The 95,804-nt window shown below is 67.2% G+C and carries 100 protein-coding genes, 2 pseudogenes and 1 CRISPR repeat array; of the genes and pseudogenes, 68 read left to right on the forward strand and 34 right to left on the reverse strand.

Annotated features, from left to right (window positions below; all coding sequences use genetic code 11):
- Positions 1-38 precede the first annotated feature (38 nt).
- A CRISPR array of direct repeats spans positions 39-888; the repeat unit is 36 nt; unit sequence GTCTTCCCGGTCGAAATGACCGGGCTCCATTGCGGC.
- Positions 889-924: 36 nt separating this feature from the next.
- The 3 genes and pseudogenes from GOAMR_RS25960 to GOAMR_RS11825 all read right to left on the reverse strand — a co-directional run.
- Positions 925-1,417 (reverse strand): annotated as a pseudogene (locus GOAMR_RS25960) (IS30 family transposase); the annotation flags it as partial.
- A 164-nt stretch (positions 1,418-1,581) separates the two neighbouring features.
- The gene (locus GOAMR_RS11820; protein WP_005187631.1) at positions 1,582-1,998 is read right to left on the reverse strand and encodes a type II toxin-antitoxin system VapC family toxin; all 417 of its coding nucleotides are present in this window, start codon (positions 1,996-1,998) and stop codon (positions 1,582-1,584) included.
- A complete protein-coding gene (locus GOAMR_RS11825) occupies positions 1,995-2,234 on the reverse strand; it encodes a type II toxin-antitoxin system Phd/YefM family antitoxin (protein ID WP_005187633.1) in 240 nt (79 codons plus the stop codon). The genes GOAMR_RS11820 and GOAMR_RS11825 overlap by 4 nt, the downstream gene beginning before the upstream one ends.
- Before the next feature lie 327 nt (positions 2,235-2,561).
- Here GOAMR_RS11825 and rpsH point away from each other — a divergent pair, with 327 nt between their 5' ends.
- The 9 genes from rpsH (at position 2,562) to map (ending at position 8,109) form a co-directional block, all read left to right on the forward strand.
- Entirely contained in the window at positions 2,562-2,960 is a 399-nt protein-coding gene (rpsH, locus tag GOAMR_RS11830; RefSeq protein WP_005187635.1) for a 30S ribosomal protein S8, read from the forward strand.
- Between the two features lie 16 nt (positions 2,961-2,976).
- A complete protein-coding gene (gene rplF, locus GOAMR_RS11835) occupies positions 2,977-3,513 on the forward strand; it encodes a 50S ribosomal protein L6 (protein ID WP_005187637.1) in 537 nt (178 codons plus the stop codon).
- A 3-nt stretch (positions 3,514-3,516) separates the two neighbouring features.
- On the forward strand, positions 3,517-3,915 hold the full coding sequence (gene rplR, locus GOAMR_RS11840; RefSeq protein ID WP_005187640.1) for a 50S ribosomal protein L18: 399 nt from the start codon (positions 3,517-3,519) through the stop codon (positions 3,913-3,915).
- 46 nt (positions 3,916-3,961) lie between these two features.
- Positions 3,962-4,594, forward strand: coding sequence for a 30S ribosomal protein S5 (gene rpsE / locus GOAMR_RS11845; RefSeq protein ID WP_005187642.1), 633 nt, complete (start codon positions 3,962-3,964; stop codon positions 4,592-4,594).
- Positions 4,595-4,597: 3 nt separating this feature from the next.
- Positions 4,598-4,777, forward strand: coding sequence for a 50S ribosomal protein L30 (rpmD, locus tag GOAMR_RS11850; RefSeq protein WP_005187653.1), 180 nt, complete (start codon positions 4,598-4,600; stop codon positions 4,775-4,777).
- Positions 4,778-4,781: 4 nt separating this feature from the next.
- Positions 4,782-5,222 (forward strand): 50S ribosomal protein L15, encoded by a 441-nt coding sequence (rplO, locus tag GOAMR_RS11855; protein ID WP_005187656.1) that lies wholly within the window; start codon positions 4,782-4,784, stop codon positions 5,220-5,222.
- Positions 5,223-5,444: 222 nt separating this feature from the next.
- Positions 5,445-6,764 carry a preprotein translocase subunit SecY gene (secY, locus tag GOAMR_RS11860; protein ID WP_005187659.1) on the forward strand — a complete coding sequence of 440 codons (1,320 nt, stop codon included), beginning with the start codon at positions 5,445-5,447 and terminating at the stop codon, positions 6,762-6,764.
- Complete coding sequence (locus GOAMR_RS11865) at positions 6,761-7,309, forward strand: adenylate kinase (RefSeq protein ID WP_005187663.1); 549 nt, start codon at positions 6,761-6,763, stop codon at positions 7,307-7,309. The genes secY and GOAMR_RS11865 overlap by 4 nt, the downstream gene beginning before the upstream one ends.
- Positions 7,310-7,320: 11 nt before the next feature.
- Entirely contained in the window at positions 7,321-8,109 is a 789-nt protein-coding gene (gene map / locus GOAMR_RS11870) for a type I methionyl aminopeptidase (RefSeq protein WP_005187665.1), read from the forward strand.
- A gap of 31 nt (positions 8,110-8,140) precedes the next feature.
- Here the strand turns inward: map and fdhD are convergent.
- The 7 genes and pseudogenes from fdhD to GOAMR_RS11910 all read right to left on the reverse strand — a co-directional run bounded on the left by fdhD (position 8,141) and on the right by GOAMR_RS11910 (position 15,046).
- Positions 8,141-9,006: pseudogene (gene fdhD / locus GOAMR_RS24175) on the reverse strand (formate dehydrogenase accessory sulfurtransferase FdhD).
- A gap of 26 nt (positions 9,007-9,032) precedes the next feature.
- Positions 9,033-9,488: a D-aminoacyl-tRNA deacylase gene (gene dtd, locus GOAMR_RS11885; RefSeq protein ID WP_005187672.1), complete on the reverse strand. Its 456-nt coding sequence runs from the start codon at positions 9,486-9,488 to the stop codon at positions 9,033-9,035.
- A gap of 43 nt (positions 9,489-9,531) precedes the next feature.
- Positions 9,532-10,821, reverse strand: coding sequence for an MFS transporter (locus tag GOAMR_RS11890; RefSeq protein WP_005187677.1), 1,290 nt, complete (start codon positions 10,819-10,821; stop codon positions 9,532-9,534).
- A complete protein-coding gene (locus tag GOAMR_RS11895; protein ID WP_005187680.1) occupies positions 10,818-12,173 on the reverse strand; it encodes an LLM class flavin-dependent oxidoreductase in 1,356 nt (451 codons plus the stop codon). The genes GOAMR_RS11890 and GOAMR_RS11895 overlap by 4 nt, the downstream gene beginning before the upstream one ends.
- A gap of 148 nt (positions 12,174-12,321) precedes the next feature.
- The gene (locus tag GOAMR_RS11900; RefSeq protein ID WP_005187682.1) at positions 12,322-13,095 is read right to left on the reverse strand and encodes an ABC transporter ATP-binding protein; all 774 of its coding nucleotides are present in this window, start codon (positions 13,093-13,095) and stop codon (positions 12,322-12,324) included.
- Positions 13,071-13,961 carry an ABC transporter permease gene (locus tag GOAMR_RS11905; protein ID WP_005187684.1) on the reverse strand — a complete coding sequence of 297 codons (891 nt, stop codon included), beginning with the start codon at positions 13,959-13,961 and terminating at the stop codon, positions 13,071-13,073. The genes GOAMR_RS11900 and GOAMR_RS11905 overlap by 25 nt, the downstream gene beginning before the upstream one ends.
- Entirely contained in the window at positions 13,958-15,046 is a 1,089-nt protein-coding gene (locus GOAMR_RS11910) for an ABC transporter substrate-binding protein (protein WP_005187687.1), read from the reverse strand. The genes GOAMR_RS11905 and GOAMR_RS11910 overlap by 4 nt, the downstream gene beginning before the upstream one ends.
- A gap of 279 nt (positions 15,047-15,325) precedes the next feature.
- On the opposite strand from GOAMR_RS11910, the gene GOAMR_RS11915 reads away from it, so the two are divergent.
- On the forward strand, positions 15,326-16,174 hold the full coding sequence (locus GOAMR_RS11915) for an LLM class F420-dependent oxidoreductase (RefSeq protein WP_005187689.1): 849 nt from the start codon (positions 15,326-15,328) through the stop codon (positions 16,172-16,174).
- 22 nt (positions 16,175-16,196) lie between these two features.
- On the opposite strand, the gene GOAMR_RS11920 is transcribed toward GOAMR_RS11915, so the two are convergent.
- A complete protein-coding gene (locus GOAMR_RS11920; protein ID WP_005187693.1) occupies positions 16,197-16,910 on the reverse strand; it encodes an SIMPL domain-containing protein in 714 nt (237 codons plus the stop codon).
- Positions 16,911-16,944: 34 nt separating this feature from the next.
- Positions 16,945-17,349 (reverse strand): phage holin family protein, encoded by a 405-nt coding sequence (locus tag GOAMR_RS11925; protein WP_005187696.1) that lies wholly within the window; start codon positions 17,347-17,349, stop codon positions 16,945-16,947.
- 314 nt (positions 17,350-17,663) lie between these two features.
- On the opposite strand from GOAMR_RS11925, the gene infA reads away from it, so the two are divergent.
- From infA to truA, 8 genes are all read left to right on the forward strand, one after another.
- The gene (gene infA, locus GOAMR_RS11930; protein WP_005187701.1) at positions 17,664-17,885 is read left to right on the forward strand and encodes a translation initiation factor IF-1; all 222 of its coding nucleotides are present in this window, start codon (positions 17,664-17,666) and stop codon (positions 17,883-17,885) included.
- A gap of 29 nt (positions 17,886-17,914) precedes the next feature.
- The gene (gene rpmJ / locus GOAMR_RS11935; protein ID WP_040515091.1) at positions 17,915-18,028 is read left to right on the forward strand and encodes a 50S ribosomal protein L36; all 114 of its coding nucleotides are present in this window, start codon (positions 17,915-17,917) and stop codon (positions 18,026-18,028) included.
- Positions 18,029-18,244: 216 nt separating this feature from the next.
- Positions 18,245-18,613 (forward strand): 30S ribosomal protein S13, encoded by a 369-nt coding sequence (gene rpsM / locus GOAMR_RS11940; RefSeq protein ID WP_005187704.1) that lies wholly within the window; start codon positions 18,245-18,247, stop codon positions 18,611-18,613.
- Positions 18,613-19,020 (forward strand): 30S ribosomal protein S11, encoded by a 408-nt coding sequence (gene rpsK, locus GOAMR_RS11945; RefSeq protein ID WP_005187705.1) that lies wholly within the window; start codon positions 18,613-18,615, stop codon positions 19,018-19,020. The genes rpsM and rpsK overlap by 1 nt, the downstream gene beginning before the upstream one ends.
- Before the next feature lie 22 nt (positions 19,021-19,042).
- Positions 19,043-19,648, forward strand: a complete 606-nt coding sequence (gene rpsD / locus GOAMR_RS11950; RefSeq protein ID WP_005187707.1) for a 30S ribosomal protein S4 — start codon at positions 19,043-19,045, stop codon at positions 19,646-19,648.
- 79 nt (positions 19,649-19,727) lie between these two features.
- Positions 19,728-20,780 carry a DNA-directed RNA polymerase subunit alpha gene (locus tag GOAMR_RS11955; RefSeq protein ID WP_005187710.1) on the forward strand — a complete coding sequence of 351 codons (1,053 nt, stop codon included), beginning with the start codon at positions 19,728-19,730 and terminating at the stop codon, positions 20,778-20,780.
- Positions 20,781-20,856: 76 nt separating this feature from the next.
- Positions 20,857-21,576 (forward strand): 50S ribosomal protein L17, sunset domain variant, encoded by a 720-nt coding sequence (gene rplQ / locus GOAMR_RS11960; RefSeq protein ID WP_005187712.1) that lies wholly within the window; start codon positions 20,857-20,859, stop codon positions 21,574-21,576.
- Positions 21,577-21,587: 11 nt separating this feature from the next.
- The gene (gene truA, locus GOAMR_RS11965; protein WP_005187714.1) at positions 21,588-22,460 is read left to right on the forward strand and encodes a tRNA pseudouridine(38-40) synthase TruA; all 873 of its coding nucleotides are present in this window, start codon (positions 21,588-21,590) and stop codon (positions 22,458-22,460) included.
- Between the two features lie 3 nt (positions 22,461-22,463).
- Here the strand turns inward: truA and GOAMR_RS11970 are convergent, their stop codons facing one another.
- Positions 22,464-23,468 carry an alpha/beta fold hydrolase gene (locus GOAMR_RS11970; RefSeq protein WP_005187717.1) on the reverse strand — a complete coding sequence of 335 codons (1,005 nt, stop codon included), beginning with the start codon at positions 23,466-23,468 and terminating at the stop codon, positions 22,464-22,466.
- 1,089 nt (positions 23,469-24,557) lie between these two features.
- Between GOAMR_RS11970 and GOAMR_RS11975 the strand changes: the two genes are divergently transcribed.
- A complete protein-coding gene (locus tag GOAMR_RS11975; protein WP_040515094.1) occupies positions 24,558-25,169 on the forward strand; it encodes a hypothetical protein in 612 nt (203 codons plus the stop codon).
- A gap of 476 nt (positions 25,170-25,645) precedes the next feature.
- On the opposite strand, the gene GOAMR_RS11980 is transcribed toward GOAMR_RS11975, so the two are convergent.
- The 4 genes from GOAMR_RS11980 to GOAMR_RS25750 all read right to left on the reverse strand — a co-directional run bounded on the left by GOAMR_RS11980 (position 25,646) and on the right by GOAMR_RS25750 (position 30,603).
- The gene (locus GOAMR_RS11980) at positions 25,646-26,653 is read right to left on the reverse strand and encodes an alpha/beta hydrolase (protein ID WP_005187723.1); all 1,008 of its coding nucleotides are present in this window, start codon (positions 26,651-26,653) and stop codon (positions 25,646-25,648) included.
- Positions 26,654-26,664: 11 nt separating this feature from the next.
- Positions 26,665-28,596, reverse strand: coding sequence for an ABC transporter ATP-binding protein (locus GOAMR_RS11985; RefSeq protein ID WP_005187726.1), 1,932 nt, complete (start codon positions 28,594-28,596; stop codon positions 26,665-26,667).
- Complete coding sequence (locus GOAMR_RS11990; protein ID WP_138943697.1) at positions 28,589-30,403, reverse strand: ABC transporter ATP-binding protein; 1,815 nt, start codon at positions 30,401-30,403, stop codon at positions 28,589-28,591. Before GOAMR_RS11990 ends, GOAMR_RS11985 begins: the two co-directional genes overlap by 8 nt.
- 74 nt (positions 30,404-30,477) lie before the next feature.
- Positions 30,478-30,603, reverse strand: coding sequence for a hypothetical protein (locus GOAMR_RS25750; RefSeq protein ID WP_259064143.1), 126 nt, complete (start codon positions 30,601-30,603; stop codon positions 30,478-30,480).
- Between the two features lie 471 nt (positions 30,604-31,074).
- Here GOAMR_RS25750 and GOAMR_RS11995 point away from each other — a divergent pair, with 471 nt between their 5' ends.
- Both GOAMR_RS11995 and GOAMR_RS12000 read left to right on the forward strand, forming a co-directional pair.
- A complete protein-coding gene (locus tag GOAMR_RS11995) occupies positions 31,075-31,716 on the forward strand; it encodes a hypothetical protein (RefSeq protein WP_005187730.1) in 642 nt (213 codons plus the stop codon).
- A gap of 50 nt (positions 31,717-31,766) precedes the next feature.
- Positions 31,767-32,396, forward strand: a complete 630-nt coding sequence (locus tag GOAMR_RS12000; RefSeq protein ID WP_005187733.1) for a hypothetical protein — start codon at positions 31,767-31,769, stop codon at positions 32,394-32,396.
- Between the two features lie 324 nt (positions 32,397-32,720).
- On the opposite strand, the gene GOAMR_RS12005 is transcribed toward GOAMR_RS12000, so the two are convergent.
- Entirely contained in the window at positions 32,721-34,199 is a 1,479-nt protein-coding gene (locus GOAMR_RS12005) for a MinD/ParA family ATP-binding protein (RefSeq protein WP_138943698.1), read from the reverse strand.
- A gap of 573 nt (positions 34,200-34,772) precedes the next feature.
- Here GOAMR_RS12005 and GOAMR_RS12010 point away from each other — a divergent pair.
- The 12 genes from GOAMR_RS12010 (at position 34,773) to ahcY (ending at position 44,796) form a co-directional block, all read left to right on the forward strand.
- Positions 34,773-35,033 carry a hypothetical protein gene (locus GOAMR_RS12010; protein WP_138943699.1) on the forward strand — a complete coding sequence of 87 codons (261 nt, stop codon included), beginning with the start codon at positions 34,773-34,775 and terminating at the stop codon, positions 35,031-35,033.
- The gene (locus GOAMR_RS12015) at positions 35,030-35,350 is read left to right on the forward strand and encodes a YbaB/EbfC family nucleoid-associated protein (protein ID WP_005187743.1); all 321 of its coding nucleotides are present in this window, start codon (positions 35,030-35,032) and stop codon (positions 35,348-35,350) included. Before GOAMR_RS12010 ends, GOAMR_RS12015 begins: the two co-directional genes overlap by 4 nt.
- 213 nt (positions 35,351-35,563) lie before the next feature.
- On the forward strand, positions 35,564-35,884 hold the full coding sequence (locus GOAMR_RS12020) for a type VII secretion target (RefSeq protein WP_005187746.1): 321 nt from the start codon (positions 35,564-35,566) through the stop codon (positions 35,882-35,884).
- Entirely contained in the window at positions 35,881-37,347 is a 1,467-nt protein-coding gene (locus GOAMR_RS12025; RefSeq protein WP_005187749.1) for a hypothetical protein, read from the forward strand. Before GOAMR_RS12020 ends, GOAMR_RS12025 begins: the two co-directional genes overlap by 4 nt.
- Positions 37,348-37,402: 55 nt before the next feature.
- The gene (locus tag GOAMR_RS23650) at positions 37,403-37,708 is read left to right on the forward strand and encodes a PE domain-containing protein (RefSeq protein ID WP_005187752.1); all 306 of its coding nucleotides are present in this window, start codon (positions 37,403-37,405) and stop codon (positions 37,706-37,708) included.
- 2 nt (positions 37,709-37,710) lie between these two features.
- Positions 37,711-38,835: a PPE domain-containing protein gene (locus GOAMR_RS23655; protein WP_005187756.1), complete on the forward strand. Its 1,125-nt coding sequence runs from the start codon at positions 37,711-37,713 to the stop codon at positions 38,833-38,835.
- On the forward strand, positions 38,832-39,734 hold the full coding sequence (locus tag GOAMR_RS12040) for an ESX secretion-associated protein EspG (protein ID WP_005187759.1): 903 nt from the start codon (positions 38,832-38,834) through the stop codon (positions 39,732-39,734). The genes GOAMR_RS23655 and GOAMR_RS12040 overlap by 4 nt, the downstream gene beginning before the upstream one ends.
- Before the next feature lie 72 nt (positions 39,735-39,806).
- On the forward strand, positions 39,807-40,142 hold the full coding sequence (locus GOAMR_RS12045; RefSeq protein WP_005187761.1) for a WXG100 family type VII secretion target: 336 nt from the start codon (positions 39,807-39,809) through the stop codon (positions 40,140-40,142).
- Positions 40,143-40,223: 81 nt separating this feature from the next.
- On the forward strand, positions 40,224-40,520 hold the full coding sequence (locus GOAMR_RS12050; protein ID WP_005187763.1) for a WXG100 family type VII secretion target: 297 nt from the start codon (positions 40,224-40,226) through the stop codon (positions 40,518-40,520).
- A gap of 217 nt (positions 40,521-40,737) precedes the next feature.
- Entirely contained in the window at positions 40,738-41,664 is a 927-nt protein-coding gene (locus tag GOAMR_RS12055; protein WP_005187766.1) for a cation diffusion facilitator family transporter, read from the forward strand.
- Between the two features lie 54 nt (positions 41,665-41,718).
- Positions 41,719-43,230, forward strand: a complete 1,512-nt coding sequence (locus tag GOAMR_RS12060; protein WP_005187768.1) for an amino acid permease — start codon at positions 41,719-41,721, stop codon at positions 43,228-43,230.
- A gap of 114 nt (positions 43,231-43,344) precedes the next feature.
- Complete coding sequence (gene ahcY / locus GOAMR_RS12065; protein WP_005187771.1) at positions 43,345-44,796, forward strand: adenosylhomocysteinase; 1,452 nt, start codon at positions 43,345-43,347, stop codon at positions 44,794-44,796.
- A 99-nt stretch (positions 44,797-44,895) separates the two neighbouring features.
- Here ahcY and GOAMR_RS12070 read toward each other — a convergent pair whose 3' ends face one another.
- Positions 44,896-45,528, reverse strand: a complete 633-nt coding sequence (locus tag GOAMR_RS12070) for a dTMP kinase (protein ID WP_005187774.1) — start codon at positions 45,526-45,528, stop codon at positions 44,896-44,898.
- 88 nt (positions 45,529-45,616) lie between these two features.
- Between GOAMR_RS12070 and mtrA the strand changes: the two genes are divergently transcribed.
- Genes mtrA through GOAMR_RS12085 form a run of 3 tightly spaced genes read left to right on the forward strand, consistent with a single transcriptional unit; the run spans position 45,617 to position 49,679 of the window.
- Positions 45,617-46,303, forward strand: coding sequence for an MtrAB system response regulator MtrA (mtrA, locus tag GOAMR_RS12075; protein WP_170319153.1), 687 nt, complete (start codon positions 45,617-45,619; stop codon positions 46,301-46,303).
- The gene (gene mtrB, locus GOAMR_RS12080; protein WP_005187779.1) at positions 46,300-47,940 is read left to right on the forward strand and encodes an MtrAB system histidine kinase MtrB; all 1,641 of its coding nucleotides are present in this window, start codon (positions 46,300-46,302) and stop codon (positions 47,938-47,940) included. The genes mtrA and mtrB overlap by 4 nt, the downstream gene beginning before the upstream one ends.
- Complete coding sequence (locus GOAMR_RS12085) at positions 47,937-49,679, forward strand: LpqB family beta-propeller domain-containing protein (protein WP_005187781.1); 1,743 nt, start codon at positions 47,937-47,939, stop codon at positions 49,677-49,679. Before mtrB ends, GOAMR_RS12085 begins: the two co-directional genes overlap by 4 nt.
- Before the next feature lie 424 nt (positions 49,680-50,103).
- Here the strand turns inward: GOAMR_RS12085 and GOAMR_RS12090 are convergent, their stop codons facing one another.
- A complete protein-coding gene (locus tag GOAMR_RS12090) occupies positions 50,104-50,643 on the reverse strand; it encodes a ComF family protein (protein WP_005187784.1) in 540 nt (179 codons plus the stop codon).
- Positions 50,644-51,266: 623 nt separating this feature from the next.
- Here GOAMR_RS12090 and hpf point away from each other — a divergent pair.
- The 6 genes from hpf to GOAMR_RS12120 all read left to right on the forward strand — a co-directional run bounded on the left by hpf (position 51,267) and on the right by GOAMR_RS12120 (position 59,126).
- Positions 51,267-52,037 carry a ribosome hibernation-promoting factor, HPF/YfiA family gene (gene hpf, locus GOAMR_RS12095; protein ID WP_005187786.1) on the forward strand — a complete coding sequence of 257 codons (771 nt, stop codon included), beginning with the start codon at positions 51,267-51,269 and terminating at the stop codon, positions 52,035-52,037.
- 223 nt (positions 52,038-52,260) lie between these two features.
- Positions 52,261-55,080, forward strand: a complete 2,820-nt coding sequence (gene secA / locus GOAMR_RS12100) for a preprotein translocase subunit SecA (protein WP_005187789.1) — start codon at positions 52,261-52,263, stop codon at positions 55,078-55,080.
- Between the two features lie 135 nt (positions 55,081-55,215).
- Entirely contained in the window at positions 55,216-55,758 is a 543-nt protein-coding gene (locus GOAMR_RS12105; protein WP_005187790.1) for an Rv3235 family protein, read from the forward strand.
- 92 nt (positions 55,759-55,850) lie between these two features.
- Complete coding sequence (locus tag GOAMR_RS12110; RefSeq protein ID WP_005187793.1) at positions 55,851-57,323, forward strand: wax ester/triacylglycerol synthase family O-acyltransferase; 1,473 nt, start codon at positions 55,851-55,853, stop codon at positions 57,321-57,323.
- Positions 57,324-57,344: 21 nt separating this feature from the next.
- Complete coding sequence (locus GOAMR_RS12115; protein WP_005187796.1) at positions 57,345-57,863, forward strand: DUF6912 family protein; 519 nt, start codon at positions 57,345-57,347, stop codon at positions 57,861-57,863.
- Between the two features lie 102 nt (positions 57,864-57,965).
- Positions 57,966-59,126 (forward strand): ferredoxin reductase, encoded by a 1,161-nt coding sequence (locus tag GOAMR_RS12120; protein WP_050942701.1) that lies wholly within the window; start codon positions 57,966-57,968, stop codon positions 59,124-59,126.
- A 99-nt stretch (positions 59,127-59,225) separates the two neighbouring features.
- On the opposite strand, the gene GOAMR_RS12125 is transcribed toward GOAMR_RS12120, so the two are convergent.
- Positions 59,226-59,552 carry an excalibur calcium-binding domain-containing protein gene (locus GOAMR_RS12125; protein WP_244427393.1) on the reverse strand — a complete coding sequence of 109 codons (327 nt, stop codon included), beginning with the start codon at positions 59,550-59,552 and terminating at the stop codon, positions 59,226-59,228.
- Between the two features lie 170 nt (positions 59,553-59,722).
- Between GOAMR_RS12125 and GOAMR_RS12130 the strand changes: the two genes are divergently transcribed.
- The 3 genes from GOAMR_RS12130 to GOAMR_RS12140 all read left to right on the forward strand — a co-directional run bounded on the left by GOAMR_RS12130 (position 59,723) and on the right by GOAMR_RS12140 (position 63,030).
- Positions 59,723-61,021, forward strand: a complete 1,299-nt coding sequence (locus GOAMR_RS12130; protein WP_005187802.1) for a fatty acid desaturase family protein — start codon at positions 59,723-59,725, stop codon at positions 61,019-61,021.
- A 175-nt stretch (positions 61,022-61,196) separates the two neighbouring features.
- Positions 61,197-62,423: a fatty acid desaturase family protein gene (locus GOAMR_RS12135; protein ID WP_040515102.1), complete on the forward strand. Its 1,227-nt coding sequence runs from the start codon at positions 61,197-61,199 to the stop codon at positions 62,421-62,423.
- 31 nt (positions 62,424-62,454) lie between these two features.
- A complete protein-coding gene (locus GOAMR_RS12140; RefSeq protein ID WP_005187804.1) occupies positions 62,455-63,030 on the forward strand; it encodes a nitroreductase family protein in 576 nt (191 codons plus the stop codon).
- A gap of 111 nt (positions 63,031-63,141) precedes the next feature.
- On the opposite strand, the gene rsgA is transcribed toward GOAMR_RS12140, so the two are convergent.
- The 5 genes from rsgA to GOAMR_RS12165 all read right to left on the reverse strand — a co-directional run bounded on the left by rsgA (position 63,142) and on the right by GOAMR_RS12165 (position 68,295).
- Positions 63,142-64,206: a ribosome small subunit-dependent GTPase A gene (rsgA, locus tag GOAMR_RS12145; RefSeq protein ID WP_040515103.1), complete on the reverse strand. Its 1,065-nt coding sequence runs from the start codon at positions 64,204-64,206 to the stop codon at positions 63,142-63,144.
- A 364-nt stretch (positions 64,207-64,570) separates the two neighbouring features.
- Positions 64,571-65,836 (reverse strand): 3-phosphoshikimate 1-carboxyvinyltransferase, encoded by a 1,266-nt coding sequence (aroA, locus tag GOAMR_RS12150; RefSeq protein ID WP_005187808.1) that lies wholly within the window; start codon positions 65,834-65,836, stop codon positions 64,571-64,573.
- Positions 65,837-65,866: 30 nt separating this feature from the next.
- On the reverse strand, positions 65,867-66,250 hold the full coding sequence (locus tag GOAMR_RS12155) for a VOC family protein (protein ID WP_005187811.1): 384 nt from the start codon (positions 66,248-66,250) through the stop codon (positions 65,867-65,869).
- Between the two features lie 4 nt (positions 66,251-66,254).
- Positions 66,255-66,476: a hypothetical protein gene (locus GOAMR_RS12160; RefSeq protein WP_005187814.1), complete on the reverse strand. Its 222-nt coding sequence runs from the start codon at positions 66,474-66,476 to the stop codon at positions 66,255-66,257.
- Between the two features lie 133 nt (positions 66,477-66,609).
- Positions 66,610-68,295, reverse strand: coding sequence for a nucleobase:cation symporter-2 family protein (locus tag GOAMR_RS12165; protein ID WP_005187817.1), 1,686 nt, complete (start codon positions 68,293-68,295; stop codon positions 66,610-66,612).
- A gap of 106 nt (positions 68,296-68,401) precedes the next feature.
- Here GOAMR_RS12165 and GOAMR_RS12170 point away from each other — a divergent pair, with 106 nt between their 5' ends.
- Positions 68,402-68,947 carry an NUDIX hydrolase gene (locus tag GOAMR_RS12170; protein ID WP_005187820.1) on the forward strand — a complete coding sequence of 182 codons (546 nt, stop codon included), beginning with the start codon at positions 68,402-68,404 and terminating at the stop codon, positions 68,945-68,947.
- 107 nt (positions 68,948-69,054) lie between these two features.
- A complete protein-coding gene (locus GOAMR_RS12175; protein WP_005187823.1) occupies positions 69,055-69,693 on the forward strand; it encodes a TetR/AcrR family transcriptional regulator in 639 nt (212 codons plus the stop codon).
- Here GOAMR_RS12175 and GOAMR_RS12180 read toward each other — a convergent pair.
- Both GOAMR_RS12180 and GOAMR_RS12185 read right to left on the reverse strand, forming a co-directional pair.
- On the reverse strand, positions 69,657-71,207 hold the full coding sequence (locus GOAMR_RS12180; protein ID WP_005187825.1) for a PH domain-containing protein: 1,551 nt from the start codon (positions 71,205-71,207) through the stop codon (positions 69,657-69,659). The two genes, GOAMR_RS12175 and GOAMR_RS12180, sit on opposite strands and share 37 nt — an antisense overlap.
- Complete coding sequence (locus GOAMR_RS12185) at positions 71,194-71,712, reverse strand: PH domain-containing protein (protein WP_005187827.1); 519 nt, start codon at positions 71,710-71,712, stop codon at positions 71,194-71,196. Before GOAMR_RS12185 ends, GOAMR_RS12180 begins: the two co-directional genes overlap by 14 nt.
- A 143-nt stretch (positions 71,713-71,855) precedes the next feature.
- Here GOAMR_RS12185 and GOAMR_RS12190 point away from each other — a divergent pair, with 143 nt between their 5' ends.
- Genes GOAMR_RS12190 through GOAMR_RS12200 form a run of 3 tightly spaced genes read left to right on the forward strand, consistent with a single transcriptional unit; the run spans position 71,856 to position 77,029 of the window.
- Positions 71,856-74,258 carry an outer membrane protein assembly factor BamB family protein gene (locus tag GOAMR_RS12190; RefSeq protein WP_040515130.1) on the forward strand — a complete coding sequence of 801 codons (2,403 nt, stop codon included), beginning with the start codon at positions 71,856-71,858 and terminating at the stop codon, positions 74,256-74,258.
- Positions 74,259-74,271: 13 nt separating this feature from the next.
- Positions 74,272-75,591: an outer membrane protein assembly factor BamB family protein gene (locus tag GOAMR_RS12195; RefSeq protein ID WP_083836944.1), complete on the forward strand. Its 1,320-nt coding sequence runs from the start codon at positions 74,272-74,274 to the stop codon at positions 75,589-75,591.
- A 4-nt stretch (positions 75,592-75,595) separates the two neighbouring features.
- Positions 75,596-77,029 carry a hypothetical protein gene (locus GOAMR_RS12200; RefSeq protein WP_005187831.1) on the forward strand — a complete coding sequence of 478 codons (1,434 nt, stop codon included), beginning with the start codon at positions 75,596-75,598 and terminating at the stop codon, positions 77,027-77,029.
- Between the two features lie 86 nt (positions 77,030-77,115).
- Here GOAMR_RS12200 and GOAMR_RS12205 read toward each other — a convergent pair whose 3' ends face one another.
- Positions 77,116-77,877 (reverse strand): SDR family NAD(P)-dependent oxidoreductase, encoded by a 762-nt coding sequence (locus tag GOAMR_RS12205; protein ID WP_005187832.1) that lies wholly within the window; start codon positions 77,875-77,877, stop codon positions 77,116-77,118.
- Between the two features lie 45 nt (positions 77,878-77,922).
- On the reverse strand, positions 77,923-79,704 hold the full coding sequence (locus GOAMR_RS12210; protein ID WP_005187833.1) for an acyl-CoA dehydrogenase: 1,782 nt from the start codon (positions 79,702-79,704) through the stop codon (positions 77,923-77,925).
- Between the two features lie 283 nt (positions 79,705-79,987).
- Between GOAMR_RS12210 and GOAMR_RS12215 the strand changes: the two genes are divergently transcribed.
- The 3 genes from GOAMR_RS12215 to GOAMR_RS12220 are packed head-to-tail and all read left to right on the forward strand — an operon-like array spanning position 79,988 to position 81,977.
- Positions 79,988-80,536, forward strand: coding sequence for a TetR/AcrR family transcriptional regulator (locus GOAMR_RS12215; RefSeq protein WP_244427397.1), 549 nt, complete (start codon positions 79,988-79,990; stop codon positions 80,534-80,536).
- On the forward strand, positions 80,533-80,664 hold the full coding sequence (locus GOAMR_RS25755) for a hypothetical protein (RefSeq protein WP_259064113.1): 132 nt from the start codon (positions 80,533-80,535) through the stop codon (positions 80,662-80,664). Before GOAMR_RS12215 ends, GOAMR_RS25755 begins: the two co-directional genes overlap by 4 nt.
- A 41-nt stretch (positions 80,665-80,705) precedes the next feature.
- On the forward strand, positions 80,706-81,977 hold the full coding sequence (locus GOAMR_RS12220) for a polysaccharide pyruvyl transferase family protein (RefSeq protein ID WP_005187837.1): 1,272 nt from the start codon (positions 80,706-80,708) through the stop codon (positions 81,975-81,977).
- A gap of 313 nt (positions 81,978-82,290) precedes the next feature.
- Here the strand turns inward: GOAMR_RS12220 and GOAMR_RS12225 are convergent, their stop codons facing one another.
- Complete coding sequence (locus tag GOAMR_RS12225; protein WP_005187840.1) at positions 82,291-83,463, reverse strand: aminotransferase class I/II-fold pyridoxal phosphate-dependent enzyme; 1,173 nt, start codon at positions 83,461-83,463, stop codon at positions 82,291-82,293.
- 99 nt (positions 83,464-83,562) lie between these two features.
- On the opposite strand from GOAMR_RS12225, the gene GOAMR_RS12230 reads away from it, so the two are divergent.
- The 7 genes from GOAMR_RS12230 (at position 83,563) to GOAMR_RS12260 (ending at position 87,742) form a co-directional block, all read left to right on the forward strand.
- Positions 83,563-83,754, forward strand: a complete 192-nt coding sequence (locus GOAMR_RS12230) for a hypothetical protein (RefSeq protein ID WP_005187842.1) — start codon at positions 83,563-83,565, stop codon at positions 83,752-83,754.
- A gap of 55 nt (positions 83,755-83,809) precedes the next feature.
- Entirely contained in the window at positions 83,810-84,073 is a 264-nt protein-coding gene (locus GOAMR_RS12235) for a GlsB/YeaQ/YmgE family stress response membrane protein (protein ID WP_005187845.1), read from the forward strand.
- 85 nt (positions 84,074-84,158) lie between these two features.
- A complete protein-coding gene (locus GOAMR_RS12240) occupies positions 84,159-84,809 on the forward strand; it encodes an SDR family oxidoreductase (RefSeq protein WP_005187849.1) in 651 nt (216 codons plus the stop codon).
- Positions 84,810-84,817: 8 nt separating this feature from the next.
- A complete protein-coding gene (locus GOAMR_RS12245) occupies positions 84,818-86,194 on the forward strand; it encodes an FAD-binding oxidoreductase (protein WP_005187851.1) in 1,377 nt (458 codons plus the stop codon).
- A gap of 51 nt (positions 86,195-86,245) precedes the next feature.
- Positions 86,246-86,599, forward strand: a complete 354-nt coding sequence (locus GOAMR_RS12250; RefSeq protein WP_040515107.1) for an ArsR/SmtB family transcription factor — start codon at positions 86,246-86,248, stop codon at positions 86,597-86,599.
- Complete coding sequence (locus GOAMR_RS12255) at positions 86,592-87,083, forward strand: SRPBCC family protein (RefSeq protein WP_005187856.1); 492 nt, start codon at positions 86,592-86,594, stop codon at positions 87,081-87,083. Before GOAMR_RS12250 ends, GOAMR_RS12255 begins: the two co-directional genes overlap by 8 nt.
- Positions 87,084-87,091: 8 nt before the next feature.
- Complete coding sequence (locus GOAMR_RS12260; RefSeq protein WP_005187858.1) at positions 87,092-87,742, forward strand: dihydrofolate reductase family protein; 651 nt, start codon at positions 87,092-87,094, stop codon at positions 87,740-87,742.
- 33 nt (positions 87,743-87,775) lie between these two features.
- Here the strand turns inward: GOAMR_RS12260 and GOAMR_RS12265 are convergent, their stop codons facing one another.
- Positions 87,776-88,294, reverse strand: coding sequence for a DUF4188 domain-containing protein (locus GOAMR_RS12265; protein ID WP_005187860.1), 519 nt, complete (start codon positions 88,292-88,294; stop codon positions 87,776-87,778).
- A 71-nt stretch (positions 88,295-88,365) separates the two neighbouring features.
- Here GOAMR_RS12265 and GOAMR_RS12270 point away from each other — a divergent pair, with 71 nt between their 5' ends.
- The 4 genes from GOAMR_RS12270 to GOAMR_RS12285 all read left to right on the forward strand — a co-directional run bounded on the left by GOAMR_RS12270 (position 88,366) and on the right by GOAMR_RS12285 (position 92,822).
- Positions 88,366-88,968, forward strand: a complete 603-nt coding sequence (locus GOAMR_RS12270) for a TetR/AcrR family transcriptional regulator (protein WP_306302440.1) — start codon at positions 88,366-88,368, stop codon at positions 88,966-88,968.
- Positions 88,969-89,057: 89 nt separating this feature from the next.
- Positions 89,058-91,217 (forward strand): 4-alpha-glucanotransferase, encoded by a 2,160-nt coding sequence (gene malQ / locus GOAMR_RS12275; protein WP_005187871.1) that lies wholly within the window; start codon positions 89,058-89,060, stop codon positions 91,215-91,217.
- Between the two features lie 41 nt (positions 91,218-91,258).
- Positions 91,259-92,278, forward strand: a complete 1,020-nt coding sequence (locus GOAMR_RS12280) for a zinc-binding alcohol dehydrogenase family protein (protein ID WP_005187874.1) — start codon at positions 91,259-91,261, stop codon at positions 92,276-92,278.
- A 166-nt stretch (positions 92,279-92,444) separates the two neighbouring features.
- Positions 92,445-92,822: a DUF5313 family protein gene (locus tag GOAMR_RS12285; RefSeq protein WP_040515109.1), complete on the forward strand. Its 378-nt coding sequence runs from the start codon at positions 92,445-92,447 to the stop codon at positions 92,820-92,822.
- Here the strand turns inward: GOAMR_RS12285 and GOAMR_RS12290 are convergent.
- Complete coding sequence (locus tag GOAMR_RS12290; protein WP_005187879.1) at positions 92,819-93,592, reverse strand: SOS response-associated peptidase; 774 nt, start codon at positions 93,590-93,592, stop codon at positions 92,819-92,821. The genes GOAMR_RS12285 and GOAMR_RS12290 overlap by 4 nt on opposite strands.
- An 80-nt stretch (positions 93,593-93,672) precedes the next feature.
- Here GOAMR_RS12290 and GOAMR_RS25760 point away from each other — a divergent pair, with 80 nt between their 5' ends.
- Together GOAMR_RS25760 and rsrA are read left to right on the forward strand one after the other, a co-directional pair.
- A complete protein-coding gene (locus GOAMR_RS25760; RefSeq protein ID WP_005187882.1) occupies positions 93,673-94,725 on the forward strand; it encodes a sigma-70 family RNA polymerase sigma factor in 1,053 nt (350 codons plus the stop codon).
- The gene (gene rsrA, locus GOAMR_RS12300) at positions 94,722-95,054 is read left to right on the forward strand and encodes a mycothiol system anti-sigma-R factor (protein WP_005187885.1); all 333 of its coding nucleotides are present in this window, start codon (positions 94,722-94,724) and stop codon (positions 95,052-95,054) included. Before GOAMR_RS25760 ends, rsrA begins: the two co-directional genes overlap by 4 nt.
- 166 nt (positions 95,055-95,220) lie before the next feature.
- On the opposite strand, the gene GOAMR_RS25890 is transcribed toward rsrA, so the two are convergent.
- Entirely contained in the window at positions 95,221-95,295 is a 75-nt protein-coding gene (locus tag GOAMR_RS25890) for a 50S ribosomal protein bL37 (RefSeq protein WP_370452957.1), read from the reverse strand.
- A gap of 145 nt (positions 95,296-95,440) precedes the next feature.
- Between GOAMR_RS25890 and GOAMR_RS12305 the strand changes: the two genes are divergently transcribed.
- Entirely contained in the window at positions 95,441-95,656 is a 216-nt protein-coding gene (locus GOAMR_RS12305; RefSeq protein WP_005187887.1) for a biotin/lipoyl-binding carrier protein, read from the forward strand.
- A gap of 30 nt (positions 95,657-95,686) precedes the next feature.
- Positions 95,687-95,804 (forward strand): histidine kinase N-terminal domain-containing protein (locus GOAMR_RS24180; protein ID WP_005187890.1); only part of this gene is annotated, 118 nt, incomplete at its 3' end.

Here is a 95,804-nt window from a genome sequence, read left to right on the forward strand (position 1 = left end):
CAGCAGATCGGGGCGCGGACCGAGCACCAGCACCGGCAGTCTTCCCGGTCGAAATGACCGGGCTCCATTGCGGCCAGTCGCGGGCCGTGTGACGCTGCCGCTGCCTTTCCCAGGTCTTCCCGGTCGAAATGACCGGGCTCCATTGCGGCTGCTCAGTGCGGATGAGTCGACGTGGCATCCGGAGTGGTGTCTTCCCGGTCGAAATGACCGGGCTCCATTGCGGCGCTGCTCACCCCGAACGGCGGAGCCGCGCGGGTGGCACGTCTTCCCGGTCGAAATGACCGGGCTCCATTGCGGCGCACGCTCCGGCGTCGACTCATCCGGATTGCTACCGAAGTCTTCCCGGTCGAAATGACCGGGCTCCATTGCGGCCCTGGAGTAACGACCCCCCCCGAGCCGCCGCCCCCGCCGGTCTTCCCGGTCGAAATGACCGGGCTCCATTGCGGCGACGCCGGGTCTCAGGAGTGTGTGACTTCGGCGCTGATCGTCTTCCCGGTCGAAATGACCGGGCTCCATTGCGGCAAAGACGACTACCTGGCGGGCACCGTCGTCTTCACCTCGTCTTCCCGGTCGAAATGACCGGGCTCCATTGCGGCGCTATCCGAATGAACCTGTTCGCTTTGCTGACGCTCGTCTTCCCGGTCGAAATGACCGGGCTCCATCGCGGCCGTGCTTCCTCCACCTTCGACTCCGCTACCCACTTCCAGTCTTCCCGGTCGAAATGACCGGGCTCCATTGCGGCGATCGTAATGCGTTGTGGCGCACCCTGATACGCACGCGGGTCTTCCCGGTCGAAATGACCGGGCTCCATTGCGGCGTGTCCGGCAGACCTGACAGATTGATCACCGACACGTCTTCCCGGTCGAAATGACCGGGCTCCATTGCGGCGAGAACTGACGGTCGCTGTCGCCTACGTCGACAAGGTCAGGGCGGTGTCAAGCCTGCGGAAGCAACGTTGGCGTTGGGTAACGCTTCAAACTTCTCGCGAGGGGTGTAGAAACCGAGCGCTGCGCGGGGTCGTTCATTGAGTTCTCGGGCGAGAGCGTCGAGGTAGGGCTGATGAGAGGTGATCTCGGCGCCTTTGGGCAGCTACTCGCGGATCAGTCCGTTGGTGTTCTCGTTCATCGGCCGCTCCCGCGGCGAGCGGGGGTGGGCGAAGTAGATCGGCAGATCCGCTGCCACGGTCACCGATGCATGCTCAGCCATCTCCGTGCCCTGATCCCCAGGTCAGGCCCTGACTCATGATGCCGGGCAGCCCATGCAGGTGGTCGATGAGCACGTCAGCGACGCCGGTGGCTTTCTTCCCTTCGAGCAGGCCCAGGATCAGGGTGTAAGGGGTGGTCCGCTCCACTGGCGTGATCGCCGCTGACGCGCCGTTCTTACCGACAGTTAGATCACCTCCCCACCAGCTCGGAACCACCCACAGTGCCACTCCGTCCTTACACTCGGCCAGGCCCGTTGACCTGCCCTGTTGCTACGACGGTATGACCCTGCAGACCGATCACTGGTCAGTGCCGACACCTCGCGCCAGGACAGAGCCGATGCTCCATTGAGGGCGGGCTGGACGTCGCGCCAATGATTTCACAGCCATGGGTTGGTGACACTGACTTGCATGGGTTCGAAGTCGGCCGCGTTGCGGGTGACGACGGTCATGTGGTGGGCCGTGGCTGTCGCGGCGATCAGGGCGTCGCGCTCGGGGCGCGGATCGGGAACATGCAGGCGTCCGGCGTGACGGGCAACCGGTACGTCGACGGGGAGGATGCGCCCATTGAACACGTCGAGGAGGTCGTTCTCCAGCCAGGAGCGCAGGCGGTCGGATTGTGTACCGTCCCGACGACTCAGTCGGGCGATCCCCAGCTCGATCTCCAGAAGGGTAATCGCGGACAGATACAGGTCCGCCGGTGCGCGAGCCGCGATCCAGGACCGAACCGCCTTGTCGGCGCGCCGCGCCGGCTTGCGCAGTTCGCTGACGACGTTGGTGTCGAGAAGATAGTTCACAGGTCCGGGACCGACAGGTCGATCGTGATCGGTTCGAATTCGATGTCCAGGTCGTCGTCCATGCTGAGGCGCGCGAGAAGGTCCTCGCCGCTGCCGGTGAGTCGTCGGTACTCCTCGATGCTGAGCAGCACGAACGCCGGTTCACCGCGGTCGGTGATCATCACCGGCCCTTCCGTGGCCTCCCGTTTCGCGGCGCTCACATCACGGTTGAAATCGCGAGCAGATATCGTCGTCATGCTGGCCCCCAAATAATGTAGGTATGAACCTACATTATTTGGCGCTGTGCGGCTCCGCAACCGTCGTTACGCCGGACGCGGGGTCGGGGCGGCGAGTAGTCGGGGCGATTTGGGTTCTGGCGTCCGGTTCCCTACACTTGAGCGGTTGCCTGGGTGAACTGTGCCCCCGGGAGCCACAACTTCATACCTGACCGGTGCCGGCGAAAAGCCAACGGCATCGATCGGGGAGAACCTGCACAACTGTCCACTTCGTGGAAGGCCCACCGGGGGAGTGTTCGCACTCCCGCGTTGTATGGGAACCACTACGAGAAAGGTTGACGGTCAACCATGACCATGACTGACCCGATCGCAGACTTTTTGACACGTCTGCGCAACGCCAACTCGGCGTACCACGACGAGGTGACCCTTCCGTCGTCGAAGATCAAGGTGGCTATCGCCGAGATCCTCAAGCGCGAGGGTTACATCACCGACTTCCGCACCGAAGATGCAGAGGTCGGCAAGAGCCTCGTCGTCTCCCTCAAGTACGGCCCGAGCCGTGAACGCAGCATCGCCGGTCTGCGCCGCGTCTCCAAGCCGGGTCTGCGGGTGTACGCGAAGTCCACCAACCTGCCCAAGGTCCTGGGCGGCCTCGGCGTGGCCATCATCTCCACGTCGTCCGGTCTGCTCACCGATCGTCAGGCAGCCAACCAGGGCGTGGGCGGCGAAGTCCTCGCCTACGTCTGGTAGAGGGAGGCTCACAGATATGTCGCGTATTGGTAAGAATCCCATCGCCATCCCCGCCGGTGTCACCGTCTCCATCGACGGCCAGAACGTCACCGTGAAGGGCCCCAAGGGCGAGCTCACCCACACCGTCACCGAGCCCATCGTGGTCGCTCAGGAAGACGGCAACATCGTGGTCACCCGCCCCAACGACGAGCGCCGCAGCCGTGCCCTGCACGGCCTCAACCGGTCTCTGGTGAACAACCTCGTCATCGGCGTCACACAGGGCTACACCAACAAGATGGAAATCTTCGGTGTCGGCTACCGCGTGCAGGCCAAGGGCAAGGACCTCGAGTTCGCGCTCGGTTACAGCCATCCCGTGCCGATCGAGGCTCCCGAAGGCATCACCTTCGCCGTCGAGACGCCCACCAAGTTCTCGGTGTCGGGTATCGACAAGCAGAAAGTCGGCGAGATCTCGGCGGTCATCCGCCGCCTGCGTCGCCCCGACCCGTACAAGGGCAAGGGCATTCGCTACGAGGGCGAGCAGATCCGTCGCAAGGTCGGAAAGACGGGTAAGTAAGCCATGAGTGAAACCAAGATCGATCGCAAGCCGCTCGGCAAGGACGCCTCGACTCGTCGTCGTACCGCGACCGCGAACCGTCATTTCCGGCTGCGTAAGAAGGTCGCCGGCACCGCCGAGCGTCCCCGTCTGGCCGTCAAGCGCAGCAGCCGCCACATCCACGTGCAGCTCATCGACGACCTCGCCGGCAAGACCCTTGCCGCCGCGTCCTCGATCGAGGCCGACGTGCGTGCGGTGGACGGCGACAAGTCGGCACACGCCCGCAAGGTGGGCGAGCTGATCGCTGCCCGCGCCAAGGCCGCCGGTGTCGAGGCCGTCGTGTTCGACCGTGGTGGCAAGGACTACCACGGCCGTATCGCCGCGCTCGCCGACGCCGCCCGCGAGGGAGGCCTGAGCTTCTGATGAACATCTCGACCAGCAACACCACAGTGACCGGAGGGAACCTCTGATGCCCGGACGTCAGCGTGACGGCGGAAACGGACCCGCCGGAAACGACAACAACAACAGCAACGAGCGTCGCGGACGCGGCGACCGCCGTGACCGCGGCGGCCGCGACCGCGACCAGGACCGCAACCAGCTTGAGCGCGTCGTCGCGATCAACCGCGTGTCCAAGGTGGTCAAGGGTGGCCGCCGGTTCTCCTTCACCGCTCTCGTGGTGGTCGGCGACGGCCAGGGCCTCGTCGGCGTCGGCTACGGCAAGGCCAAGGAAGTTCCGGCCGCGATCCAGAAGGGTGTCGAAGAGGCTCGAAAGAACTTCTTCCGCGTCCCGCTGATCGGCGGTACCGTGACCCACCCGGTTCAGGGTGAGGCCGCCGCCGGTGTCGTGATGCTTCGCCCGGCCAGCCCCGGTACCGGTGTCATCGCCGGTGGCGCGGTGCGTGCCGTGCTCGAATGCGCCGGTGTGCACGACGTTCTCGCCAAGAGCCTCGGCTCCGACAACGCGATCAACGTCGTCCACGCCACCGTTGCCGCTCTCAAGATGCTGCAGCGTCCCGAAGAGGTCGCGGCCCGTCGTGGCCTCCCGATCGAAGATGTGGCACCGGCCGGTATGCTCCGTGCCCGTGCCGGTCAGGGAGTGTAGATCATGGCCGAACTGAAGATCACCCAGGTCAAGGGCACCATCGGTACCAAGAAGAACCAGCGTGACAGCCTGCGGACCCTCGGCCTGAAGGGCATCCGTAAGACGGTCACCCGCGAGGACACCCCGCAGAACCGCGGTCTGATCAACGTGGTGCGCCACCTCGTGACAGTCGAAGAGGTTTAAGCAAATGACCATCAAGCTCCATCACCTTCGCCCCGCGGAGGGCGCGAAGACCGAGAAGACCCGCGTGGGTCGCGGTGAGGGATCCAAGGGTAAGACCGCCGGTCGCGGCACCAAGGGCACCAAGGCACGTAAGAACGTGCCCGCCGCGTTCGAGGGCGGCCAGATGCCGATCCACATGCGGCTGCCGAAGCTCAAGGGCTTCACCAACCGCAACCGGGTCGAGTACCAGGTCGTGAACGTCGGCGACATCGCCCGGCTGTTCCCGCAGGGCGGCACCATCGGCGTCGACGACCTCGTCGCCGCCGGCGCGGTGCGCAAGAACCAGCTGGTGAAGGTGCTCGGCGACGGCGACCTGTCGGTGGCCGTCAACGTCACCGCCAATAAGTTCACCGCCGCGGCCAAGGAGAAGATCACCGCCGCCGGTGGTAGCGTCTCCGAGCTCTGACAAGCCCACGAGCCGCCGGACAAGGGGAGCGTCACACGCCTCTCTTGTTCGGCGGCTCGCTGTGGTCTGGGCGCGGCCCGCGGCGCGGGCCGCTCATTCGCCAAACCGACAAATGCCCTGGTCACACGGTGGCCGCAGAGGTGCTTTCGGCCTCACTGTTAGAGTTTCACAAGACGTTCCCGGCCACCTCGGCCGACACCACCCCGGACTAGGAGGAACTTAGTGCTCTCCCCCCTCGTCGCGGCCTTCAGGACGCCGGACCTGAGGAAGAAGATCCTCTTCGTCATCGGCATCATCATCCTGTACCGGCTCGGCGCCACCATCCCGTCCCCGGGCGTGAACTACAAAGTAGTGAACGACTGCATGGACCAGATCAACTCCGGTGACAATCAGGTCTATGCGCTGATCAACATGTTCTCCGGCGGCGCGCTGCTGCAGCTGGCCGTGTTCGCGATCGGCATCATGCCGTACATCACCGCCAGCATCATCGTGCAGTTGCTGACCGTCGTGATCCCGCGCTTCGAGCAACTGCGCAAAGAAGGCCAGTCCGGTCAGGCCAAGATGACGCAGTATACCCGCTACCTGACGGTGGCGCTGGCGCTGCTGCAGTCGACGGGCATTGTCGCCCTCGCCTCGCGCGGCCAGCTCCTGCCCGACAGCTGCACCGGCGACGTGCTCAGCGACGAGTCGGTGTTCGCGCTGACGATCGTCGTGCTGGTCATGACCGCCGGCGCCTGCGTCGTCATGTGGATGGGTGAGCTGATCACCGAACGCGGCGTCGGCAACGGTATGTCGCTGCTGATCTTCGCCGGCATCGCCGCCCGTATCCCCGCCGAGGGCAAGGCCATCCTCGACCAGCGCGGCGGTCTCGCCTTCGCGCTGGTGTGTGTGGCCGCACTGGTCATCATCGCCGGCGTCGTCTTCGTCGAGCAGGGCCAGCGCCGCATCCCGGTCCAGTACGCCAAGCGCATGGTGGGCCGCAAGATGTACGGCGGATCGTCGACGTACCTGCCGCTCAAGGTCAACCAGGCCGGTGTTATCCCGGTGATCTTCGCGTCGTCGCTGCTGTACCTGCCCAACCTGGTGCTGCAGTTGACCTCGGGCTCCGACGACACCGCGGGCTGGAAGAAGTTCGTCAACGACTACCTGACGGATCCGACGAGCTGGTCGCACATCCTGATCTACTTCGCGATGATCATCTTCTTCACGTACTTCTACGTGGCCGTCACGTTCAACCCTGAAGAGCGTGCCGACGACATGAAGAAGTACGGCGGCTTCATCCCGGGTATCCGTCCCGGTCAGCCCACGGCCGATTACCTCGGTTATGTGCTGAGCCGAATCACGCTGCCCGGCTCGATCTACCTCGGTATCATCGCCGTGTTGCCCAACGTCTTCCTCGACATGAGCAGCGGCGGTTCGGCGAGCGGTCTGAACTTCTTCGGTGGAACCGCGGTGCTGATCATGGTGGGTGTCGGATTGGACACCATGAAGCAGGTCAACAGTCAATTGATGCAACGGAAGTACGAAGGGTTCCTCAAGTGAGACTCGTTATTCTCGGTCCGCCCGGAGCGGGCAAAGGCACACAGGCAGAGCTGCTGAGCGAGGCCCTCGGGATCCCGCACATCTCCACCGGTGACCTGTTCCGCGCCAACATCTCGCAGGGCACCCCGGTGGGTATCGAGGCCAAGAAGTACCTCGACGCGGGCAACCTGGTTCCGTCCGAGATCACCGTCGACATGGTGCGTGCCCGCCTCGCCGAGCCCGACGCCGTGAAGGGCTTCCTGCTCGACGGCTTCCCCCGGTCCACCGAGCAGGCCGACGCCCTCGTGGAGATCCTGACGAACCTGGACGAGTCCCTCGACGGCGTGCTGTCGCTGGAGGTGGACGCCGACGTGGTGGTGGAGCGGATGCTGGCCCGTGGCCGCGCCGACGACACCGAGGAAGTGATCCGCAACCGGCTGTCGGTGTACACGACCGAGACCGCGCCGCTGCTGGAGTACTACGCCGGTCAGATCAAGGCCATCGACGCCGTCGGTGACGTCCAAGAGGTGCATCAGCGGATTCTCGGCGCACTCGCCGGAAGCTGATACGCAACACTGTGTTGGGCAGAAAAAAGAAGGTCCCGTTCCGCACCGCCGCCGAAGTCGACGCGATGGCGGCGGCAGGTGCGATCGTCGGGGCCGCACTGGTCGCGGTTCGTGACGCGGCCAAGCCCGGGATGTCGACCCTCGACCTCGACGAGATCGCCGAAACGGTGATCCGCGAGGCGGGGGCGATCCCGTCTTTCAAGGGCTATCACGGTTTCCCGGGCTCCATCTGCAGCTCGGTCAACGATGTGGTGGTGCACGGCATCCCCACCAAGGACACCGTCCTCGCCGAGGGCGACCTGGTGTCCATCGACTGCGGCGCCATTCTCGACGGCTGGCACGGCGACTCCGCCTGGACGTTCGGCGTCGGTGAACTTCTCCAGGCCGATTCCGATCTGAGCGAGGCCACCAGGCTGACGCTCGACGCCGGTATCGCCGCGATGGTCGAGGGTGCCCGGCTCACCGACATCTCCCACGCACTGGAGCAGGCGACCCGCGCCATGGAGACCAAGTTCGGGCGGCAGTTCGGGATCGTGTCCGGGTACGGCGGCCACGGCATCGGCCGCGAGATGCATCTCGACCCGTTCCTGGCGAACGAGGGCAAACCGAACCGCGGCCCGCTGCTGGTGATCGGTTCCACCCTCGCCATCGAACCGATGCTCACGCTGGGCACCACCGAAACGTCTGTGCTCGATGACGATTGGACCGTCGTCACCGACGATGGGTCGCGGGCCGCGCACTGGGAACACACCGTTGTCGTCACCGGTGACGGACCGCGGATTCTCACCACCCGGCCTTAGGTTTCGTTCGCGAGCTTGCGAGCCGACAGCGTCACGACGGGTCAGGTGACGCGAGGCTCTCAATGCTGTTCGTGGACAGTCGGTCCGGGCGGGTGTAGGCGACCAGGGAGTCACCGCGGACGAATCCGACGAGGGTCAGGCCCGTGTCGTCGGCGAGATCGGCGGCCAGGGAGGAGGGCGCCGACACCGCCGACAACATCGGGATTCCCGCCATCACCGCCTTCTGGACGAGTTCGAAACTGGCGCGGCCCGAGACCTGGAGGATGTGACCGCGCAGCGGGAGCAGACCCTGGGTGAGGGCCCAGCCGATCACCTTGTCGACGGCGTTGTGCCGGCCGACGTCCTCCCGGACCACGACGGGTTCGCCGGTGCGGCCGTCGAACAGGGCGGCCGCGTGCAGACCGCCCGTCTTGTCGAAGACGTTCTGGTGATCGCGCAGCAGTCCCGGGAACGTCAGCAGCGTCGCGACGTCGACGGTCAGCGGGTCATCGGCGACCGTGAACGACGAGCGGATGCTGATCGCGTCGATGCTGTCCTTGCCGCACACCCCGCACGCGCTGGTGGTGGTGAAGCTGCGGGCCAGTTCGGGGGCCGGGGAGGCACGTGCGGGGCGAGCACGAGGTCGAGGACGTTGTAGGTGTTGGTGCCGTCGGCGTCGGCACCGGCGCAGTAGCGGGCCGTGACCAGGTCGTCGGCGCCGGCCAGCACACCCTCGGAGACGAGGAAACCTGCGGCCAGCTCGACGTCGTTGCCGGGGGTGCGCATCGTCACCACCAGCGACTGTCCGCCCACCCGGATCTCCAGCGGTTCCTCCACCGCCAGGGTGTCGGGCCGCTGCACGATGTGCCCGTCACCCCGGATGCGGGTGACGCGGCGGCGGGTGGTGATACGTCCCATGTGGCTACGCTAACGCCGCCGTCCGGTCAGCGCTGATCGGTGTCGAGGATGAGGGTGACCGGGCCGTCGTTGACCAGCGACACCTGCATGTGGGCGCCGAAACGTCCGGTGGCGACGGCCGCGCCGAAGGACCGCAGTTCGGCGACGACGGCGTCGACGAGCGGTTCGGCGACCTGTCCGGGGGCGGCGGCGTTCCATGACGGCCTGCGGCCCTTGTTGGTGTTGGCATACAGGGTGAACTGGCTGATCACCAGGAGCGGGGCGCCGAGATCGGCGGCCGCCAGTTCCCGCTCGTCGCCGGGCAGGATCCGCAGCCGCCAGATCTTGTCGGCCAGCCTCGCCGCGTCGTCGGCGGTGTCGTCGTGGGTGACGCCGATGAGTGCGACGAGGCCGTGTTCGCCGTCGGGGATGTCGAGGGCTCCGACCACTTCGCCGTCGACGGTGACGCTGGCCTGGCTGACTCGCTGGATGACCGCTCGCATCGGTCCAGAATGCCAGTTCCCGCGTGGCCGGTCAGCCCGGGGATCAGCGCGACGCCACCGCACTGACGCGGGGATCGGGTGCGGTGGCCTCCGGCGCGGTCCGGGGCCGTCGCGGCAGGAACACGGCGAAGACCAGGGTTCCGGCCAGCCCCACCAGGCCGGTGCACGCCGACGCCGCGGCCAGCCCGATGATCCCGGCCAGCGCACCGGCGGCGGCGGGCGCACCGGCCGAGCCCGCGTCGTGCAGCAGCCGCCACGCGGCCAGGAACTGCGGCCGGGCGTCGGCGGGGGAGGCGTCGGCGCCGATGGTCATGATGAGCCCGTTGGTGAGGCCATTCGCCGAGGCGACCGCGATCGCCACGATCCACACGCCGGTCTCGGTGGTGGCGAGCGGAATGCACAGCAGTCCCACGGAGTACAACAGGAGCGAGGGGACGGCCATCGCCCGTCTGCCGAGCCTGTCGAGGCCGACACCGGCCGGATAGGACAGGCCGACGTCGAGCGCCCCCGCCACACCGAACGCGAGCGCGATCTCGGCGCCCGACATCCCGATGTGTTCGGCCCACAACGGCAGCACCACCGTGCGGGAGGCCCGGACCGCCCCGAGCGCCAGCGCGCCGGGGCCGAGCCGCAGCAGGGTGCCGCGTTCGCGGACGGCGACCGTATGGATCGGCAGGGAACCGGCCGGCGTCCGCAGGTGCGGGGGGTCGGCCATGGTGACGAACAGGATGCCCGCCAGCAGCACCATCGCCAATTGGACCGCGAACACATACGTCAGGTGTCCGGAATCCGTTGCGCCGGAACCCACTGTGTCCGTGCTGCTTTCCGATCCCAGGATGGCTGCGGTGACGAACGGTCCGACGAAGAAGCCGAGTCTGCTCATCCCGGCCATCGTCGAGATCGCCCGTGCTCGCTGCCCGAACGGCACCACCGCCGTCAGATACGACTGCCGAGCCAGCCCCCACACCGCCTGCGCGAGGCCCAGGAGCACCACACCCACACTGAGCGTCAGCAGTGAGGAGTCGATGACGCACAACAGCGCGCCGACCACGCCGACAGCGCTGCCGAGGGCGATCGACCAGCGTTCCCCGATCCTGGCCACCAGGCTGCCCGCCGGCAGATCGGCGGCGACCATGCCCAGACCGCCGCCCGCCACCACCAGACCGGCCTGCGACACCGACGCCCCGTGTGCGAGCGCCGCCAACACGACGATCGGTGCGGTGGCGCCGTTGGCCACGCCGAGCAGGCCGGTCGGGAGGTGGACGTGGAGGGCGAGGGTCCGGGAGTTCGTGGTGCCCGCGTGGTCGCGACAGGCGGGGCCCTGTCCGCTCAACTGGCGCTCTGCGCGGATGCCTGCCGGATCGCGAACTGGTTCTCCGGGCGCGGCAGTCCGAGATGATCACGCAGCGTCGTGCCGGTGTATTCGGTGCGGAACAGGCCGCGGCGCTGCAGGATCGGCACCACATGTTCGGTGAAGTCGGTGAGTCCGCCCGGATAGTAGGGCGGCATCACGTTGAAACCGTCGGCGGCGCCCGAGGTGAACCATTCTTCGATGGTGTCGGCGACCTGCTCGGGGGTGCCGGCGAACACGCGGTGGCCGCGCGCTCCCGCGAGACGATGCAGGAGCCGGCGGACCGTCGGACGTTCCTTGGCGACGATCTCGGCGACCACCTGCTTGCGGCTGCGGGTGTTGTCGGTGACATTGCCTGCCTCCCCGAACGCGTCCAGCGGGACCGGGGCGTCGAGATCGAGGGCGGACAGGTCGACGTCGGCCAGGCCACGGATCTGCTTGAGGCCGTAGGCGGGTACGGTCAGCTCGTTGAACTCGCGTTCCAGTTCCTTTGCCGCCGTTTCGGTGTCGGCGATGAACGGGCTCAGTCCGGGCAGGATCTTGATGTGGTCAGGGTTGCGGCCCAGGCCCTTCGCCTGCGACTTGATGTCGGAGTAGAAGGCCTGTGCGTTGGCCAGCGACTGGTGGGCGGTGAAGATCGCCTCGGCGTAGCGGGCGGCGAAAGCGCGGCCGTCGTTGGACGCGCCCGCCTGCACCAGCACCGGATAACCCTGCGGGGAGCGGGGTGCGTTGAAAGCGCCACGGACGGACAGGTGTTCGCCGACGAACTCGGCGCGATGGATCTTGTCGGTGTCGGCGTACTGTCCGTTCTCGCGGTCGAGGACGACGGCGTCGTCTTCCCACGAATCCCACAGGCGGGTGGCGGCGTCGACGAACTCGGCGGCGCGCTTGTAGCGCTGCGCCGGGTCGGGATGCGCGGTGAGGCCGAAGTTCTCGGCGGCGGCGTCGGTGGAGGTGGTGACGATGTTCCAGCCGGCCCGGCCCTTGGACACGAAGTCGAGGGTGGAGAACAGGCGGGCCAGATTGTAGGGCTCGTAGTAGGTGGTGGAGGCGGTGGCGATCAGGCCGATCCGTTCGGTGGCGGCGGCGATCGCGCCGAGAACGGTGATCGGTTCCAGCCGTCCGGCGGTGCTGTAGGCGGCCTCGCTGCGCAGGGCCGGACCGTCGGCGAAGAACACGGCATCGAAAAGTGCTGCCTCGGCGGCCTTTCCGATCTCCTGGTAGTAGTCGGCGTCGAAGATCCGGTGTGGCTGGCTGCGCGGATGCCGCCAGGCCGCCTCATGGTGGCCTGCGGGGTAGATGAAGGCGTTCAGATGGAGCTGTCGTGTGCTCACGGGATGTTCCTTCCGTTGGTGGTGGGTGGGTACATGGTCTGCTCACGAGGTTTCGAGGCTCGTCGCTTGCGCTCCTCGCACCTCAACCAGCGGGAATGGATTCCGCTGGTGGAGCCTCGAAACCCGGTGAGCCGACGATGTCCGGGACTCAGTGGGTGGTGAGGTCGACGCCGAGGGCGGTGAGGAGAGCCTCGCGGTGGGCGACGAACTCGGGGTCGCGCAGGGAGCGGTGGGCGCCGAGGGAGTCGAGGCTTCGGTCGGCGACGAACCGGCCCTCGTCGAGGACAAGGACCCGGTCGGCGAGGGTGATGGCCTCGTCGACGTCGTGGGTCACCAGCAGCACGCCGGGCCGGTACTTGCTGCACAGTTCGCGGAGCAGGCCGTGCATCCGGATGCGGGTCAGGGCATCGAGGGCGCCGAACGGTTCGTCGGCCAGCAACAGCTCGGGCTGACGCACCAGCGATCTGGCGAGCGCCACCCGCTGCTGTTCACCGCCCGACAGCTCGTTGGGCCAGGCCCGTTCGCGGCCTTGCAGACCGACGTCGGCAAGTGCGGTGCGCCCGGCAGCGGCGGCGTCGCGGCCGGACAGGCCCAGGGTGACGTTCGGCAGCACCCGCGACCAGGGGAGCAGCCGTGAATCCTGGAACACCACAGACGAATTGCGGGCGACGAACAGGTCACCCGTGCCGTCGACGCCGACATCGAGCCCGGCGACCGCACGCAGCAGCGTCGACTTGCCACTGCCGCTGCGGCCCAGCAGGGCGACGAACTCGCCGCGCGCGATGGTCAGGTCGATCCCGTCGAGGACGGTGCGGTCACCGAACCGCCGGGTGAGGTTGTCGGCCACCAGGACCGGATCGTCGGTGGCCGAGGTGCGTTGCCGCTCGGGGGATTCGATCAGCTGCCCAGTGATCGGCGCCATGTGAGTGCCCTCCGTTCGATGAGGCGTACAAAGGTGTCGCTGAGAAGGCCGAAGACGCCGTATACGACGAGTCCGACGACGACGATGTCGAGTTGTCCGTAGGTGCGGGCCTGATCCATCAGGTAGCCGATGCCTTTGGTGGCGTTGATCTGTTCGACCACCACCAGCGCCAGCCAGGAGGTGGTGACGGCCAGTCGCAGGCCGGTGAAGAAGCCGGGGATGGCGCCGGGCAGGGCCACTCGCCGGATGAACTCCAGGCGCGAAAGCCCCACGGTCTGAGCGAGTTCGACGTGCCGCAGGTCGACGCCACGTAGCTGGGCGTGGGTGTTGATGTAGATCGGGATCAGCACGGCCAGCGCGATGATGGTGATCTTCATGGTGTCGCCGATACCGAACCACATGATCGCCAGCGGGATGATGGCCAGGGTCGGGATGGCGCGTTTGATCTGCACCGGTCCGTCGAGCAGGGCCTCGCCGAGGCGGCTCAGGCCGGCGATCAGTGCCATCACCAGGCCGGCGAGCACGCCGATCACCAAGGAGATCGACGCCAGTTTCAGGGAGGCGAGGATGTTCTCGGGCAGCCGGCCGTCGGACCACAGATCGGCGCCGGTTTCGGCGATCGTCCAGGGTGCGGGCAGGGTGCGGTCGTCGATGACACCGGTGGCCGAGCCGATGAACCAGATCGCCACCAGCACAGCCGGTCCCAGCAGCCAGGCGCCGCGGACGGGTTTGCCGGGGCCGAGCCTGCGGCGTGGGGTTCCGGTGCGGTGTTCGAGACCGGGATGGCTTGCGACAGTGGGGGTGTGGTCGACGTCGTCGGCTCTGTGCTTACGCGACAGACCGATACGTGGGATGGTGGTGGTCATCGGATCACCCCCGACTCACTCGGCGCGCCCGACTCCTTCTTGGCCTCCTCGATGACCGGTGCGAACCGGAGATCGAAATCGTCTGCGGCGCGGACCTTCTTGGGAAGCTGCCCGGCCTTGTCGAGGACGTCGATGGTGGCCTGCTGGCGGGTGATCAGCGCGTCGTCGAGCGGCGGGAAGGCGATGGTGCCGGTGCTGCGCAGGATGCGCCAGCCGTCGTCGGCGGTGACGTTCTGGTTCTTGACGTAGTACTTGTCGATCCACTCGGCGGGATGGGTGTTGGCCCACTGGTACGCCTTGATGAGGACCCCTTCGAGGTGGCGCAGTGCGGCGGCCTTGGCGGGGTCGGTCAGTGACTCGCCGCGGGCGTACACGTAGCTCAGACCCTCGGAGATGCGGCCGAGGCTCGCGGTGTCCACGGTCGACGCGCCGTCGCGGCCGAAGTCGCGCAGGTAGCGGGTCAGCCGCGGCTCGTTGAGCGGGGCGACGTCGACCTGCTTGGCGCCCAGCGCATCGGAGAACTCGGCGAGCTTGATTTTGACCAGTTGCACGTCCTTGACCGTCAGGCCCGCGTTGGCGAGGGCGCGCAGCACCACGGCCTGCTGGGCGGTGCCCTCCGCATAGGCGAACTTCTTGCCACGCAGGTCGGCGGCGGTCTTCACGTTCGATCCTGGTGCGGTCGCGAGACCGTACGTGGTGAGGCTGTTCTGCAGCGCCAGAATGATCGGCACTTTCTGGTCGGTGAGCTGAGCGTGGATCGGCGGCACATCGCCCACACCGGCCACGTCGGCGGTGCCGGCCCGGAACGCCTCGAGGACGGCCGGGCCGCCGGTGAAGTTGGCGTAGCTCAGCTTGTACGGCAGGTCCTTCTCGAGACCCGATGCGGCCAACAGGGTTTGGTACTTGTTCTGCTGGTCGGCGAACACGATCTTGGTGCCCGCCGGGATCTCGGTGGGCAGATCCTTGCTCAGGTCGACGTCGCCATCGTCGGAGCCGCCGCATGCGGTGAGGACCAGCGCGAGGATCGCGATGAGGGCGGACAGTATCGGCAGGGTTGCCGATCGGGCGTTCCGGCTGTTGCGCACGGTGTTACTCGCTTCGGTGTTGTCGAAACCCGGTGTGACCGAATCTCGGTGGTGAAAACGGTCGAGGCACGGCGAAGCGGTGCTCTCGATGACGTGCGCAAGCGTGCCAACAATTTCGCCCGTACCCAATGGTTGGATTCGGGCTGAGGATTAATAGCTCTCCCGACTCCGCTCGTGTGTGGAATCAGAGTGTGCCGCCCGGCGTTGACCGGACCGGCGGTGTCGACGGTGCGCCGGGCACACGGTCCGTGCGCAGCCTTCGTCAGGAGAGGAAAGCCGATGTCCGATGAGGTGAGTGCGCGTGCGGGGCACAAGAAGAGGTTCGGAACCTACGGTATCTGGGGTGGGTTCCCCCAGTTCTCCGCGGAGGAGGTAGCGGAGTTCGAGAGACTGGGCCTCGGCGCCATCTGGCTCGGCGGATCGCCGGCACACCTCCGTCCCGTCCGGAAGGTGCTGGAGGCCACCGAACACATCACCGTCGCCACCGGCATCGTCAACATCTGGAACACCGACGCCGCGACGATCGCGGGCGAGTACCGCGAGCTGGAGCAGGATTTCCCGGGCCGGTTCTATCTCGGTATCGGTGCCGGCCACCCAGAGGCCACCTCCGACTACACCAAACCCTATGCGGCGCTGAATCATTACCTTGACGTCCTCGATGCCGAAGGGGTGCCCCGTGATCGGCGACTGCTGGCGGCGCTCGGACCACGGGTGCTGCGGCTGGCCGCGGAGCGGTCCCTCGGAGCGCACCCCTACCTGGTACCGGCGGCGCATTCGCGGGTTGCCCGCGAGGTCCTGGGACCGGATGCGCTGCTGGCCCCCGAACACAAGGTCGTCGTCGACAGCGATCCGGTGTCTGCGCGGGCGGTCGGCAGGCCGCCGGTCGACAAGCCCTACCTACAGCTGAGTAACTACACCAACAACCTGCGCCGGCTCGGCTACTCCGACGCCGATATCGCCGACGGCGGCAGCGACGCGCTCATCGACGCTCTGGTGGCGCACGGTGACGCGGCCGGCGTGAAGGTGCAGATCGACGAGCACCTGACGTCCGGCGCCGATCACGTCGCCATCCAGGTGCTCGGGTCGTCGGCCCCGGCCGAGCAGCTCGCCGCGATCCTGGGCGCCTGAGCGGACCCGGTCGGGCTTCGGGCTACTTGAGGGTGAACGACACCGTGACGGTGAACGTGAGCGTCTGCTGGCCGGGGGAGATGGGGACGGCTGCGTCGACGGCGCTCTCGCGGGAGTAGGTCTTGGGTGCGGCGCCGCTGACCTGCTCGTCGATGGACAGGACCGGACCGAGCGTGTCCTTCGACAGCGACGCGTACTGTTCGGCGCGGGTGCGTGCGTCGGTGAAGGCGCGGGTGCGGGCCTGCTTGAGCAGTTCGGCGTCGTCATCGATGGACAGGCCGACGCTGTTGATGCGGGTGTTGTCGCCGCCGGCGTTGACCGCCGCGGTCAGCGCTTCGGAGGCGGCGCCGATGTCGCGGACCTTGATGGTGAGGGTGTTGGTGGCGGTGTAGCCGCCGATGCCGGAGGTCTGACCGGGACCGGGCCGGGTGTAGCGCGGGGACAGCGACACCTGCTGGGTCTGCACGTCCTCTTTCTTCACGCCCGCCTTGACGACGGCGTCGGTGACGGCCGTGATCTTGGTGTTGGCCTCGTTGAGGGCCGTCGACACATCGGCGCCCTCGGCCTCGATACCGACCGATGCCGTCACCGTGTCCGGGACGCCCGTGACCTCACCGGTGCCGATCACCGTCACCTTGCGCGGCTCGTCGCCGGGGGAGGAGTCGTCACCGCAGCCGGCGAGCACACCGGCCGCCACCAGAGGAATCGACAACAGGATCAGCGGGCGCTTGGTCATCGGACTCCTCAGGTTGATACGGACGAAACCGACCCTAGCGGTCGGCCCAGCGCCAGGGGTCCTCTTTCAGGGTCAGGTCGAGCAGCCAGCCGACGATCGAGACGACGACGGCACCCAGGATCGCCGCCCAGAAGAAGGAGTCGACCTCCAGGCCCCAGTGGGTGGTGTTGCGGGTGATCCACGCCGTCAGCTCCAGCATCAGCGCGTTGATGACGATATGGATGAGCCCGATCGTCAGGATGTACAGCGGGATCGCGAACAACTGCACGACCGGTTTGATGACGGCGTTGACCACGCCGAAGATGACCGCCACCACGAGGACGATGCCGATCTTCTCCCACGTCTCGTCGCCGCCGACGAAGTCGAGTCCGGGCACGATCAGCGTGGCGATCCACAGGGTGAACGCGGTCAGTGCGGTGCGCACCAGAAACTGCTGCATCAGCCAAGTTTGCCAGGTACGCCCGTACTGTTCGCCGCTGACCTGCCGGGCGGGACCTTCGGCCCAGCGGCGGCATCCGGGATCCTCGCAGGTCTGTGCGGCCGGCGGTGCATTTGGACTGGTCGCGCAAGAGGCGTAGCATAGAACGTCGGTGCGCTTCGCGTGCCCGGTTTCTGCGTGTCTCGCTCCGGCGGACGCGGGAGGTCGGGGAGGCGCATCACGGTGGCCTCCGACGACGGAGTGTCATCACCCTAACGGATAGACAAGGATTCAACCGGGCTTGCGGGCACCCGCAAGCCAGGATCGCGGAGGATATGGCGAAGAAAGACGGGGCCATCGAGGTCGAGGGACGTGTTGTCGAACCTCTGCCCAATGCGATGTTCCGCATTGAGCTGGAGAACGGACACAAGGTCCTCGCCCACATCAGCGGCAAGATGCGGCAGCACTACATCCGCATCCTGCCTGAGGATCGGGTGGTCGTTGAGCTTTCGCCCTACGACCTCGGACGTGGCCGAATCGTTTACCGGTACAAGTAAGCCCACCTATCAGCACAGGAGCTCCAGACGTGAAGGTTCAGCCGAGCGTCAAGCCGATCTGCGAGAAGTGCAAGGTGATCCGCCGTAACGGCCGGGTCATGGTGATCTGCGACAACCTGCGCCACAAGCAGCGTCAGGGCTGATCACAGCACCCCTCGTGGTCGCTTGAAACACACAACTGAATACGCAAGACCAGAGCTGAACAGACTTTTGTGAAGCCCTCCCAGCACCAGCGGCGGCATTCGGGCCGTCGCCCACCCCCGGTTCAGAGGCCGGGGCCCGATACGGACACAACACGGTGTCCGCACAGGCGGGACGGACTGGGAGCAGACCTCTGACAAGTAAAGGAATCACGCCACATGGCACGTGTTGCTGGTGTGGATCTTCCCCGCGAAAAGCGGCTGGAGATCGCACTCACATACATCTACGGAGTTGGTCGCACCACCTCCAAGGAGATCCTCGCAGCCACCGGTCTCAGCGCCGACCTGCGTGCCAAGGATCTGACCGACGCGGACATCTCGAAGCTCCGCGAGTACATCGAGGCCTCGGTGAAGGTCGAGGGTGACCTGCGCCGCGAGGTCCAGGCCGACATCCGTCGCAAGATCGAGATCGGCTGCTACCAGGGTCTGCGCCACCGTCGTGGTCTGCCGGTCCGCGGACAGCGCACCAAGACCAATGCCCGCACTCGCAAGGGCCCGAAGAAGACCATCGCCGGGAAGAAGAAGTAATGCCTCCGAAGTCACGCGCTGCAGGCCCCAAGAAGGGCACACGCCGTCGCGATAAGAAGAACGTCCCGCACGGCAACGCACACATCAAGTCGACGTTCAACAACACCATCGTCTCGATCACCGACCCCAACGGCAACGTGATCAGCTGGGCGTCGTCGGGCCACGTCGGCTTCAAGGGTTCGCGTAAGAGCACCCCGTTCGCCGCGCAGCTCGCCGCCGAGAACGCCGCCCGCAAGGCGCAGGAGCACGGCGTCAAGAAGGTCGACGTGTTCGTCAAGGGACCGGGTTCGGGTCGCGAGACCGCCATCCGGTCGCTGCAGGCCGCCGGCCTCGAAGTCGGCACCATCTCCGATGTCACCCCGCAGCCGCACAACGGCTGCCGCCCGCCCAAGCGGCGCCGGGTCTAAGCGGGAAAGGAACTAGAGAACAATGGCTCGTTATACCGGCCCCGCCACCAAGAAGTCTCGTCGTCTCCGTGTCGATCTCATCGGCGGAGATCAGGCGTTCGAACGTCGCCCCTACCCGCCCGGCCAGCACGGCCGCGCGCGGATCAAGGAGAGCGAATACCTGCTCCAGCTGCAGGAGAAGCAGAAGGCCCGCTTCACCTACGGCATCCTGGAAAAGCAGTTCCGCAAGTACTACGAGGAAGCCAACCGTCGCTCCGGCAAGACCGGTGACGAGCTGCTGCGCATCCTCGAAACCCGCCTGGACAACGTCGTGTACCGCTCCGGCATCGCCCGGACCCGTCGTCAGGCCCGCCAGCTGGTCAGCCACGGCCACTTCACCGTCAACGGTGTGAAGGTCGACGTGCCCAGCTACCGCGTCAGCCAGTACGACATCGTCGACGTCCGGCCGAAGTCGCTGGCCACCACCCCGTTCCAGATCGCCAAGGAGCTCGTCGGCGATCGCCCGGTCCCGGGCTGGCTGCAGGTGGTTCCGGCGACGCTGCGGATCCTGGTGCACAACGTTCCCGAGCGCGCGCAGATCGACATCCCGATCTCCGAGCAGCTCATCGTCGAGTTCTACTCGAAGTAGTCAGAAGCCTTACAGCACAAGCTGTTCGGTCCACTTCTAGGCCGTCAAATAGCGGGCGGCCACAAGGAGAAATCCACGAATGCTCATCTCACAGCGACCCACCCTCACCGAGGAGATCGTCGCCGACAACCGGTCGAAGTTCTTCATCGAACCGCTCGAACCCGGCTTCGGCTACACCCTCGGTAACTCGCTGCGCCGTACCCTGCTCTCGTCGATCCCGGGCGCTGCCATCACCAGCATCCGCATCGACGGTGTCCTGCACGAGTTCACCACCGTCCCCGGCGTGAAGGAGGATGTCACCGACATCATCCTGAACCTCAAGGGTCTCGTGGTCAGCTCCGAAGAGGACGAGCCGGTCACCATGTACGTGCGCAAGCAGGGTCCGGGCACCGTCACCGGCGCCGACATCGTGCCTCCGGCCGGTGTCACCGTGCACAACCCCGATCTGCACATCGCCACCCTCAATGACAAGGGCAAGCTCGAGATCGAGCTTGTCGTCGAGCGTGGTCGCGGTTACGTACCCGCGGTGCAGAACAAGGCGTCGGGTGCCGAGATCGGCCGGATCCCGGTCGACTCGATCTACTCGCCGGTGCTGAAGGTCACCTACAAGGTCGAGGCCACCCGTGTCGAGCAGCGCACCGACTTCGATCGGCTCGTGCTCGACGTCGAGACCAAGAACTCGATCAGCGCACGCGATGCGCTGGCGTCAGCGGGCAAGACCCTCGTCGAGCTGTTCGGGCTTGCCCGGGAGCTCAACGTGGAGGCCGAGGGCATTGAGATCGGGCCGTCGCCGGCCGAGGCCGACCACATTCAGTCGTTCAGCCTGCCGATCGAGGAGCTCGAGCTCACCGTCCGGTCGTACAACTGCCTCAAGCGCGAAGGTGTCCACACCGTCGGCGAGTTGGTTGCCCGCACCGAGTCGGATCTGCTCGACATCCGCAACTTCGGCCAGAAGTCGATCGACGAGGTGAAGGTCAAGCTGCACGCCCTGGGTCTGTCTCTCAAGGACAGCCCGGCGAGCTTCGACCCGTCGCAGGTCGCCGGTTACGACCCGGCCACCGGCACCTGGTCGGACGACGCCACGTTCAGCGACGACAGCGGCGAGGATTTCGCGGAGACCGAACAGCTCTGAGGGCTGTAGCTCACCATCAGAACCCGTGACTCGAGGTCTGCAGAAGATCGAGAGTCGTCTCTTCTAGGAGATAGCAATGCCCAAGCCCACAAAGGGTGCCCGCCTCGGCGGGTCGGCGAGCCATCAGAAGGCGATCCTGGCGAACCTCGCCACGGCGCTCTTCGAGCACGGCCGCATCACCACCACCGAATCCAAGGCCAAGCGGCTGCGTCCGTACGCCGAGAAGCTGATCACCCACGCCAAGCACGGCAAGCTCGCCAACCGGCGCGAGGTCCTCAAGGTCATCCGTGACAAGGACATCGTGCACGTGCTGTTCGACGAGATCGGCCCGTCGTTCGCCGACCGCAACGGTGGCTACACCCGCATCATCAAGACGATCAACCGCAAGGGTGACAACGCCCCCATGGCCGTGATCGAGCTGGTGACCGGTGAGACCGTGTCGACCGAGGCCAGCCGCGCCAATCGGGCGGCCGCGTCGAAGGCCGCCGAGGCTCAGAAGGCTGCCGAGGCTCCGGAAGCCGAGGCTCCCGCCGCCGAGGAGACCGAGAGCACCGCTCCGGTCGGCCTGCTGGGTTCGACCGAGGCCCCCACGGCCACCGGTTCGCACGCCCCGCTCGAGGACGGATCGCAGCCGGAAGGCTTCCCGATCAAGGGCAACGAGAGCTCCAAGCTCTACCACCGCCCCGGCACCCGGTTCTACGACTCGACGGTCGCCGAGATCTGGTTCGCCACCGACGCCGACGCCGAGGCCGCGGGTTACTCGCTGCCGAAGAGCCAGCAGGAGTCGGAAGACTGAGCAGCAACGCTGTGAACGAGCCCGTTGTCGCATCGCGCGGCAACGGGCTCGTTCGTCTCCGCCTCGATGTGGGTTATGACGGAACGGATTTCGCGGGCTGGGCGCGGCAGACCGATCAGCGGACCGTGTGCGCGGTGCTCGAGGACACCCTGGCGACGGTGCTGCGGGTGCCGGTGCGTCTGACTGTCGCCGGCCGCACCGACGCGGGCGTTCATGCCACCGGACAGGTGTGCCACGCCGACATCCCGGAATCGGCCCTGAACACCCGCAGCATCGCCGGGGATCCGTCTATGCTCGTCGGCCGACTCGGCAAGATGTTGCCGGATGATGTGCGGGTCAAGGAGATCCGCCGGGTTTCGGACGATTTCGACGCCCGGTTTTCCGCGCTCCGGCGGCACTACGAGTACCGGCTCACCGACGCCCGCTGGGGTGCCGAGCCGGTGGTCGCCCGGACTACCGCGGCGTGGCGCCGTCCGCTCGATGTGGACGCCATGAACGCGGCGTCACAGACGTTATTGGGCCTCAACGACTTTGCCGCGTTCTGCCGGCGCCGTGAGGGTGCCACCACCATCCGTGACCTGCAACGCTTCTCGTGGCGTCGCGACGACGACGGCGTGCTGATCGGTTCGGTGAGCGCCGACGCGTTCTGCTGGTCGATGGTGCGCTCACTCGTCGGCGCGGTCGCGAGCGTCGGCGACGGCCGCCGCGACATCGACTGGTGCCGTGGGCTTCTCGGTGCCACCGAACGCAACCAGCAGGTGCCCGTGGCAGAGGCGCGGGGGCTGTGCCTGGTGGGCGTCGACTATCCGGCCGACAGCGAGCTGGCGTCCCGCAATGAGATCACGCGCGACGTGCGTACCCCGGGCGGGTGCTGCGGGGGCTGATCCTCAGGTGGCGCTGCGTTCGTCCTCGAACGCCTCGAGCACCTCGTCGATCGTCTCCTCGTCGCCTTCGAAGTCGGCGCGCTGTGCACCGCCCGAGCTCATCAACTCACGCCACATGAGCGGATCGAAGTCCAGGGGAGTGGTGCGGTCGACGAAGTCGATGAGGGTGCGGGTGAAGCGTTCGGGATCGTCGTGGAACGGGAAGTGGCCCGCGCCCTCGAAAGTGACCAGTTCCGAGTGCGGGATCACAGTGGTCGTGATGACAGCGTGATGGTACGGGATGACGGTGTCGTCGGTACCCCACATCACCATCATCGGCAGGCGTTCGGTGAGGTAGCAGCGGTCGAGCATGGTGACGGACTGCCCGCGCCAGTCGACGACCGCGTGCAGGGTCCGCAGGAAGGCCTTGGTGGCGTGTGCGTCGGCGAAGCCGCCGACCACCCGCAGCAGGTCGTCGTGGTCCTTGAGGATCCTGCTCGGTGACCAACTCGCGGGAGCGCCCGGCAGCCGAGGTGCGTCCGCCAATTTGTCGACACCCCAGCGCACCACGGGCAGCACCCCGGGGACCCGAAGCATGGCGAGGACCTCGCCCGCGCCGGGCAGGGTCACCAACCGCAGGACCGGATTGACCTCGCGCATCACACCGCCCGCCGCGACCAGCACGAGGCGTTCGACGAAGCGCGGGAACTGGTAGCAGAACTGCATCGCCACACCGCCGCCGAGGGAGTGGCCCACCACCGTGACCTTGGAGATACCGAGGACCACCAACAGGTCGCGCATGCCGTTGGCGAAGGCGGCCACCGAGTAGTCGGCGCGCGGCTTGTCGGACTGGCCGTGTCCGAGCAGGTCGGGTGCGATCACGGTGTAGTGCTGGGCGAGGGTCGGGATGACGTCGTCCCAGGTGGAGGAGTTGTCGCCGATGCCGTGGATCAGCAGCAGTGCCGGTCCGCTGCCCGCGATGCGGAAGGCGCGCCGGTAGCCGTGCACTGTCCGGTATTCGATGCGCATCCTGGTGTCCGATACCGATCGCAGGACCGGGGGGCTGGGCCGCTTCTCCGTCAGGACGGTGGAGGGCTGGTCGGGTCCGGGCACGGGGACTCCTCGGTGAGTGTTCAGCCCGCTCGCCGCGTGGGCGAGAGTGTCGCGGGGCTGGTGTCGGTCGGACACCGGGTGCGACGGTTCGGAGTCCACTGAACAGTCAACAGTATGTCCACCAGATGTGCTCGGCATGTTGCACAGCGTTAACCGGTGGGTACTGGATGGTCAGATATCGCCATCGTCGGCGGCGGGGAGTCCGGCGATGCGCCGGTCGGCAGGGTGCCGAGGGTGCGGGTCGCTGCCGGATGTCTCTGAACGGTAACGGTCGCACTGTCACTCTGAAACCATATGGCGCTCGAAACCTTATGGCGGGATAGAATCTGCCGACTATTCAACAATGATTGATGTCAAGGAATGAACGCTCGATGATTCGGCGAGGGATCGCACGGCGAATTGTCGGCTTCGTACAAACCGATGAACCTCAAGCCCGTCGACAATTTCGTTGGCTAAACGTATGAGATCCTGGGCCAACACGAAAGACCGGATACGCATACGCGAAATCCGGTCTGCCGTAGGCTATTTGGCCGAATGGAGGAACTAGTCGCCCGAGCTGCCGAGCTGGCCGAGGAGTGAATCGACAAGGCCATCGACAATGGCGCCAATGATTGCTTCTTGGTTGCGCTGGGGCATGGTTGCTCCTAAATTCTCAGGTTGAGGATGTGGCCGGATTGCCACGTATTGAAGCTACACTTTGCTGTACCGGAGGGCCGAATCAGAATATCGACGGTATCTATATGTTATATGAACGCTATCTATCCGTTATATGAGTCGATTGGGCCGCGCCGCGCGTCGTGTGTCAAGGGGCAGTCGTGGTCCGGCGGTGTCTCGAAGTTCACACATCGGCACGGGGGGTAGGGGGCACGGGGAATAGGTTATGGGGACGGGAGCGAGGTTGTGGTGGCAATAGGTGGCGAGCGGGTGCCGGCGACTGGTCAGGCGCGTAACGGGGTGGAGCGTGTGCACTGTCGTGCGCTGGGCCCCGATGATCACAGTGAGGCTGTGGGCCTGGTAACGCAGGGCGTCCTGGAGCTACCGATCTATCGATGGCTGTTCGGTATCAAGGGACATTGGGATCTATTGTCGGAGCGGTCCGCGCGATGGACAGCTGAGCTCATGTGCGAATGGCTGCGTCAGGGTGGTGGCGGCATCGGGGCTTTCGACGCCGACAATCGTTTGGTCGGGCTGATTCTGTTGACGCTGCCGGGGCAGCCGGTGCCGACGATGACCGAGGATCAGGTTGCGTATCTGACTGAACTGGTCCGAGCAGACCCGGATGTCGGGCGCAGGTTGGTGAAGATGAGGGGTGGCGGTGACGCGGATTTGTCGCGGGCTGATGCCATCGACGTTGCGCATGCCGTCGTTGACCCTCGGGTACGCAAGTCGGGCATCTTGCGCAAACTCGCGATCGCGGTGAACGAGCTGGCGCTGGAGCTGGCCCGGCCGCTTACGCTCAAGACGAATGTTCCGGGGCTGGCCGAGGCGTATCGCAGCAGCCTCTTCTTTGTCGATACGGGTAGTTATGTCGACGCCAGCGGCGCCACGACTTGGGTGTTCGGCCAAGAGGTCGCTGATATGCCCCAGGCGCTGGCGCGGCTGCGTGGGCGGGGCTGAATCCGCCCGACGAATGGCGAGGCCGGCCCCACTCCGGGACCGGCCTCGACCTTTGTCTATTGGGCTCGATTGAGCGTCCGACTAGGAGCCGGCGCTCGACGAACCTGCCTCAAGGGCGCCGGTGACGATGTCGCCGACGACGTTGCCGACTGCGCTGCCGATCTGATCTGCTTTGAGTGCCATGAGAGTCTCCGTTGCGTTCTCGGTGTGTGTGGCCGACGCGACCACGCATGAGAAACGTAGCAGGTCCTACTGATGAGTAGCTTATGGCGCTTCAGGTTGTGGCAGATTCGTTATCAATATGAGATGTGCTGTAGTAACGTTTCTTAAACCAGCAGGTCAAGGCATTAAATTCGGGCGATTCGAAGATTGCGATAACATCACGATTAGGGTTGGCGTGAGGGTTGTGAGCAGGTTCAACAGACCAGTAGGCCCCCGCCGACGGCGTCGGCGGGGGCCTGGTGAACGAGTGGGAATCAGCGCAGATGGCGCTCGTAGAACGACCACGAGCGGTGCAGCTGGTCCTGCCAGTACTTCCATGAATGCGACCCAGTCGGCTGCAGGTCGACGGTGGCCGGGATGCGCAGCTCGCCGAGCCTGCGGAGCAGATTCTGGGTGCAGTACATCGAGCCGCCTTCCAGGACCCCACCGATCACGATCTGATCGGCCAGCGTCTTGGCCTTGGTGACGTACTGGGGACTGTCGTACTTGCCCGGGATGCCACCACCACTGGAGATGTACAACGGCATGCCGCGCAGGCCCGCCGCGTGCAGCACCGGATCGTTCGCCTTCCACCCCGGGCCGTCGTACGGGCCCCACATGTTGGTCGCGTCGCCCTTGCCGCGTGATTCCACCACCAGGCGCACGCTTCGCTGCCCGAAGGTGTCCGAGGTCTGCGCGCACCCGCTGTAGGCGCCGACGGCCTTGTACAGGCCCTTGTGTTCCATCGCCAGATTCAGCACCGAGGTGGCCGACGAGGAGATACCGCCGATCGCATTGCGGCCGTTGGTGTTGTAGGCGGCGTTGATGACGGGCGGGAGTTCCTTGCCCAGGAACGTCGACCATTTGTACAGGCCGAGGTGTGGGTCGGGCTTCTGCCAGTCGGTGTAGTAGCTGAACGCGCCCCTGTTGGGTATCACCACGTACACATTCTTGTTGGCGGTGAACTTCTCGATGTCGGATTTGTTCAGCCAGTTGGCGGTGTCCTCGCCGCCGCCCGCACCGTTCAGGAGGTAGAGCACCCCGCGCGGCTTGGATGCGTCTTTCGGCTTGATGATCGTGAGCGGAACGTCGGACTTCATCGCGGGGGAGTACACGACGATATCGGTGACCCGGTCCGTCTTGGATCCGGCGTCGACCAGCAGCGACGACGGGTCGGCGGATGCGACCCCGGTCGCCGAGGAGGCGATCACCGACAGCGCGGTAACCGCCGAGGCGATCACCCCGGCCCGGATTCGCCTGTCTCGAATGTGCCTGGTGAACACAAGACCTCCATCTATTCCCAGGGGACCGTCGTCGTGATGCGGCCCAGTACCTGTGTCGGTGTGTCGTCGTAACTTGCCCTGCGGGCCCCCCGCAGGCGCGAGACAACGGCGGAGACATCCGCTTGTTTGTCTCGTTCGCATCGTTGAGCGTAGCTGCCTCCCGCGACCATCAGCTCGTGATGAGTACCACATTCGACCACGCGCCCCGCTTCGAGGACAACTATCCGGTCGGCGAGAGCGGCGGTGGCCAGGCGGTGGGTGATCAGCAGCGTGGTGGTGGTGCTTCGCAACTTCAGCAGAGCGCGCTGAATCAACAGCTCGGTGCGGGGGTCGGCGGAACTGGTCGCCTCGTCGAGCACCAGGATGCGGGGCCGGGCCGCGATCGCCCGGGCCACCGTCACCAGCTGCAGCTCGCCGGCACTCAGATTGTCACCGTCGTGCCCGACCACCGTGTCCAGGCCGTCGGGCAGCACCGACACGATTTGACCCACATGACTGTCGACGATGGCCTCGGCCAGCCGCAGCTCCCGTGCCGCGCGATCGTCGTCGTCGCCCGATTCGCGCAGACCGTAGGCGACGTTGTCGCCGACGCTGCCGGTGAACAGCCACGGCTCCTGCGCCACTGCCGCCAGCATCGACCGCAGCCCGGCCCGGCCGAGCTCGGTGACGTCGGTGCCGTCGATCCGGATGCTGCCCGAATCGGGCGTGTAGAAGCACTGCAACAGGCTGGTCAGCGTTGTCTTCCCCGAGCCGGTGGTGCCGACGATGGCGGTGGTGGTGCCCGGCGGCATCGAGAAGCTCACCTCGTGCAGGACCGGGGTGTCGGGCTGGTAGCCGAATCCGACCGCATCGAAGTCGATCTGCGGCGGACCGTCGGGCAGGGCGGGCAGTTGCCCGGCGTCGACGGCCGGATCGGTTTCGGTCGGCGTCAGCAACAGTTCGCGGACCTGGCCCGCCGACACCGCGCCGGACTGGATACGCGGCAGAAAACTCGCCAGCTCCTTCACCGACCCGGCCAGCTGCGCGGCGAAGACCACGACGACCTGCGCGGCGCCCAGGCTGAGCTGGCCGTTGATGACCTGCACACCGCCGACAACCGCGAGAACGAGAAAGACAATCGCGTTCAGGCAGGTCAACACGGGTGCGAGGGTTCCGGCCGCCCATTGCGCCGACCGCATCGAGGTGAACAAGGTGTCGTTGAGTGCGGTGAACCGGCCCCGGACCAGGTCGTCGGCGTCGTAGGCCTTGACCATCTGCCGCGCGGTCAGTTCTTCCTCGAAACTTCCCGACAGCGCGGCTGTGGCCTTCCACTGAGTTTGCAGATGTCGTTTGGCTCGGGCGGCCACCAGCATCGCGACGCCCGCGGAGACGGGCGCCGAGACCAGGATGATCGCGGCCAGCAGGGGCGAGATCCAGAACAGCACCGCGGTGGTGAACACCGCGGTCAGCAGGTTGACCGGCAACGACACGAACAGCGGGCCGAGCACCGTGGTGGCATTGTCGATGTGGGTGGTGGCCTTGGACATCAACGCGCCGCGCTGGGTGGATTCGGTGAAACCGATGGGGACACGCGGAATCAGCTCGGACACCCTGGCTCGCAGCCGGGCGATCGATATCTGCACCGTGGTGGTGAGCAACAGGCCTTGCGACAACGTGCACACGTAGCTGATCAGGTACACCGCCGTGGCCACGGTGATCAGGATCCACAGCAGGTCCCAGTCCATCGCCCCCGGTTCTATGTCACCCAATCCGGTGGTGCCGCTGACGATGACGTTGGTTGCTCCGCCCAGCACGATCGGGGCGGCCAGGGTGCCGATCGTGGAGGCAATCGCCAGCGCCGACACCACCGCCATCCGCGGGCGGCTCACCTGGATCTGGGCCAGCAACCAGGAGAGGGTTTTCAGGCCGCTCGCATCCTTTTGCGATGTGGTTGCCTCAGACACCTGCTACCGCCTGTGCGTCGGCGAGTTCGCGGTAGACGGTCGAACCGGCCAGCAGCGATTGATGGGTCCCGACCGCGACGATCCGGCCCGCGTCGATGACGGCGATCTGATCGGCGCGGCGGATCGACGACACCCGCTGGGTGCCGATGACGATCGAGGAGGTGGGACATGCCGCGCGGATAGCGCTGACCACGGCCTGCTCGGTATCGGTGTCGAGGGCGCTGAACGGTTCGTCGAGCACGAAGATGTCGGGGCGGCGCAGCAGTGCGCGGGCCAGTGCCAGCCGCTGCCGCTGCCCGCCGGAGAAGTTACGGCCGCCCTGGGTGACCTCGGCGTCGAGACCGCCGTCGCGTTCCCGGACGAAATTCGCCGCGGCGAGGTCGAGTGCCTGCCACAGCTCGTCGTCGTCGGCGTCCGCCTTGCCGATGCGCAGGTTGGTCGCGATGGTTCCCGTGATCAGCGACGTTCCGGCGGAGATGTAGGAGATCCGGGACCGGACCGCGGCCGGTGCGAAGTCGGCGGTGTCGGCGCCGTTCCAGCGAACCGCGCCGGAGGTGGGATCGATGAGCCGGGGCACCAGCGCGAGCAGCGTCGACTTTCCGCTGGCGGTGCCACCGATGATGCCGGTGGTGGACTGCGGCCGGAAGGCGAGCGAGACGGAGTCGAGTGCGGGTGACTCGGCGCCGGCATAACGGAAGCTGACGCCGTCGAGCTCGACGAGCGGTGCCCGGTCGGTGACACCGAGCGCGGCCAGACTGCCGTCGTCGCGCCTCGACGTCGCACCGTCGATGGACGCCTCGGTGTCGCGGACCTCGATGATACGTGCGGCGCTGGCACTGGCCCGCGAGGCCACTCCCGCCACCACCGACAGCATCGACACCGCGACAAGGATCTGCATGAGATAGCCGCTGGTGGCAGTGAGCTGCCCGATCTTCATCCAGCCGTGGTCGATGAAGACGGCACCGAACCCGGACACCGCGACGGAGGCGAGCCCGGCCACGACGGTCACCGTCGGCAGCAGCGCGGTCTGCCAGCGCCCCATCCACAACGCGACGGTGAACAGGTCGGTGTTGGCGTCGTCGTAGCGCCTCAGCTCGGTGCGTTCGCGGCTGAACGCGCGGATCACCCGCTGACCCGAAAGCTGCTCGCGGATCACCCGGTTCAGGGTGTCGATGCGCTTCTGCATGAGCGTGGCCGCGGGGATCAGCTGCCGGACGAACAAGCCCATCCCCACCGACAGGATGATGCCGGCGACGACGATGACGGGGGCGAGCCGCCAGCCCTGGATCAACGACAGTATCGCGGCGCCCACCAGCATGAAGGGGGCGGTGATGGCGATGGCCAGCGTCGCGAACAGCAATACCTGAACGTTGGACACGTCACCGGTGGCGCGGGTGAGCAGACTCGGAACGCCGAACCGGGAGGCCTGCGCATCGGAGAGGAGCGCGACCCGGTCGCGGACGGATATGCGCAGATCCCGGGCCATTTCCGACGCGATGTGGGCGGAGAGATACGTCGCGGCGAGGGACACCGCGAGATTGACAACCGCGACGATCAGCATGTAGCCGCCGACCCGGTAGATCGTGCCGGTATCACCGGCCATGATCCCGTCGTCGATGATCCGGGCGTTGAGGGCCGGTTGCGCCAGCGCGGTGAACGTGGCCGCGAGCTGGCACAGCGCGAACAGGGCGACGAGTCGCCGCCGCGGGGCCAGGGCCTCGGTGAAGAGCACCGTCAGTGGTCTTCGTGGTGCTGCGTCGGTGGTCCCGGACGGAGTATGCGGGGTGGTGCTACCGGTGGGTGTCATGGCCATCTAACAATACGAACGAGCCGCCCCGCGAGGTGCGGGACGGCTCGGAAAGTTCCGTACGGCGTCCGTGACTAGGCGCTGCTGCCGTCGCCACCGGTGGTGTTGCCGGTGTCGGTGCTGCCGAGGCCGCTGAAGATCTCGTTGCCGACGAGCTGGATGACGTCCTTGACGGTGGTATCGGCGCCGATTCCTGCCATGGTGATTCTCCTGAGAATTAGGTGGGTGCCCCGATCGTCGGGGCTGTGGATGGATGTCGGGGGCCGGGGTCCGGCGCTCGCCCGAGTGGTGACTGAGTCCGCCGGCTCAGGAGCCGGTGCTGCCCTGGCCGCTGCCCTGCGAGCTCAGGTCGCCTCCGACGACCCGGACGACGTCTGTCATGGTGGCGTTGAGAACCTCATCGACGGTGTAACCCATGTCTGTGCTCCGATCTGGGGGTTTGCATCGTATGCAACTGCAACTTTGAGTTGCGCTAGGCTAACCTAACATAGGGTTCTGTGTGATAGTAAAGCGATGGCAATGAGATGGTAAATACTCTGTCAACCCGCCGATCTGATGATGTTCAGCAATGGCATCTTTGGCCCGTTGAGCTGCCACGATGGACTGGCCGGCGCACACGGGCAACCCTGACCTGAGATAAAGATCACGTTCGATGACCACATGGAGGCGTAGTGCGGCCCTCGGAAACCCTGTCCACGCGCGCGATCAGGCTCGATGACCCTGCGGAGCGGGCCAGGGCGGTGGAACTACTGACTGTGGGTCTTCCCGATATCCCGCACTTCCGGTGGTTGATGGGCGACCTGATGTCCGCCCCACTCACCCGGTGGCTGGCGGAGGTCACGTTGTCGCCCGCCCGGACCGACGGCGTACACGGCACGTTCACCGAGGCCGGCGACCTGTGTGCCGTGGTCGTCTGGTCCGCGCCGGACCACACGGCGTGTGCGCCCGATCCGGACCTGGTCGCGACGGGAGTCGAGCTTTTCGGCCACGACGCCGGTTTCGTGGAACGGCACTGGCAGAGTCAGGAACCGGATGTGGGTACCTGGTCGGTGCCCGGAGCGCTCACGGTGTCGGTGGCGACGGTGGCGCCGGAATACCGGCGTCGGGGAGTCCTGAACGTCGCCGTCGAACCGGTGATCGCCGAAAGCCTGCGGCGCAATGTGCCGGGTGTGCTCAGGACCGGCACGCGCGATCTCGCCGACACGTACGTCAGGCTGTTCGCCGCCGTCGAACTCGGCAGCTATACGCTCAGTGACGGGTCGACGGTGTGGGTGCTGGAAGTGCCGCCCGGAGGTGGACGATCGTCGCCGTGATAGCGCTGCGGCACAGAGATTGCTGCGACACAGAGATTCGGAGGCATGCGATGGCTGACTTGCCCGGTGCGCTGGTGGCGCGTGCCATCAGGCTCGACGATCCGGTCGAGCGGGCACGGGCCGTGGAGATCGTGGCGCAGGGTCTGCCGGACATCCCGCACCTGAGCTGGCTGTTCGGCGATCTCATGTCGCCGCGGCTGGCGCGCTGGTTCGCCGAGGTCGAGCTCAACCCCCGGCGGACAACGGGCGTGACCGGTGCGTTCACCGAATCGGATGAGCTGTGCGGGGTCGTGGTGTGGACGGCACCCGACCATGAGAAGGTGCCGCCGCTGCCGGAGCAGGTCGAGGAGGGGCGGGAACTGCTTGGTGGCGACCAGGCGTTCTTCGCACGCTTTCAGGAGAATGGCGCGGCCGAGGAGAAGTCGTGGTCGGAGCCGGAGGTGATCAGTGTCGTGCTGGCGGCGGTGGCGCCCGAGTACCGGCGCTCGGGTGTGGGTCAGGTGGCGATCGCACCGGTGATCGCCGAAGCGCAGCGGCGCAAACTGCCGGGGATATTACGGGCCGGCACCCGCGAACTCGCCGACGCCTACATTCGGACCGGCAATCTCATCGAACGCGGTAGCTACACCCTGACCGACGGTCCCACGGTGTGGGTTCTGGAATGGACGCCGGCGACGTAGGCGGGAAAAACGAGAAGACCGTCTCGCATGAGGTCGCGAGACGGTCTTGTGCACCACGGGGTCTCTAGTTGGACGACCCGGTTGTGGTGTGGCTGGTGGACGAGCCGGTGGAAGTGCCGTTGCCCGTGAGCATCTTGATGATCTGAGCGAGGGGGTCGGTGCCTCCGCCGCGGGTCTTGTGCATTTAGGTGGGCCTTTCCGGGTCGTTGAACTGCGTGCAGCCGAACGGGCTGACGTTCGCCTGAACCCTATCCGGGTGGTGTTGCGGATCACAACACAGCTCAGGCCCCGTTATGGATTCGTAATAAACTGTCGTGTGCTTATTTAGCCAAAGGAATTGAATCCTTCGCGGCTGCGCTGATTGCTCGCGAAATCGTCGGCCATTGTGGCGGCGAGTTCGACGAATGCCAGGCGGGTCTGTTTGTTGACGAGGTCGAGGTCGATCTCGGCGCCCTCGGCGAGGTGGTCGTCGAACGGGATACGCTGCACGGCCCGGCAGCGGGTCAGAAAATGCTGGGCGAGCTTGACGGTGTCGATCGTCGACGCGCCCGGCCGGGACGAGCTGAGCACCACCACCGAACGGGGCACGAGGTGGGCGTATCCGTGGGAGCTGAGCCAGTCGAGGGTGGCGGCGGCGCTGCGGGCGCCGTCCATCGCCGGCGAGGTCACCAGGATGACGGCATGGGCGAGGTCGAGGACGCCGGTCATGGCCGAATGGCTCAGTCCGGTGCCGCAGTCGGTGATGATGATGTTGTAGAACCGCTGCAGCACGTTCATGACCGCGCGGTACTCGTCGGCGTCGAAGGTTTCGGCGGCCGCCGGATCGCGTTCGGAGGCGAGCACCTCCAGTCGGCTCACCGCCTGGGACGTGTGGGCCCGGACGTCGGCGTAGGTGGTCACGGAACGGTCGGCGACGAGGTCACGGACGGTGGAACCGGTCTGTTGCGGGACGCGTTGGGCGAGCGTGCCGAGATCGGGGTTGGCATCGACCGCGATCACCCGGTCGCCGCGCAGCCAGGCAAAGGTCGAACCCAGGCCGATGGATGTGGTCGTCTTACCGACGCCGCCCTTCAGTGACAGCACGGCGATGCGGTAGTCGCCGCGCACCGGCCGGTTGACGCGCTCGAGGAGCCGTGCGTACTCGATGTCCGAGGACGATTCGCCGGGATTGATCGCACCACCGGTCAGCGTATGGATGAGGCGCCGCCAGCCGTGGGTGGGTGCGCGCCGGACCTTGCGCAACAACGCCACGTCGTCGAGCCCACCGGTGAGCAGCGGAGGGCCCTGATTCGGTGGGCCTGGGTTGGGAAGACCGGGGTTGGGAAGACCGGGATTCGGAACGCTCGCCGTCGGGGGGCCGGGGGGTGGGAAGCCCTGCGGCATCGGGCCGGCGGGCGGCGCGGTCTCCGCCGGGGTCATCGAATGGGCGGCGGGGATCGGGGGTTCCGGGTCGGCGCGGGGTGCGGGCGGTGGGGTAGGCATCGCGTGTTGCGGACTCCGGGAATGCCTTGTGCGCGACTGGGTTTCGTTTGTATATGGGGTGGCCGGGGCGGCGTGGCCAAGCGCGCGCTCGGTGTTCGGTGGGCTGATGCCCGCGGTGGCGGGGCTTGCTGTTCCGTCGCGTTGCAGCGGTGGCAGGGGCGGGCGGGGCCCTTCCGGGCGGGGGATCGGGCGGGCGGGATCTGTCGGTGCCGGACGTGATCGGCGGCGGTCGGTGGCGGCCGCCCGTGTCCGTGGGGGCGGCGGGAGCTTGTCGATGCGGCGGTCGGTGGCGTCGGGCATCCGGCCGGTCGGTGGCTGCATGCCGGGGCGGGGCCAGGGTGACGGTGGCGTGCGTGGGCCGGGCGGCGTGCCGGGGCCTTGCGGGCGGCGTGGTGGGAACGGAAGCAGAGCGCCCGTGCCATCTGTGGTGTTGTCGGTCATCGATCGGCTCCCCCATCGGATCAACGGACGGCCCGTCGGGCCGGTGGCGTGCAGTCTACCCAATCCGATCGTTCGGATTGTTCACTACTTGCGACAAGCAGAGCCGGGTTATCCACAGGCGTGCGGCGCGTCTATGGCCAGTCACCCGGGGATATGGCACTATCTGCTCATCGCAACAGACAAGCCGGACAGTCACTATCCGCACCACCGTCTGTCCGATAGTCAAGATCATTGCAGTACCGCGCATTTGATGTAGTTCTGTTGATGTTTGAGACGGTGTCGCCTGGGGGGCATCGCAACGATACGGGGGTATTCGTGGTGGAAAGAACGACTCTCACCGACAGCTGGTGGGCCCGCGCGCAGAGTGATCTCACCGCTCGGACACAGAGTGACTGTTCGACCGGATTCGCCGGCGCCTTGACGACCGTCCGTTCCCGGAGTGGATCGATCACCGTGACCGCAACGCATCAGGGACTGCCGGTGTCCATCAAGATCGCCGACCGCGAAATGCGCCGCGACATGGCCGGATTGGCGGCCGAGCTCACCGAACTGTGTCAGGGCGCCGCGATGGTATCCGGAATCCGGCTCCGCACAAAGCTTCTCGACGAGGGTATGGACGCCGATATCGTCGGTGCCATGGGACTGCCCACTTCCGACGATCTCGCCGACTTCGAGCGACGCACGGAGCGCACGGACGGGTCGACGGTCAGATGAACTGGGGCATAGATGAATTGGAATCACGGGCGCGTACGCAGCTGAGCCGGATGCAGGATTTCTCCGACAGGCTCGGGTCGATCAATGTACGGGAAACTTCGCCCGACGGCCTGGTCACCATCGGCGTCGACGGCGTCGGCGGGGTGCGGGAGATCGTGCTCTCCCCGCGGGCCGATCGGCTGGGTGCGCCCAGGCTTGGTGAAACGATCGTCGCCACAGCGGCTTTGGCGGCACAGCGTGCTTTCGCGCAGCGTGCGCGGATGACCGAGGAGTTCACCGAGTCGTTTGCCGAACTCCTCGGCAGCCGGCCCGCCTGAACGTCGCTGGCGCCACGCGCCGGTGACAATCGTCGGCCGATGCCGGTGCCGGTATGTCCTTCCGTGACTCAACGTATTTCCCGGAATGCCGAGCGCCTGGCGCATCGGTGTCAGTGCATTGCCGAATGTATTTGTTTGTGAGTAACAGCAATTGGACATCAGTCATACGCCAGGGCCGTCGACCGGCGGTCCGAACAGGGAGAAGGGGGATCGATGAACACGACCGTTGTCGTTCCTGACGCGGTCCGCGTCTACGGACAGAGCTCGGCAGCCACCGGGGTCGCCGTCGCCGGTGCGGGCGCCATCAACGCCGGAGCCAACACCATGGCGCTCATCCCGGTGTTCGGGCTCATCGGGCAGGAGTTCCTCGCGTCCTTCATCGGCGCGCAGGCCAACCACCTGTCCTCGGTGAGCGAGGTCGCCGCGGTGCACCTGGGAACGGGTGCGGCCGCGATCGGCGGTGCCGCGGACTTCGAGAACACCGACGGCGACTGCGCGAGCGGCATCACGCGGACTCTCGGGATGCGGGCATGAGCTCGGGCGGCGCGCCGAGTACGGCGACGGCTCCGGGATCGGCCACCGGGTCTGGCCACGGCGGCCACGCCGTGGGAGAGGCGAGCAGCCAGAGTCACGGCTCCGTCGGCGCCGGCCACCGAGCCGGCGACGACATGTCGATCAACGACATGATCGCGGCGACCCCGCTGGGACCGATCCTCGACCGCCCCGTGAGCGATGTCCTGGCCGGTCTGACCCTGCCGGCGATTCCGCAGATACCCGAGCTGCCGCCCCTGCCGGGACTCCCGGACCTGCCCACCCTCGACCTGAGCGCGTTGCTCAAACCGATCACCGACCTCCTCGGCGGATTCGGCACCGGAAACCTGTCGACCGCCGCCATCGACCCCACGGCGCTGTTCACCGCCCTGTCCGGGGTCCTCGACACCGCGATGTCGACATCGTCGGGTGCGCTGAAGGTCGCCTCAGAAGTCTGGGACGGTCAGGGCTCGCAGGCCGCGATCGCCAAGAACGTCAAGGTCACCTCCGATACCACCGCCGTGTCGAAGCAGGGTACGACGATGTCGATCGACATCCAGGTCGCGGCGGCCATCGTCGGCACCGGGCTGGCGCAATTGCAGGGGATCATCGCGGCGACGGTGGGCAAGATCGGTGCGACCTTGCCGATCATCGCGACGCCGGCCGGGCAGGGACTCGCACTGGGGTTCGCGGCGGAAGGACTCTCCCAGGCGATCACGGTGGTCACCGCGACGCGCGCTCAACTGCTCGGACCCACCGCCAACATGAACCTCAACGGCCTCAAGGTCAGGGTGACCAACGTGCCCGGGCTGAAGGGGGTGAACCCGTTCTCGGTGGCCGGATCCGTCGTCGACACTGTCACGCCCGTCGTCGGGGCGGTCAAGCAGATACCGACCAACCTGACGACCCCGAACACCCCGACCACCACGAAGACCGTCCCCACCACCACGACACCGGCGCCGGTGACCACGAAGCAGACGACCAGGCGTGACCAGGTCGCGCCGACGTCCGGGAACGACCCGGTGGTGCGGACCGCGTCGCTGGACGGACTCTCACCGTCGTCGGCGGGTCTGTACGGCAACAGCGGTGCCACGCCGACGGGCTCGCCGTCGTCGCAGACCCCGGCCGGCAGCTTCCGGCCCGCCATGCCCACCGGTGCCGACCCCGCGGCGGCAACCGCCGCGGCCGCCCGGAACCTCACCGGCGGCACCGGATTCGGCACCGGCGCACCGATGGTGTCCGCGCCGGGAACAGCCGGCGGCCGCGGTTCGGGCGACGGATCGCAGGGCAGTGCCTCCTATCTGGTCAGCGAGGACAACGGCCGCCGCGTCGTCGGCGATGTCGGTGGCACCGCCCCGGCCGTGTTCGGAGCGGATAACGAGTCCGGTAGTGCCGCAAAACAATCGGAACCCGATATCGCGCTCCGTCTGAACCTGGCGCTTGACGCCGGTTCCGGCAAGAACTGAACCGTCGCCGAGTTCCCGAACCCTGAGTGCCCATACCGCGAAACGAGACAGTCCCATGACCACATCCGAATTCTGGGTCGACCCCCACGCGCTGCGCCGTACCGCGGCGCAATTCGACAAGTACGCCGAACGGCTCGACGGTATCGCGACGGTGCACGGGCCCGCGCTGCGCGTCGCGCCGGCCGCCCGCGACGAGGTATCGGCGGGCGTAGCGCGTTCGGCGACGTCGGGAGCCGACCACTTCGTCGTCGAGATCACCACGGGGGCAGCCGAATTCCGCGCCATCGCAACGGCCTTGCGTACTCACGCCGCAGAGGTGGGCGTCGCCGACGAGCGGCTCGCGGCGGAATTGCGGCTCTAGTCATGACGGGTTTCACGGGTGTCGACTGGGAGAACAGAACACAGCTGCGTCTGCACGCCGACCTTGCCGCAGGGCCGGGCGCCGTTCCGCTCGCCGAAGCCGCGAGGGCATGGACCGCCGCGGGCAACGACCTGGCAGGGATCGCCACGGACGTGAATGCGACGCTGCGGAACCTCGGTATGCAGTGGAGCGTCGCGGGCGAACCCGACGTGGGGCCGGCGTTGCGGCGCATGGCCGAATGGCTCGTCGAGATGTCCGGCACCGCCGATCGGTCCGGCGGCGTCGCGGATGTCCAGTCCACGGCGGTCGAGGTGGCGCGGCGGACGATGCCGCATCCCGACGGGCTCGCCGGTGACCTGCCGGGCATCCTGACCGTTCTCGGTCCCGCCGGGGCGACCCTGCTCGGGGCGATGGCGGACCTTGAACTGGCACAGCAGAGCGGGCGCCTGCGGGCGGCTCGGGTGATGGCCGCCTACGAACACGCGGCAACCGAGGCGGTGCGGTCCTGGTACACATCCACGCCGTCACCGAATGTGGTGCGTACGAACAATATACAGCCGATCGCGGACGGCGGGCCGGAGCGCCGGGACTCCGGGCGCGTGGCCCCGGATGCGGGGGCCACCCCGGCGGTGTCCGGCGGGCAGGCGGGAACGCCGCCGGTTCCGCTGTCGGCCGGGCTTGCGATGCCGGCAGTGGTGCCGGGCACGTACGCCCACAGCCAGGTGGGCAGACCCGCAGGGCTGAGTGACCGCAAGGAAGGGGCGGACGTCGCCGCAGACGGTGTGGGAGCCGGGGCGGCGATCGGCGGTGACAGTGGGGTGGCCGCCGATCCGGCTCTCACCCGGCAGGGTGCCGCGACTGTCGGGGCGCCGGTCCTGCCGTCGGCGGTACCCGCCTCCGCCGCGGCACCCTCCGCGGCCGCCTCGGTCTGGACCGGGGCGCAGCCGACGGCATATACGCAGCCCGCTGTGGTCTCCGATCGTTGGGTCCGCATCGACGCCGACACAACCGCACCTGCCCCGGTGGCCGACCCCGCGCACCGGACGACCTGGACGGACATCGAGGCGATGGACACCGCCGCACCCGATTACGTGGTGGGTGCCGGATCCGGGGGAGGTGGCCGATGACCACGGGCGCTGCCACCTACCTGCTCGACGCGGTGCGCCTGGCGGGGTTGCGCGCCGAGCTCGGCGTCCAGACCTGGCCCGCGGTGCTCGACGAATCCGGCCTCGCCCGCACGGCACCGGCCGGGGTGGACCACGGGGCCGACGCTCTCCCGGACTGGCTCGTCGAGGGCCTGCGGGTACTCGGTCATCCGTTGTGCCACATCGAGATAAGGACGGTCGATGACGCCTCCGGCTGCGTCCGGCGGACCTGCATCGCGGCCCGGCCGCGCCGCGTGGTCGAGGCGACGATCGTGGGCGAGGGGATCGTGGCAGAGGGGATCGTGGCAGCTGGGATCGGAGAGCAGGGGGAAGGCGGCGCGGTGATCGGATTCCGGGATCTCGGCGCACCCGCCGTCTTTCTCCGAGATGGTCCGGCGTTGCTCGCCGCGGCGGTGCGCGGTGCCTTCGGGGATGCCGACGTCCCTCGGTTCGGGTCCATCACCGCGCCTCGCGATCACGTCCTCGACATCCTCCGGCAGACAACGGGACTCGGTGCCGCGGCGGTGCGGGAGACCGTGGCCGACGGTCTTCGGAGACTGGACGTCGACACCTCCGATGCGCGGGTGGCCGCGGCGTTCGCGACCGCGTCCCGGCGCAGTGAGGTGGTCGCGTACGCCGCAGAGGGGGTGGTCACAGAGGGGATGGTCACGGAGGGGGTGGTCCCGTACCGGTCGCCGGGTGCGATCGGTGTCTTCGAGACCACCGGCGGGCGGATAGTGGCGAGCGCGGCGGCCGCCGCCGACGGCCGGATGTGGACCACGTTGTCGCCGGGCACCGGGCATCGCATCGAACAGGCCGTGACCCTGCTGCTCGAACCGCTCGGTCGGCTGCTGCCGGCGGGCGCCGGCAATCATCGGTGATTCTCTCTTTTACTTCACTTGCGTCACAACACAACAGGCAACCATCCGGTTGTCTCACCAGAGGAGGAAACAATGCAGTTCGGTTCATCCAACGGGGTTTCCATCGACCTGGCCGCCAGCCAGTCGTCGGCGAACTCCATCGGCACCATCGTCAGCGAGATGAAGGGCATCCTGAACCAGATCCAGACGTCGGCCGGTACCGGCCAGGCGAGCTGGAGCGGGCAGGCGGCCACCGCCTTCGGCAACACCCACAACAACTGGCAGGATCTCGCCACCCGCCTCAACACCGCGCTCAACGAGATGGAGGCCAACCTGACCACGAGTTTCAAGGGCTACGACAGCCAGGACTCGGAGGTCGCGAGTGTGGTGACCCAGAGCGTGGGCGGAACGTCGACTCTCAATCTCTGACCCTCGCATCTGCGACCACCGCGTCCGGTGCTCGCACCGGTCCGCACATCCCAGCCTTCACCAGCCATAGAGGAGAACAGCATGTCCAACGGCATCATCGCCTACAACTTCGCCGGCCTCGACACCCTGTCCGGCGACCTGAAAAGCCAGTTCACCAAGCTCGGCACCCTCGCCGAGGAACTGAAGACGCAGGTCAACAAGCTCGGCGCCAACTGGCAGTCGCAGGAGGGTGCGGCGGCGTATCAGCAGGCGCAGACCAAGTGGGACAACGCCTTCGCCGACGTCCGGACCCAGCTGAACGGCCTCGGCAGCGGCGTCGAGAACGCGGGCACCATGATGCGCAACGCCGATCGCCGCGTGCGCGACAGCTTCGCCTGACCCGGTACCCCTGACCCGGCAGCCTTGATCTGGTGCCCGTGTGAGATCGCCCCGCAGGTCCGCAACACCGCGGTACTGCGGGGCGATGCGCAGGCCGGGGCAGTATCGTCAACGCTGATCGAGCCGCACCCGTGCGGCCCGGTCCGCGTGGCGCGCCTTCCGTCACGTGCCCGATCCCGGTGCGGCAGGCCGCGCCGACGCCAGACCCAGGAGAACCGTGTCCGCAGAGGGATCAAAACGCGCGATCATCGCCGCACTGCTGGCCAACGCCGGAATCGCCGCCGCCAAGTTCGTCGGCTTCCTGATCACCGGATCGTCGTCGATGGCCGCCGAAGCGGTGCACTCGGTCGCCGATACCTCGAATCAGGGACTGTTGCTGCTCGGGCAGAGCCGGGCCGCCAAGCAGGCGAACCGGCTGCACCCGTTCGGGTACGGCCGCAGCCGCTACTTCTATTCGTTCGTGGTGGCGCTCGTCCTGTTCACGCTCGGCTCGATGTTCGCGATCTACGAGGGCATCGAGAAGGTCCGGCACGCCCACGATCACGCCCTCGAATCGCCGATCGTCGCGGTGGTGATCCTGGCGATCGCGATCTGCCTGGAGGGCTACAGCTTCCGGACCGCCTACAAGGAGTCCAAGCCCCTCAAGGGCGATGCCACATGGTGGCAGTTCATCCGCAACGCGCGCACCCCGGAACTGCCGGTCGTGCTGCTGGAGGACTCCGGTGCGCTCATCGGTCTGGTCCTGGCGCTCGGCGGTGTCGGCCTGACGATGATCACCGACAACGCGGTCTGGGACGGTGTGGGCACCCTGGCGATCGGTGCGCTGCTGGGTGTCATCGCGATCATCCTGATCGTCGAGATGCACAGCCTGCTGATCGGTGAGGGCGCCACCGACGCGGAGGAAAAGGCGTTGCTGGCCGAACTCGCCGCCGCCGACGGCGTCGACCGGGTCATCCACATGAAGACCCAATACCTCGGACCCGACGAGATGCTGGTGGCCGCCAAGATCGCCATTTCCCCGGGCAGCGACATCGCCAAGATCGCCGACACCATCAACGCGGCCGAATTGCGTGTGCGCACGGCACTTCCGCAGGCCCGGCTGATCTATCTCGAACCCGACATCGACCAAGGCGTCGTCAACTAACGTAACGCCCATGGTCCGAAGCGTTACCGCCCACGCAGGTTCGGGGGTCGTGAGATGAGTATGTTGTTCAATCGCGTCAAGTCGGTCGAGCAGTCGATCGCCGACACCGACGAACCCGATTCCAAACTCCGCAAGGACCTCACCGCGTGGGACCTGACGGTCTTCGGCGTGGCGGTCGTGGTCGGTGCCGGTATCTTCACCCTCACCGCCCGCACCGCCGGTAACGTCGCCGGGGCGTCGGTGTCGCTGGCGTTCGTGATCGCCGCGGTCGCGTGCGGTCTGGCCGCGCTGTGCTACGCCGAGTTCGCCTCGACGGTGCCGGTCGCGGGCAGCGCGTACACCTTCACGTTCGCCACGTTCGGCGAGTTCCTGGCCTGGATCATCGGCTGGGACCTGATGCTGGAGCTGGCTCTCGCGGCGTCGGTGGTGAGTAAGGGCTGGTCGGCCTATCTGGCGGATTTCCTGAACATCACCACCACCGTCGACATCGGATTCGACCTCGACTGGGGCGCGGTGCTGCTGATCGCGGTCCTGACCGTGCTGCTGGCGCTGGGCACCAAGATCTCCTCGCGGGTCTCGCTCATCATCACCTCGATCAAGGTGGGCGTGGTGGTGCTGATGATCATCGTCGGCGCCTTCTACATCAAGGGCTCCAACTACAGTCCGTACATCCCCGAGTCGAAGCCCACCGACACCGGTTCGGGTATTCATCAGACGCTGTTCTCGGCGATCACCGGAGGCGGCGACACCAACTTCGGCTGGTACGGGCTGCTGGCCGCGGCGTCGCTGGTGTTCTTCGCATTCATCGGCTTCGACGTCGTGGCCACCACCGCGGAGGAGACCAAGGATCCGCAGCGCGCCCTGCCGCGCGGCATCCTGGGCTCGCTCGCCATCGTGACCGTGCTGTACGTGCTGGTCACCCTGGTGCTCACGGGGATGGTGCCCTACACCGATCTGGCCGGTGACAGCACGCTGACCACAGCGTTCAAGATCCGTGGCGTCACCTGGGTGGGCTGGATCATCAACCTCGGCGCTATCGCGGGCCTGACCACGGTGGTCATGGTGATGCTGCTCGGCCAGACCCGGGTGGCGTTCGCGATGTCGCGTGACGGCCTGCTGCCACGCGCGCTGGCACACACCGGGAAACGCGGCACCCCCGCCCGGCTGACGATGATCGTGGGGGCGGTATCGGCGGTACTGGCGGCGATCTTCCCGATGGGCACCCTCGAAGAGATGGTCAACATCGGCACCTTGTTCGCATTCGTGCTGGTCAGTATCGGTGTGGTGGTGCTGCGGCGGACCCGGCCCGAACTCAAGCGCGGCTTCACGGTGCCGTTCATGCCGGTGATCCCGATCCTGTCGGTGCTGGCGTGCGTGTGGCTGATGCTCAACCTCTCCATCGAGACGTGGCTGCGGTTCATCGTCTGGATGGCGCTCGGACTGGCCATCTATTTCGGGTTCGGCCGTCACAACTCGGTGTTCGCGCGCCGGGAACGCGGGGAAATGGCGTCAGTGACATCGCCGGACCCCGCACCCGGGGCGAACCTCGGAAAGGACCTCACCTGACGTCCACAACGCACCTGAGGGCACCCTAACCAGGGGTCGTCCGATAGCCTCAGAGTCGACTGCTTACGCGCCGGACGACAACAGCGCCGCGCTGCTATCGACGAAGGGTTATTGATGACGTCTGTGGACACGTTGAACGGGATCGACTTCAAGGTCGCCGACCTGTCGCTGGCCGACTTCGGCCGCAAGGAGATCGACCTCGCCGAGCACGAGATGCCCGGCCTGATGTCGCTGCGCCGCGAGTACGCCGACGTGCTCCCGCTCAAGGGTGCCCGTGTCTCCGGGTCGCTGCACATGACCGTGCAGACCGCCGTGCTCATCGAGACCCTGGTGGCCCTCGGCGCCGAGGTGCGCTGGGCCTCGTGCAACATCTTCTCCACCCAGGACCACGCGGCCGCGGCCGTGGTCGTCGGGCCGCACGGCACCGTCTCCGAGCCCAAGGGCGTGCCGGTGTTCGCGTGGAAGGGCGAAACGCTCGAGGAGTACTGGTGGGCCGCCGAGCAGATGCTGACCTGGCCGGGTGAGCCGGCCAACATGATCCTCGACGACGGCGGCGACGCCACCATGCTGGTGCTGCGCGGTGCCGAGTTCGAGAAGGCCGGCGTCGTGCCGCCCGCCGACGACGAGCACTCGGCCGAGTACAAGGTGTTCCTCGAACTGCTGCGCCAGTCCTTCGAGAACGACAAGACCAAATGGTCGACGATCTCGGAGTCGGTGCAGGGCGTCACCGAGGAGACCACCACCGGTGTGCTGCGGCTGTACCAGTTCGCGGCCGCGGGCGATCTGGCGTTCCCGGCGATCAACGTCAACGACTCGGTCACCAAGAGCAAGTTCGACAACAAGTACGGCACCCGCCACTCGCTGGTCGACGGCATCAACCGCGGCACCGACGTCCTCATCGGCGGCAAGAAGGTGCTGGTCTGCGGCTACGGCGATGTGGGTAAGGGTTGCGCCGAGTCGCTGGCCGGGCAGGGTGCCCGCGTGCAGGTCACCGAGATCGACCCGATCAACGCGCTGCAGGCACTCATGGACGGCTTCGACGTGGTGACCGTGGAGCAGGCCATCGGCGAGGCCGACATCGTGGTCACCTCCACCGGCAACCTGGGCATCATCACCCTCGAGCACATGAAGCAGATGAAGAACCAGGCCATCCTGGGCAACATCGGTCACTTCGACAACGAGATCGACATGGCCGGGCTCGAATCGTCGGGTGCGATCCGCCTCAACATCAAGCCGCAGGTCGACAAGTGGACGTTCGAGTCCGGTAAGTCGATCGTCGTGCTCAGCGAGGGTCGCCTGCTCAACCTGGGCAACGCCACCGGCCACCCGTCGTTCGTGATGAGCAACAGCTTCTCCAACCAGGTCATCGCGCAGATCGAGCTGTGGACCAAGAACGACGAGTACGACAACGAGGTGTACCGCCTGCCCAAGCATCTCGACGAGAAGGTCGCCCGCATCCACGTGGAGGCGCTCGGCGGCACCCTGACCAAGCTCACCAAGGAGCAGGCCGAGTACATCGGCGTCGACGTCGAGGGCCCGTACAAGCCGGAGCACTACCGCTACTGAGCACTACCGCGACTGAGCACTACCGCTACTGGGCACCGAAGCCTTTGTGGCGCAACGTGATACCGACGCCCCCGCCGCACGGTGGGGGCGTCGGCGCGGTCACGGCCGCAGTCGCGTGGCGAGTGAATCGGGGTCCGAGCCGTCGGTCAGGATCCAGGGGGAGTGCCAGTTTGCCTGTGCCAGTTGGTGATACACGCCGTCGACGCGGTGCTGCAGGCTGTCGTCGCGCTCGTAGAAATCGCGCTCTCGGGCGGTGTCCGTGGCTTCCCGGCCCCGCGCCCGCGACATCGCGACCTCGGGGGTGACCCCCAGCAGCACGTGCCGATCGGGGACCGGCAGACCGAACCGGCCGAACTCCAGCTCGTCCACCCACGCCACCACCTCACCGTCGGCGCCCTGCCGCAGCCGGCCCGCGTTGTAGGCGGCGTTCGAGGCGACGTACCGGTCGCAGACCACGATGTCGCAGTCGGCCACAGACGCGGCGATCGCACTGCGCGCCTCGTGCCGGTCGAGCGCGAACATCAGCGCCATCGCATACACGCTCTCGCGCAGGTCACCGTGACCGCCGTGCAGCGCCTCCGAGGCGAGATCGGCGTGCACCGACTGCCCGTAGCGGGGAAAGGTGAAATGCGCGACCCGCAGTCCCGCCGACTGCCAGAGGCCGGTCAGCGCTGTCACGAGAGTGTTCTTGCCCGCTCCGTCGAGTCCTTCGATGGCGATCAGTTGGCCCATGGGCGGTGATGGTATCGGTGGCCGGTGAGTGCGTCATATCCGCAGTTCGGCGCGTCATATTCGCGGTTTCCGGGGCGAAGATGCCAACATGGGATTCATGAAGCCACGGATCCTTGTTGTCGACGACGATGCCGCGCTCGCCGAAATGCTGACGATCGTGCTCCGTGGCGAGGGCTTCGAACCGTTCGTCGTGGGCGACGGCACCCAGGCGCTCACCGCGGTCCGCGAGATCCGGCCCGACCTCGTCCTGCTCGACCTGATGCTGCCCGGCATGAACGGCATCGACGTGTGCCGCGTGCTGCGCGCCGACTCCGGCGTGCCGATCGTGATGCTCACCGCCAAATCCGACACCGTCGACGTCGTCCTCGGACTCGAATCCGGCGCCGACGACTACATGGTCAAGCCGTTCAAGCCGAAGGAACTTGTCGCCCGCATCCGTGCCCGGCTGCGCCGCACCGACGACGAACCGGCCGAACTGCTGTCGATCGGGCCCGTCGAGATCGACGTGCCCGCGCACAAGGTCAGCCGCGACGGCGTACCGATCTCGCTCACCCCGCTCGAATTCGACCTCCTCGTGGCGCTCGCCCGCAAGCCGCGGCAGGTGTTCACCCGTGACGTCCTGCTCGAACAGGTCTGGGGTTACCGGCACCCGGCCGACACCCGCCTGGTCAACGTCCACGTGCAGCGGCTGCGCGCCAAAGTCGAAACCGACCCGGAGAACCCGGAGATCGTGCTGACCGTGAGAGGGGTCGGCTACAAGGCCGGACCGCCGTGATCGGACGTTCCCGGCGGATCAACAGCACCCTGGGGCGCATCACACGGGCAGCCATCCGTTTCGGCCGCTCATTCGGCAAGATCTGGCGTCGTTCACTGCAACTTCGGGTCGTGGTGTCGACGCTGCTGCTCTCATTCGTGGTGCTGCTGGTGCTCGGACTGGTACTTGTCAGCCAGATCACCGACAGCCTGCTCAACGTGAAACTGGCCGCGGCCACCGAGGCGCTCGACCGCGCCCGCGTCACCGTCGAACGCGACCTGTCGAGCACCGACGGCGCGATGTCGACCCAGAACAGGCTGCGTCAGACCCGGTCGCTGCTCACCGACCGCGGCTCGGGCTCCGACCAGGGATCGGAGGACGTCGGCTCCTTCGACACAGTGCTGATGGTGCGCAGCGCCGTCCGCGACGGTAACGAGACCGGTGCCGGACCGGGCAGCGAGATCCCCGGCAACCTGCGCGACATGGTGCAGGGCGGACAGGTGGCCTACCGGTACGCGTCGGTCGACAACGGTTCCGGCACCAGCGTTCCCGCGCTGATCATCGGCACCCCCACCAACTCGGCCATCAACGGGCTCGAGCTGTATCTGGTGTTTCCCCTCACCAACGAACAGAAGATGGTGAACCTGGTGCGCGGCACGCTGCTGACCGCCGCCGTCGTGCTGCTGGGTCTGCTCGCCGCCATCGCCTGGCTCGTGTCCCGGCAGGTGGTGATCCCCGTCCGGTCGGCCTCCCGCATCGCCGTGCGGTTCGCCGACGGCCGGCTCAAGGAACGCATGCCCGTCCGCGGCGAGGACGACATCGCCCGCCTGGCGATGTCGTTCAACGACATGGCCGAAAGCCTGTCCAAACAGATCACCCACCTCGAGGAGTTCGGCGGCCTCCAACGGCAGTTCACCTCCGACGTCAGCCACGAACTCCGCACCCCGCTCACCACCGTGCGGATGGCCTCGGACCTGCTGTACGAGGCCCGCGACGAACTCGACCCGATGTACAAGCGGTCCGTCGAACTGCTCGACAAGGAACTCGACCGGTTCGAGACCCTGCTCACCGAACTGCTGGAGATCTCCCGCCACGACGCCGGCATGGCCGAACTGGCCGCCGAACGCATGGACATGGCCATCCCCATCGACGGGGCACTGGCCACCGTGCGTCACCTCGCCGACGACACCGGCACCGAACTCGTCCTCGACCTGCCCGCCGAACCAGTCCTCGCCGAGATCGACCCGCGCCGCGTCGAACGGATCCTGCGCAACCTCCTCGCCAACGCCATCGACCACGGCGAACGCAAACCCGTCACCCTCACCATGCGATCCGACGGCGACGCCGTCGCCATCACCGTCCGCGACCAGGGCATCGGCCTGCGCCCCGGCGAGGAGAAACTGGTCTTCAACAGGTTCTGGCGCTCGGACCCCTCCCGGTTCCGCAGATCCGGCGGAACCGGACTGGGCCTGGCGATCAGCATCGAGGACGCCCGGCTCCACCAGGGCAGACTCGAAGCGTGGGGCGAGCCGGGCGACGGGGCGTGCTTCCGGCTGACCCTCCCGCTCGTCCGCGGACACAAACTGCTCGGCAGCCCCCTGCCGCTCAGACAACCCGCCACCGGCCGGTCGTCGACAGCAGAAGGAGACACGCCATGAGTGCCCGCCCACGGACCGGGCTGCTCGGCGTGCTGACGGTGGTGCTCGCGCTCGTCCTCGCCGGCTGCGGGGCCATACCCAACAACTCCTCACCCCAGCCCATCCGCGCCTTCCAGCGCGAGAACCCGCCGAACGCCGTACCCGCGCCCCAGGCCGACATGGACTCCGAGGCGCTCGTGCGCGCCTTCGTCAAAGCCACCGCCAACCCGCGCGGCAACTACCGGTCCGCCCGCAAGTTCCTCACCCGGTCCGCCTCCGAGCAATGGGACTCCAGCGGCGACATGGTGGTCGTCGACGAGGTCAACGTGTTCATCGATGAACGCAGCGCCACCACCGTCCGGTTGCGGCTCGTCGGCGACAACGTCGGCACGCTCCGGCCCGACGGCCAGTTGCTGCCCGCCACCGGACGCGTCGCGGCCACCTTCGACCTGCGCCGCGTCAACGACCAATGGCGCATCGACGGCCGCCTGCCCAACGGCACCCTCATCGACAAGAACCAATTCGAATCGCTGTACCGCTCGGCGGTGCTGTACTTCCCCAACAGTGACCGCACCGCACTCGTCCCCGACCCGCGCTGGCTGTACGCCGGCACCGACACCGACCCCGGCACCCTCATCCGGCGCCTCATCTCCGGGCCGTCCACCGACCTGCGCGCCGCGGCCGGTACCGCATTCCCGCGCAACGCCGGACTGCGCGGCAAGGTCGGAGCCGTCGCCGACGGCGGAGTTCAGGTACCCCTCACCGGTGTCGGCGGGCTCTCCGACACCGACCAGCAACTGATGGTCGCCCAAATCGTCTACACCCTCGAAGGCCTCGAGATCGGCGGGCCTTACCAGATCGACAACGACGGCGTGCCGCTGCGCAGCGACAAGGCCGAGGGCTGGCAGCCCACCGACGTCGCCGCACTCGACCCCAACGGGGCCGTCGCCGCCGACGTCGGACTCCACGTCATCCGGGACGGCGCGCTGCTGCGGGTCGGTGACACCGCCACGGCCCCCGTCACCGGCGAACTCGGCACCGGCGACGACCTGCGCAGCGCATCCATCTCACCCGACGGCAAGCGCATCGCCGGAGTCCTGGTCCGCCGGCCCGGCGCGGCATCCTCCGAACTCGTCGTCGCACCCTACGGCGGCGCACCCGACACCCTGGTCTCCGCGGCATCCATCACCCGGCCCTCCTTCGGACGAACCGCCGACACCGTCTGGTCCGTCGTCGACGGACGCCTGCAGCGCTGGCAACGTGAAGAGGACGGTGTCGACCACGTCGCCGCCATCGACATCAGCGCCGTCACCAACCTGGTGCGCGGACCCATCACCGAACTGCAGGTCGCCCCCGACGGCGTACGCGTCGCCATGGTCGTCGACGGCCAGCTCGTCTTCGCCGTCGTCTCCACCAACGCCGAGGGCCGCATCATGCTCACCGGCCCCCGGATCGCCGCCTACAACGTCGGCAACCGCGTCACCTCCATCGACTGGGCCTCACCCACCACCCTCATGCTCGCCCGCGACTCACCCGAATCGCCCGTCCTGCAACTGTCCATCAACGGCACCCAGGCAGTCGGACTGCTCAGCGGCAACCTGTCGCCACCCGTGCGCTCCGTCGTCGCCGACCTGTCCACCGTCTACGTCGGTGACAGCCGCGGCGTCCTCAGCCTCGGCAGCACCAACGGCGAACCCGACCAATACTGGACCGAAGTCGAGACGGCCATGACCCCCGGATCGATACCCGTATTGCCGTAATAATGCGGCGGGCTGTGTTGATGCGGCGGGCCTGATTTTGCCCCTTGTTCCCCGTTCTTCCTCCGTCGTTCGGGGTCGCAGGCTCCCCGCTCACTCCGTCGTCCAGAACGGGGCCGGGGCAAAATCAACTCGCCTGGGCGGCCAAACATGTTGGCGCCCTGGCATCGGCCTGTTGCTGTGTTGATGCGGCGGGCCTGATTTGGGCCCTTGTTCCCCTGTCTTCCTCAGTCGTTCGCGCAGGCTCCTTCGTCGCCTGGCTCACTCCTTCGTCCAGACAGGGGGCGGGCCCAAAACCAAACCCCGCCGCGGCCAAACATGTTGTCGCCTTGGTAGCGGCCCGTCGCCATTTCGCTGGTTGAGGTGCGAGGAGCGCGAGCGACGTGCCTCGAAACCCGGCGAGGCGACAGTGTCCGTAACCCCGGGCTCACGCAGCGGCGATGACGAGCACGGCGTCCAGGTGGATGCCTTGGGTAGTGAGAACTCGTGCCGATTCGGCGGCGGTGGTGCCGGTGGTGATCACGTCGTCGACGAGGACGGTGAGGGCGTGTGGGTGGAGGCGGGCGTCGCTGCGCAGCCGGATCCGGCCAGACAGGTTGCGGGCACGTTCGGGTGCCGACAGGCCCGCCGAGTCCGCGGTCCAGGCGGCGGTGAACAGCGCCGGGGTCACCCGGACCCGCGGGCCGAGGGCCGTCGCGGCCGCCTGCGCCATTGCGGTGACCGTGTCGCCGCCGCGGCGGCGGGCCGACGTCGCCCGGGTGGGCGCGGGCACCAACTGCAGGAACGGGGCGTCGGGGAGCTCGCCCCAGCGGGCCAGGGTGCGCAACGCGTGTGCCAGAGACTCACCGAGGGGAGCAGTCAGATCGGTGCGCCCGTGATCCTTCGCCGCGAGCACCGCGCGGCGGGCCGGGCCCCGGTACCGGCCGCACGCCCACACCGGAGCCGGAACCGGCACCCGGGTGATCACCTGAACGGGTGAATCCTCCAGTGTTCTGGCGCACCGCGGGCACCACGCGATGCCCGGACGGTCACAGCCGCCGCAACACAGTGGCACCGCGAGGTCGATCCCCGCACGAACCACGTTCCGGCAGAACATCTTCAACCCACGCCGCGCTGTCACACGGCACACCTTGCCAGGGCGTGCGGCCAGACCCAAAGGTCCCATCCACACCCCGGCGGGAACGAGTCCGACGGATCAAATCGGTCCCTACCGGCAGACATGCGCGCGGAAACGTGGCCGTCCGGCGAACTTCGGGCTACGGTCGAAGGCACGAAAGGTGGCCGGACGATGATGACGGCACCTGGGACCGCCCGGTGCGGGCGGTTCATGCGTGAGGGAGGTGATAGCGCGTTCGTGAGTGTCAGCCGTCGGCTGGCATGGCCACCATCCCCGTCCTGCGGAGTTCGGAGCTGTCCGGATGCGGTGGGGGACAAGCACAATCCGGCCACAATCCATCAATTCCAGTGAGATCCATTCTGCTGCAGGCGGATTCGGAACACTGGATACACGGCCCGGCTGGGATGTGCCTGACTGATCGCGAAAACCACAGTGACCGCGTGGGCCAGGGAAGCTATTCAGGAGGAAATTGCATGTCCAGTGTCATCCACCGCAAGGGCCAGCGTGAATCCAAAGTCGACGCGCGAGCGATCCGCGACGACGAGGTCGAGTCGGCATTCGTCGTGCCGCCGGGGACTGTCGAATCCGCGGAACCCGCGGAGCCTGACGCCGCCGTAGAATTCACCGGCCGGAACGTGGCGATCCCGGACCACTATCGGGTACACGTCCGCGACAAACTGGCTCGGCTCGAACGTTTCGATCCTGGAATCTTCCGATTCGACGTACGGCTGAGCCACGAACGTAACCGACGGCTGGCCAAGGTATGCCAGCAGGTCGAACTCACCGCCAAGGGCAAGGGGCCGGTGGTCCGCGGCCAGGCCAGCGGTGAGAACTTCTACACCGCCCTCGAGGCCGCCGTCAGCAAACTCGAATCCGGCCTGCGCCGGGTCAAGGACCGCAGGCGCGTCTCGCACGGCAATCGCACCCCGCTGTCCGTGGCCTCGGCCACCGAGGTGGGGGCACCGCCCCTGCGCGGCGACCAGCTCGCGCATGCGCTGTCCGAACCCGTCGACGAGGTCGAACAGACCTGGGACGACGGTGTCACCGAACGCACCCCCGGGCAGATCGTCCGCATCAAGGAACACAAGGCGCCGCCGATGACCGTCGACGACGCGCTGTACGAGATGGAACTGGTGGGCCACGACTTCTTCCTGTTCCACGACAAGGAGACCGACAAGCCGTCTGTCGTGTACCGCCGTCATGCGTTCGACTACGGATTGATCCGACTGGCTGACACGCACTGATCGCGCAAATACGCTTGTAGTTCGTATCGGCTGAACGACCGCCGGGGTGGGTCCGCACAGGTGCCCGCCCCGGCGGTTTGCCGTCGCCGGGCGAGTGTGCCGGTCAGCGTGTACTCAGACGGCCTGAGTACGATGGTCTGCGATCTATGCTCTGGCGATCAGAGTTGGGGATTCGGGGCGTCGCACGACGGATCCGAAGGACTGAGTGAGGATTGGCAACACGGTGCTGAACAAGCTGCTGCGCATGGGCGAGGGCCGCATGGTCAAACGGCTCGATGCGATCGCATCGCACGTAGAGGCGCTCTCCGACGAGATGGAGGCGTTGTCCGACGCGGAGCTGAGCGCCAAGACAGACGAGTTCAAGGAGCGCTACGCCGGCGGCGAGACGCTCGACGAGTTGTTGCCCGAGGCGTTCGCCGTGGCCCGCGAGGCCGCCTGGCGGGTTCTCGACCAGAAGCACTTCCACGTGCAGATCATGGGTGGCGCGGCCCTGCACTTCGGCAACATCGCCGAGATGAAGACCGGTGAGGGCAAGACCCTCACCTGTGTGCTGCCCGCCTACCTCAACGCGATCTCCGGCGACGGCGTCCACGTGGTCACCGTCAACGACTACCTGGCCAAACGTGACTCCGAGTGGATGGGTCGCGTGCACCGCTTCCTCGGGCTGGAGACCGCGGTGATCCTCACCGGCATGAACCCGGACGCACGCCGCGAGGCCTACCACGCCGACATCACCTACGGCACCAACAACGAGTTCGGCTTCGACTACCTGCGCGACAACATGGCGCACACCCTCGACGAGCTGGTGCAGCGCGGGCACAACTTCGCCATCGTCGACGAGGTCGACTCGATCCTCGTCGACGAGGCCCGCACCCCGCTCATCATCTCCGGCCCCACCGACTCGTCGAGCAAGTGGTACGCCGAGTTCGCCCGCATCGCGCCGCTGCTGGAGAAGGATGTCCACTACGAGGTGGACATCAAGAAGAAGACCGTCGGCGTGCACGAGCAGGGCGTCGAGTTCGTCGAGGATCAGCTCGGCATCGACAACCTGTACGAGGCGGCCAACTCGCCGCTGGTGGGCTACCTGAACAACGCCATCAAGGTCAAGGAACTGTTCCACCGCGACAAGGACTACATCGTCCGCAACGGTGAGGTGGTCATCGTCGACGAGTTCACCGGGCGTGTGCTCGACGGCCGCCGCTTCAACGAGGGACTTCACCAGGCCATCGAGGCCAAGGAGAAGGTGGAGATCAAGGCCGAGAACCAGACGCTGGCCACGATCACCCTGCAGAACTACTTCCGCATGTACGACAAGCTCGCGGGCATGACCGGTACCGCCGAGACCGAGGCCGCCGAGTTCGACCAGATCTACAAGCTGGGCGTACTGCCGATCCCCACCAACAAGCCGATGATCCGCAAGGATCAGACCGACCTGATCTACAAGACCGAAGAGGCCAAGTTCGCCGCGGTCGTCGACGACATCACCGAACGCCACGAACTGGGGCAGCCGGTACTCATCGGCACCACGAGCGTCGAGCGTTCGGAGTACCTGTCGCGCCAGCTGGAGAAGCGCGGCATCCCGCACTCGGTGCTCAACGCGAAGTTCCACGAGCAGGAAGCGCAGATCGTCGCCGAGGCCGGCCGGATCGGCGCGGTCACCGTCGCCACCAACATGGCCGGCCGCGGTACCGACGTGGTGCTCGGCGGCAACCCCGACATCATCGCCGACATGCGCCTGCGCAAGGCCGGGCTCGACCCGGTGACCACGCCCGAGGAGTACGAGGCGGCGTGGGACGAGGCCATCACCATCGCCCGTGACGACGCCACCGAGCAGGCCAAGGCGGTCCGCGAGGCCGGTGGTCTGTACGTGCTGGGCACCGAGCGGCACGAGTCGCGCCGCATCGACAACCAGCTGCGCGGCCGTTCCGGCCGTCAGGGCGACCCGGGCGAATCCCGCTTCTACCTCTCGCTCGGCGACGAGCTGATGCGCCGGTTCAACGGCGCCGCGCTCGAAGTGATCATGAACCGCGTCAACCTGCCCGACGATGTGCCGATCGAGGCCAAGATGGTCACCAAGGCCATCCGCAGCGCGCAGACCCAGGTCGAGCAGCAGAACTTCGAGGTCCGCAAGAACGTCCTCAAGTACGACGAGGTGATGAACGAGCAGCGCAAGGTCATCTACGGCGAGCGTCGCACCATCCTCGAGGGCGAGGACCACGCCGACGAGGTGCAGCGCATGATCGACGACGTCGTGACCGCCTACGTCGACGGCGCCACCGCCGAGGGCTATGCCGAGGACTGGGACGTCGACGAGCTGTGGCGGGCCATGCGCACCCTGTACCCGCTCGACCTCGATCCCGATGCGATCTTCCACACCGATATCGACGGCGCCCGCGACGACGTCTCGCCCGACGAATTGCGCGAGGTGCTACTCGACGACGCGCACAAGGCGTACACGGCCCGCGAGGAGGAGATCGATCAGATTGCGGGCGAGGGCGCGATGCGTCAGCTCGAGCGCAGCATCCTGCTCAACGTGATCGACCGCAAATGGCGCGATCACCTGTACGAGATGGACTACCTGCGCGAAGGCATCCACCTGCGGTCGATGGCGCAGCGCGACCCGGTCGCCGAATATCAGCGCGAGGGCTTCGACATGTTCACCGGCATGCTCGAGGGCATCAAGGAGGAGGCCCTCGGCTTCCTGTACAACGTGCAGGTCCAGACCGAAGAGGTCGCGCCCGCGCCGACGCTCACCAAGCCGGTGCCGGCCCCGATGCTGTCGGCGGCGGCCCAGGGCGACGGCGAGCCCTCGGGAACGCAGGCCCCGGCCGCGCTGCGGGCGGTCGGCGTCGACGGCTCAGGTCCGGTGGACTCGGACATGACCTACAGCGGTCCGACCGAGAGCGGCGGCGTCGAGATCCTCACCGACGAGGAGGAAGAGGGCGACCCGGTGCTGGCCTCCCGCCGGGAGCGCCGGGCCGCGGCGCGCGCCGGTGCGAAGGGCGGCGCCAAGCCCCCGAAATCGAAGAAGCGTCGGCATTAATCGCTGAACACCATCCTGCAACGGCGTGTCGCGGAGCGGCACGCCGTTGCATTTTATTTGGTGAAAAAATCTGGCATTCGGAGGGAACCAAACGGCGTTTCATCGCGTCCGATTCCCATGCAGATACCTCGAGTTGTGATCCGGACAGCCCCCGACTACGAACACCCCGCCGGGCTCCTCGCCTCGCGCCGCCGCTCCGCCGGAGCGGTGGCCGCACCGGGTGACCGCCGTACCCCGCCGGCCGCGGCACCGGTCCGGCACGAGGGTGCCGAGGTGCGCAGGTTCGCCGTGGGCGCGCTGACTGTTCTGTTCGAGGCGCTCGACGGCCGCCGTGGCTTCGGGCAGTTGTCGACGTCTGTGGCCCCCGAACTGGCCGACCGGTTCAGCATGCTGCGGCAACTCGGGGTGCGCCCGCACGCGCGTGACCTCACGCCGGGAGCCACGGGCAGAACGGCCGCCGGGGGAGGTTCGGCGGCGCTGCGCAGGGTGCACGTGCAGATGGGTGCCGGCGGGGTCGCGAGGATCTTCGGCAGCTACACGATCGGGGGACGGGTGCGGGCGTTCTGCGGTACCGCCGAGCGCGTGCCGCACAAGATTCCCCGGCCGATCGACGCCGACGTGCTCACACCCGCGCGCTGGGAATACCGGTGGCAGCTCACGGCACTGGATTTCTGCTGAGGCTGATCGTCTCCGGTCACATGATCTCTGTTGGTGTGATCGCTGCCGCCGGTACCGGGTACCGTAATGCCGGTGATAGATCGAGGTGCCCGATGGTGCGGTTGAGTCCCCGGGATGCGACGTTCTACTTCCTCGACGACGCCGGGTCGACGACACACCTCGGTGCGTTGCTGATCATCGCCCCCGATGCCCCGGGTGTGGCCAAGGACGGCACCGCCACGGGGAAGGCCGCCCAGGCCAAGAGGAGGCCGCAGAGGTCGATCCTCGACTACAAGAGCCTGGTCGAACTGGTCGAGAACCGGCTGCAACTGGTGCCGCGGTATCGGCAGCTCGTCCTGCCCGTCACGCTGGGCCTGGCCCGGCCGGTGTGGGCCGATGATCCCGACTTCGACATCAATTTCCACATCCGCAGGGCCGGGTTGCCGGCCCCGGGCGGCCCCGCCCAGCTCGACGATCTGGTGGCGCGGATCATGTCACGCCCGCTGGACCGGACCCGCCCGCTGTGGGAGATGTACCTGATCGAGGGGCTGGCCGGGGACAAGCTGGCCGTGCTCACCAAGTCGCACCGGTGCCTGGTCGACGAGGACTCCCACCGGGAGATCAGCGAGGTCCTCACCGACGAGACCCGGGAACAGGAGAAGATGCCCGAGGATCTGTGGATGGCACGGTCGCTGCCCAGCGGGTCGCGGCTGGCTCTGGGCGCGATCGCCGAGGCCGTCGCACGGCCGGGCGATCTGGTCAGTTCGGTGCTCACCGGTAACGGGCTCATCGCCGAGGTCCGCACGCTGGCCGAGCGCACGGTGCGGCGCACCGGGTCGCTGGTGCAGCAGGTGATGGACTCCGCCCCGGCGAGTCCGCTGAACCGGTCGAGCACCTCAACCCGTTCGTTCGCCGAGGCGTCGGTGCCGCGGCGGGGCTGCGCCAAGATCGCCGAACGCTACAACTGCACGGTCAACGATGTCGTGCTGTCCATCATCAGCGGGGTGCTGCGGCGGTGGCGGCTGTCGCTGGAGGCGACGATCTCGCCGGGCGACACGGTGCGGGTGGTGTTGCCACTGTCCTCGCGCGATCCGTCGGTGCAGTTGCGGATGGACGCCGAACCCCGGACGGTGGCCGTCGGAACGCCCGGATTCGTCACCGACCTCCCTGTGGGAGAAGACAATCCGTCGATGCGCTTGGTGCAGGTGGCGGGTCTGGCCAACCGCTACGCGCATTCCTCGCGGCGGGTCTCGATGGGTATCCGGCCGATCCTGCCCGAACTGGGTATGGTGCCCTTCCCCGAGTTCAGCTCGCGGGCGCTGAGCAGCATCACCAGCCGTCCCTACAATGTGCCGGTGACTATGCCGAGTGCCCCGATCTCGCGCAGATATATTGCCGGGCAGAAGGTTTCGGAGATGTACGCGGTGCCGGCGTTCATGCAGCAGCACGCGTTGGCCATCGGTGTCATCGAATACTGTGGCGCGCTGCAGTTCTCGTTCATCGCCGACCGTGGTGTGTTGCCGGATCTGGGAGCGATGGCGGAGTACGTCACCGAGTCCTACGAGGAGCTTGTCGCCGCGCTGTGAGGTGCGGTTAGGCTTTGGGGCATGAGGGTTTACCTGCCTGCGACCTTGGCGATGCTGATGCGGCTGGGTGAGACGGGGGAGTTCGCGCCGATCGGCGGTACCGCCTTCGCGCTCACCCCGGCGTTGCGCGAGTCGTACCTGTCGGGTGACGACGAAGAGTTGTCGGAGGCGGCGATGCGGGAGGCAGCCCGCGCGTCGCTGCGGCTGCTGGCCGGTGAACCCACCCGCCCAGAAGACACCGATGGTCCTCGTTTTCCGCCGCGGCGGGTGGTGGTGGCCGCCGATGTCGACGGGGTGAAGCTGCGTCCTGATCTCGACGCCGCCGTGGTCAAGGTGTCCGGGCCGGTGCCGCTGTCGGCGATCGCGTCGGTCCACGTCGACGGCTCCGATGCCGAGGATGCGGTGCGCACCGCGGTGGTCGTGATCGACGCGGCCGATCTCGGCGACGAAGACGCCGAACTGGCCGTCGGTGATGTGGAGGACTTCGACCTCGCCTGGTACGCGACCCAGGAACTACCCTTCCTGCTCGAATTGCTCTGACCGCGCGCCCGTCGGCCGAGGTGGCCGTCGGCACAAGGTTCCGGTACCGTAACCTACGCAGGCGTAAGTTCTCGTCGACTGGGATTGAAGGTGCTTATGGTCATGGGTGTGCAAGAGCGTGGAACCGGTGGTGGCGAACCTGGTTCGCGGTCGTGGCGGGAACGTTTCGAGGCGCCGGTCGCGCAGGTGTCCTCGCAGAATCGTGCGGCCAACTGGGTGCGTGCGGCCGCCGCGCGCATCACCACGCCGCTGCTGCCCGACGACTACCTGCACCTGGCCAATCCGCTGTGGTCGGCGCGTGAGCTGCGCGGCAAGATCGTCTCGGTCACGAGCGAGACCGAGGACTCGGCCACCATCCGCATCAAGCCGGGCTGGGGATTCTCCTTCGACTACACCGCGGGCCAGTACGTCGGCATCGGCGTCCTGGTGGACGGACGGTGGACGTGGCGGTCGTACTCGCTGACGTCGGTCCCGGACATCTCCAAGACCGACCGGATCATCTCGATCACCGTCAAGGCGATGCCCGAGGGCTTCCTGTCGACGCACCTGGTCAACGGTCTGGAGCCGGGGGCCATCGTCCGGCTGGCCGCCCCGAAGGGCGAGTTCGTCCTGCCCGATCCGCTGCCGGGCAAGATCCTGTTCGCCACCGCGGGCAGCGGTATCACCCCGATCATGTCGATGCTGCGGATGATCCGCCATCGCGGGCAGCACACCGACATCGTGCTCGTCCATTCGGCGCCCACGCGGGATGATCTGCTGTTCGCCGACGAACTCGCCGACCTCGCGAGCGACGGCATCGCCACCGTGCACACCGTGTTCACCCGGAGCAGTGGCAAGCTGACCACGCAGAGCCTCGCCGAGCTGTGTCCGGACCTGGCGGACAGGCAGGCGTGGGCGTGCGGTCCGGCCGGTTTCCTGGAGATGCTCGAGCACACGTTCGCCGACGCCGGTGTCTCCGGCAACCTGCACCTCGAGCGGTTCGCCCTCGAGCGCGGTGCCTCGGGAGCGCACGGCGGCGAGGTGACCTTCGGCCGCAGCGGAAAGAGGGCCGCGGTCGACGGCGCCACCACGCTGCTCGAGGCGGGTGAGGACGCCGGTGTGCTGATGCCGTTCGGGTGCCGGATGGGTATCTGCCAGAGCTGTGTGGTGATGATCGACAAGGGTGCGGTGCGTGACCTGCGCACCGGGCGTGAGCATGTCGAGGGCGAGCGGATTCAGACGTGCGTCAGCGCCGCGGCGGGGGACTGCACGCTCGACGTGTGAGGTCCGGGACTTCGGATAGGTGTGTGGCCCCGACCCTGTGCGGGATCGAGGGTCACACTTCTATGTCAGGACCGGGGTCGCGGGAGAGTGGACCCGAGGTCATTGCTCGCAGGCGATGCCGTCGTTGTCGTAGTCGAGCTTCTTGTTGTGGTTGTAGATGTTGGTGTTCACGATGTAGCCGGTCACCGGACGCTTGCCCGCCGTGACGCGGTCAGTCGCGCCCGCCCGGGCCACCCCGTGCGGGTAGCGCTCGTTGAGTGCCGTGCAGGTGTTGTAGTACTTGGTCGTCTTTTTCGCTGCCTGCTGACCGGCTGCCGCGGAGTCTCCGGTGGCCGCCGACGCGATGGGGGCGAAGGCGCCCGCCATGATCGCGCCCGCCGCCAGTGCCGAACCTGCGATGACCGGGATTCTTTGCATCTTTGTCATGTGTCACAACGTAGAAAGCGCAGCTTGGGGCAGCCTGCGCCTTGTCTGTGTGGTCGCTGTCCGTTGTCGCCGGGGCCGTGACGCATGCGGGCTGGACAACTACGCAACCGTAACCTACGCTGACGTAAGTTACGGTTACGTAGTCGATGGGTTGGAGACAGAAACACGCGATGGCTATTACTGACATCCCTGAGTACGCGCACCTGTCCGAGTCCGATGTCGAGGCGCTGTGTGTCGAACTCGACGCGATCCGGGCCGATATCGAGGCAGACCGCGGCGAACGCGACGCGCGCTACCTGCGCAACACGATCCGCTTCCAGCGCGGGCTCGAACTCGCCGGGCGCACGCTGATCGCCGGTTCCACGAAACGGCCGCTCTGGTGGGCCGGGGCCTCGGTGCTCGGCGTCGCCAAGATCGTTGAGAACATGGAACTCGGCCACAACGTGATGCACGGGCAGTGGGACTGGATGAACGACCCCGAGGTGCATTCGACCTCGTGGGAATGGGACATCACCGGCCCGTCGGCGCACTGGAAGCACACCCACAACTACATCCATCACAAGTACACCAACGTGCTCGGGATGGACGACGACGTGGGCTACGGCGTCCTGCGCGTGACCCGCGATCAGCGGTGGCGGCCCTACTACCTGGGCAATATCGTTTACAACACGCTCCTGGCGCTGCTGTTCCAGTGGGGTGTGGCAGCGCAGCACCTGGAACTGGGCAAGAAGCGCAAGACCCCCGAGGCGAAGGCCGAGCTGCGGCGGGACCTGCTCGACGTGGGTGCCAAGGCCGGCCGGCAGGTGGCCAAGGACTACGTGGTGCACCCGGCGCTCGTCGCGGCCACCACCGGAACCAAGGTGGGCCGTCGCCGGGCCTTCGCCAAGGCCGCCACAGCCAACGCCCTGGCCAACGTGATCCGCAATGTGTGGACCAACGCGGTCATCTTCTGCGGGCATTTCCCCGACGGCGCCGAGAAGTTCACCAAGCAGGACGTCGACTCCGAGACTCAGGGCGAGTGGTACCTGCGGCAGATGCTCGGCAGTGCCAACTTCCGTTGCGGACCGGTGCTGGCGTTCATGAGCGGCAACCTGTCGTACCAGATCGAGCACCACATCTTCCCGGACCTGCCGAGCAACCGGCTCGCCGAGATCTCGGTGCGGGTGCAGGCGTTGTGCGACAAGTACGACCTGCCCTACACCACGGGCTCGTTCCCGCTGCAGTACCTCAAGTCCTGGCGCACCATCGCCAAGCTGTCGCTGCCCGACAAGTACCTGTCGGCCACCCGCGACGACGCCCCCGAAACGGCGTCGGAGAAGCGGTTCGCCGGGGAGTTCCCCGAGGGCGAGCGGCTGCACAGCACCATCGACCCGGCGACGGGCCGGCGTCGCGGTCTGCGGTCGGCGATCGCCTCCCTGCGGAGCAATAGGCGCAGGTCCGAAGGTATTGACACCCGGCAGGCCGCCTAGCCTGCCACCGGCGGCCCGCCACCGCGGGCGCCGATAACACGACAGCGGGCCGGTCCGTACCCTCGCAACGGCGAGGACTACGGACCGGCCTCGTCATATGTGGCACCCGGCCCATCGCGAGACCCGGCGGGAGTCTCGCAAGCCGGACACCGACAGTCAGGGCATACTTGTAGCGATGGCGATTTCCGATATCAACACCTACGCGCATCTCACCGATGCCGACGTCGAGGCTCTGGGACACGAACTCGACGCCATTCGTCGTGAGATCGAGGCGGATCGGGGTCTGCGCGACGTCCGGTACCTGCACCGGACGATCAAACTGCAACGCCTTCTCGAAGTCTCCGGCCGCGTCGCGCTGTTCGGCAGCAACCGGCGGTCGCTGTGGCTGCTGGGCACCACCGCGCTCGGGCTGGCCAAGATCATCGAGAACATGGAACTCGGGCACAACGTGATGCACGGGCAGTGGGACTGGGTGAACGATCCCGAGATCCACTCGACCACCTACGAGTGGGACATGGTGTGTGCATCACCACACTGGAAACACTCCCACAATTACATCCATCACAAGTACACCAATGTCGTCGGCATGGACGACGACGTGGGCTACAAGGTCCTGCGCGTCACCCGCGACGAACCGTGGGAACCGCGCAGGCTTTTCCAGCCGATCGCCAACCTGGTGCTCGCCTCCACGTTCGAGTGGGGGATCGGCCTGCACGACATCGGCCTGCGTGAGGTCATCGACGGGACCAAACCCCGCGACGAAGGCATCGCCAAGGTGAAAGAGTTCGGGCGCAAGATCTTCCACCAGGTCGGCAAGGATTATGTGCTGTATCCGGCGCTCACCGGACCGAATTTCACGCACACCCTGACCGCGAATCTCACAGCCAATCTCGTCCGCAATCTGTGGGCGTACGTGGTGATCTTCTGCGGTCATTTCCCCGACGGTGCCGAGAAATTCACCGTCGACACCCTCGAACACGAGACGCAGGGCCAGTGGTATCTGCGGCAGATGCTGGGCAGCGCCAACTTCCACGCCGGCCCGGTGATGGCATTCATGTCGGGCAACCTGTGCTATCAGATCGAGCATCACCTGTTCCCGGATCTGCCGAGCAACCGGCTCGCCGAGATCTCGGTGCGGGTGCGGCAGCTGTGCGACAAGTACGACCTCCCGTACACGACGGGTTCGCTGCCGGTGCAGTACCTCAAGACGCTGCGCACCATCAACAAGCTCGCGCTGCCCGACGAGTTGCTGCACGACACGGCCGACGACGCCCCCGAAACCGCATCGGAACGGCGTTTCGCCTCGCTGCCCGCGCCACAGGGTCTGCGCACCTCGGGTGGGCTCAAAACGGCGATCGCGCAGCTGCGTGAACAGCGAAAAGAGCGCAAGGCCCAGCGGTAACGACCTGTCCAGCGCTCGGTAGGCTGACGCAATGGGAACCGAGACCGTGGCAACTGTCCGTGACGCGATGCTCGAACGGGTCTCCTGGCCCAAGGTCACCGACGACGCGCCCACGCACGACGAGCTCGCCGACCTCGTCACCGCCGCGAGCCGGGTCGCCGATCACGCGGGCCTGACGCCGTGGCGCCTCATCGAGTTGCGTGAGGACGACAGGGTGCGTCTGGGCGCGGCGTTTACCGAGGTCCTCGGCCACGACGGTTCTGCCGGCAAACCGCTGCGCGCGCCGCTGCTCATCGCGATCGTGTCCAGCACGAAAGCGCACCCCAAGGTCCCGGAGTGGGAGCAGGAGGCCGTCGCCGCCGGCGTCGGGCACGCGTTGAGCCTGCTTCTCGATGAGGCCGGGTACGGCGTGATCTGGCGGACCGGGCCGTTCACCCGCACCGAACCGGTGGCCAAGCTGCACGGCCTGGCCGCGAACGAGAAACTCCTGGGCTGGCTGTACGTCGGCGGCAAACCCGACGCCGTCCGCATCGGCCGTCCCGTCGACGCCGAAGAATTCCTCACCCGGCTGCCGGACCCCTCGCCGGTTGAGGTGCGAGGAGCGTAAGCGACGAGCCTCGAAACCACGTGAGCGGACAATGAAATCTCACCGGGTTTCGAGGCTCCTCGCCTAGCGGCTCGTCGCACCTCAACCATCGAAGGGGACGGTTCCGGTACGTCAATCGGTTACTGGCGGAGGAGATTCGGCGTCGTCGGTGGCGGGTGCGCCCGAGGTCACCGCGATCAGCAACTGGCGCACAGCCAGCGCCCGCCGCAACGAATGGCCCGACAACGAGTCGAGGGCGCACTCGGGGTCGGCGGGCGGGCCGAGATGGGTACAGCCACGCGGACATTCGTCGATGGTGTCGCGCAGATCGGCGAAGGCGTCGACGATATCGTCGGGTCCGACATGCGCCAGGCCGAACGACCGGATTCCGGGGGTGTCGACCACCCAGCCGCCACATTTCCCCGTCGCTTCGCTCGCCCCGGGCAACGGCAGGGCCACCGACTGGGTCGAGGTGTGCCGGCCCTTGCCCACGCCGGACACCGCACCCGTGGCCCGATCTGCTTCGGGTACAAGACGATTCACCAGGGTCGACTTGCCGACGCCGGAATGGCCGATCAGAGCGGTGATCTTCCCGGACAGTATCGTGGTGACCTCGGCGAGGTCGTCGTCGCGGCCGGCCATCACCACCGGAAGGTCGAGATCGGCGAAGGCCGCGGCGAATTCGGCCGGGTCCGCCAGATCCGATTTGGTCAGGCACAGGATCGGCGACAACCCGCCCACATAGGCCGCGGCCAGCGCGCGTTCGACGAAACCGGTCCGCGGCGGCGGGTCGGCGAGGGCCGTGACGATCAGCAATTGGTCGGCGTTGGCGACGACGATCCGCTCAAACGGGTCGGTGTCATCGGCGGTGCGCCGCAATACCGTTGACCGGTCGGCCACCTTCACGATCCGGGCGAGGGTGTCCTTGCGGCCGCTCAGGTCGCCCACCACCCCGACCCGATCGCCGACGACGACGGGCGTCCGGCCCAGCTCGCGCGCGCGCATCGCCACCACTCGGCGGTCCGGGTCGCCGTCGATGACGCACCCCCAGCGCCCCCGGTCCACCGACACCACCATCGCATCGGCCGCATCATCATGTGCCGGACGGGTTTTCGTCCTGGGCCGCGATCCTTTCCCAGGGCGTACCCGGACGTCGGATTCGTCGTAGCTGGCCGCCGAGCGTTGACGCCTGCTCATGCGGTGGCTCGCATCGGGGCCGAGGTGGTCGCGTCAGGTGTGGACGGTCGCCGGACCCTTCGTGACCCTCGCTCCCGCGTCGCATCGGCCTCAGGGATCAAGATGGTGGGCTGGGCCCCTAGCCGCCATTGTGGTTGTTGTGGGGTGGTCGCCGCCGGCCGTCGTGAGTGCTGAGGAGCGGTCGCGACCAGCCATTGTGATTCCTGAGGGAGGGTCGCGACCGGCCGTCGTGAGTGCTGGGGGGTGGTCGCGACCGGCCATCTTGATCCCTGAGGAGCGGTCGCGCGAGCTTGCGAGCCGACCGCGTCACGAAGGGTCCGGTGAGATGAGGCTCCCAACGGTTGTGTGACGGTGCTCGGAGCTATCAAGCGGTGCCCGCGATCATCTGCTGCCACATGGCGGGAAAGTCAGGGAGGGTCTTGGCGGTGGTCTCGATGTCGTCGACGTCGACATCGTCGGTGACCAGGCCGATGAGTGCGCCTGCGGTGGCCATACGGTGGTCGGCGTAGGACAGCCAATGTCCCCCGTGCAGCGGTGCGGATTCGATGCGCAGCCCGTCGTCGGTTTCGGTGACCTTGCCGCCGAGCCGGTTGATCTCGGTGGCCAGGGCCTCGAGCCGGTTGGTCTCGTGGCCGCGCAGATGGGCGATGCCCGACAGCACCGACGCCCCGTCGGCGAGTGCGACCAGCGCGGCGATCGTCGGGGTGAGCTCGCCGATGTCGTGCAGGTCGATGCTGACGGGGGACAACCGGTCCGGCCCGGTGACCGTCAGGTTGCCGCCGGACAGTGTTACCTGGCAACCCATGTCGCGCAGGACGTCGGCGATCTGGGCGCCCGGCTGGGTGGTGACGGTGGGCCAGTACGGGACGGTGACGGTGCCGCCGGTGGCCGCGGCGGCCGCCAGGAACGCCGCCGCATTGGACAGGTCGGGCTCGACCACCCAGTCGACGGCCCTGATCGGCCCGGGCGCCACGCGCCAGGTGTTGGCCTCTGCTGTGTCCACCGAGACCCCCGCCGTGGTGAGCATGTCGACGGTCATGTCGATATGCGGTGTCGATGGCACCGGCTTGCCCACGTGGTGCACGGTCACGCCGTCGTCGAACCGCGGCGCCGACAGCAGCAGCCCCGACACGAACTGCGACGACGCCGACGCGTCGATGGTGACCGCGCCACCGGTGGCCCGGCCGGTGCCGTTGACCGTGAACGGCAGCGTGTCGCCGTCGACGTCCACCCCCAGCACCCGCAGCGCGCCCAGGATGGTCGACTGCGGCCGCGTCCGCGCCTGCTCGTCGGCGTCGAAGCGGACCGGTCCGTCGGCGAACGCCGCGACCGGCGGCAGGAACCGCAGCACCGTGCCGGCGAGGCCGCAGTACACGTCGGCCCCGTGCAGCGAGGCGGGGGTGACGGTGACGGTCGTCGGGTTATCCCCGGATTCGATGCCCACCCCGAGCGCCGACAGCGCGCCCAGCATCAGGTCGGTGTCGCGGCTGCGCAGCACCCCGCGCACCGTCGACGGCCCGCTGGCCAGCGCCGCCAGGATCAGGGCTCGGTTGGTGATGGACTTGGATCCGGGCAGCTCAACGGTCGCCGTCACCGGCCCGGTGACCCTGGGGGCACGCCATACAGTCATGCGTTCAGTCTGTCATCACGCCGGAGCCGGCTAGGTGCGCAGGTCGCGCCGCAGCGGATGGTCGTCGGGGATCTCGACGACGATGAGGGTGCGGCCGTCGGGATCGGCGATGTGCATCTCGATCAGGCCCCACGGTTCGGTGACCGGTTCCCGCGTCACGCTCACCCCCGCGTCGCGGAGTTGTTTCTCGGTGCCTGCGATGTCGCGGACCTGCAGCCACAGCAACGCACCCGAGGTGCCCACCGGGTCGGTGGACATATGCCCCGGTACCTCGATGAAGCCGGAACCGGCGTGGAAGACGATCCCGCCCGGATACTCGCGCGCCACCGCGAGCCCGAGCTGGTCGCGGTAGAACCGTTGCAGCCGCACGGGGTCGGGGGACCTCAGCAGGACGCGGCTGCTCAGGACCTCCACCTGATCACCGGCCCTCGGTGACGCCGCCGCTGCCGCCCACGGCGTGACCGCGGTCGATGGGCGCGGAGGTCCGCGCCGCGTCGTAGATGGCCTTCTCCCGGGCGATGCGGTCGGTCTCGCCGATCGGCTTGGCGTCGCCGAATGCGAACGGTGACTCGTGTTCGTAGGTGTGCGGGACGTCCGGGTCGGGTTCGGGAGCGGGCTGCGGATGCTCTGTGCTGGACATACCTTCCACGATAAGCGCGATACCGGCGCGATCGGTGTCGTTGAGGCTATCTGTGTGTTGCGCCCAGAACCGTGGACACAGCGAACGGCGCCGCCACCGGAGAGACCGGTGGCGGCGCCGTCGGATGCGGGTGCTACTCGCTGCCGCGTTTGGAGAAGTCGCCGTGCGTGTAGCCGTCCCATTTCTCGAACAGCCGCAGCACCTTAGGGTCGCCGAGACCCTTGATCCAGTCGCACAGATCCTTCGGCGCCGACGGGTTGGTGACGATGAAAGGGTGCAGGCCCTCGTCCCGTTGCGCCAGGTACCGCAGCGTTTCCTCGGTGGTCGCCGGGTCGGCGGCGAGCAGCGCGTCGCGCGGGTCGAAGGCGGGGCCGCGCGGGGCGTCCGAGGCCGACGGCGCGACGTCGATCTCGCCGGTGTTGTGGTAATCCACCGGATCGGGCGAGGTTGACTTCGTGTTGAGCAGCAGGTTCAGCACGATCGCACACAGTGCGCCCGCCGAGATGCCCGAGTGGAAGATGGTCTGGAACCAGTCCGGGAATTGGTGGTACAGATCCAGTTTCACGTCGACGGGCGAACCGCCCGAGCGGTCGGTGTAGTACAGGCTGGCCTCGGTCAGCATCGCCATACCGATCGAGATGGCCACCACCAGGATGTTGGTGTTGTTGAACTTGACCTTGGACAGGGTCCGGACTCCGCTGGCGGCGACCATGCCGAAGAGCGCAACGCCGGCACCGCCGAGCACCGGCTGCGGGATGCCCTCGACGATCGCGCCCATCTTGGGCAGCAGGCCGAAGATCACCAGGATGATGCCGGCGCACGATGCGACGTGCCGGGTCCGGACACCGGTGATGGCCACCAGGCCCACGTTCTGGGCGAAGGCGGTGTACGGGAAGGTGTTGAACACGCCGCCGAGGACGGTGCCCAAACCGTCGGCGCGCATACCGTCGGCGAGCTTCTGCGGGGTGATCTTCTTGTCGACGATCTCGCCGACGGCGACGATGTCGCCGGTGGTCTCGGTCATGATCACGATGGCGACGATGATCATCGAGATGATCGCGGAGAACTGGAAGTCGGGCATGCCGAACTGGAACGGCTGCGGGATGCCCACCCACGCGTTCTCACCCACGGCGTCCCAGTTGGGCATGCCGAACGGGATCGAGATCAGGGTGCCGATGATCAGGCCGAGCAGCACCGACACGCGGCGGATCGAGTCGGGGGCGAATCGTTCGATGGCCAGGATGATGACGAGGGTGCCGAAACCGAATGCGATGGCCTTGGGTTCGCCGAAGTCCTCGCCTTTGGCGGTGCCGCCGCCGAACCAGCCCGCAGCCACCCGCATCAGCGACACGCCGATGATCACGATGATGGTGCCGGTGACCAGGGGCGGGAAGAACCTGACGAGTTTGCCGATGACCGGCGCCATCACGATCATGAAGATGCCCGAGGCGATCACCGCACCGTAGATGGCGGTGATGCCGTGACTGGTGCCGATGGTGATCATCGGGCCGACGGCCGCGAATGTCACCCCCTGCATCAGCGGCAGGCGCACACCGAAGCGCCAGAATCCCACTGACTGGATCAGCGTGGCGATTCCGGCGACGAAAAGGTCGGCCATGATGAGGTGGACGATGTCGCCCTCGTCGAGTTGGCCGGCGCTGACCATCGCGCCGCCCACGATGAGCGGGACGGCGACAGCGCCCGCGTACATGGCCAGCACGTGTTGCAGACCGAGCGGGAAAAGTTTGATGAACGGGGGGATCTCATCAACGGGATGCGGGGTCGCTTTGCCGTTTTTGATCGTATCGAGGACAGCCATGCCAATGGTGTACGGCGGGGTTGTTTCCGCTGGACCGACGCCAGATGACGTCGGTGTTTCCCGCAAGATATATCGCTTGCCCGGTGCCCGGGCACAATAGGATGCCATGACCGCGAAAACGCCGGCCGCGAAGTCGCGGAGCACGGTGAAACGCAGCGCCGGGATCCTGTTGTTCCGTGGTGGTTCCGATGATCGGGGGGATTCCGGTGAGCTGGAATTGCTGATCGTGCATCCCGGTGGTCCGTTGTGGGCCCGCAAGGACACCGGTGCCTGGTCCATCCCGAAAGGCCTCGTCGAACACTCCGACGGCGAACCGGCCGAGACCGATCTCGACGCCGCGCGCCGCGAGTTCACCGAGGAGACCGGCGCACCCGCACCTGATGGTCCCTATCTGGAACTCGGCGAGGTACGCCAGTCGGGCGGCAAGACGGTGGTCGCGTTCGCCGCACGCGGGGATCTCGATCCGGCCGAGATCGTCAGCAACACCTTCGAGATGCCGTGGCCGCCCCGTTCGGGGAGGATGCAGAGCTTCCCCGAGATCGACCGCGCGGAATGGATGGAACCCGAAAAGGCCCGAGCCGCACTGAATCCCGCGCAGGCCGAGTTCGTCGACAGGCTCCTTGTGGCGCTGGCGGAGTCCGGGGGCATGTGACCGGCGTCTCTCGGCGGGTGTTAGGGTACTTGACCATCCCGGGGTGCGGGATCGGGAGGGCAGAACCGCACCGGACCTGACCGACACGACGGAGTGGAGCCGGCCCGATGACCGACGCCTTTGATCTGGACTGGGAGGGTCTGCGGCGCGTCCCGCAGCAGACCCGCAGTCGTGAACGCCTGCTACAGGTGCTCGCCGCGGCCGAACGCATCCTCGTCAACGAGGGCGCCCCGATGCTCACCACCACCCGTGTGGCGCAGGAGGCCGGGGTGTCGGTCGCCTCGCTCTACCAGTACCTGCCCGACCGCGACGCCATCATCGAAACCCTCGCCGACACCTACCTGCATCGGCTGGAGAACCGGATGCGCAAGCTGCTGCGCTCGGCAGGACAACGCACCTGGTCGGACCCGGTCGGCATACTGTTCGACGCCTTCGTCGACGCCTACCGCGCCGAGGACGGTTTCCGGGCGCTGTGGTTCAGCAGGTCGCTGACCGACGCTACACAGGCCGCCGACCGCGAACACAAACGCCGCATGGCGCAGATGCTGCGCGAGATCCTGATGCAGCAGGGCATCGCGGAGACGCCGCGGCTCGACGTCGTCGCCAGGTCGGCGCATCTCGTGGCCGACACCATGCTGCAGGAGGCATTCCGCGCCGACCCCGAGGGAGACGACGCCCTGATCGAGGAGGCCAAGACGATCCTGCGTGGCTACCTGCGCGAGTACCTGGCCACCGCCGAGTTCTGAGTCTCTGGCAGGGGGTCCGGGGCGAGGAACGGCTCGATGAGCGTGGGGGAGATCGCCGCGGCGAGCCTGCTCGCGTCGGTGCCGTCGATGTCGACGACACCGTAGGCCTCCAGGCCCGCAGCGCTGGCCGCCACCAGGGTGACCAGGCCCTGCCGACGCTGGAACCAGGTGGACCGCACCGACCAGCCGATGATGCCGTCGCGGTGCAGCAGGTTGCGGTGACGGGCCGTCGTCGGCGCCCCGATCACCAGACTGCGGCCGGTGAGCCGGTGCCCCAGGTTCCGATAGCGCAGCTCGGCGAGCGCCGCGCCGCCGGCCACCAGCACCAGGACGCAGCTCAGGGCCGCCGCGAGCGACGGCCACCCCAGCGCCCACCCGGCGATCGGCACCACCGACAGGATCAGCGCACCCGGGACGGCGCGGGTGAACCGGCGGCGCCGGGCCGCGGCCGGGTGCGCGGTGACCGGACCGCGCAGGTCGGCGCCCTCGCCGGATACGGCGACGCTGACGTGGTCGACCACCTCGAGCGGGGCCGGCGGCAGCAGCAGCGGGTGTTTCTGCGCACCGGTGGCCACCGCGTGCAGCCGCGCCCCGTGCAGCGGCCGCATCAGCAGCGGTTCGTGCAGGTGCACGCCGCGGATCCGGTTCTCATCGAGCGTCGTCGACGTGGTGGTGACCAGACCGCGGCGCATCCGCAGCGTGCCGTCGTCGTGGCGCGACAGCGTGAAGCCCCAGTAGCTGAGCACGTAGGCGAGAACCGACAGGACACCGCCCGCGGCGACAATCCCGACCACACCCACGACCACGATGACCGCGACGGGAACGTCGCCTGCCCGGTCCCACAGGCCGACACCCGCATCGGCGACCACTGAGTAGAGGTCGAACTCGTCGGCGAACTGCGCGCCGAAACCGAAGACCGCCGCGGCCGCGGCCATCCCGAGGATCGAGAAGGGCGAGTACCGCAACCATCGCGGCTCGAAACGGGCGAGGACCTCGGTGACGTGTGCGGGTTCGGCGACGTCGGGGCCGTCGGCCGGTGCCGCGGTGGCGGTTCCGGTGGGCATCAGGTAGTCGCGCAGGCTGGTGGCGTACTGCTTGCCGACGGCGGTCAGCACCACGTTCGACGATTCCTTGTCACTGCCGGTGCCGATGGTCACCTTCTCCAGCCCGAGCACCCGGTGCACGAGCGAGGCGGTGGTCTCCACGCTGCGGATGCGGTCGCGTCGCGCGGTGGCCACCTTGCGGTTGAGCACGCCGCTGCGCACCCGCACATGCTGATCGGTGACCTGATAGGTGGTGGCCAGCCACGGCACCACCGTGACCAGCGGGGCGAGGACGATGCCGATACCGAGCGCGATGAGCGGTGCGGCCTGCGCGGCGAAAAAGATGCCGACGAGGGTGGGCAGGATCTGCGGTGCCAGCTCAACGGGCCGCACCGCCATCATCCCGGGCGAGAGGCGATGCCACTGGCCGGGTTCGTCCTCGCGGGGGGTTGCAGTGTCAGGTCGCGTCACCGGTGTGCCCTCCGGTGGCGATGGTGAGGTCGGCGGCGGTCTGTTTGGCGACGGCCGCGTCGAGTCCGACGATTCTGACGGTGCCGGCCGACGATGCGGTGGTCACGGTGAGCGTCGCGAGCTTGAGCAATTGCTCCAGCGGTCCGGCCTCGGTGTCGACCACCTGGATGCGGGCGATCGGGATGATCACGGCATGTCGGGAGAACCAGCCGGACTGGGTGTACACCGCGTCGTCGGACACCTCCCAGCGGTGGAAGCGATACCGCCACGCGGGTACCACCGCGACGTAGAACACGAGCGCGAGCAGCGCCGCGACAACGATGAGCAGCGGTATCCACCAATAGTTTTCGGCGAACGGCAGGGCGATCAGCGCACCGATCACCACGGGAACCCCGCACGCCAGCGGAACGATCCGCCACAGCTTCTTGGCGCGCGGATCTACCCGGTTGACCGGTTCACGCAGACTCGGGTGGGCGGACGCCGACGAGTTCGGTCCGATTTCCATCACACCCCATTATGCCGACCGAACGGTCGAACCTTTGTCGCCCGTAAAGACGATCCCCCCACGCTGCGGCAGGTGAGATACCGGCATGTCGGGTATTTCTGGCACCTGCAGAGCGTGACGAATCGGCCGGCGGGATGGTGGACATGGCGTCTTCGACAGGGGACAGCGACGCGGTGCCGGGGCAGTGGCAACCGGCCGCACCGGGCAACTACCCCTATCCGGGCCCGCAGCAGGCGTATGCGCCGTATCCGGCTCACGGGGGTCCGCCCGGGTACCGCCCGCCACCACCGCGGTCCCGCGCCCCGATGTTCGCGGCGATCGCCGTGGCTTGCGTGGCCGCACTCGCGGTCGTCGGAGGGGTGATGTGGTGGACCACCAGATCCGACGACGCTCCACCGCTCGCCGGACAACTCACCCGTGAATATCCGACGGTGCCGAAAGCGGCGTGGACTCTCACCCCTGCTCAGCTGGGCGGGGTGGCGTTCGCATCTCCCAATCCGCTTGCCGCGATCTATGCGACTCCCGGTCCCGTGCATGATGGCCGGACGATCCTGACGCTGGTCATCAATCAGCGGTCTGGCGGGGAACGCCGTATCGCCGGAGTCGACTCCGTCACCGGATCGCATTGGGTGAACGACGATCCCGTCGATGCCTGCTCCGACGAGGTCGTCGGTGCGCGGATCGTGTGCATCAGTGGTTCCCAGGTGCACTTCATCGACACCCGGACCGGCCGGACCGTCGCGTCACACACGCTGCCGGGCAAAGGTTTCACCGTCGCCTACGACGGAAAAGCCGCCTACGTGCGGGGGTTCAATCAGACCGAGGCCCGTTCGGAGTCGCTCACCAAGGTCACCGCCGAGCGCATCGAATGGCATCGCCAATACCGGCTGCCTGAGAGGCAGAGCTTCGGTTCGGGTGACGCGACGCGGGTCATCGCCACCGGAAAGCTGTTCGGCACGGCCGGTGGACGTGTCATGGTCTACTCAGCCGACAATGGGCGACTGCTCCTCGACCGGCCGGGCAGCTACCAGATGAGTGCGCTGCCGGACGGCTCCCTGGCGGTGAATGTCGCTGACCCACAGGCGTTCACCATGCCGCTCGGGGGGCTGGGGCCGGTAGCGGTGGTGCGGCCGGACGGCACGGTCACCGATATTCCCGGATTGAGTATCACGGCACCGGCCGTGCGCTCCGGCAGGTTCGGTGACGCGGTATTCGTCGGCGGGAGACCTATGACGGTCGACGGTACGGACCTGGGCTGGCAGGTCACCGCCGCGCCCGGCGCGGTCGAGGTTCCGCTGGCCGCCGGTCCGTACGTGGCCCTCGTATCCGGCGGCACCACGCTCACCGTTGCCGACGCTTCGACCGGTGCGCCGAAATGGTCCCGGAAGATGATGTGGGTGATGACGGCGCCGTCGGTGGTGACCGACGGCCGCCTCCTGCTCTTCCCCGCGGAGAACGGTGCGCTGACAGCAGTGGACCTGGAAACCGGTGCCGACGTGTGGTCGCTGCCCGCCTCGGCCCTCGGTGGACCGGGTTCTTCCGGTCAGGATTCACTGGCTCCGACGGTGAGTGCGCTCGGTGAGGTGCTCGTGGCCGGTACCCGCGAGCACATCACGGGATTCGCGCCCACCGGTGGCCGGGCATCTGCGCCCGGATCGGGCCGTGGCACAACGAAACCCAAATCCGGGGGGTCGGGTGGAAAATACGTGACGCGGTGCGGCAGCGCTCCGAAGTTCACCCCCGAGAAGTTCACGACCTCCTCCGGTGGTCTCGGCGTGCGGATGAAGGTCACCGCGACCTGCCCGAAGGGGGATCTGTTGTCGGGCAGGCAGACCCGGGTCTCGTTGTCGGACGGGAACGGAGCGATCGCGTCGGGCACGTTCGATTTCAGCACCGATCCGCTGGTGCTGTCCTCGGACCGGGGTGATGACTCCGTCACCGTCGACCTGACGTTCCCTTCCGGGTCGTTTCAGCGGCTGCCGGACACCCTGGCGCAGGGCGGTATAGCCGTCACCGAATCCGGTCAGGCCGGATCGGGAGGAAACATCATGGTCGACTGCGATCCCGGTCAGCAGACTGTGGAGTCGTTGCCGCGCAACCATGTTCAGAGTTCGCAACCGCATGTGGCGACTCCCGTGCCGATGTCGTCGGCGACCGGTGGCCGGGGTTGCTCGGCCGCATTGCGCATGCAGTCGGACTCCGATCGCGCGTTCATCTCCCGCGTTCTCAACAACAAGTGGGTCGCCCAGCTCAGCTCGAAACGGCCCGGGCTCGTCGCCGACGGCAAGACCTGGGACGATTGCGCGATCCTCGATGAGTTCCTGGCGTTGCGGCTGAGATTCGATGACGCCCGGCTCCTCGACAGCGGTCAGTGGCCGGTGTTCAGCTACACGGCGTGGTGGGTCACCGTGGCCACGGTGACGTTCCGAGGTCCAGCTGCGGCCAACTCATGGTGCCGTACAAATGGTTTCGACCCCGAGCATTGTTTCGCCAAACTGGTCAGCACCACGGCCGGACCGGACAACAGTACCCGGTACTGGAGGTGAGTGACCGGTGAAAATGTCACGAACGTTGTTGTGGGCTCTGCTTTCCGGGGTGGCACTGCTCGTCGTCGCGGTGGTGGTTGTCGTGACCACGGTTGTCGATAAGGATGACCAATCTGGTAATACGTGGCTTAGCGGCGACGGGGACTCCGACTACCGCGGCTACGACCTGTCGGAACCGCCGCAACAGGTGTGGCGCGTGAGCGCGGCAGAGGCGCACGTAGGTATGTGGCTCGACCCGAAAACGAAATGGGGCGCTCAAGAACCCACGGGATACATCGAGGACGGCGGAATCGTGATCGCCGCCGGGGCTGCCACCGTCGGTGACGACGGAAGGAAGACGGTCGGGATCAATGCCCGCGACGGTGCCATCAGATGGCAGGCGGACACTCAGGGCCACGGCTGTAGTCCGCTACTGACGAACCATCGCATCGCGTGCGCCCACATCGGTGACGTCGACGTCCTCGACACGAGGACCGGGAAGAAGAACGCGTCCTTCGCCCAGCCCGACGACGGTTACGACTCGACGGTATCTCTGGGATCGACACTGGTTTCGGTCAGCAGGCCCGACGCTGTGATGGCCGTGCATCTCGGCGACGAACCAGGACCCGGTAGTCGGCGGATCGTCGGCCCGATCATCGATGGGAACACCGGTTGGACGTCCAACGGGACGGTGGGCACCTACTGCTCGAGTTCGGTCCGGGCCACCTCGAGCATCGTGTTCGATTCGAAAGGCGGGCAACCGCGGCCGGCATCGTCGACCGGATGCTTTTCGGCTCTGCCGGGTGGCGGATTCGTGGAATCGAATGCGATCGAAGCTGTGGTGTACACCGATTCCGGCGAGATGCGGTTCGCGAGCCCGCACCCGATGACGTTTCCCCGGACATTCGGGACGTCGGCGGAACGGCAGATCGCGATCATTCCCACCACCGGCGGCGTCGTCGATCTGGCGGCACGCAAGGAGATCTGGTTCTCGCCGGTCCTGCTGACCGACCCGCTGACCACGCAGCAGGTGGTCGGGATCGTCGGCGATGTGGTGGTGGTCCTCACCGACGACGGGGCATCGCTGGTGGGATTGTCGTTGCATGACGGCAAGCAGTTGTGGCACATCGGTGGCCTGAGGTCGTACGGCTCCTTCTCCTCACCGATGTCCGACGGCCGGCGCCTCGTGTTCCGGCACAGCAAAGAAGGCCTGGTGTGCGTCGATACGAGCACCGGCACCCGACTCTGGACGCTCCCGGATGCGGAGCAGGACACCTCCAGCAAGTCGTTCTTGTCCGGTGGGCGGATGGTGACCGTCAACGGTGCCGCGATCGCCGGATACGGATGGAGGTGAGTCCGTGCCGAAACTCATGAAAGCGCTTCTCGCGACGCTCGTCGTGGTTCTGTTCGCCGTTGTGGCAATGATTGTCTGGCGGTCCACATCCGATTCGGCCGACAGCCGTCCGACCGTCCTGGCGCAGAAGCAGGTCCGGTCGCTGTTCGCGCACCAGCCGACGATCGACTGGCGTGTACCCGTGAAGGACGCCGCACCAGAGGGCCTGGCCGCACCCGAGTTCGGCAACGGGTTCAGCTACGACCGCAGTGGCCCTCAGGTCATCGACCTGATCGACACCGTCATCGTCGGGGTGGTCGACAGCGAATCGGCCGGAGAACTGCCTTCGATGGTGGCGATCGACGTCGCGACCGGTGAGATCCGCTGGCGCGCAAAGGGTGACCCGCGAACGTGTGCGTCAGCGACGATCGACGGGTTGCTGCCCTGCGTGATCGGTACACCGTCCGGGGGCGCCGGCGACGAGGTAGCGATGATCCGGGTGGCTGACGGGACCATCGAACGGACACTGCCACGTCCGTCGTCGATCGTGGTGGGCAGTATCCGGGGAGTCCGGGTTCTGGGTGACCGGGTGATCGTCGCCGGATACGGCGCGGGAGAGACCGGCAATCCGGCCACGATAATCGTGGCCGGAACGGTCACTGACCTGTCGGCGCATTGGACGGTCTCCCACTCGGCGCGATCGCGGTGTTTCGGCACCGGCGACTCCCTGTACTTCGAGGCCGGAACTGACTTCATCAGCGTCGGTAACGACGCCGGCCAGACGGTGGTGCGCAGTTCCGACGGAAGCCTCATCACCGACGAACGACTGGCGAACGTACAGCACCGGCCGGGCCAGGGGCTGATCGCGACCAGTTGCCGTGGCAGCGAACCGCGTTCGCCCCGAGAACTGCTCATCTACGACACCTCGGGAAAGCTTATCCGAAAACATGATTCGGTGACTTCGGGCTTCGCTGGGGTCGGGGTCGCCGGGACTGCCGGCGGCGATGCACCGTATCGCGTCGGCACCGTGGTGACCGCCTTCGATTCCGGGCAACCCGCCTGGCCGTCGGCCGGCACGGTTCCCGACGAACTGGCGTACGGCCTCACAATCGAGGCGATCGGAGACAAGGCGCTCGTCTCGTATCCGTCCTGCGCGCAATGCGTCGACGCGACGAGCAACGTGATGACCGGGTACACGTTGGACGGTGGACACAACCTGTGGCCGCAGATCCACGAGACGTTGTCCTCTCGTGAATGGGTCACCGACGGTGAACGGATCATCTGGCTGGATGAGAACAAGGTGGCTGCGCTCGATGTGGCCACGGGCAGGCAGGCATGGGCCGTGCCCGCGGGTACCGGCGACCCGGACTACTCGGGTCCGGGCTCGCTGTACCGGGCCGGTGCGGGTTTTGTGCTGCGGACCAAGCACTACCTCACCTACTTCCGTCCCGACGCCTGACGGCCTGCCCGCGACTTTCCGGGAAAACAGCGTTCCGCGAGGGCACTATGCCCTCGCGGAACGCTATATCGCCAGGATTCTCCGGATCAGTTGATGGTGATACCGCCGTCGACCGGGATGGTCTGGCCGACGACGTAGCCGGCGGCGTCCGAGGCCAGCCACACCGCGGTGGCGGCGAGCTCCTCGGGATCTCCGATGCGGTGCAACACGATCCGGTCGTTCTGCTCCTGGAGATAGGTCGGCGGGTAGTTGTCGGTCATCTCGCTCTTGAAGAAGCCGGGCGCGATCGAGTTGACGCGGATACCCTTCCGAGCTCCCCACTGCTGGGCCAGGTCGCGGGTCAGGCCGATCACGCCCGCCTTGCTGGCGGCGTACGCGGCCTGCGGCAGACCGGCGGTGGTGATGCCCAGGACGCTGGAGATGTTGACGATGGCGCTGCCCGGCTGCATCACCTTGCCGCACGCCTGCGCCATCCAGTAGCTGCCGTTCAGATTCAGGTCGACGACCTGACGGAACTGCTCGGGGGTTTCGCGGGTGGCCGGCACCGCGGTGCCCACACCGGCGTTGTTGACCAGCACGTCGACCTTGCCGAACTCGGCCATCGCGGCGTCGACGGCGGCCTGGCACTGTGCGGGATCGGACACGTCGGTCTGCACACACAGCGCCTTGCGGCCGGCGGCCTCGACGAGCTTGGCGGTGTCGGTGAGTTTCTCCAGGCGCCGGGCGGCCAGCACCACGTCGGCGCCCGCCTCGGCGAAGCCCTTCGCGAACGCGACGCCGAGACCCGACGACGCGCCGGTCACGATCACGACCTTGTCGGTGAGCGAGAACCTGTCCATGATTGACATTGTGTCGGTTGACCTTTCGTGGTTAAGCGGGCGTATCCGGGGTTATCAGAACCAGTCGGACGGGGTGTCGATGGTGGTGCGGTCCTTGGCGGCGACGAGATCGAACATCGGGCCGGTCTTGGGCAGCTCGTACGTGAAGAAGTATTGCGTCGCGGCCCGCTTGCCGTCGTAGAAATCGCCGTCTTTGCCCGCCGCGGCGAGGAACTGCTCCAGCCACAGCCAGGCCAGGACGGTGTGGCCGGCGGCCTCCAGGAACGCGGTGGCGTTGGCCAGGGCGACGGCCGGGTCGCCGTCGGCCCACACGGTCATGACGGTGGCGGGGATGCGCTCGACGTACGGGCGCAGCGTGGCGGCGTACTCGGCGGCGGTGCCGCCGGCGGCGGTGGCGCGGTCGATGGTCTCGGTGAGGGTCTCGATCAGCACCTGCAGACCGGCGCCGCCCTTCATGACGAATTTGCGGCCCAGCAGGTCGATGGCCTGCACGCCGTGCGTGCCCTCATGGATCGGGTTGAGCCGGTTGTCGCGGTAGCACTGCTCGACGTCGAATTCCTTGGTGTACCCGTAGCCGCCGTGCACCTGGATCGCCAGATCGTTGGCGGTCAGGCACCACTGCGACGGCCAGCTCTTGCTGATCGGGGTGATGACGTCGAGGAGCAGTGCGGCGCGGGCACGTTCGTCTTCGTCGGTCGCGGTGGCGGCACGGTCGACCAGGGTCGACGACCACAGGCCCAGCGCGAGACCACCTTCCACGTACGACTTCTGCGCCAGCAGCATCCGCTTGACGTCGGGATGGTCGATGATCGCGACCGGCTTGGACGCGGGATCCTTGGCATCGACGGGGCGGCCCTGCAGACGGGTCTTGGCGTACTCCACCGACTGCAGGTAGCCGGCGTAACCGATTGCGGTGGCGAGGAATCCGACACCGATCCGAGCCTCGTTCATCATGTGGAACATGTAGAACAGGCCCTTGTGCTCCTCGCCCACGAGGTAGCCGACGGCGCCCTGATCGTCGCCGACAGGGAAGGTGCCGTCACCGAAGTTGAGCAGGGTGTTGGTGGTGCCGCGCTGACCCATCTTGTGGTTCAGGCCCACCAGTGCGACGTCGTTGCGGGTGCCGTCCTCCAGGAATTTGGGCACGATGAACAGTGAGATGCCCTTGACGCCGGGACCGCCGCCCGGGGCCTTGGCGAGCACCAGGTGCACGATGTTCTCGCCGAGTTCGTGGTCGCCGGCCGAGATCCACATCTTGGTGCCGGTGACCCGGTAGGTGCCGTCACCGACGGGGGTGGCCTTGGTGGTGATGTCCGACAGCGACGATCCGGCGCCCGGTTCGGACAGGCACATGGTGCCGAAGTACCGGCCCTCCAGCATCGGCTTGACCCAGGTGTCGATCTGGTCGGGGGTGCCGTAGGTGGCCAGCAGGTTGGCGTTGCCGACGGTCAGGAAGGTGTACGACGACATCGCGGGATTGGCGGCCTGGAACCAGGTCATCGCCGCCTGGTGGACGGTGGCGGGCAGGCTGCCGCCGTCGAGCTCCTCACCGAACGGGCCGGCGATCAGCCCGGCCGCGAGGAATTCGCGCACGCCTTCGGCGGTGACGTCGGGAAGCACGACTTTGCCGTCCTCACCCACGTACGGCTCGTTCTGGTCGAGGAGCTTGTTGAACGGCGCGTACTTCTTGATCGCGATGTCCTGGGCCAGGTCGAGGACGGCGTCGAAGGTGTCCTTCGAGTGATCGGCGTAGCGCTCGAACTTGGTGAGCTGCTCGACGTCGAGCCATTCGTAGAGCTGGAAGTCGAGGTCGCGGCGGGAGATGGGGTCGGCCATCAAGGTCTCCTCTGGGCGTAGATGCGTTATCGGCGGTATTGCTCAACTAAGCGATCGCTCATAAAATGAGCACTTGCTTATGATGCACCTCACGCGGGGCTCTGGTCAATCAGCGACCCGGTCACAGGTGCGCACGTGCGGTTCGGCTGAGAGAGGTGCCATGCGGCAGAGCGAGGCGGATGACGTCGCAGGTGGGTATGGCGCAGAGAAGGTTGGCGCAGAAAAGTTTGGCGCAGAGGGGTATCCGGCCCCTTACGTGTCGGACTCGGCGGCTGCGGCCCGGATGCGCCGGGCGGCGGTGGAGATGTTCGCCCGCGACGGATTCGGCGGTACGTCGACCCGGCAGATCGCCAAACACCTGAACCTGAGCCCGGCCGCCATGTATCCGCACTACAAGTCGAAAGAGGAACTGCTGTTCGCGATCGCCGTCGACGGGCACGGCCAGATCCTTGCCGAACTGCGTTCGGTCGATGCGGCGGCATCCGGAGACGGTCCCGGGCCGCGGCTGCGTGCGGTGGTCGCGGCGTTCGCCGGTTGGCAGGCCCGCCACCACGAACACGCCAAGGTGGTGCAGTACGAGATGCACGCCCTGGCCCCGGAGCATTTCCGGGTGGTCGCCCGGATGCGCCGCGACACCGTTGCCATCATCGAAGGCATTGTCCTCGAAGGTATTCAGAGCGGCGACTTCACCGTCGACAATCCCGACGACGCGGTGCTGGCCATCTCCTCCCTCTGCGTCGACGTGTGCCGCTGGTTCCCCAGCCGCACCCACTCCGACCCTGACGCACTCGGCACCGCCTACGCCGACCTCGTGCTGCGCATGGTGACGTGAGCACGTCCACCCCCACAACATCCACCTTCCTCACCCGCGAGATCGCCCGCTATGCTGGTGAATCTCCGTCGCGGGCAGCCGAAGCGGCCCGCAGCACGGCGTTCACCGCGCTGGGTGTCGCCCCGTAGGGTACCGCCGCGCAGGCCGTTGCGGCCGGTAGAGTCGCAGCATGCAGATCAGGGGAGTGGACCCGGCCGGGGTCGTGGAGAAGCTGCGTGACCCCGACCTCGTGGAGAAGCTGCGCAGGCGGGAGATCATCTACCTGATCGCGCCGTCGGGCTATCCCAACTACGGCGACGAACTGATCGCGCGGGCCTGGCTGCGGTACCTCGCCAAGGAGCGGCCTCGGGCCACCGTGGTGCTCGACTGCCATTCACCAGGGCAGGCGGCGCTGCTCTTCCGGGGTGTTCATCCACGGGCGCTCTTCGTCGACACCGTCTGGAAGCTCACCGTGCACGCGGGCGGATTGGCGGGAGACGTGACCGGCACCGACGGCCTCGACCCGGAGAAGCCGTGGGAGTGGGTTGCCTCGGCGGCAACGGAATTCGGCCATGCGCCCGGCCTGGCCGAGGGTGTGGACCTGTTCCGGCGGGCGTCGTCGGTGCATCTGCTCGGCGGTGGTTACGTCAACAAGGTGTGGCCGTATCAGGTGTCGCTGGTGGCGGCGGCGGCCGCGCTGGCCCGGTCGACCGGGGCACCCGCGTACGCGACGGGGCTCGGGCTGATCCCGACGGTCGGCGAGCCCGCCCTGGCGGCGCTGCGCGAGGCAGCGTCCGCGTTCACCGTGTTCGACGTGCGGGATACGGCCTCGGCGGCGGCCCTCGGCGACGACGCACGGCTCGGTGGCGACGACGCCTGGCTCGCGTGGGGCGACCGACGGCTGCTGACCCGGCGGCCCAAGCCGGTCCCCGGTGGGGTGACGCTGTGCATCCAGGCCGACCTCACCGAGGACTTCGCGGCGTTCGGGCAGACCGGTGTCGACGCCCTCGCCGAGGTGGTGCGCCGCACCCTCGACGCCTGGGAGGTGCCCGGGTCCGCGGTCACCGTGGTCGAGGGTATCCCGGGCAAGGACATGACAGTGCCGGTGAAACTGGCCGATCGGCTGGAGGGTTCGACGTCGGTGTCGTTCCTGGACATCTGGCGGCGCGGACTGCCCGCCGGACGTGGTGACACCTGGATCAGCACCCGCTTTCACCCGCACCTGATCGCCGCCGCCGCGGGCGATTCCGGTGTCGCACTGGTGCCCCGGCCCGACTACTACGCCACCAAACACGCCTCGCTCGCCGACATCGGGTCGCGCTGGACCATCGTCGACGATCCCGAACAGATCCCGGACCGCCCGCGGGCCGGCGGTTTCACCGCCGTCGACAGGGTCCGCGCCGTTGACGCCAAACGGGCACTGGCCGCGGAGCTGTACGGCCGCAAGCGGATTCGCGGGTAGTCTCCGGTTTTAGGTGGTCCGCTCATGCGCCGAAAGGTCGCCGGACCCTTCGAGACCCTCGCTCCTTCGTCGCTTCGGCCTCAGGGATCAAGATGGTGGCGTGTTTGGGCTGCGGTTTCGGGGGAGGTTTCTCCTGGTTTGCTTCGGCTTCAGGGATCAAGATGGTGGTTCGTCGTGGCGTCGCCGGGGTGTGGGGTTCAAGAGGGTGGTTCGCTGTGGTGTCGCCCGGTTTCGGGGTGGGGACGCTTCTTGATCCCTGAGGGCGATGCGAGGAACGAGCGAGCGTCTCGAAGGGTCCGGTGACGCCAGGCTCTCAACGGGTGAACCGGGAGAGCCGGGAGATACCTTCGGCGAGTTCGGATTTGCCCACCGAGTAGGACAGGCGGACAAACTGTTCGGCACCGGCGTCGCCGAAATCCTTACCCGGGGTGAGTGCCACGTGGGCTTCGTTCAGGGCGCGGTCGCAGAACTGCGAGGCGGTCATACCGGTGGACGAGACGTCGATGTAGACGTAGAACGCGCCGTCGGGAACCACCGGGACGTCCATGCCGATCGCCGCCAGCGCGTCGAGGGCCAACGCGCGGCGTTCCCGGAACTCGGTGCGCCGGGATTCGGCCTCGGCCAGCGCTTCCGGGGTAAAGCAGGCGAGTGAGGCGAGCTGCGACGGGGTGGCCGGGCAGATGTAGTAGTTCTGCGCCAGCCGCTCGATGACGTCGACGAGTTCGTCGGGCACGATCGCCCAGCCCAGGCGCCAGCCGGTGAGACCGAAGTACTTCGAAAAACTGTTGATCACAATCGCATCCGGGTCGGACGCGAGCACACTGCGCGGCGGCAGCGTCGGATGGGTGCCGTCGGAGTCGGCGAGGCCGAGGTAGATCTCGTCGACGATCCGCCAGCCGTCGCGCGAGCGGGCGACATCGCAGATCGCGGCCAATTCGTCCGCCGGCACCGTCGTCCCCGTCGGATTGGACGGCGTCGCCACCATCACCCCGCGCGTCGACTCCGTCCACGCCGCCGCCACCGAGTCAGCGGTGAGCTGGAACCTCTCGGCCGCGGTGGTTTCGATCAACCGCACCGTGGCGCCGAAACTCTCGGCGAACTGCCGGTTGCACGGATACGACGGGTCGGCGATCAGCACCTCGTCGCCCGGGTCGACGAGCGCCGCACACGCCAGCAGCAGCGCCGCCGACGCTCCCGAGGTCACCACCACCCGGCGCGCCGGAACCTCGCACCGGAAATGCTCCGAATAGAAGCCCGCGATCGCCTCCCGCACACTCCGCAGTCCGAGCGCGCCGGTGTAGGGGAGCGGCCTCCCGTTGCACAGGTCCCGGGCAGCGGCCAGGAACTGCGGCGGCGCACCGAAGTCGGGTTCGCCGATATTGAGCCGGATCACGTCGTGACCCTCGGCTCTCAGTTCGGCCGCGCGCATGCCGTATTCCATGGCATAGAACGGGCGCATCGATGCGGCGCGGGTGGAGGTCCTCATGGCGGTGATTCTGTCAGGAGTCGGGGCGCCACCCTGATTTATCCCCCAAACCCGTCTCTCAGGGTGTTGTCACCGGCGCGGCGCGGGCATGGTGGAGTCATGAACACATCAACGCAATTCAACCCGTCCACCGGCCGTGGCCTGGGCTTCTGGAAGATCCTGGCCATCATCGCCGTCATCCTCATCGCGTGCGCGCTGCTCGTCCCGATCCTCAAGGCCCTGTTCTGGGTGGCGCTCGTCGGACTCGCCCTGTATGGCGGATTCATGCTTTTCGGGAAGTCCGGTCAGTAGCATCGGGGTAACCGACTCGGCATCGGGGTAACCGAACTCTTGGAGGTAGGTAGTCATGCTGGCATTGGGATTTTTCGGCTGGATCATCATCGGCGGGCTCGCCGGATGGATCGCGGGCAAGATCATGGACGACAAGAACGGCCTGGTCCTCAACATCGTCTTCGGCATCATCGGCGGCCTGATCGGTGGTTTCCTGCTCAAACTGATCGGCGTCGACGTCGAGGGCGGTGGCATGATCTTCAGCTTCGTCACCTGCCTCGCCGGCGCGTGTCTGGTGCTGTGGATCGGCAGACTCGTCGGAGCCCGAACCGGGCGTTAGCCCGCCCGTCGCCCGGACCGGCCGGGGCTGGTGTGATCCGGGGCTAGTGTGGTGAAAGGCCATGTCACCACACGAGAGCAGACACATGACTTCGATCGCCATCATCGGCGGGCACGGCAAGATCGCGCTGCGCCTGGCACGCATCCTCACCGCGCGCGGCGATGCGGTGACCTCGATCTTCCGCAACCCCGACCACACCGACGAGGTGGCGGCCACCGGCGCCGCCCCGGCCGTCGCCGACATCGAGAACCTCGACACCGACATCCTCACCGAACTGCTCGGCGGCCACGACGCGATCGTGTTCTCCGCCGGGGCGGGCGGTGGCAACCCGCCCCGCACGTACGCCGTCGATCGTGACGCCGCCATCCGCACCATCGACGCCGTGCAGGCGGCAGGGGTACGCCGCTACGTGATGGTGTCGTACTTCGGCGCCGGACCCGATCACGGCGTCGACCCCGGAAATTCGTTCTTCCCGTACGCCGAGGCCAAGGCCGCCGCCGACACCCACCTCAAGGCCGCCGACCTGGACTGGACGATCCTCGGGCCGTCCCGGCTCACCGACGACCCCGGCACCGGCACCATCGAGGTGGGTGCGGGCGGAACGGCGAAGGGTTCGGTGAGCCGCGACAACGTCGCGCAGGTCGCGGCGGCGGTACTCGCCGCACCGGCCACCGCGCACCAGGTCATCGAGTTCAACGACGGGCCCGTGCCGATCGCCGAGGCCATCGGCCGGTAGAACTCGCGATGCCGAGCCTCCCGGACCGCCTCGCCGGCATCGTCGGTGCCCCGCACGTGCTCACCGACGCCGGCACCCTCGCCGGGTATCTCACCGACTGGACGGGCAGATGGACCGGAGCCGCCGACGCTGTCGTCCGTCCCCGTACCACCGACGAGGTGGCCGCGGTCGTCACGCTGTGTGCCGCCGAGGGCATCTCGCTGTGCGTGCAGGGCGGCAACACCGGTCTCGTCGGCGGGTCCATCCCGCCCGCCGCCGGTGACGCGCCCACCCGGCTCACCATCCTGCTGAGCACCGCCCGGATGACCGGCCTCGACGACGTCGACGTGATCGGCCGCAGCGTCGGTGCGCAGGCAGGTGCCACCCTCGACGCCGTCGACCGGCACGCCGCCGCGCACGGTCTGCGGTTCGGGGTGGACCTCGCGGCCCGCGAATCTGCCACCGCCGGTGGGGTGGTGGCCACCAACGCGGGCGGCATCCGGATGATCCGTCACGGCAACACCCGCAGCCAGGTACTCGGCATCGAGGCGGTCCTCGCCGACGGCCGCATCCTGCGCCGCTGGTCACCGCTGATCAAGGACAACGTCGGCTACGACCTGCCCGGCCTGCTCACCGGCAGCGAAGGCACCCTGGCGGTGATCACCAAAGTGCTGTTCTCCCTGGTCACCCCGCCTGAGGCGACGACCGTCGCGGTGGTGGCCCTCGACCGGGTGGCCGCCGCCACCGAACTGATCGCCGCCGCGTCGCGGCGTGGGCTGGTCGTCGAGGCCGCCGAGATCATGACCGAGGCCGGTGTCGACCTCGTCCACGCCCACGGCGCCCGCAGACCCGTCGCACAGCCCGCACCGTTCGAGTTCGTTTTCGAGGTATCCGGTGCGGGTGCGGTCGACGAAGAACTGTTGGCCGCGATCGAGGGTATCGACGGGGTACTCGACGCCGTCGCCGAACCCGGTCCGGCACAAGCCCTCTGGGCCGCCCGCGAGAACCACACCGAGGCCATCGCCCGGTCCACCACCACACCGGTGGTGAAACTCGATGTGTCCGTACCGATCAGGGCACTGCCCGAGGCCTTCGACCGGCTGCATGCCGTCCCCGGCGACCTCGGCGTCGAGTGCCGTCCCATCCTGTTCGGGCATGTCGGCGACGGCAACATCCACGCCAATTACCTCGACGTCCCCGCCGCCGATGTGCACCGCGTCACCGAGGCGGTGTTCGCCGTCGTCACCGATCTCGGTGGCAGCATCTCCGCCGAACACGGCATCGGCCGCGCCAAGGCCGCGTGGATCAGGCTGGGCCGCAGCGACGTCGACATCGACCTGATGCGCACCCTCAAAACCGCTCTCGACCCCCACGGCCTGCTCAACCCCGGGGTCCTCTTCGGCTGAGCTGTTCCGAATGCCGCTGGACATTTTCTCATATCGGAATATGATGTGGTCATGGCACGAGCGTCGACCACGTCCGATGTGTTCAATGCGATCGCCGAACCGCAGCGCCGCGAGATCCTGCTGCACCTGCGGCGGGGTGAGCATGCGGTCGGCGAGTTGGCGCTCGAGCTGGAGATGACGCAACCGCAGGCATCCAAACATCTGCGGGTCCTGCGTGAGGTCGGCCTGGTGCACGTGCGGGTCGACGGCAAACAACGGCTGTACGAGCTGGACCCGGCGGGACTGCTGCCCGTCAAGGAGTGGCTGGGCGGCTTCGAGCAGTTCTGGAACGAGAGCTTCGACAGGCTCAACGACTATGTCCGTGAATTGGACCGGACACGAGGCAAAGGACAATACAGTGACTGACACCTCCGGCACCGCGGAGACCGGCACCGCCGACAGGGAGACCGTGGTCAGCCACGACATCGACGCCGCGCCCGACATCGTGTTCGAGGCCTTCACCGAGGTCCGGCACCTGTCGATGTGGTTCGGGCCCAACGGATTCACCACGACGACGAAGTCTTTCGACTTCCGGGTCGGCGGTGAATGGGACTTCGTGATGCACGGACCCGACGGCACCCACTACCCGAACTGGGTCCGCTGGCGGGTCATCGATCGGCCCCGCCGGATCGTTATGGAGCACGGCGGTTTTCGTGACGACCCGGACGCCTTCGAGGAGACTTTCACCTTTGAGTCGGTGGGGGACCGGACCCGGATCGTGCTGCGCAACGTATTCCCCACGGTGGAGCTCCGTGACCAGGCGGTCGCGAGATTCCACGCCGTCGAAGGCGGGCGACAGACGCTGAGTCGTCTCGCGGCCCATGTCGTAACCACCACCCACAAGCAGTAGGAGTAGCCATGTCCCGTGTTCGGGTCCACAACTTCGCCGTCTCGCTCGACGGCTTCGGCACTGGCGACGGCCAGACCCGCGAGGCGCCGTTCGGCCACGCCGGCACCCGGCTCCTGGACTGGGCCTTTCCCACCCGCACCTTCACCGACATGGGCTTTCATGGCGAACAGCCCGGCACCACCGGCATCGACGAGGCGTTCGCGAGCCGCTGGAACACCGGGATCGGCGCGGAGATCATGGGTCGCAACAAGTTCGCGCCCAAGCCGGGGCCGTGGCCCGACGATGACTGGAAGGGTTGGTGGGGTGACACACCGCCCTTCCATACACCGGTCGTCGTACTCACCCACCATCCGCGGCCGCCGCTGGAGATGGAAGGCGGCACCACCTTCCACTTTCTCAACGGAGAGCCGGCCGAAGCGCTCGCCCTGGCCCGCGAACTCGCCGGCGGCCTCGACATCCGCATCGGCGGCGGGGTGACGACTGTGCGCGAGTTCCTGCGGGCCGACCTGATCGACGAGATGCACATCTCCGTCGCGCCGGTCTTCCTCGGCCGCGGGGAGCGGCTCTGGGACGGCCTCGAAGGACTCGAGGAACGATTCGCCATCGAATCGGTGATCTCGCCGAGCGGCGTCATCCACCTGATGTTCTCCCGCCGTTGACTCCACCCTCGCGGCGTGACCTGGTGCCGGCTTCTATCCCGGTTCTTGGGTATCGGCGGTCGGTGGTCGGGGATGGGTGCTTTGCCGGAGCCTGCCGGCCGCCGTGCGGGTGCCGGGCTCGATGGGCCGCGCGCCCACTGCCGCTGTCAGGCCGTACGGAGGCATGCCCGAGCTGATGGCCTCGTGGTCGCCGATCACGTATGTCTCGTGCCAGATGCCGACTTTGTCGCGGTCTGCGTAGATCTTGGTGAACCAGCGCCAGGCCGGAAGGTGTGGGGCGTCGGGGTCGGCGGCGAACCGCTGGAGGTCGGTGGCCGAACGCCAGTAGGAGACGACGCTGAACGAGGCGTCGGGACTTGCACACAGCCGGGCCGACAGCATGCCGGCTTCGGGATGTGCTTGCAGGTACCGCAGCATGCGCGGCATCGCGATGAATACCGACAGCCAGGCGCGCAGGTGCCACGGTTTGGTGACCTTCATGCCGATGAGGAACAGAGCGGTCCCTGCGGGTGGTGGTTCATTGGTCATGCGGATGGCGGTGGGTCTGGGCATCGGAACTCCTGGGATCGGCGGCATCGTTTCATAACAGTGTTATGAAACGATGTTATGGAATGATTTCCCACATGGCAAGGCCCAAGGTGTACTCGGATGACCTTCGTGACAAGTTGCTCGACGCGGCCGTCGAGGTTGTCGCGGACCGAGGCGTCGGCGCGCTGTCGGTGCGCGAGGTGGCGCACCTGGCCGGCACGTCGACGACGGCGGTGTACTCGCTGCTCGGCAGCAAGACCGCGCTCACCGCCGGAGTGCTGGTGCGGTCCTTCGAATCCTTTGCCGCGCACCAGGAGGAGGCGGTCGCCAACTCGGCTCCTGCCGATGTGCTGGCGGGTCTGGGTGCGCACTACGTCGGCTGGGCACTGGAGAATCCGCGGCTGTATGAGCTGATGTTCGGCGGGTCCCTCGCCGGAATCCCGCAGAGCCCCGAGCTTCAGGCGGCGGCGACCCGCGCGATGACCCCCCTGCACGACGGTGTCGTCGCCGCGATCGCCGCCGGCTTCGTCCGCCGCGATGCCGAGACCGCCACCGTGATGGCGTCATTGTGGGCACAGGTGCACGGACTGTCGATGCTGTTGCTGTCCGGGCATTTTCCGGCCGAAGCGGACCCGGCGACCGCTGCCATGGCGGTGGTCGACGGATGGCGCCCGCCGTCCACCCGAACGGAGTCCTAGTGCCAGGTCGTGGCACCTGAATACCGGATAGAGGTGCAATCGTCGGCGGTAGTCCGGCGCGGCGGGCCAAATGCTGCGACGATGGTCGGGTGAGCACCGTGGACCGCGCGCGGCTGGTGGAACTGGCCGGACGACTGGGCGTCGCCGACAGCTATGTGGGCTGGGACAAACTCGGCCACGAGGTGGCAACCGAGACGCTGATCAGCGTGCTGGCGGCGCTCGGCGTCGACACCGGCGGCCCGGACTGGGTGGACACGGCGCTGGCCGAGGCTGATGCCGACGAGTGGCGGGCCTTTCTGCCCGCGGTCACCGTCGCCGCCGAGGGAACCGGTCACTGGTTCAACGTGCATGTACCGCACTGGGATCCGGTGCACGTGTGGATCACCACCGAGGACGGCGAGTCGGTACCGGTGCAGCAGGCCGATCACTGGGTGGATCCGCGTGAGATCGACGGGGTACTGACCGGTCGGGCGAGTTTCATCGTCCCCACCGACCTCGGCATCGGCTATCACACGCTGCACGCGCACAACCCGGCCCGCGACCACACCGTCGAGGCGCCGCTCATCGTCACCCCCGCACGGTTGACCACCGCCGACGCCCTCGGAGGCCGGCAACGCTGGGGGCTGGCGATCCAGCTGTACTCCACCCGCTCGAGGCAATCCTGGGGCGTCGGCGACCTCGGCGACCTGGCCCGGATCTGCGAGATCGCCGGCACCGGACACGGCGCCGACTTCGTGCAGATCAACCCGCTGCATGCCGCCGAACCCATACCGCCGGTGGAGGATTCGCCCTACCTGCCCACCACCCGGCGGTTCGTCAACCCGCTCTACATCCGGGTGCAGGACATTCCCGAGGCCGCGCGACTACCCAAAGGGCTGCGCAAGAAACTCGCCAAGGTCGCCACGGAATTCGAGCCGGTCAACACGTCGGCCGGAAAGATCAAACGCAACAAGCCCTACCGGTTGAAACTGCTGTGGCTCAACAAGATCTACGACCTCGGGATCGGCGGTGAGCGGGCCGGGGATTTCGCCGCGTTCCGGGAACGGGAAGGCGAGGGGCTCGTCCGGTTCGCCACCTGGTGCGCACTCGCCGAGCGATACGGCGCCCGCACCGACCGCTGGCCCGTCCGGCTCGACGATCCGGACAGGTTGGCGCGCAAGGTATCCAAGCTCGCCGGCCGCATCGACTTCCACTGCTGGCTGCAATGGATCTGCGATGAGCAACTCGCCGCCGCCGACACATCGGCGCGAGAATCCGGGATGGCCGTCGGGGTGATCGCCGATCTCGCCGTCGGCGTCAACCGCACCGGCGCCGACGCGTGGGCACTCAAAGACACACTCGCCCAAGGGGTCAGCGTCGGTGCCCCGCCCGACGGCTTCAACCAGCAGGGCCAGGACTGGAGCCAACCGCCCTGGCATCCCCGCAGGCTCGCCGCAGCCGGATACGCGCCCTACCGGGACATGCTGCGCACCATCCTCCGGCACGCCGGCGGCGTCCGCGTCGACCACATCCTCGGCCTGTTCCGGCTGTGGTGGATCCCCGACGGCAACCCGCCCTCCGGCGGCGCCTACGTGCGCTACGACCACAACGCCCTCATCGGCATCCTCGCCCTCGAAGCGCAACGAGCCGGGGCCGTCGTGATCGGTGAGGATCTCGGTGTGTTCGAGCCGGTTGTGCAGGACACTCTGCGTGATCGGGGGATCCTCGGCACCTCCATCCTGTGGTTCGAGCACGGCCCGTACGCACCGATCCCGCCCGAGGAGTACCGGGCGCTGTGCCTGACCGCGGTCACCACCCACGACCTGCCGCCCACCCTCGGCTACCTCGCCGGCGACCACATCGCGCTGCGCTCACAGCTCGGTCTCCTCGAAACCGGTGAAGAGGCCGAACGGGCCCGCGACGCCCGCGACCGCGACGCCATCCTCCAGCTCGCCGTCGATCGCGGACTGCTCACCGACGACGCGGAACTCGTCAACCCCGGCACCGTCGCGGCGCTGTACCGGCTCATCGCCCGCAGCCCGTCCATCCTGCTCAGCGTCGCCCTCGTCGACGCCGTGGGGGAGCGGCGCATCCAGAACCAGCCCGGCACCACCGGCGACCAATACCCCAACTGGCGCATCCCGCTCGCCGACGACACCGGCACGGCTGTCCTCGTCGACGACCTCGACGGCCACCCCCGGTTCACCGCACTCATCGACGCGCTCACAGGTCCACCCCCCACATGCCCTGAGAACCCCGACATGCCCTGAGCCCCTCGCCTCCGCCGCCCACCGGGCATACGCTGGACTGCATGCGAGCGTGGTCAGTCACCGAGCCAGGGCCGATCGACAGAAACGGCGCCGCCCCACTGCGCCTCGTCGACAAACCCACGCCCACACCGGGACCCGGCGAACTCCTCGTCAGAGTCCGCGTCTGTGGGGTGTGTCGCACCGACCTGCACGTCACCGAGGGTGACCTGCCCGTCCACCGGCCCGGCGTCACCCCCGGGCACGAAATCGTCGGCGAGGTAGCCGAAACCGGCCCCAGCGCAGAAGGATTCAGCATCGGTGACCGCGTCGGCGTCGCCTGGCTGCACCACACCGACGGAACCTGCCGCCACTGCCGCAGCGGCGACGAAAACCTGTGCGCCGCATCCACCTACACCGGCTGGGACACCGACGGCGGCTACGCCGAATACACCACCGTCCCCGCCGCCTACGCCTACCGCATCCCCGACGGCCTCGACGACGTCGCCGCCGCACCACTGCTCTGCGCAGGCATCATCGGCTACCGCGCACTCAAACGCGCCCGCCGCGAACCCGGCACCATGCCCGCCCGGCTCGGCCTCTACGGCTTCGGCGGCAGCGCCCACCTGTGCGCCCAGCTCGCCATCGCCCTCGGTTCCACCGTCCACGTCATGACCCGCGGACAACAGGCCCGCGACCTGGCACTGTCCCTCGGCGCCGCATCCGCCGGAGACGCCTACGACGAACCACCCGAACCACTCGACGCCGCCATCACCTTCGCCCCCGTCGGCGAACTCGTACCCGTCGCCATGCGCGCCCTCGACCGCGGCGGCATCCTCTCGATCGCCGGCATCCACCTCACCGACACCCCGCCGCTCAACTACGAACGAGAACTGTTCTACGAGAAAGAAATCCGGTCCGTCACCGCCAACACCCGCGCCGACGGCCGCGAATTCCTCCGACTCGCCGCCCGCCACGGGGTGCGCGCCACCACCCACACCTACCCCTTCGACCAAGCAGACCAGGCGCTACGGGATCTCAAGGCCGGCGCTTTCGACGGGGCCGCTGTGCTGGATTTGCGGTGAGATCAGGCTCCGCTCCTTCCCGTTCTTCACTCCGCCACGCGGGCTCGTTCCTCGCTCGCGTGTCGTCGCTCCAGAACGGGCGCTGCGCCTGATCTCACCGCGCGGCCAAACATGTGGTCGTCCTGGTGGCGGCCTGATGTTTTCGGGGCGTGCGATCATGGGGGGTATGTCCGCTACGCAACCGTCCCTGATCCAGCGCGTCAAGTATCTGCTGGGCCGTCCGCTGCCGGACGGGATGCGGGAGTGGGTGCGCAACGACGTCGTCGGACCGGGCAACGCCCGCCGGTACTTCATCCGCGGCATCCTGCCGCTGATCCCGATCCTGATCGCGTTCGCGTTCGTGCCGGGGCCACTGATCATCCGGCTGTGCATGATGCTGCTTCTGCTGCTGCCGCTGATCTACTTCCAGTTCGCGCTGATGAGGGTGTACCGGCGGCATCTGCTGCACAGCAACGGCCTGGACCCCGACCTGGTCAACGAGTCCCGGGACCGGCGCAAGGCCGACACCCGCAGCGAATACGAGAACATCTACCGCCGCGACTAGCGGTTAGGCACCTCGGCCAACAGCTCCGGACCGTTGTTGGCGACACGGTTGACCAGCGGCGACACCTCGCGGATGTCGATGGCGTCGGCGATTTCCTCGGTCGGTGCGCGGAACAGGGCGCTCGGCGCCAGATGGTCGGGGTCCAGCCAGCGGTCCCAATGGTCGAACGGCATGATCAGCGGCATCCGGTCGTGGACCTCGGTCAGCTTGCCGACGGCGTCGGTGGTCAGGATCGAGCAGCTCAGCAGCGGAGGAACTGCCCCGCCCTCTTTGCCACTGTCGTCCTTGGCGTGCCACACCGACCACAGCCCGGCCATGAACAGCCGGGTGCCGTCGCGCGGTGACATGAAAAACGGGATCTTCGTCGGCTTGCCCTTGACGTCGGGCGGGCCCTTCTTCCACTCGTACCAGCCGTCCATCGGCACCAGGCAGCGGTACGACTTCACCGACGACCGGAACGAACTCTTCTGCGCCGCAGTCTCGGCGCGGGCGTTGAACAGCAACGGCCCCTTGCCCGGTTCCTTCGACCACGACGGCACCAGACCCCAGCGCATCGCGCGGATCCGCAGCCGCGGATCGTCGTCGGGACACTCGTGGTCGTGCCGTTTGACGACGGTCATCACCGAGGTGGTGGGAGCGACGTTGTAGTTGACGCCTGGCGACGGCGTGGCCGATTCCGTGCCGTCACCGACGTCGGGAACCTCGTTGACCGCGTCGATCTCGGCGGCGAGCTTCGCCGGATCGGTGGTCACCGCGTAACGTCCGCACATGCGTCCATGGTGTCACGGAACCGGCGTCACGGAGCTGCGGGCATACGGAACAAACTCCCACGAAACTATGTTGGCAACTCATGTCACTTGCCCATGCCGACAGCGGAAAGGTCGAAGCCGTGAGCGTCAGCCCCAACCTGCTCACCCGAGCCTACGGCGACGTGTCAGTCGCCCCGGACGCACCCGCCGGACAGGTGCCGTCGGTAAGCTTGTCCGACAGCAGTGGGCGCTCCGGCACGCTGCGTGGGCACATCGAGTTCCGCCAGGTGCTCACCGCGCCACAGACGCCGGTGCCCCCGGTCGACATCGAAGGGATCGCAGTGGCTGACTCGGATTCGGGCGCGACACACAGTTCACCGGAGGAGGTGGACGGCCACGACAACGTGGATTCCGCGCCGCGCCGTGCCGACCCGAATGAATCGGAAGCCGACCTCACCGCCCGGTTCGAGCGGGACGCACTGCCGCTGCTCGACCAGATGTACGGCGCCGCACTGCGGATGACCCGCAACCCGGCCGACGCCGAGGACCTGGTCCAGGAGACCTACATCAAGGCGTACACCGCGTTCGCCTCGTTCCGCGACGGCACCAACCTCAAGGCGTGGCTGTACCGCATCCTCACCAACACCTACATCAACTCGTACCGCAAGAAGCAGCGCCAGCCCGCGCAGTATCCCACCGACGAGATCACCGACTGGCAGCTCGCCGCCACGGCCGAGCACACCTCGTCGGGGCTGCGCTCGGCCGAGATCGAGGCCCTCGACGCGCTGCCCGACGACGAGATCAAACAGGCGCTGCAGGCGCTGCCGGAGGACTTCCGGATGGCCGTCTACTACGCCGACGTCGAAGGTCTGCCGTACAAGGAGATCGCCGAGATCATGGACACCCCCATCGGGACGGTCATGTCGCGGCTGCACCGGGGCCGCCGCCAGCTCCGGGAACTGCTCGCCGAGGTGGCCCGCGAACGTGGATTCAACCGCTCGCCCAAGGGTTCCGACGGCGGGAAAAAAGCCAGGAAGTCCGGCGGTAAGAAATCCGAAGCCAGCGGGTCCCCAGCGGATCCGGATCCCGAGAAGACAACCGACCCCGAGAAGAAGACTGCGCGGACCGCGCAGAAAAGTGAGGTATCACGGTGAGCGCCACTGAACCGGAAGACACCGGGATTCCGGGAGATACCGACCCCGAGTTCGTCACCCTCGATTGCAGCGCGGTCCTGGCCGACGTGTGGCTGCTGCTCGACAACGAATGCGACCCCGGCGCCCGCAGCCGGATCCAGGGTCACATCGACAACTGCCCGTCGTGTCTGGAGCACTACGGGATCGAACGCGACCTCAAAGCGCTGATCAGCCGCAAATGCGGCGGCGACGAGGCACCCGCCGGCCTGCGGGACCGGCTGCGGCTGGAGATCCACAAGACCGTCGTCAGCCGCACCACCGTGGTGTTCCCCGACGACACCACCCGCTGACCGGGCGCGACACGGCCCGGATGCCACAGACCCCGAATACAGCAAGAACCCCGAATACAGCAAGAACCCCGGATGCAACAAGACCCGGTCGCACCGTGTGCGGTCCGGGTCTTGTGGGTCGAACTCGACGTGTTGCTGCAGACGACTTCTCGTGTGCAGACGAATGTCAGGAGTTCGGGCGCTTGCCGTGGTTGGCTGCGTTCTTCTTGCGAGCGCGCTTCTTGCGTCCACGCTTGCCCATGGCGGATCTCCTTTGATGTCTACCGTTGGTCAGAGTCGATCATCCCACGTCGGGGGCCGCTCCCGGAAATCAGCCCACGTCCCGGCCCTGCGGGCAGTACCAGGTGCGCCTCTCATCCCCGGCAGGGGTCGGCTAGATTCTCCTCATGGCTGAAGATGTCGTCGCGGAGATCGTGGCAACCGTCCTTGAGGTCTCCGCAGCAGGGGGACAGCGGGTCGAGGTGGGGGACACCCTGGTGCTGCTGGAGTCGATGAAGATGGAGATCCCGGTGCTGGCCGAGGACCCCGGAACGCTCGCCGAGGTGAAGGTCAAGGTCGGCGATGTGATCCAGGCCGGCGACGTCATCGCGGTCTACCAGTAGCCGCACCCGGCCGACAAGCGCGGGACACAGATGTCGACGCTGGTAGATCTGCTCGCCGAGCACACCACGCTGTCCGATGCCGCCGCCGGTCATCTGCAGCGCCTCGTCGCCGAATGGCAGTTGCTCGCGGATCTGTCGTTCGCCGACC

It is taken from the genome of Gordonia amarae NBRC 15530, from assembly GCF_000241345.1.
GTDB lineage: Bacteria > Actinomycetota > Actinomycetes > Mycobacteriales > Mycobacteriaceae > Gordonia > Gordonia amarae.

Excerpts from the sequence above, each read along its gene's own strand:
- GOAMR_RS11825 (WP_005187633.1), bottom strand. The coding sequence starts at position 2,234 with ATGACGACGATATCTGCTCGCGATTTCAACCGTGATGTGAGCGCCGCG.
- rpsH (WP_005187635.1), top strand. The coding sequence starts at position 2,562 with ATGACCATGACTGACCCGATCGCAGACTTTTTGACACGTCTGCGCAAC.
- rplF (WP_005187637.1), top strand. The coding sequence starts at position 2,977 with ATGTCGCGTATTGGTAAGAATCCCATCGCCATCCCCGCCGGTGTCACC.
- rplR (WP_005187640.1), top strand. The coding sequence starts at position 3,517 with ATGAGTGAAACCAAGATCGATCGCAAGCCGCTCGGCAAGGACGCCTCG.
- rpsE (WP_005187642.1), top strand. The coding sequence starts at position 3,962 with ATGCCCGGACGTCAGCGTGACGGCGGAAACGGACCCGCCGGAAACGAC.
- rpmD (WP_005187653.1), top strand. The coding sequence starts at position 4,598 with ATGGCCGAACTGAAGATCACCCAGGTCAAGGGCACCATCGGTACCAAG.
- rplO (WP_005187656.1), top strand. The coding sequence starts at position 4,782 with ATGACCATCAAGCTCCATCACCTTCGCCCCGCGGAGGGCGCGAAGACC.
- dtd (WP_005187672.1), bottom strand. The coding sequence starts at position 9,488 with ATGCGAGCGGTCATCCAGCGAGTCAGCCAGGCCAGCGTCACCGTCGAC.
- GOAMR_RS11900 (WP_005187682.1), bottom strand. The coding sequence starts at position 13,095 with ATGGCGCCGATCACTGGGCAGCTGATCGAATCCCCCGAGCGGCAACGC.
- GOAMR_RS11905 (WP_005187684.1), bottom strand. The coding sequence starts at position 13,961 with ATGACCACCACCATCCCACGTATCGGTCTGTCGCGTAAGCACAGAGCC.
- GOAMR_RS11915 (WP_005187689.1), top strand. The coding sequence starts at position 15,326 with ATGTCCGATGAGGTGAGTGCGCGTGCGGGGCACAAGAAGAGGTTCGGA.
- GOAMR_RS11920 (WP_005187693.1), bottom strand. The coding sequence starts at position 16,910 with ATGACCAAGCGCCCGCTGATCCTGTTGTCGATTCCTCTGGTGGCGGCC.
- GOAMR_RS11925 (WP_005187696.1), bottom strand. The coding sequence starts at position 17,349 with ATGCAGCAGTTTCTGGTGCGCACCGCACTGACCGCGTTCACCCTGTGG.
- infA (WP_005187701.1), top strand. The coding sequence starts at position 17,664 with ATGGCGAAGAAAGACGGGGCCATCGAGGTCGAGGGACGTGTTGTCGAA.
- rpsM (WP_005187704.1), top strand. The coding sequence starts at position 18,245 with ATGGCACGTGTTGCTGGTGTGGATCTTCCCCGCGAAAAGCGGCTGGAG.
- rpsK (WP_005187705.1), top strand. The coding sequence starts at position 18,613 with ATGCCTCCGAAGTCACGCGCTGCAGGCCCCAAGAAGGGCACACGCCGT.
- rpsD (WP_005187707.1), top strand. The coding sequence starts at position 19,043 with ATGGCTCGTTATACCGGCCCCGCCACCAAGAAGTCTCGTCGTCTCCGT.
- GOAMR_RS11955 (WP_005187710.1), top strand. The coding sequence starts at position 19,728 with ATGCTCATCTCACAGCGACCCACCCTCACCGAGGAGATCGTCGCCGAC.
- rplQ (WP_005187712.1), top strand. The coding sequence starts at position 20,857 with ATGCCCAAGCCCACAAAGGGTGCCCGCCTCGGCGGGTCGGCGAGCCAT.
- GOAMR_RS11970 (WP_005187717.1), bottom strand. The coding sequence starts at position 23,468 with ATGCGCATCGAATACCGGACAGTGCACGGCTACCGGCGCGCCTTCCGC.
- GOAMR_RS11990 (WP_138943697.1), bottom strand. The coding sequence starts at position 30,403 with ATGACACCCACCGGTAGCACCACCCCGCATACTCCGTCCGGGACCACC.
- GOAMR_RS25750 (WP_259064143.1), bottom strand. The coding sequence starts at position 30,603 with ATGGCAGGAATCGGCGCCGATACCACCGTCAAGGACGTCATCCAGCTC.
- GOAMR_RS12000 (WP_005187733.1), top strand. The coding sequence starts at position 31,767 with ATGGCTGACTTGCCCGGTGCGCTGGTGGCGCGTGCCATCAGGCTCGAC.
- GOAMR_RS12005 (WP_138943698.1), bottom strand. The coding sequence starts at position 34,199 with ATGCAGCCACCGACCGGCCGGATGCCCGACGCCACCGACCGCCGCATC.
- GOAMR_RS12015 (WP_005187743.1), top strand. The coding sequence starts at position 35,030 with ATGAACTGGGGCATAGATGAATTGGAATCACGGGCGCGTACGCAGCTG.
- GOAMR_RS12020 (WP_005187746.1), top strand. The coding sequence starts at position 35,564 with ATGAACACGACCGTTGTCGTTCCTGACGCGGTCCGCGTCTACGGACAG.
- GOAMR_RS12025 (WP_005187749.1), top strand. The coding sequence starts at position 35,881 with ATGAGCTCGGGCGGCGCGCCGAGTACGGCGACGGCTCCGGGATCGGCC.
- GOAMR_RS23650 (WP_005187752.1), top strand. The coding sequence starts at position 37,403 with ATGACCACATCCGAATTCTGGGTCGACCCCCACGCGCTGCGCCGTACC.
- GOAMR_RS23655 (WP_005187756.1), top strand. The coding sequence starts at position 37,711 with ATGACGGGTTTCACGGGTGTCGACTGGGAGAACAGAACACAGCTGCGT.
- GOAMR_RS12040 (WP_005187759.1), top strand. The coding sequence starts at position 38,832 with ATGACCACGGGCGCTGCCACCTACCTGCTCGACGCGGTGCGCCTGGCG.
- GOAMR_RS12045 (WP_005187761.1), top strand. The coding sequence starts at position 39,807 with ATGCAGTTCGGTTCATCCAACGGGGTTTCCATCGACCTGGCCGCCAGC.
- GOAMR_RS12050 (WP_005187763.1), top strand. The coding sequence starts at position 40,224 with ATGTCCAACGGCATCATCGCCTACAACTTCGCCGGCCTCGACACCCTG.
- GOAMR_RS12060 (WP_005187768.1), top strand. The coding sequence starts at position 41,719 with ATGAGTATGTTGTTCAATCGCGTCAAGTCGGTCGAGCAGTCGATCGCC.
- ahcY (WP_005187771.1), top strand. The coding sequence starts at position 43,345 with ATGACGTCTGTGGACACGTTGAACGGGATCGACTTCAAGGTCGCCGAC.
- GOAMR_RS12070 (WP_005187774.1), bottom strand. The coding sequence starts at position 45,528 with ATGGGCCAACTGATCGCCATCGAAGGACTCGACGGAGCGGGCAAGAAC.
- mtrA (WP_170319153.1), top strand. The coding sequence starts at position 45,617 with ATGGGATTCATGAAGCCACGGATCCTTGTTGTCGACGACGATGCCGCG.
- GOAMR_RS12085 (WP_005187781.1), top strand. The coding sequence starts at position 47,937 with ATGAGTGCCCGCCCACGGACCGGGCTGCTCGGCGTGCTGACGGTGGTG.
- hpf (WP_005187786.1), top strand. The coding sequence starts at position 51,267 with ATGTCCAGTGTCATCCACCGCAAGGGCCAGCGTGAATCCAAAGTCGAC.
- GOAMR_RS12110 (WP_005187793.1), top strand. The coding sequence starts at position 55,851 with ATGGTGCGGTTGAGTCCCCGGGATGCGACGTTCTACTTCCTCGACGAC.
- GOAMR_RS12115 (WP_005187796.1), top strand. The coding sequence starts at position 57,345 with ATGAGGGTTTACCTGCCTGCGACCTTGGCGATGCTGATGCGGCTGGGT.
- GOAMR_RS12120 (WP_050942701.1), top strand. The coding sequence starts at position 57,966 with ATGGGTGTGCAAGAGCGTGGAACCGGTGGTGGCGAACCTGGTTCGCGG.
- GOAMR_RS12125 (WP_244427393.1), bottom strand. The coding sequence starts at position 59,552 with ATGACAAAGATGCAAAGAATCCCGGTCATCGCAGGTTCGGCACTGGCG.
- GOAMR_RS12130 (WP_005187802.1), top strand. The coding sequence starts at position 59,723 with ATGGCTATTACTGACATCCCTGAGTACGCGCACCTGTCCGAGTCCGAT.
- GOAMR_RS12135 (WP_040515102.1), top strand. The coding sequence starts at position 61,197 with ATGGCGATTTCCGATATCAACACCTACGCGCATCTCACCGATGCCGAC.
- GOAMR_RS12140 (WP_005187804.1), top strand. The coding sequence starts at position 62,455 with ATGGGAACCGAGACCGTGGCAACTGTCCGTGACGCGATGCTCGAACGG.
- rsgA (WP_040515103.1), bottom strand. The coding sequence starts at position 64,206 with ATGAGCAGGCGTCAACGCTCGGCGGCCAGCTACGACGAATCCGACGTC.
- aroA (WP_005187808.1), bottom strand. The coding sequence starts at position 65,836 with ATGACTGTATGGCGTGCCCCCAGGGTCACCGGGCCGGTGACGGCGACC.
- GOAMR_RS12160 (WP_005187814.1), bottom strand. The coding sequence starts at position 66,476 with ATGTCCAGCACAGAGCATCCGCAGCCCGCTCCCGAACCCGACCCGGAC.
- GOAMR_RS12165 (WP_005187817.1), bottom strand. The coding sequence starts at position 68,295 with ATGGCTGTCCTCGATACGATCAAAAACGGCAAAGCGACCCCGCATCCC.
- GOAMR_RS12170 (WP_005187820.1), top strand. The coding sequence starts at position 68,402 with ATGACCGCGAAAACGCCGGCCGCGAAGTCGCGGAGCACGGTGAAACGC.
- GOAMR_RS12175 (WP_005187823.1), top strand. The coding sequence starts at position 69,055 with ATGACCGACGCCTTTGATCTGGACTGGGAGGGTCTGCGGCGCGTCCCG.
- GOAMR_RS12185 (WP_005187827.1), bottom strand. The coding sequence starts at position 71,712 with ATGGAAATCGGACCGAACTCGTCGGCGTCCGCCCACCCGAGTCTGCGT.
- GOAMR_RS12190 (WP_040515130.1), top strand. The coding sequence starts at position 71,856 with ATGGCGTCTTCGACAGGGGACAGCGACGCGGTGCCGGGGCAGTGGCAA.
- GOAMR_RS12195 (WP_083836944.1), top strand. The coding sequence starts at position 74,272 with ATGTCACGAACGTTGTTGTGGGCTCTGCTTTCCGGGGTGGCACTGCTC.
- GOAMR_RS12205 (WP_005187832.1), bottom strand. The coding sequence starts at position 77,877 with ATGTCAATCATGGACAGGTTCTCGCTCACCGACAAGGTCGTGATCGTG.
- GOAMR_RS12210 (WP_005187833.1), bottom strand. The coding sequence starts at position 79,704 with ATGGCCGACCCCATCTCCCGCCGCGACCTCGACTTCCAGCTCTACGAA.
- GOAMR_RS12215 (WP_244427397.1), top strand. The coding sequence starts at position 79,988 with ATGCGCCGGGCGGCGGTGGAGATGTTCGCCCGCGACGGATTCGGCGGT.
- GOAMR_RS12220 (WP_005187837.1), top strand. The coding sequence starts at position 80,706 with ATGCAGATCAGGGGAGTGGACCCGGCCGGGGTCGTGGAGAAGCTGCGT.
- GOAMR_RS12225 (WP_005187840.1), bottom strand. The coding sequence starts at position 83,463 with ATGAGGACCTCCACCCGCGCCGCATCGATGCGCCCGTTCTATGCCATG.
- GOAMR_RS12230 (WP_005187842.1), top strand. The coding sequence starts at position 83,563 with ATGAACACATCAACGCAATTCAACCCGTCCACCGGCCGTGGCCTGGGC.
- GOAMR_RS12235 (WP_005187845.1), top strand. The coding sequence starts at position 83,810 with ATGCTGGCATTGGGATTTTTCGGCTGGATCATCATCGGCGGGCTCGCC.
- GOAMR_RS12240 (WP_005187849.1), top strand. The coding sequence starts at position 84,159 with ATGACTTCGATCGCCATCATCGGCGGGCACGGCAAGATCGCGCTGCGC.
- GOAMR_RS12245 (WP_005187851.1), top strand. The coding sequence starts at position 84,818 with ATGCCGAGCCTCCCGGACCGCCTCGCCGGCATCGTCGGTGCCCCGCAC.
- GOAMR_RS12250 (WP_040515107.1), top strand. The coding sequence starts at position 86,246 with ATGGCACGAGCGTCGACCACGTCCGATGTGTTCAATGCGATCGCCGAA.
- GOAMR_RS12260 (WP_005187858.1), top strand. The coding sequence starts at position 87,092 with ATGTCCCGTGTTCGGGTCCACAACTTCGCCGTCTCGCTCGACGGCTTC.
- GOAMR_RS12265 (WP_005187860.1), bottom strand. The coding sequence starts at position 88,294 with ATGCCCAGACCCACCGCCATCCGCATGACCAATGAACCACCACCCGCA.
- GOAMR_RS12270 (WP_306302440.1), top strand. The coding sequence starts at position 88,366 with ATGGCAAGGCCCAAGGTGTACTCGGATGACCTTCGTGACAAGTTGCTC.
- GOAMR_RS12280 (WP_005187874.1), top strand. The coding sequence starts at position 91,259 with ATGCGAGCGTGGTCAGTCACCGAGCCAGGGCCGATCGACAGAAACGGC.
- GOAMR_RS12285 (WP_040515109.1), top strand. The coding sequence starts at position 92,445 with ATGTCCGCTACGCAACCGTCCCTGATCCAGCGCGTCAAGTATCTGCTG.
- GOAMR_RS12290 (WP_005187879.1), bottom strand. The coding sequence starts at position 93,592 with ATGTGCGGACGTTACGCGGTGACCACCGATCCGGCGAAGCTCGCCGCC.
- GOAMR_RS25760 (WP_005187882.1), top strand. The coding sequence starts at position 93,673 with ATGTCACTTGCCCATGCCGACAGCGGAAAGGTCGAAGCCGTGAGCGTC.
- GOAMR_RS12305 (WP_005187887.1), top strand. The coding sequence starts at position 95,441 with ATGGCTGAAGATGTCGTCGCGGAGATCGTGGCAACCGTCCTTGAGGTC.